This is a genomic window from Streptomyces sp. NPDC048331 (genome assembly GCF_043201215.1).
Classification (GTDB): domain Bacteria; phylum Actinomycetota; class Actinomycetes; order Streptomycetales; family Streptomycetaceae; genus Streptomyces.
This window is the reverse complement of sequence record NZ_JBICYT010000015.1, coordinates 1-89,941: the sequence shown is the minus strand read 5'-3', so window position 1 is coordinate 89,941 and position 89,941 is coordinate 1. Positions and strand designations below refer to the sequence as shown.

Sequence of the window (89,941 nt, the reverse complement as noted above, 5' to 3'; positions counted from 1 at the left end):
CCCCGCCGCGGGGCGGGCGGCGCGGCCCCCCCCCCGGGGCGGGGTGGGGCCCCCCCGGGGGCGCTGACCGGCCGGGCCCCCCCCCGCCGGGGGCCGGCCGGGACCCGGGGCCCGGGCCCGCCCCGGCATGTGGGACGGCGGGGCCGGGAGGCCCCCGGGATCAGCTCCTGGCGACCAGGCTCGCGGGCCGCATGTCGGTCCAGTGCGTCTCCGTGTACGCGGCGCAGCCCTCCCGGCTGTCCTCGCCGTGCACGACGGTCCAGCCCGCGGGAACCTCCGCGAAGGCGGGCCAGAGCGAGTGCTGGTTCTCGGCGTTCACGAGCACGTAGTAGCGGGCGTCGTCGTCTTCGAAGGGGTTGGTGGCCATGGTGTCTCTCCTTGGATGATGACCGGGAGCGGTCGGTTCGGGGATGGGGTCAGTGGTGGACGGGGGAGGCCCGCAGGGAGGCGACCGGGACGTCGGGTGCGCGGCAGAGCGAGACCAGGTCCTCGGTGAACAGGCGTGCGAAGCGGGCCGGTTCGGCCTCCTCGTACCGGGCCGGGTTCGCGTCGAAGTCCAGGCGCAGACGCCCGTCCGGTCCCGCCGCGGCGGACACCGACAGATCGTCGACCGGCCCCGAGGCGAGGCTGACGACCCGGCCGCGGATGCCGCCGAAGTCCAGCTCCGTCTCGAACGGCCGCAGGTTGACCAGGGGGCCGGGGACGCGGACGCCCCCGTACTCCGGCCACAGCTCGCGCGCCAGTTCTTCGCCGCGCAGCCGCTGGTGACGGCGGAGCAGCGTCAGCTCGCCGGCCGCCGCGCGCAGCAGCGACCGGAAGGTGTCGGCCCCCCGCACCGACAGTCGCACCGGCAGCAGGTTCACCGCCGTCGCCGGCACCCGCAGCGTCCCCGGGGCCATCCGCGCCGCCGCGTACACGGAGAGGACCGCCTCCCGCGCGCCGACCTGCGCGGTCACCCGCACCGCGGTCGTGGCGAGCACGACCTCGGCCCAGGTGACGCGCGCGGCTCGGGCGGTGGCCCGTACGGCGGCGCTGTCCGGCGCACCCAGGTGCACGGTGTGCCGCCGTGCGGTGTCCTGGGCCGGCGCCCCGCGCTCGGCCGGGGACACGGGCACGGGACGGTCGGCGTACCGCCCCGTCCAGTACCGCCGGTCCGCGGCCTGCTCCGGCGAGCCGGCGTAGGAGCGGTCCGCGTCGGCCAGTACGGAGACCGGCGCGAAGGGGGTCGGGCCGGGCGGGCGGCCGTGTGCCAGGGCCGTGTAGACCTCGGCGATCCGCCGGCTCAGCAGGGCCACGCCGTACCCGTCGACCGCCAGCAGGTGGAAGTACTGCACCAGTAGGTGGCGTCGGGGGCCCACCGTGACCAGCAGCGCGCCCGTGAGGTCGGGTGCGAGGCCGGTGTCCGCCGGGGCGGTGAGCAGTTCGGGCCTGGGCGGGCAGGCGAGTTGGCCCCGCACCAACTCGACGGCCGCGCCCACCGGGTCGGCCGCCGCGGAGGTGTCCAGGCGCGGCAGGCCGCCCCGGGTCATCAGCCGCGAGCGGAGCCAGGGAGCCTCGTCGAGGGTGCGGAGCACGGCCTCGTCGAGCGCCGCCGTGTCGAGCGGACCCACGAGCTCGATGTACTGGCCCACGTTGTGGCCGGCGTACGAGGGATCCGCGCTCTGCGCCGCCAGGATGTGTGCCTGCGCCGCCGTGAGTCCGGACGGCGGCCCGGCCGCCGCCGGGAGATCGGTGTGCGGCACGGCCGATCAGCCCCGGTGGGCGGCGACGCCGTCCGCGACGGCCGACGCCTTGGTCGCCAGTGAGGCCTGCACCTCGCGCTCGGCGACCCGCAGCAGCAGGGAGTCGCAGATCTCGCCCGAGCGCACGGCCAGCGTGGACAGCAGGGAGGCGGTGATGCCGTGGGTGTGCTCGGCGGCGGCGCCCTGGACGTAGATACCGGCCCGCACGCGGTCGGTGGTCTCCACCCGGTGGTCCCGGCCGACGCGCAGCCTGCCCTGCCCGTCCGTGAGGCACTCCTCGGCCAGGTCGCCGAGCAGCTCGGCCGGCTCGGTGGGTCGGTAGCCGGTGGCCAGCACGACCGCGTCGCAGTCGAGGGTCATGGTCTCGCCCGTGGTCAGGGAGCGCACCACGGCCCGCGCTCCGTCCGGGAGTTCCTCCACGGCGGTGAGGGCGGTCGTGTTCAGGATGCGCAGCCGCTCGGTGCCCGCGACCTTCTCCTGGTAGACGGTCCGGTACAGCTGTTCGATCAGGTCGCCGTCCACCACCGCGTAGTTGGTGTTGGCGTGGTAGCCGATGAGCTGCTGCTTGACCTCCTCCGGGGCTTGGAAGAACTCGTCGACGGCGGCCGGGTCGAAGATCCGGTTGGCGAACGGGCTGTCGTCGGCCGGGCTGTACCCGTACCGGGTGAACACGGCGCAGACCTCGGAGTCCGGGAAGGCGCGGTGCAGGTGGTCGGCGGTCTCGGCGGCGGACTGACCCGCCCCGACGACGACGAACCGGCGGTGCGGGCGGGTCGTCAGCAGCGGTGCGCGGTGCAGCAGGTCGCGGTTGTGCCAGATGCGGGGGCCGGTGCGGATCCCGGCCGGGACGCGGGCGCGCAGCCCGGTCCCGAGGACGAGGTTGCGGGTACGGGTGGCACGTCGGGGCCCGGTTCCGGAGGCGGGCCGGGTGATGACGTCCAGCTGGTCCGCGGCGTCGGCCGGACCGACCGGGCGCACCTCGACGGCCTCGGTGGCGTAGTCGACCAGCCCCTCGAAGGAGGCGGCGCACCACCGGAAGTAGTCGTGGAATTCGAGGCGGGTGGGGAAGAAGGACTTCTGGTTGATGAAGTCGGCCAGCCGGTCCCGGTCCTGGAGGTAGTGCAGGAAGCTGAAGGGACTCCCCGGATTGCGCATGGTCACCAGGTCCTTCAGGAAGGAGACCTGCATGGTGGCTCCTTCGAGGAGCATGCCCTGGTGCCAGCCGAAGTCCTCCTGGCGCTCGATGAACGAGGCCCGGAGCGCCTCGCCGGAGGCGCGACGGTCGTTGTGCTCCCGGATCGCAATCGCCAGAGCCAGGTTGGCCGGCCCGAAGCCGATGCCCACCAGGTCCCTGATGTCCGGGAGAGCGTCCCCGGGTGTGGAGCTCGCGTGCGGTGCGGACATGCCCATCCTTCCTCGGTCCTACCCTATTTGGTTAGGTAAGGCTGGCCTAACATCTCTGACAGGTCGGAAGCTGTCAAGTTGGACCCGTGACTGTCCCGACACACGCCGATCGGGGCTGCGGCGGCCGGGGTTGGGCATACCGAAGGCCCCGGAGCCGTAGCGGCTCCAGGGTGGGGTGGGGGAGGGTCGGGCAGGTCGACCCTCCCCCGGTTCAGTGGGGGAGGCGCTCCTCGTCCGGGGGGCCGTCGGGTACCACCGTGGTGCCGGTGTGCTCGTCGGCGAAGACCTCCAGGACCAGGGCGTGCGGCACCCTGCCGTCCAGTACGTGCGCCATCCGTACGCCGGAGCGCACCGCGCGCAGGCATCCCTCCATCTTGGGCACCATGCCGCCTGCCATCGAGGGCAGCAGTTCCGCCAGTTCAGCGGTCGTGAGCCGGTCGATGATCTCCGTACTGTGCGGCCAGTCCGCGTAGAGACCCGCGACGTCGGTCAGCATCACCAGCTTCTCGGCGTCGAGCGCCTCGGCGAGGGCGGCGGCCGCGAGGTCCGCGTTGATGTTGTAGACGTTGTCGTCGTGCGCTCCCCGGGCGATGGGGGAGATCACCGGGATGCGGCCGCGCTCCAGCAGCCCCCGTACGGTGTCGGGGTCGACGTGCGTGATGTCGCCCACCAGGCCGATGTCCACCTCGGCGCCGTCCACCAGGGCCGGCCGCCGGACGGCGGACAGGGTGCGGGCGTCCTCGCCGGTCATCCCTACGGCGAATGCCCCGTGACGGTTGATCAGTCCGACGATGTCCCGCTGGACCTGCCCGGCGAGCACCATGCGGACGACGTCCATCACCGCGGGTGTCGTCACCCGCAGTCCGGCGGTGAACCGGACCTCCAGCGCGAGCTGTTCGAGCATCGCGCTGATCTGCGGCCCGCCGCCGTGCACGACGACCGGCCGGAGCCCCGCGTAGCGCAGGGAGACCACGTCCTGGGCGAAGGCGGCCTTGAGCTCCTCGTTCACCATGGCGTTGCCGCCGAACTTGACCACCACCGTGCGGCCTTGGAACCGCTCCAGCCACGGCAGGGCCTCGATGAGCGTGCGCGCCCGCGGCGCTGCGGGTCCGTTCACGGGGCGAGGGGTGCGGTCGTCATTCAGGCTTCCAGTTCGTCGATGAGCGTCGTAGTGGTGTGTACGACGGCGCCGCGTGCGGCCGTCCAGCGCAGTGCCAGCGCGTGCTCCTCCGCGGAGGTGTCCGCCACCGCGTCGGCCACGACGAATGGCTGAATATCGTTCATGAACGCGTCCGCCGCGGTGAGCAGCACACCGGAGTGGGCGAACACGCCGCACAGGATCAGCTGGTCCCGCCCCGTGGTGCGCAGGATGCGCTCCAGGTGGCTGCGGAGGAAGGCGTTGTGCCGCGCGTTGGCGATCACGTGCTCGCCCCGGCGCGGGGTCAGTTCCTCGGTGATCGTCGCGTCGCGGTCCGCCGTCGCCGGTTCGGTCTCCATCTCGGCCGCGAGGCCGCGCTGTTCGGGGCGTTCACCCGCCGGTATCGTGCTGAAGACCACCGGGATGCCCAACTGCCGCGCGGATCTGCGGAGATCGGTGATGTTGCCGATCAGGTCCACGAGGGGTGAGCGGTCGCGGGGGAAGGGTCGCAGCAGATGGTTCTGCATGTTGTGTATCAGCAGGGCGGCCCGGTCGGGGTCGACGGACCAGGGTGCCACGGAGCGCGGCACCAGGTCCTGGGTGGGCATGGGATATGGGTCGATGGTCACAGGGCCCACGGCTGGATCTCCTTGTCACCGACGCTGCGCGGAGCGCCGGTGGTGAACGGGCGCGCGGAGCTCGACGAGGGCCGGGGGATGCCTCGAACCCTCATCGCGTAATTAGCTTAGCCTAACCTAACTTAAGCGTCGCGAGGGTGGGCGGCGCCCTCCGAAATCGGTCTTCGTGTGCGTGCGTCCTCAGTCCCGGTGCGGGGTGCGGTCGCTCAACCCGTCATCGAGGTGGTCCGCTTGGCTGTCCGGGGACAGGAGGGGATCGTCGAGTTGTACGATCCGGTACCCGACCGGGCGGCTCGCCGCCTTGGGCGGTCTGCGCCGCCGGCTCGCGCCGCCCTTGGCCGAGCGTGCCCGCTGGGCCGCCGCGATCAGCGCTCCCACCGGTGGCGCCTCGGCGCGCAGGCGGTTGAACCCGCGCACGGAGATGCCCACGAGGGTCGCCGCGGCCGGCCAGGCGGCCCCCTTGCGGATCGCGTTCAGCATCAGCTGCAACGCGGCCGGGGTCGGCGCCGCCCCGGGTCTCAGTCCGTGCGCCTCCGCCAGTGCGTGCGCGGAGCCGAGCGCCGTGGCGAAGCTGGTGTCGATCTCCAACCACTCGCGCAGAATGCGCTCCGGAACGCCGGCCGCGGCCGCGCACCCGGGGATGGTCAGTCCCTGGGCCGCCCCGCGGAGGGCGTCCGCCATCCGGGCGATCGTTTCCTCCCGCTGACTGGGCGTGCGGCGCAGTGCGTCGCGCAATGCCCGGTCCATCTCCTCCTGGGAGCTCATCCAGGCCAGCACCTCGTCGGCCCATTCGTCCTGCTGCGCTTGGTCTCGCGCGTTGTCCCGCATCCCCGCACCCCCACTCTTAGGCAAGCCTAACCTAAGAATGAAGGCGGGAGGGGTGATAAGTCGCCGCATGTATGGGATTCCCGAGGTGTGCGGATCCGGACCAACTTCGCGCTGCCGCAAGCTGGTTGAATGGTGAACCGGATGTGTTCACCGGTGTGCGCGCTGCCGGGCCGCCCCGGAGCGCCCCTACGGGTGTGCGATGCGTTTCCTGGCATGATCGGAAGAAGCAGTGGCCTGGCCGCCCTCCCCGTTGCGGACCGATCGGCTGGTGCTCCGTCAGTCCGAGGCGCGCGACCGCGTGCCGAGCTGGAACGCGCACCGGAGGTGCCCGGACGGCGCTTCGGCTTCTTCGTGATCGAGGTCGGTGGAGCGATGGTCGGCATGGTCACGCTCGATCGGCGCGGCCCTGAGCGCCGGGGGCACGTCCGCCCGGAGGCCGGAGAGGTCGAGCTCGGCTGCATGTTCCTGCCGCGGGCATGGGGACACGGGTACGCCGCCGAGGCGTGCGCCGCCGCACTCGACTGGCTCGCCGACGCGCTTCCGGACGAGCCGGTGGTCCTCTGCACCCAGAGCGCCAACGACCGTGCGATGCGCCTCGCGGCGAAGCTGGGGTTCACCGAGGTGGGGCGATTCGAGGAGTTCGGCGCCGAGCAGTGGTTCGGCGTGCGGCCCCCGGTGACCCCGTCCCGCTGAGCCGAGCGCTCGGCTCCCGCGGACGGCGACGGGGGCGCCCCGCACCAGGGGCGCCCCGCACGTGTCCCGTAGAACGGCCCTCCTCCCTCGGGGAGTTCCGCCGCCCAGGCCCGTCAGGCGACCGCCGTCCCCTCCAACTCGACCATCTGGCCGGGGACCGCCAGTCGTGCCACCCCGAGCATCGTGGTGGTCGGCGCCACCCCGGCGGCGCCCAACCGTGCCGCCAGCCCGCCGTAGTGCTGGAAGAGCAGGTCGACGTCGGTCGTGTACACGTTGAGCCGTACGAGGTTCGCGAGGGACATGCCGGCCTCGCCGAGGACGGCCTCCAGGTTGGCGACGCTCAGCGCCAACTGCCCCGCCATGTCGCCCTCGTGCTGGGGCGTGCCGTCCGCGCTCATCGCGGTCTGCCCCGAGACGTACAGGGTCCGTGTGTGACCGGAGACCACCTCACCCTGGTTGAACCCCATCTCCACCGACCACGTCACCGGGTTGACCGCCGTTCGCTGCACTGCCACATCAGCTCCATTCGATTCATCGGGAGTACGTACGTCCCTCGGCTCGGCACCGCCGGCCTCGACGTCGTGCTGACGAGCCTCCCAACAAATCACGACACCCTTGGTCATGTATTCCGTTACCGTTCCCGCATGCGCGCTGATCGGCTGGTCTCGCTGGTGCTGCTGCTACGCCGGCACGATCGCCTGACCGCGGACACGCTGGCCCGGGAGCTGCGGGTGTCCACCCGCACCGTGTTGCGCGACATCGAGGCGCTGTCGGCGGCCGGCGTCCCGGTCTACGCCGAGCGCGGCCGGCACGGCGGATTCTCGTTGCTGCCCGGCTTCCGGACCGAGCTGACCGGACTGAACCACGACGAGGCCCTGGCCCTGCTGGCCGCCGGATCGGGGCGCGGCGAGCAGGCGTTCGGCCTGGGCCCGGCGCTCGCCTCGGCCATGCGCAAGGTCGTCGACGCCCTGCCCGAGGGCCACCGGAACACCGCGAGCGACGCCGCCCGGCGCTTCCTCGTCGAGCCCGAGACCGATCTGCTCTCCCGCCGAGCGGTCACCGACGACATACCCGGCCCCACGATGATCGAGGTCCGACGTGCGGTGCTCGCCGGACACAAGCTGCGCATCCACTACGCGGCCACGGGTCACCCGCCGGGGTGGCGCACGGTGGACCCGATCGGGCTGGTCACCGTACGGGACCGGGTGTACCTACTGGCCACGAGATCCGGCGCGGACCGTACCTACCGGCTGTCACGGGTGCTGGCCGCCGAGGAACTCCCCGAAGCGGCCGAGCGGCCGAGCCGCGTCGACCTGGACCGGATCTGGCGGGAACGTTCCGCGCGGTTCCTCGGCGGCGACCACATCACCGTGCTGGTACGGGTGGAACCGGCGCGGCGGGAGGAGCTGTTGGACACCGCGCTGGCCGTCCGCGCCGAGGAGCCCGCCCCGGACGGTCGACTGCGACTGGAGCTGACCTTCCAGGACTCACGGCACGCCGAATGGGCACTGTGGCAGCTCGGCACGGACGCGGAAGCCCTGGCCCCGCGGTCGCTGCGTACCTCCCTGCGCGACCGCGCCGCCGCGCTCGCGGCCCGCTACGCGGACCCGTCGTGAGCGCTACCCGGTGGCGCGCGGCCGTGGCGGCCGCGGAGGCCGAGGGGCCGACGCTCAGCTGCGGTGGAACACGACCTCCGGGTCGGCCGCTGTCGGGCCGTCCAGGCGCGGCGCCGGCTTTCCGCGAAGGTGCAGGTCGAAGAAGTCACCGACGTACGCCCGTGTGATCTGCTGCGAGCGGGTACCCGACAGCGGTGTCTCCGGGTGCGGGTACCCGACCTGGTCGCCCAGTACGGGCCAGTCGGTGAAGCCGGGATGACCCGCGCCCGTGACGGTGAGCCAGCGCTTCCAGCCGTCCAGCCGGGGCCAGGTGTCCTCCCAGGAGGTGTCGGGGAAGTCGGGCGGCAGCAGGGCGGGGTCACCGGCGAGCATCAGGAAGGGCCGCCCGCCGAGGCCGGCCTGGGGTACGGGCGTGAAGAAGGTGCCGTCCATGTTGACCCCGGCGTCCACCCGCGGGTCCACGGCCATGGTGGCCGACGCGGCCGCACCGCCGATGGAATGCCCGGCCATGCCGATGTGCCGCGGGTCGATCAGCCAGGAGTACCGCCATGCCGCGCGCGGGCCGGTCAACCGGACCAGGACGAACGGGATGTCGCGGGCCCTTCCGTCGGAGACCCGGTGCAGCGATCCGTCGGGGAACACCTGCTCGCAGGCCTTGCACGGGAGCAACCGCCCGCCGGGGAAGACGGTGCCGTCGGACTCGTACGCGTGGTCCACCGCCGCCACCACGTACCCGCGGGAGGCGAGGTCCTCCGCCAGAGTGGTGAGCGAGGCGCGGGGCATCGTGAAGCCGGGGGAGAGCACGACCAGTGGGTAGCGGTGCGTGGTGGGCCGGGGCAGCGCATCCGTCCGTGCGTGGGTGCGGGTGGCCGCGACGCGTTCGGGGGTGACGTGCTCGCCGAGCTGCCCCCGGTCGGTCAGGAGGGCCTTGGCCTCGTCGGTGCTCATGTAGGGAGCGGGAGTTCCGGTGCGCGCGAACGCCGGGTAGTACAGCGACAGGAGTAATTCCCGGTCGGCCGTGGGCACCCAGGGGTCCTTGCGCTCCCGGTCCACCAGGTGGAGGCTGTCGCGGCCCACGGCGAAGCCGCCGGTGGGCCTGGGGAGTTCGAGTCCGGAGGCGGGCGTCGGGGCGGACGTGGCCGCTGCGGGCGTGGCGAGCGCGCCGGGCGAGGCGAGGACCAGACCGGTGGCCAGCGCCGTCAGTACGCGGATGATCTTCTGCATGACGGCATCGTAAGGCATTTTTAGGTGAGGCTTACCTAAGTTTCTTGCGCGGGCGAGAGGCCGGTCGGTCCGCGTCGTGTTGCTCTCGGTGATCGAACGTGTGTATTCGGTCAAGCTGGGTGGCCATCGGGTGAACCGGGCGCGGCTCGCGGCGGGCCACGCGGGGGTGAAGGTGCAGGTCGGCGGCGGCGTGGTCGGCGGTGCGGCTGACGTCGGGGCGAGGCGACGGAGCGGGCATGCCCTCTGTGAGCTGCCCGAACGACCATTCGGTCACCGATATGTGAACGCGCTGTCCGTAAATCGGTCATCGACATGCAACTTGCCTTCACGTCAGACAGTCTGATCCCGCAACGGCGCGATATCGAAACCAAATATCGCGTTCAACCTTTGAATCGAAAGAGAGTTTCGTCGTGCGTCACCGCATCGCAGCTGCCTCCGCCGCCACGCTCCTCTGTCTGGCCGGCGCCACCGGCGTGGCAGCCGCCCAACCCTCGAGCCTGTACGCCCCGTCCGCCCTGGTGTTCACCGTCGCGCAGGGCGACGACGCCACCCACTCCACCGTCCTGCGGGCCTCCACCCTCAGCTGCGCCCCGACCGCGCTGGGTACCCACCCGAACCCGCAGGCCGCCTGCGCCGCCCTCAACTCCACGGACGGCACGCTGGACCGCCTGCTGGCCTCGCCGAACCCGGACCGCGCCTGCCCGATGCACTACGCCCCGGTCACCGTGACCGCCGACGGCGTGTGGAAGGGCAGTCGCGTCGCCTGGAAGCACACCTTCTCCAACGCGTGCGTGATGGCCGCGACCCTCAACGGGAACGCCGTCTTCTCCTTCTGATCCCGCGTCGGACCTGTGCCGTGCGGACGCCGGGCGTGCTCCGGGAACCCATCCCGTGGAGCGCGCCCCGCTCACGGACCGCTCGCCGGCCCGGAGCGAGGCGCTCCCCCCTCCACAGGTCCGTCTCCAGTCCTCCCGTTCCGCTACGACGTCCGCTCCCGCACCGAGACGCTGACGTGATCCACCCGCATCGCATGGCCGGGCTCGGTGGCCGGACCGGCGTTCGCGCCGTCGGCGAGCGGCAGATCGCCCCCGACCGCCACGTTCAGGATCAGGAACAGCCCGTGGTCCACGGCGGCCTTCCAGGTCCCCGGGTCCATCCCGTCCGCGGTCACCCGGTGGTACACGCGCCCGTCCAGATGCCAGCGCACCTCCTGCGCGCCGGGCGTGAGATCGACCTCGACGGCGTACGAGTGGAACGCCGTTCGGCAGCCGGCGCACGGCTGCGGACCGGAGCTCAGGCCGGCGGGCTCCCGGCACGGACCGCCCTTCAGGACCCCGCAGTGCATCGTGCCGAAGACGCTGTCCCGACCGTTCACGGACTCCATGACGTCCAGCTCCCCGACCTCAGGCCACCCCGTGTACCCGTCCCGCAGGGGTGCTCCCAGGGTCCAGAAGGCCGGCCAGTAGCCCGCCGCCTTCTCCCCGGTCACATCGGGCAGGGCGATCGAGGCCTCGATCCGTAGGATCCCACCCGGTGGCGGCGCGAAGTCGGAGCGTCGCGTCTCGATCCGCCCCGAACTCCACCGCCCTTCCTCGCGGGTGGGCACGATCTCCAACACGCCCCGCCCGTCGAGGCGGACGTTGTCGGTCGAGTCGGTCATGGTCTCGATCTCGCCGGTGCCCCACTGCGGCGCGGGGCAGCCCGGGTAGCAGGTGCCCATGTCGTGGATCCAGGTGGCGGCGGACGGAGGAGCCCCCGCCGGGCCGTCGAAGTCGTCGCGCAGCAGCCGCGTCCACCCGTCCGCCCCCGGTGTGCCGGCTCCGGAGCCCGCCGATCCATCCACGGCGGGCAGCAGCCCGGCCTCCGTGAGCAGCCGCTCCAGCCGGCCGGTCAGGACCACGGCCGCGGCATTGGTCAGGTGCGCGTCGTCCCGGTAGAGCAGGATCCGGTCGAGCACCGCCGGGCAGGTCGGCCCGTCGCCCGGGCAGAGCACCTCGTTCACGCCGATGCTCCGTACGCCGGGCAGGGCGCCGGACGCGATCCGCCGCGCCGGCGGATCCGGCCACAACGCCTGCGCCCGGCCGAACGCGCAGTCGGCGGGGGACTCCGGACCGCCGGAGACGCACGCGGGGATGTCCCGGCCCGGAACCGGCGTGTCCTCGACGTACACGATCGGCGCGCCCAGGGCCCGCAGCGGCGTCAGCGTCCGCTCCCACGCCTCGGCCAGCAGCTCGGCGTCGTCGGTGTACCGGTTGAGGGAGGCGATCACGATGAGCCGCGGCTTCGGCTGCTGCCGCAGCCGCTCCAGGGAGTCCGCCCGCCAGGCGTCGCACTCCCGGTAGGCACGCCCGAGCTGCGGACTGTCCACCGCCAGCTCCGGCAGCGGGCAGCCCTGCTTCACCAACTCCTGCAACGCCCAGCCCCGCTGCGAGGCCAGCGCCAGCATCGGCGAGAACCACTGCCCGGCGTGCGAGTCACCGAGCAGCACGATCCGGTCCGGGCTGTCCACCGCGCCGAACAGGCACTCCGGGCTGCGCGTCCCGGACGGGGCGACCTCACACGCCCCGTCCGGCGGGAAGTCCCCCCGCGCCTGCGCGGGACTCGGCACCACCGGGCCGTCGACGAGCGGCGTCACGGCCGTGCGGGCGAGCAGGGTGGGGCCCGAGACGGCACCCGGGGGCAGCCCCCGCGTGTCGACCGGGCCCGCCGGGCCCAGCATCCGTAGCGTGGTCGTACCCACCACCAGCGCGAGGGCCACCGGCAGCACGATCGCCGAGACGCCCACCGACAGTCCACGCCGCGGGAGTTCGGAGACCGTGCGGCTGCGGCGCAGCGGCCGCTCGACCCAGTGCATGGTGGCGAGGGCGGGCAGTACGGCCGCCAACGTCAGTGCGGTCTTCGCCGGCCAGCCCAGGGCGCCGAGGCGGGACTCGGCGAGGACGAGCACCGGCCAGTGCCACAGGTACAGGGTGTAGGAGAGTCGTCCCACGGCACGGGGTGTCCGCCCCGACAGCGGCCGTCCCACGTCCCACGTGCCCTGGGTGTGCCGCTCGCCCCGGCCGGGTGTCCCGGCGAGGATCACGGCGGCGGTGGCCAGGGTCGGTACGAGCGCCGCGACACCGGGGTACGGGGTCCCGCCGTCGTACGACACGACGCACCAGCCGATCGCCGCGGCCCCGGCCCAGCCGCACAGCAGCCGCAACGGTCGCGGACCGCGCATCAGATGCCAGGGCAGCAGGGCGAGCAGTGCCCCGACACCGAACTGCCAGACACGTGAGGGAGTTCCGAGATACGCGAGCGAGACGGAGTGCTCGGTCCAGTACAGCGCCAGGGCGAACGAGCCCAAGGTGAGCGGTGCGGCGGCCGACACCACGACGAGGCGTACGGCGCGGCCCCGGCGGACCGCCCGGGCCGCGCACAGCACCAGCACCGCCAGCAGCGGGGCCCAGCCCAGGTAGAACTGCTCCTCGACGGCGAGGGACCAGAAGTGCAGCAGCGGACTCTGGTCGTGCCCGGCGGCGAGATAGTCGGTCCGCTGAGACACGAACCGCCAGTTGGCGAAGGACAGGGCCGCCGCGACGACGTCGTACTCCAGGTCGGTACGGCGCAGCGGTACGGTCAGCCAGGCCCCGGCCAGGGCCACCGCGGCGAGCACCACGGCGGCGGGAGGCAGCAGTCGCCGAGCCCGCCGGGAGAAGAAGTCACCGAGCCGGATCCGTCCGGTGGTGATCGCCTCGCGGACCAGCAGGCCGGTGATGAGGTAGCCGGAGATGACGAAGAAGACGTCCACGCCGACAAAACCGCCGGTCGTCCACGGAACACCGGCGTGGAAGGCGAGTACCGCGAGGACCGCGACCGCGCGCAGCCCCTCGATGTCAGGACGGAAGGCGGACCGGTGCGGGCTCGGCCCGGACTCGTTGCCGGAGCGGAAACCGGACGGCGGCTCCACGGCCCCCGGGGCGGCGCCCCGGCGCAGCCGCCGGCGGCCGGGTGTGACGAGGAAGGACATGCGGAGGGTGCCTTTCAACTCGACCAGGGAAGCATCGGATCGACCCACCCCGATGCGAGCAGGCCGGTCAGCAGGAGGACCGCGGAAGCGGCGACGGTCTCGGGCCAGCGGCGCGGCAGCACACCACCGCGCGAGCGGAGCGCCGCACGTACGCGGGAGCGCACGGGCCCCGCGGTCGGGTGCCGTTCGGCCAACAGAGCCCGGATCAGCGGGACGTTGATCTGACACTGCACCAACAGATGGAGCAGCAGGCCCCAGTTGGGTTCCCAGCCCCGCTGGGCCACGGCCCACGCGAGCCCGATGACCGCGGCGCCGTTGGAGAGGACGAGCCAGACCAGCGAGACGGCGACCACCTGGCGGGCCATCCCGCCGGGAGCCCCCGCACTCCCCGCGCCGGTGGGCACCCAGGCCGCGCCGCGTCCCCGGAGCGTGTGGACGAACGCGGTCGCCGCGGCCACGCTGGTCAGGACGTTGGCCCGGATGACCTCGACCCGCCAGCGGGTGCGGCTGATCCGCGGCAGCAGCACGTGCCACAGCCAGAGCGGGGCGAGCAGGGGAAGAACGTGCCAGGGCCGGATGTGGTCCCGGAACCAGAACATCATCACCAGCGGCGGCAGCGGCGCCACGAACGTGTTCACCGCGGTGGTCAGATAGCCGACGATGCCCTCGTAGAAGCACAGCCGCATCCGCCAGGGCGCCCGCATCCGCCGCAGCACGGGATTGCCGAGCAGGTGGAGGTTGCCCATCGCCCACCGGTACTGCTGGTTGACGAAGGAGGTGACCCGGTCGGGCGAGGTGCCCTTGGCGACCAGCACCGGCACGTACAGGGTGCGGAAGCCCTGCTCGTGGAGGGCGAGCCCGGTGTAGAGGTCCTCGCTGTGGTCGAGCCGGGCGAAGCCGCCGGCCAGGTCGATGGCGCTGCGCCGGTACACGGCGTTGCTGCCGCAGCAGATGGCGGCGTCGCTCGCGTCCCGGGACGGCTGGATCCAGCGGAAGAACCACTCCTGCGCCGAGCCGGCGGCCCGCTGGACCCACCCCATGGTCTCGTCGGTGTCGAAGCACTGCGGGCTCTGCACGATGCCGACGGCCGGGTCGGCCAGGTACGGCACGAGGTGGCGCAGGAAGTCCGGCCGCGGGGCGAAGTCCGCGTCCAGGATCGCGACGAACTCGGCGCTGCTCAGGGTGAGCGCGTGATTGAGATTGCCCGCCTTCTTCAGGTGGCCCCGGTCGGGTCGTACGACGTACGCGTAGCCGTACGAGGCGGCCAGCGCGGCGACCTCCGGCCGGTCGGCGTCGTCCAGGACCCAGACGGTCAGCGCGCCGGGCCAGTCGACGGCCGAGACCGCGCGATAGGCGTTGCCGAGCACGTCGAGCGGCTCGCCGCAGGTCGGAAGGTACAGGTCGACGCCGGGCAGCGCGACCGGCCGCCAGGCGTGGACGAGCACCTCGTGCGACTGCCGGGTGAGCCGGCGCAGCCGCAGGCTGTTGACGGAGGAGAGGGCGAGGGCGACGAGGTTGAGCCCGAGGACGGCCAGGAACGCCCACAGGGCCGGTGTCCGCAGGGCGAAGGTGAACATGGTCGCCGCCGTGAACACGAAGGCGAGCGAGGTGCTGACGAGGACCCAACGTCGCTGCGGTCCGAAGTACCAGTAGAGCTCTTCGTCGGATGGCGGTTGCGGAAGATGAAAAAAGGTCATAAAGCCCCCCACAGCGGTGCATGTACCCGTTTCAGGTGGCCCATCCTAGCGTCAAAGGTATAGACCAGTTGTTGCGAGAACGTGGCACCGGAGTCAATGCGCCATGGAATGGCGTGACTTCAGTGGTCCAGACCTCTCGATGTCCATTCGACCGGCCGCGCCCGGCAGCTCCGGGAAGGTGCGGGTCACGTGGGGGTGAACAGTCCTGGAACGCCGGGTGGGGGGCGGCGGTGGAGCCGGTTCCGCGTTCGGGAGCGGGTTCCGGCGGCAGCCCGATGAGGGGTCGACCGGAGCGCCCCCGCGTCGGCGGGGGCGCGGTGCGAACGTCAGGGGCAGGATTCCTCGGTCTTGGCGACGGTGAAGGAGACGGGCTGCCCGGAAAGCGCCGTGCCGGCCTTCGGGTCCTGGGTGCAGACCTTCCAGTTCGACTCCTGCAGGACCATTCGATCCTGCAGCGCATCCTTCACGGTGATGCTCGCGTTGGAGGGCAGCGCACCACGGGTGGCCTTCATGCCCTGGCCCACGAAGTCGGGCATCGTGTCGCCCGCGGGCTTGGGGGCGGGAGCGTCGGTCGCCGGGCAGGACTCTTCGAGCTTGACCGAACCGAAGTCGACGGTGGTGCCGGTGTCGATGCTCGCGCCGGCGGCGGGGGACTGGGAGCAGACCTTCCAGTTCCGGTCGAGGGCCTGGAGCCGCTCGCGGCCGAGCGCGTCGTGCGACGTGAGGGCGTGGAACCCGGCGGCCTGCGCCTCGTCCTGCGCCGTCTGGAGGCCCTTTCCGACGAAGTTGGGGAGGGTCGCGGTCTTCTTGGCCGAAGGGGAGGGGGCGTCCGTCGCCGGGGCGCTCGCGGCCGGTGTGCCGGGCGCGGTGGGCTTGCCGGCGTCGGTGGTCGGCGGGTTGCAGGCGGTGAGGGTGATGGCGGCGACGACCGCGGTGAGGGTGACGACGCTGTGGTGTGTGGGCATCACGCAATGTTGTCGGAGTCCGGGGCTGCGTGCGGTGGTTGTGGCCGGTCTGTGACGTGGGTCCGACGTCACGTGCCGGCTGCTGTCGTGAGGCGGCGCCGGCCGAGGGCGGGGGGTCGGGTCGGGGGTCAGGTGGTGGTGAAGATCCGGTCGAGGTGGTGGTGGAGTACCGCGACGGCGGATTCGGGCTCCCGCTGGCCGACGAGGATGCTGGTGCCCATGGTCGCCGTCATGGCGAGCAGGCTGATCGCCTCCGTGCGCGCGTCGACGTCCGGGTCGGCCAGGCCGTTTTCCTGTGCCTGCCGGAGCAGGCCGGTGACGGCGTTCTCGGCGGCGTCGGGATTGTCGATGAACGGCTGGGCGGCCAAGGCCTCGTCGGTCACGGACAGGATCGAGTAGGAGCTGTAGAGGAGGTGGAAGGTGCGGCCCTCCTCGTCGGTGGGGAGGGAGGCCAGCAGCAGCGCCTCGACGGTCGCGCGCGGGCCCGGGTTCGGGCCGACGGCGCGCAGGCGCTCACCCACGCGTGCGGTGAAACGGTCGGTCAGGTGCTGGAGTCCGTAGAAGAGCAGTTTCTCCTTGGTCTCGAAGTAGTACTGCACGAGTCGCAGTGACACCCCTGCTTCCGCCGCGACGTCGCGCATGCCGACGGCGTGCAGCCCGCGCCGTCCGGCCACCTGGATGAGGGCCTCGGCGATCTGGGCTCGCCGCTCCTCGTGGTCCACACGCTTCGGCATGGTCGTGTCTCCGCCCGTCGGTGGGTGCTCGCGTTCGCGTTCGCGGTCCGGACCGCCCGGACCTTTTCATGGTACCGCCGTACCACTTTTATGGTACGTTCGTATTACGAAGAATGGATCTTCGCAGGCCGGAGGTGCCCCGTGCCCGAGAACACCACCCGTCCGCGCCGCGACATCGGCCGCTACGTGAACGACGAACTGCGCGACCGGTACTTCGCCGCCTGCGACGCCGTCTACGCGATGGGCGCGCCCGCCCGCTACGAGGCCGACGTGGAGACCAGCTTCGGCACCACGCATGTCTACCGGTACGGCCCCACGGACCCCGCCGCGGAGTCGCGCACCCCGGTCGTCCTGATCCACGGCTCCGGCGGCTGTTCCGCGCAGTGGTACCCCAACACCCGCGCGCTCGGCGCGGATCGCCCCGTCTACGCGCTCGACACCCCCGGCGACCCCGGCCGCAGCGTCCAGCGCGAGGAGATGTGGCAGCCCGAGCGTGCCGCGCAGTGGATGGACGAGGCCCTCGACGCGCTCGGCCTCGACCGGGTCCACCTCGTCGGCTCCTCCTACGGCGGCTGGCTGGTCATCAACCAGGCCCACCTGCGGCCTGGTCGGCTCGCCTCCGTCACCGCCCTCGATCCGGGCGGCCTGGAGAAGGTCGGCCTGCGCTTCTTCGTATGGATCTTCGCCAGCCTCTTCGCCACCTTCGCCCCCAAGGCGCTCCGCCCACGGCTGGCCTCCTGGCTGGAACAGCCGGTGCTGGTGGTACCCGAACTGCGCGCCATGATCCAGGCGAGCGTCCGCGCCTTCCGGATCCGCCGCCCCGCCCCGCTGCCGCTCTCGGACGAGGAGCTGGGCTCGATCCGGACGCCGTTCTACCTGGTCATGGGGAAGCGCAGCCTGCTCGTCCACCCGAAGCGCCAGCTGGAACGCGTACCGCGCCTGATAGCCGGCGCGCGCGCCGAGATCGTCGCGGCCACCGGCCACGGCCCGCAGATCGACCACCCCGACCTGGTCAACGAGCGGATGCTGAGCTTCATGGAGGACGTCGACCTCCTGGCCCCCTGGGGCGCCTGAGGTCGGCCGGTTCGGGTCGGGTGCGGTCGGCGTCGGTCAGGTCAGGTCGGATCGGGTCAGGTCGGGTCGGGTCGGGTCGGGTCAGGGCGGTCTCGCACACGCCGTGGCGAGCACCCCCGTGGTTCGCCACGGCGTGTGTGAGACCGCCCTGCGTCAGTGGGCGGAGGTGGGTGGGGTCGCCTCCGGCGTGCCCGTGGGATGGAAGCGGTCGATGCGCTGTGCGGGGACGATCGAGGGCAGGAGGAAGTTCCACAGGTCGGTGACCCGCGTGTGGAGGTCTTCGCGGCGGGTGCGGACGTACGAGGTCACCTGGATGCCGGTGAAGGCTCCGACGAGCAGCGTCGACAGGTCCTGGACGTCCAGCGACGGGTGTATGTCGCCGCGTTGCTGAGCGGGGATCAGACAACTGCGGCAGGTGTCGATCCAGGCGTCGTAGGGGGTCGGGTCGGGGTGGGTGAACGAGCCGAACTCGATGACCAGACGGATGCCGGCGCGGATCCGGATGTTGGTGCGCAGCCCGTGGGCCATCTGGTGGGTCAGGTCGATGACCGTCTGCAGGCCCGGGTCCTCGATGCTGGGCACGTGTTCGCGGACCTGGATCTGCTCGTCCATCAGGGTGCGGGCGAGGGCTTCCTTGGACGGGAAGTGGAAGTAGAGGGCGCCCTTGGTGACTCCGGCGTTCTTGACCACGTCGCTGAGGCTGGTGCCCTCGAACCCGCTGAGGTCGAAAGCGATCGCCGCGCCGTCGAGTATGGCTTGGCGGGTGATCTCGGCCCGCTCCTGTCTGACCCTCGCCACGTTCCGGTCTTCCCCTTGGTCACTGCCCGAGCGGTGATCGCCGCGGTCTGCCGTCAATCTAGTCGGGCAATCCGAAAAAATACCAGTCGGCAGGTACTTTTTTCGGAAGTGGGGTGCAGTTCGGGGAGTTGTGTGCTTCTTTGCGTGATTATTTTTCGGCGGTGCGGATGCTGGAACCGCAAGGAAGCAGAGTCGAAGGTGAGTTGACGGAAGCGATCACGTGGTGCGGTTGTCCTTGCGCGGAGTTGGCCGGCCTCTCCGCCTGGTCCAGGTGGTCGGGGAGCGACAGTGCGGTGGCGTCCTTGGCCGACCTGAGCATCCGGTCGAGGACGCGACGCCTGCTGAGCACGGTGTTGCGCAGGCGTAGGCCGAGCCTCGACGAGGGGGCGCGGCGAGGAGCCCGCGCGCGGACCGAAGCGGGGACTCACCCTGGACGGAATCGCCCGGGCGGGTATCGAGATCGCCGACGCGGAAGGCCTGGCCGGCGCCTCGATGCAGCGAGTGGCCGCCGAGCCGGCCGTCACCAAGATGGCCCTGTACCGGTACGTGCCGGGCAAGGCCGAACTGGTCGCGCTGATGGTGGAGGGTGCGATGCCCGCCCCGGCGCAGTCACCGGGCGGACCGTGGCGGGAGCGACTGGAGGCGTGGGCGCGGGGGCTGCTGGCCGGCCTTCGGCTCCACCCGTGGCTGCTGGAGGCGACCGTCGGCGTACGGGTCATGGGCCCGCGGGAGTTGGAGCGGATGGAGCGGGCACTCGCGGCGCTGGACGGCTGCGGGCTCTCCGGGGCCGAGGCCATGGACGCGGTGGTGCTGCTCACCGGGCATGTGCGCAGCATCGCGGAGCAGGAACGGGCCGCCGGCGCGGTCACCGGGTCCGGCCCGGGGTCGGCGGGGGAGGGGCCGGACGCCCAACTCGTCGCGATGCTGGGCGAGGTGATGCGCACGCACGGGGAACGGTTCCCCACTCTCGGGGCGGCGCTCGCCTCGGCGGCGGAACACGGCGGGCAGGACCAGGCCCTGGAGTTCGGGCTGGGCCGCATCCTGGACGGGCTCGAACTGCTGATGACCCGCCGCGCGGCCGGCGAGTGACGTCACGCACGGCCGATCCCGGCAAGATCCGGAGCAGACGGCCTAGCATGCGGCCATGAGCGATCTTGACGAGCGGTTGTGCGAGTTCCGGCTCGACGTGGGCCAGGACGAGCTGGACGACCTGCGGGAGCGGTTGGGCCGGGTGCGTTGGCCCGACCAACTGCCCGGGGTCGGCTGGGCGTACGGGATGCCGCTCGACCGGATGCGGGAGCTCGTGGGCTACTGGCGCGAGGAGTACGACTGGCGAGCGGCCGAGGCACGGCTCAACGAGTGGCCGCAGTTCACCACGGTCATCGACGGCGCGCGGGTGCACTTCGCACACCTCCGCTCGCCCGAGCCGGACGCGACCCCGCTGCTGATGACCCATGGCTGGCCGGGCTCACTCGTGGAGTTCCAGCGCGTCGCCGGTCCGCTCACGGATCCCCGCGCCCACGGCGGCGACCCGGCGGACGCCTTCCACCTGGTGCTGCCGAGCATCCCCGGCTTCGGACTCTCGGGGCCCACGACCGAGACGGGCTGGGAATTCAAGCGGGTGGCCCGAGCCTTCGGCGTGCTGATGGAACGTCTCGACCACCGCGCGTACGGGGTGCAGGGCGGCGACTGGGGGGCCGCGATCTCTCGGGAACTCGGGCTGATCCGACCGGACCATGTGATCGGAGTGCACCTGAACCTGCTGCCCGGGGGCGGTGCCACGGTCGAACCCCGGCCGGAGGAGCTGGCGGCGCTGTCCCCCGCCGAACAGAAGCGGACGCTGGCCTCCTGGGAGCGGTACCGGACCTGGTCGCGCGAACGGCAAGGGTACGCCGACATTCAGGCCACCAGGCCACAGACCCTCGCGTACGGGCTCAACGACTCGCCCGTCGGCCTGCTCGCGTGGATCGCGGAGAAGTTCACCGAGTGGAGCGACCCCGCGTGCCCGGTCGACCGGGACCAGATGCTGACCAACGTGATGCTGTACTGGCTCACGGGAACGGCCGGCAGCGCGGCCCGCATCTACTACGAGCGGGCGCACGCGGCGTATTCCGGTCGGCCCCCCGAGGTGTCGCGGACCCCGACCGCACTGGCCGATTTCCCCCGGGACAACTTCATCCCGCTGCGCCACGTCGCCGCGCGCACCGACACCATCGTGCGCTGGACCTCGTACGACCGGGGCGGCCACTTCCCCGCCATGGAGGTGCCCGAGCTGCTGGTGGGGGACGTCCGCGCCTTCTTCCGGCAACTGCGCCGACCGGCAGGTGATAACGCGGTGGGCCCGGGACCGCACCGGATGTGATGATCGCCCGGTGATCGATGAACAGCGGACCCGACCCGTCCTGACGGGCGACGAGCGTGCCACCCTGACCAGCGTCCTGCAGTGGCAGCGGGACACCCTGATGATGAAGTGCGCCGGACTGAGCGAGCGGCAGCTACGGATGAGGGCGGTCGCCCCGTCGGGACTGTCCCTGCTCGGGCTGGTGCGTCACCTCGCGGAGGTCGAGCGCGGATGGTTCCGCAACGTCCTGGCCGGCGAGGACGTACGGGGCTACTTCCCGAAGAACGCGGCGGGGGAGTGGACGGAGTTCCATGTGGAGGACGCGGACGTCGCCGCGTCGTTCACGATCTGGGAGGAGACCTGCGAGCGGTCCCGCGCGATCGTGGACGCCGCCGAATCCCTCGACGTGACGGGGAACTTCGGCGACCAGCCGTACTCGCTGCACTACATCCTGACCCACATGATCGAGGAGTACGCCCGCCACAACGGGCACGCGGACCTGCTGCGCGAGGTGATCGACGGGGCGACGGGGGAATGACCCCGGACCGGTCCGGACATGGCCGGGGCGCGCCGGGTCCCGTCCCTGTACGGTCCGAGGTCATGCGCATCACGAAGTACACCCACGCGTGTGTCCGGATCGAGCAGGACGGTCGGGTCCTCGTCATCGACCCCGGTACGTGGAGCGAACCCGCCGCCCTGGCCGGCGCGCACGCCGTGCTGGTGACCCACGAGCACACCGACCATGTCGACGCGCTGCGCCTGGCCGGGCTCGGCGTTCCCGTCTACGCCCCCGCCGACGCGGACATTCCGCGGCTGGACGTCATCGGGGTGTCCGCCGGGACGGAGTTCAGCGCCGCCGGCTTCCGCGTACGGGCGGTCGGCGGCCGGCACGCCTTCATCTACGGTGGCCTCCCCGACTGCGCGAACCTCGGCTATGTCGTCGACGACGCGGTCTACCACCCGGGCGACGCGCTGCACGTGCCCGAGCAGGAGATCGAGACGCTGCTGGTGCCGGTGCAGGGGTCCTGGCTGAAAATGGTGGAAGCCATCGACTTCGTCAAGGCCGTAGGGCCGCGGCGGGCGTTCGGCATCCATGACGCGCAGATCAACGACCGCGGTCTCGGCAGCGTCAACGGCTGGCTGGAACAGGAGAGTTCGCACGGCTACCGATATCTCCGGCCCGGCGAGTCCCTCTGAGGCGCCGACCCCTCCCGGGCCCCGCCACCTGCGACGGAGCACGCTACTCTCCCTCGAATGGTTCGACAGGGATCCTTCTCCGCGCTGCGGCACAAGCCATTCACCCTCTTCCTCCTGGCACGTCTCGTCTCGATGAGCGGCACGGCGATGGCCCCCGTGGCCTTGGCCTTCGCCGTGTTCGGATTCGACAGCAGCCCGGCGTCCCTGGCGATCGTCCTGGCCGCCAACACCGCCCCGCAGTTCGTCCTCCTGCTCGTCGGAGGAGTGATCGCGGACCGGTTCTCCCGCCGACGGGTCGTCGTCCTCGGCAATGTGGTGCCGGCCGTCACCCAAGGCTGCGTCGCCCTTCTCGTGGCGACGGGAACGGCCACCACAGGGCGCATCGCCCTGTTCGCGGCGCTGGCGGGCTGTGCGTCGGCGCTGACCCAACCCGCCATGAACAGCCTGCTGCCGCAGCTCGTCGGTCCCGGCGAACTGCAGCAGGCGAACGCGCTGATGCGGTTGCCCGTCAATGTGATCCGCGTCCTCGCGCCGGCGGCCGGCGGCGCCCTCGTCGCGTTCTTCGGGCCGGAGTTGACCCTGGGCTGGGACGCCGCCAGTTTCGCGGTCGCGGCGATCCTCTGCAGTCGTCTCGACGTGTCCGGACCCGCCAAGACCACGGCATCGGTCTTCCGCGACTTCAAAGATGGCTGGAAAGAGTTCTCCCGTCTCTCCTGGGTATGGACCTACACGCTGTCCGGCACCGTGGTGGTCGCCCTCTGGCTCGGCGGATATCAGCTGCTCGGTCCCGTGCTGGCCGGGAGCAGTGGTCTGGGTGCTCCTTCATGGGGAATCGTCCAGGGGGCCTTCGCCGCCGGCCTGCTCCTGGGCGGGATCGTTTCCCTCAGATGGAAGCCGTCCAGGATCATGGTCGTGTGCGTGTGCGCCAACCTGCCGCTCGCGCTGCCCTTCCTCGCGCTCGCCTGGGGCGCGCCCCTGGCCGTGCTCGCCGGGGCGGCCGTCATGGCGGGCGTCGGCCTGGACATCGCGATCGTCTGTTGGAACACCGCCATGCAGGAACAGCTCCCGTCCGAGGTGCTCGGGCGGGTCAACTCCTTCAGCTCGGCCGGTGAACTCATGTCCGTGCCCCTGGGCTACCTCGTGGTGGGCGCGGCGGCGACGTCTCTCGGTACGGAGTCCGTCCTGTTCTGGAGTGCCGTACTGATGACCGCGGCGAGCCTGGTGCTGCTGCTCGCCCCGAGCGTGCGCGCGGTACGCAGGCTGCCCACGGACCCGGGTCCGGCCGTCGAGGCGGCGGGAGACCAGGATCGCCGGAGCCGGACCGGCCGGACGCCTGATCAGGTGGCCCGCCCGTAGCGGACCGCGCTGCTCCAGATCCGTTCCAGTCGCACCCGGGTGCCGGGGCGCGGGGCATGCCAGATCCGGTCGTCGCCGGCGTAGATCCCGACGTGGGTCATGGTCGCGCCGCTGGGGAAGAAGACCAGGTCCCCGGCCGCGCGATCGGCCTCGGGGATGTGGCGGGTGTGCTCGTACTGCTGATCGGCGGTGCGTGGAAGCCGTTTGCCCGCCTTCTTGAAGGCGTAGAGGGTGAGGCCCGAGCAGTCGAAGCGTTTGGGACCCGTGGCGCCGTAGGCATACGGCGAGCCCTGTTTGGAAGCGGCCACCGCGACGGCTCTGGCGCCATAGGGGGCGGCGGCGTACGTCGGGGCCGCGGGGCCCGTCAGCGCGGCGGCCGTCAGGAGCAGCAGGGAGAGGGCGGCGCGGGCTCTGGGGCAACAACACGTGGGGAGAAGGCCCTTGGGGGCCTTTCGGAAGTCGGTCCTGAAGCAGGACATCGTGACACCTCCGCAATCGGTTGGCGGTAACAGTCAGATCAGTGGTCGGGGTCCTGTTCTCGGTCGCATGCGTCATGGCTCTGACGGCGGACCAGTTTTCTCCGACGGGATCCCCCGGGTGGCGCGGGACACAGTCTGATTTGTCTCGATTTTGCTTTCGATTCGAGATGATAAGCCTGAATGATTGCCGTATCGGCGCGCCCGACACGCCGGTTCGTAGTGCCGGCGCGAGGTCGCCCCGGATAATCGGCGCGAGGTCGGAACCGCCGACTTCTATGATCATCGGATGGAGAATCCCCGCTATCCCGCCAAGCCCCGCCCCGGAGACCTGGTCGCCGTACTCTCGCCCTCGTCAGGTCTTCCCGGCCTGTTCCCGCTGCCCTACGAGTTGGGACTGAACCGACTCCAGGAGGACTTCGGACTGAAGGCGGTGGAATACCCGACGACCCGGACGATGGGTGCGACCCCCGAGGCGCGCGCGGCGGACATCCACGCGGCGTTCGCGGACCCCGACATCAAGGCGGTGATCGCCAGCATCGGCGGCGACGACCAGATCACCGTCCTTCCCCACCTCGACCGCGACCTCCTGCGCGCCAACCCCAAGCCGTTCCTCGGCTTCAGCGACAACACCAACCTGCTCCTGTTCCTGAGGGACTTGGGCATCGTCGGCTACCACGGCGGATCGGTCATGGTCGGTTTCGGACGGCCCGGCGCGATGCACCCGACGACCGCCGCCTCCCTGCGGGCCGCGCTGTTCACCTCGGGCGAGTACGAACTCACCTCGACGAGCACCTACCGTGACGTCGACAGCCCCTGGGAGGACCCGCGCACCTTCGAGTCCGAGCCCCCGATGGAACCCTCCGACGGCTGGTCCTGGCACAACGCCGACCGAGTGGTCGAAGGCATCAGCTGGGGTGGCAACCTGGAGATCATCTCCTGGCTGCTGATGGCCGACCGCGTGGCCCGACCGGTCGACTCCTACGCCGGCAACGTGCTGTTCCTGGAGACCTCCGAGGAAATGCCGCCGGCCGAAGAGGTCTACCGGATCCTGCGCGGCATGGGCGAACGGGGGCTGCTGCGCCAGTTCCCCGCCCTGCTCATGGGCCGGGCCAAGAGCTGGTCGTTCGAGAACCGGCTCGACGCCCGGGCCAAGGCGGACTTCCGCCGGCAACAGCGCGAGGCCGTCCTGAGGGCCCTTCGCGCGTACGCCCCCGACACCATGGTGGTGTTCGACGTCGACCTCGGCCACACCGACCCGCAGGTCGTCATCCCCGTCGGCGGCCACATCCGGGTGGACGGTCCGGCGCGCCGGATCCTCGTCACCTACTGAGCCCGGCTCACCGGTGGTCGGAACGGTAGGCGCGCATCGCCAGCGGCATGAAGAGTGCGGTGATGCCCGCCGCCCACACCAGCGACCAGACGATGGGCGCGCCCGCCGGCGTACCGAGCAGCAACCCGCGGAACGCGTCCGACAGCTGGGTCACGGGATTGACCTCGACCCATGCCTGGAGCCACCCGGGCATGGTGTCGACCTCCGCGAACGCGCTGCTCGTGAAGGTGAGCGGGAAGATGAAGGTGAAGGCGAAGACCTGCACCTTCTCCACGTCCGCGGCCATCATCCCGATCAGCACCGCGGTCCACGAGACGGCCGCGGCGAACGTCAGCAGCAGCAGGGTCGCGCCGATGAACCCCGCCGGACCGCCGGTGATGTCGAAGCCCAGCACCATGCCGAGCGCGATCATCAGGAGCATGGCCCACAACTGCTTGGCCAGATCGGCCACGATCCGCCCGAACAACGGAGCCGAACGGGCGATCGGCAGGCTACGCAGCCGGTCGAACACGCCCTTGGTCAGGTCGGTGTTCAGCGACATGGCGGTATACATGCTCATGAACAGCGTGTTCTGGACGATGATCCCGGCGAGCGCGTACTGGAGGTACTCCTGAGGGGAGCCCGCCATCTGCCCGCCGAAGACATAGGTGAACAGGAACACGAACATGATCGGCGTGATGCTGTAGTCGACGAGCTCCAGCGGGTTGTGCTTCACCGAGACCAGGCTGCGCCACGCCATGGTGGCGGTCTGCCGCAGGGCCGCCGGCAGCCGCACCCAGCCACCGCGGCCCAGGTGCTCCGCAAGGGCCGTGCCGGTCATGACGGACTCCCCGCCTGTGCGTACCGGCCATCGTCATCGGATCCGGGGTCGTTGCCGGTGCCGGTTCCGGCGGCGGTGTCGGCGTCGGTGTCGGACTCGCCCCGCGGGGCGGCGCCGGGCTCGGCACGGTGGCCGGTCAGAGCGATGAACACCTCGTCGAGGGACGAGCGACGGAGCGTGAGTTCCCCGACGGCGATACCCGCCCCGTCGAGCCGACGTACGACACGCGGCATGAGCGCCGGGTCGTTGACCGGCACGACGATCCCGTCGCCCTCGATCGCGGTGTGCGGCCCGGCCTCCTCGGCGACCAAGGCGTGCGCCGCGTCGAGATCGGCCGGCCGGACGGGTCGCAGGTGCAGCACCTGACCGCCGACCTGGGCCTTCAGCTCGTCGGGTGTACCGCCGGCGATCACCCGCCCGTTGTCGATGACCACGATGCTGTCGGCGAGCCGGTCCGCCTCGTCCAGGTACTGCGTGGTCAGCAGGGTGGTCATGCCCTCCGCCACCAGCCCGCGCAGCATGTCCCACACCTCGCCGCGGCTGTGTGGATCGAGCCCGGTGGTCGGCTCGTCGAGGAAGAGGATCCGCGGCCGCCCGACCAGGCTGGCCGCGAGGTCCAGACGCCGCCTCATACCGCCCGAGTACGTCTTCACGGCCCGCCCGGCCGCCTCGCCCAGGTGGAAACGGTCGAGCAGCTCGGCGGAACGGGTCCGGGCCGCCCCGCGTGACATGCCGAGCAGCCGCCCGATCATCAGCAGGTTCTCCGTGCCGGTCATGTTCTCGTCCACGGCCGCGTACTGACCGGTCAGCCCGATCAGCGAGCGGACCCGCCCCGACTGACGCACCACGTCGTACCCGCTCACCTCGGCGCGTCCCTCGTCCGGCCGCAGCAGCGTGGCGAAGATACGGACCGCGGTGGTCTTGCCCGCGCCGTTGGGACCGAGCAGGCCGAGCACCGTGCCGGCCGGAACCTCCAGATCCACCCCGTTCAGCGCGCGGGTCTCCTTGAACCGCTTGGCCAGGCCCTCGGCCCGGATCGCGTACGTCACGGGATCACCTCGTTCGCGCGGAAACCGGCATCCCTTCCACTGTGACGCACACCACCGACAGTCGCCCCGACAGTCGCACCGACGGGCGGACGCCGCGGCCCTCAGCGGCATGCGCCAACTGTCGGCCGCCGTGCCCGGATCGCGCGCCGATCGGCGCTTCTGCTCCCCACCGGGGCGGCCTATCCTCCTGGCATGGAGGCACTGGCCGTACGGCTGTCAGGACTGGATCCGTACGTCGACGGCGCGATCCGCATCATCGCCTTCTACGACACGCTGGCGCGCAGGCGGGTGGACCTCCCGGCGCTCGCCCGCTCCTCGTCGGGCCTGGCCGAGTGCGTGGCCGGGATCCGGCTGCACGGCACGGGGCGGACGATCCGGGTCGCGCCCGACGGCACTCCGGCCGCCGGCCCGACGTCGCCCGCGTCCACCACCGCGCCGCTCACGCTCGACGAGGAGGAGATCGGCACCGTATGGCTGGAACGGCCCGGTCCGCCGGGTCCGCTCGACGAAGTCCTCCTCGACCGGTTCGCCGTCACCGCGGCGGCAGCCGTCGAACGGTACGGCCCGGCCCGCACCACCATGGCGGACCCCGCCCTCGTCGAACTGGCGATCAGCCCCGCCACCGACGAAGCGGCCGGCGCCCGGGCACTGCGCCTGCTGGGCTTCGCCGTCGACCTGCCGGTCCACGCCGTCGCCGTACGAGGACGCCTCCCGCTCGACCGGATCGGCTCCCTGCTCTGTCCCGACGGCCTCGTCAAGGCGGCATCCCTCGGCGACGTGGGTGTCGTCCTGGCCACCACCGTCGACGTCGCCCGGGTCCCGGCGGGTGTGCGCGCGGGGATCGGCGCAGCCGACGGCCCGGCCCGGTCCTGGCAGCAGGCCCGGACCGCCCTCCGCTTCACCACGGCACGCCGACCGGTCGTCCACCACGCCGAGTTGGGCGCGTCGGCGCTGCTCGCCGACGTTTCCCCGGACGTGGTGCGGGCCAACGTGGACGTCTCGGGCATCGCCCGGATCGCCGCCGCCCACCCCGAGGACCTGGAGACCCTGGAGGTCTACTGCGCCGCCGGTTCCCTGCGCCGGGCCGCCGACCTCCTGCACCTGCACCACAGCAGCGTCGCCCGCAGGCTCGACCAGATCGGGAAAGCCCTGGGCATCGACATCACCGAACCCGCCGGTCTGATCCGGGCCTCCCTCGCACTCACCGCGTGGCGCCTGCTCGACGACTGAGGCGGTCCGCCCCAAGATCGTGGCGTGGACGGGTGGCACGGCCCGCTGACGTCGAGCTTGTCCTACGAGGCCCCGCAGGCGGCCGGAGCGGTGGATCGGGCGGCGATCCGTATCCGGTCCCGCGCGTACTCCACGGTCTCGCCCGGCAGGATCAGCAGACCGGGCTCCCCGTCCTGGCACGCCCCGCCGATCGGCTGCACCTGCACGGCCGGGCCGAGTCCGCCCGCCATGAACACCGTCGGGTCGACCTCCCAGCCGTGCACGGCGAGCCACAGCTCCAGCGCCTCCGTGTCCCGTGCCTCGGCGCCGCGCGGCCACTCGAACGTCGTGCTCCCCATCCCTGCCCCCTGTAGGTGGTCGGATCACCGCCGTCGATCCTGCCATCCCGCACTGACAATCGCCGCCCTATATCGCGGCGCGCCCGCACCCCCGCCGTGCGGGGAGTGCGGGCGCTCGTCAGGCCGGTGACCCGTCCGGATCAGCCGTTGCGGTGGTGTCGGCGGCCGTTCCAGGAGTCGGTGTCGATGACGTTGCCGCGGTTGTCGCGCAGGGTGGCGGTGTCGCGCTCGTCCCAGATCTGGTGGCGGCGGTCCTGGTAGACGTCGTGGCGGGTGTCGCGGCCCTGGCCGGTGTGGACCTTGACGCTGGAGCGGCCGTCCAGGCGGAAGTCGGCGAAGCGGTAGCGGTTGCCCTGCCGGTCGGTGAGGGTGAAGCCGCGCAGGTTGACGCTCTTGCGCCCGGTGTTCTTGACCTCGACCCACTCCCGGTTCAGCGCACGGGCGGAGCGGTCGCGGCCGGCGGTCCCGTACTGGACGTCGCTGATGACGACCGAGGACTGCCCACCCCGGTGGTCGCGCCGGTGGTCGTCGGCAGCGGCCGGGAGGGCGGCGGCGCCGACGAGGGCGCCGGCGGCCAGGAACGCGGCGACGAACCGACGGGTGGTGAGAGAAGCAGACATGAAGATGACCCCTTCAACAGACAGCAGCCCCGCCCGCCTCGTGCGGGGCGAGTGGGCCTTGAACCGTTCCCGGCGTCCTGCCGAGGAGCCACACTCTGGCCCCCAACCGCCCTCAAAAGCCACCAATTCGGGGCGTGTTGCAGAATGCGGATGTATCGGTGACTCTCGCGTGTATCGGGCACTTGTCAATGCCATGCTGACGTGAGCGGCGGGGGTGCGCCGAACAGGCCTTGGGGGGACCGGAGACGGAGGCCTTCCGCTCCGCGCCTGCCGCTCCCGCGACCCCCTCCCGCTCTGCGCCGAACGGGTTCAGCGCCCCGTAACACCCGCTCCAACCGTTTCTTCGGACACGCGAACGAGAATAGTTCCGGTGTTCTGACGCCCGGATCCCCAGCCGGATCCCCAGAGATCGTCAGAAGTCCTCAGGGGCCGTCACGGTGGTCGCCGCCGACCTCAGGACGAGGGGCGGCCGATCGCATCGAGGAGCCGGAACTCGTCCCGCGTCAGACGCAACGCGCCCGCCGCCACGTTGTCGGCGAGATGATCCGGGTCGCCGGTCCCGGGGATGGCCAGGACGTGGGAGCCCTGCCCCAGGATCCAGGCGAGCCGCACCTGCGCCGGAGACGCTCCGTGCGCCCGGGCGACGGCGCGGACCTCGTCGTGCTCGCCGCGCACGGCGCCGGCCTCGCCCCCTTCTCCCGCGATGGAGAAGAAGGGGACGAAGGCGATGCCGCGCGCCGCACAGGCGCCGAGCATCCCCGCCCTGTCGGGCGCGTCGAGGCCGTAGCGGTTCTGGACGCACACCACCGGCGCGATCGCCTCGGCCTGGGCCAGGTGTTCCGGGCGGGCGTTGGAGATGCCGAGGTGGCGGACCAGTCCGGCGTCGCGCAGTTCGGACAGGGCTCCGAAGTACTCGCTGATGGAGTCCTGGCCCATGACGCGGAAGTTGACCACGTCGAGGTGGTCCCGGCCGAGTTGGCGCAGGTTCTCCTCGACCTGGCCGCGCAGCTCGTCCGGCCGGGCCGATTCGGCCCATCCGCCGGAGGCGTCCCGGGCGGGGCCGACCTTGGTCGAGATGACGAGGTCGTCCGCGTACGGCGCCAGAGCCGAGTTGATCAGCTCGTTGGCCGAACGGAGCCGGGAGAAGTAGAACGCGGCGGTGTCGATGTGGTCGACGCCGAGCTCGACCGCCCGGCGTAGGACGGCGATCGACCGGCCGCGGTCGCTGGGAGTGCCGCCGTGGAAGGCCGCGCTGCCGGTCAGACGCATGGCGCCGAAGCCGAGCCGGTTGACCGTGAGGTCACCGAGCACCCAGGTGCCCGAAGCTGCCGCGGAGACCGTGTGCGACGTCATCTGATTGATCAACTCCATCCGATCGGCCATCGCCCCTCGGTGGTTCGGGGCGCGGCGGGTCCTGGAGTATGCGCAGGTGAGAGACGTGCCGGGAAGGTGTGCAGGGGCGGGGGAAGATCACATGGGGAGCCGGAACCCTCGGTCCGGGCGGGTCGTTCCTCCCGTTGACGGTTCCTCCTCCAGGCCCCGGTCGGGAGCGCGCGGGTGGGTGGGTGTGCCCGATAATGGGTGCTCAAGGGGTATTCGCTCGGAGGAGGCCGGAATGGGACGGGACAGCAGGTACGAACTGGTATTCGCCGTTCCTGACCATGCGGCACCGGGTGGCGAGGAATCGGTCCTCGTGCACCGCACCGACCGGACCGGTCCCGGCGGCCACCCGATCTACGCCGACGACACCGGAATCGTCCAGGCGGAGATCAGCGACCAGGGCGACGTACGCATGATCGCGAGCGGCGGTCACCAGGAGCCCTCCTCACGGGTGAGCGCGCGGGCCGTTCCCGGCGTGTGACGCGGATTCCCTTCGACCCGTCCCGCCCCCGCGGAGCGTGAGGGCGGGACGCGGCATGCCCTCGTCGGCCTGACCGGCTCAAGGCCCGGGGTGTGCCGGCGACCGCGACCGAACCGACGCGCCCGGGGCGGCTTGACGCGCGCCCGTCCGGGCAGGCGCAGGACGTACCGCCACCGACGCGGAAGGAAGGTGATCCGGATGGAGTGGACCACCGAGCCGGAGCCCGAGGGGCCCGGCCCCACACCCACGTCGCCCGACCCGGTGCCACGGGACCCCGGACAGCCCGACCCGGGCGGAGCACCGCCTGAACCCGCCCCCGCACCTCCGGCCCCGGACAGACCGCCGCCGTCGGTACCGGAACCCCCTGACTGACGGCCGACCCCACACGACGGAGGGATGTGAACGCCGTGCGAATCGCCTTTCTGGCGGCGCCCGAGGGCGTCGAGGAAACAGAACTCACCGAACCCTGGAAAGCCGTGCTCGGAGCCGGCTGGAACCCCCAGCTGGTCTCCACGGAACCGGGCCGCATCCAGGCCTTCGACCACCTGGACAAGGCGGGCACGCACCCCGTCGACCGGGTGCTCTCGAGCCGTACGGTCGAGAGCTTCGACGCCCTTGTCCTGCCCGGCGGCGTCGCCAATCCCGACGCGCTGCGCATGAACCTTGGCCGTCGACTTCGCCCGCGGGTTCTTCGAGGCGGGCAGGCCCGTGGCCTCGATCTGCCACGCGGCCTGGCTGCTGGTCGAGGCCGACGTCGTACGCGGACGGACCCTGACCTCCTGGCCCAGCCTGGCTACCGACATCCGCAACGCGGGCGGCACCTGGGTGGACGAGGCGGTCCACGTCTGCCACGCCGCACCGGCGACACTCGTCACGAGCCGCAAGCCGGGCGACCTGGACGACTTCTGCGCGGCCCTCCTGAAGGAGTTCGGCGGCTGACCGGCCGTCCGAGAGGCATCTGGTCCGCCCTGCGGTCGTTCCCGCAGGGCGGCATGCGACTTCTGCCCGGGGGAGCGCTTCGAAAACCTCCCGGTGGGCGGGGCAGGGGCCGGAGTAGGGTCAGGGGCAGGGCCGACCGCCCCGCGCCGGGGCGCGTGCCCGAGTAGAATCGCCCCGGACCTCTTCCTCGCGCGGTCGGCGCCGTTCCCCCGGCCCACCCCGACATGGACCATCCCGCTCCCTTCGATCCCAGCGGCCTCCAGCGAGCCGTACGCGCCCTGACCGACGAGATCGCCGAGCTCCGGGCCCGGGATCCTGCGGCCGCCGGGTCGATGTCGGCCAGGAACTCCGACTTGTCCATGGAGGTCCGCGACAGCTGCTGGGCCCGCACCTCCAGTTTCTTGCGCTCGATGCCTCGGTTCCGGTTCCGGTCGGCCAACAGGGCCGCCTTCTCCTCCAACTCGGCGTTGGAGCCTGCAACTCACCCTTTCGGGACTGGAGTTGCTGGGACCGGGTGCTCAGTTCGGTCGTCAGGCTCTGCGACCGCTCCAGCAGCTCGTCGGTACGGGCGTTGGCGATCAGCGCGCTGACGGACGCGCCGATGGCCTGGACGAAATGGTCGAGGGAGTCGGGGTGGATGGGGGAGAGGTTCGATGGTCTCCTTCAGTTCCAGGATCTCGCCGCTCGCGTCCACCCGGATCTTGGGCGTGAGGTCGCCGCCCGCGACAGCGGTGGCGACCTGGGCGATCGAGCGGACCTGGGAGGTGAGGTTGTCGGCCATGGTGTTGATCCCGGTCGCCAACTTCTGCCGGATGCCGCTCACCCAACGACAGCTGCTCGACCATGCCGTGACACGTGGTGCGACCCGGGACATCCCCGAACACGGTCCGCCACCGTCACCCGGGCACACGGACCCCCGGTGGGCACGGCACCTCGAACCAGACGCGCTTGCCGTCCACCCCCGGTTCGGAGCCCCAGTTCCGGGCCAGACGTTCCACGATCAGCAGCCCGTGACCGCCCGGCCGGCCCCGCTCGCCCGACCCGTGCGCCGGCACCCGCACGGGCGGGGCCGGATTGCCGTCCGTGACCTCGATCCGTAGCCGCTCGGCCGAGCAGTCCAGGACGAGCGCGCGGGGTCCGCCGCCGTGCAGGCAGGCGTTGGCCACCACCTCCGACACCAGCAGCAGCACGTCCTCGGCGGCCTCGCGGTCGATCTCTCTCTTGCCCGGGAGCCAGTGCCAGGCGGTCAGCGCCTGGCGGGCGAAGTCACGGCTGCGCGAGACGACGTCGGTCATCCCGGACAACATCAGGCTCCACGTCCGGTCTGACGGCCCGGGCTGCTCCATGACGCTCAGGCTCCTCCGCCGCGTGTCGTCCTCAGGGCTGCTCCCACATCGTCGTGCACGGGGAACACACCGTCCGCACCCGTGATCCGGAACATACGGGCGACGGGTCCGTGCAGACCGACGAGTTCCAGGCTGGCTCCCGCCTCCTGAGCCGCGAGACGTGTGTTCAGCAGGACGTTCAGCCCCGTGGAATCACAGAATCCGAGCCCTCCCAGATCGACCAGCAGCCGACGCCCCGGGGCGAGTGCCCCGTCGAGCGCCTCCCGCAACGGCTGCGCCGTGTCGTGGTCCAGTTCCCCCGCGAGCGCGAGGACGACGGCTCCGTCCACGGCCTGGACCGCGACGGTGAAGCGTTCACTCTTCGCTTCCGGAACCATCCGACATCACCCTTCCCTCGTGCACTGCTGCACCTGCCCGGGTTCCGGCGCGATATGCCTGCATACGCCTGTCGTCCCGCGCGGAAGGGGGACGACTCATGCCGTCTCGGCCCGCGGCTCCTCGGCGAGCATTCCCTCCCGCAGCCGGCCCAGGATGCGGGCCAGCAGCCGGGATACGTGCATCTGGGACATGCCCAGGCGCTCGCCGATCTCGGCCTGCGTCAGTTCCTCCCCGAAACGCAGGGCGAGTATGGTCCGGTCCCGTTCGGACAGCTCTCCCACCAGCGGTTTGAGTGATTCCAGATCCTCGACCGTCTCGTAACGGCCCTCCTCGACGCCGAGGCTGCGGGCCGACAGACCGGGGGCCTCGTTGTCGTCCGCCGTCATGGGGACGTCGAGGGACAGACTGGTGAAGCCGTTGGCGGCCAGCCGGCCCTCGCGGACCTCCTCCACGGTGATGTCCAGCCGCTCGGCGAGCTCCTGCGCCCTCGGGGTGTGGCCGAGTTCCTGCTCCATGGCGTCGTTCGCCTTGGCCAGGTCGATGCGCAGCTCTTGCAGCCGGCGCGGTACGCGGACGGCCCAGGTCGTGTCCCGGAAGTACCGCTTGATCTCTCCCACGATGGTGGGCAGGGCGAACGACATGAACTCGAACCCGCGCTCCGGATCGAACCTGTTGATGGCCTTGATCAGGCCGATGGTCCCGACCTGTATGACGTCCTCCCACGGCGCGCCGACGTGGCGGACGCGTGTGGCCGCGTACTTGACCATGCTCAGATTCAGTTCGACCAGGGTGTTGCGCACGTACGAGTACTCTGCGCTTCCCTCGTCCAGCTCGTGCAGCCGCCGGAAGAGCGTGACCGACAGGTCGTGGGCCTCAGCGGTGCTCACGGACTGCGGATCGCGAATCTCGCGAACGTCCAGCTGCGGCGCGGAGCCGGCCTCGGTACGGAGAGTGGCAGGCATGTCGCCTCCTCGGGGTGTTCCCTCAAGCCACATACCCCCCTACCGGCGGGTCGAAGCTGTGCACGCCGTGGCCGCACGTCACTCTCCGTCAGCGAGGCTCCGGTCCGTGCGACTCAGCCCACCGGCCCGGACGCAGGCGCGGGCGCCGGCACCGGCCCGGGCAGCGGGCCGGGCGGAGGCAGTGGATCGGGTCCAGGAGCGGGTTCCGGCCAGGGATCGGGCTCCGGCCGCGGCGGCTCCGGAGGTACGGGATCGGGGCCGCCGGGACCGGGAACGGGCCCCGGAAGCGGCCCGGGGGCCGGCCCGGGCCCAGGTCCGGGCGCCGGCGTGGGGTTGGGCGGTACGGGGTCGTCGGGAAGGGCGTGCACAGGACCACCTTCGGCTCGGTCAGCGGTCACGGCGCCGACCCGTCCGCCACGCGATGTCACACGATGTCACGCGGGGACCGTCGGCGGCCGTGTTCGTCCCCGCGCGACTACCCGGCCGATCCGGATCGATGCGGATCCATCCGGACCACCCCGGCGAGCCGCGCGCCGGACCGAGCGCGTCCCCTGCCTCACGGGAGGCTCGCCGTACCCAGGGCCCGGTACCGGTCGAACGCCTCGCGGGCGTCCGGGATGAACGCGGAGCCGCGCACCAGCTCTTCGAGTGCGGGCTCCGTCAGCCAGTCGAACCAGGCGACCTCCCCGGGGTCGGGCCGGACCGGTGCCGTGACCACGGCTTCGTGAAGGCCCAGCCAGTAGGGGCTGATCGCTCCGTCGCACAGGAACTTCAGCACGAAGCGGGGAGCGGCGCGCACACCGAGCTCCTCCGCGAGTTCCCTCGCGGCGGCCTCCTCGTAGGACTCGCCGACCTCGACGGCGCCGCCGAGCATCCAGTTGAACCGCCCCGGGAAGCGGGACGCGTCGTCCGGGCGACGGTGCACGAGGATTCGTCCGTCGCCATCGCGGCACACGATCGTCGCGACGCGGTGCAGGCGGCGCTCCCGTATCGCCTCCGCACGGTCCACGACCGCCACGACGCGGTCCCGCTCGTCGACCTGCTCCACCAGTTCGCCCATGGCGCACACCATCGCAGAGCTCGGTGCCGGGAACCTCCGCGGGTCCCCAGGTCAACTGCCGGGCCGGACCACCACCGCCACCACCTCGATCGGCGCGCTGTACCGGAAGTGGAGGACGAACGGCACCATGTCGCCCGCCTGCCAGCCCATCTCCTTCGTCCGGGTCGTGACGCTCAGGTCGAAGGGGGACATGGTGACGGTGCCACCTGCGGGCACCCGCACCGGACCCGTCGTCCGGACGAGGTCGGCGACCCCGAGCCCGGCGGGCTCGCGCCGGCTGAGCAGCGTCTCCTCGGCCCCGGGGGACGTCACCTCGGTCAACTGGTCCTCCGAGCCACCGATGTTGGTGATGTCGAAGAAGGCGGCCGTGTCCCGGCTGCTGCCCTGGGGCAGCAGGACACGGCCGTTCCCGGCGGCGATCCGCGGCGGATCGCCCGCGGCGCCGGACGAGGCCCAGGCCGCCAGTCCGGCCAGCGCGAGCGAGCAGGCGACCACCGGGACGAGCGCGGCGCGCAGGCCCTCGCGGGCGCGTCGACGGCTCGGGAACCAGCTGCCCGCGGGCTGCTCCGAAGGTGAACGCGTCATCGCCCCGTACCTCTCGTTCGGCCGCTCGTACCCACCCGGTGGGCCCGCCGTGCCGGCTGCCAGGTGCGCAACCGGAGGCTGTTGGCCACCACCATCACGGAACTCACCGACATCGCGGCGGCCGCTACCATCGGATTGAGCAGCCCCACCGCGGCGAGCGGCACCGTCACCACGTTGTACCCGAAGGCCCAGACGAGGTTGGCCCGGATCGTCCCGAGGGTCCGCCTGGCCAGCTCCACGGCGTCGGCGACCGCCTCGATGTCGCCGCGTACCAGCGTGACGTCGGCCGCGCCGATCGCCACGTCCGTCCCGCTCCCCATGGCGATGCCGAGATCCGCCCCGGCCAGGGCCCCGGCGTCGTTCACCCCGTCGCCGATCACCGCGACCCGCCGCCCCTGGCCGCGCAACTCCCGTACGAGCCGCGCCTTGTCCTCGGGCGAGCAGTGCGCGTGCACGTCGGTGATGCCGAGCGCGGCGGCGACCCGGGAGGCGGTGGCCTCCCGGTCCCCGGTGGCCAGTACCGGCTCCACCCCCAGGCGCCGCAGCCGGTCGACGGCCCGGTAGCTGCCGGGGCGCAGGACGTCCCCGATGGCGATCAGGGCCTGGTCGGCGCCGTCCACGCGGACCAGGACCGGCGTGTGCGCGGCCGCCTCCGCCTCGGCCAGGGCCCGGTCCAGCGACGGATGCAGGTCCGCTCCGGCGGCGCAGACCTCCACGCGGTGGCCCTCCACGACCCCGGTCACCCCGATGCCCGCGGTGGCCCGGAAGCCGGACACCTCGCCGGGCGACCGACCGTACGACTCCTGCCGGCAGTACGCGACCACGGCACGGCCCAGCGGATGCTCCGAACCCTGCTCCACCGCGGCGGCCAACCCCAGGGCCCGCTCCCCGCCGATCCCGTCCGGTACCGCCGTCACGCGCGCGACGGTCATGTGGCCGGTCGTCAGCGTGCCCGTCTTGTCCAGGACCACGGTGTCGACGTGCCGCAGGGTCTCCAGCGCCCGCGGGCCGCTGACCAGCAGACCCAACTGCGCGCCCCGGCCCGTCGCGGTCAGCAGGGCGGTGGGCGTCGCCAGCCCCAGCGCACAGGGACAGGCCACCACCAGGACGGCCACACAGGCCGTGACCGCGGCCTGCGGATCGGCACCGGCACCGAGCCAGAAGCCGAGCACGGTGACGGCCAGCGCCAGCACCACCGGTACGAAGACCCCCGCCACCGTGTCGGCCAGTCGTTGGGCCCGGGCCTTTCCGGCCTGCGCTTCGGTGACCATGCGGGTGATCCGGGCGAGCTGGGTGTCCGCCCCGACCGCGGTGGCCCGGACGAGCAGCAGACCGCCCGCGTTCACCGCACCGCCGACCACCGCCTGGCCGGGGCCCACCTCGACGGGCTCGCTCTCACCGGTCACCAGGGAAAGGTCGACGGCCGAACCGCCGGAGGCCACCACCCCGTCCGTCGCGACCCGCTCGCCCGGGCGGACGACGAACTCCTGCCCCACCCGCAACCGCCCGATCGGGACGAGCCGCTCCTGGCCGCCCTCCCGTACGGTCACGTCCTTGACGGCCAGTCCGGCGAGCGAGTGCAGTGCCTCGCCCGTGCCGCGGCGCGCCCGGGACTCGAGGAAGCGCCCGGTCAGCACGAACAGCGGGACCCCGACCGCCGCCTCCAGATAGATGTGGGCCACCCCGCCGCCGGCCGAGGGCAGCAGGCTGAACGGCATCCGCATCCCCGGATCGCCCGCCCCGCCCAGGAACAGCGCGTACGCCGACCAGGCGAAGGAAGCGACCACGCCCAGCGACACCAGGGTGTCCATCGTCGCCGTCGCATGCCGCAGGCCCCGTAGCGCGCGGGTGTGGAACGGCAGCGAACCCCAGACGGCGACCGGCGCGGCCAGCACGAAGCACAGCCACTGCCAGTTGCGGAACTGGAGGGCGGGCGCCATCGACAGCACCAGCACCGGCACGGACAGCAGGGCGGTGATCAGCAGCCGCCGCACCTCCTCGCCACCGGGGGAGCCCGCGGCCGGCGCCGCCGGCGCCCGGTCCCGCGCGGGCTCGGGCGGCGCCGGCACCTCGGCGCTGTAGCCGGCCCGCTCGACCACCGCGACGAGGTCGCCGCTCGTCACGTACGCGGGGTGCAGCACCCTGGCCCGGCCGGTGGCGAGATTGACCGTGGCGCTCACGCCCTCGATCCTCGCCAGCCGCTTCTCGACACGGGTGACACAGGCCGCGCAGGTCATCCCGCCGACCACCAGATCGGTGGTGGTCACCACCTCGGTCCGCTCGGCCGTCACCGCGGACCACCCGTACCCGTACGACCCGTACCGCCGGTGTGTCCGTGCGACCGTCCCAGGTCCCCGACGAATCCGGGGCTCTCGACCTCCGTGGACCGCATGCCGGGAGCCACCGGTCCGGCGCTCGCCCCCACCGCGTACGCGACGCCGAACATCATGACGAGGAGCGCCACGAAGCCGGCGAGAGCGGGCGGCGGCGCCCACCGCTTCAGCGCGGTGATCGCCAGGGTCGGGTACTCAAGCCGGTCCGTCATCGTCACTCCGGATTCTTGTACTCGGTTCCAGACGGACGGGGTGCCGATCAGGTCGTGCCGGAGCCGGGACGGCACTCCCTCCGGCGAGGTAGTCGTGGCGGGATGGGAAGAAGTTCCCGTGATTTTCGGATCCGTCCGCCGAACGTCGGGAGCGAGGTCACAGGGTCGGACCCTTATGGACCTCTTGCTCCGTATGTCACTCTGACCGGGCGCATCGGGTCATCCGCCCGCCCGCTTGCCCGCCGCCCGCCGCCGCCCGCCCCGGCCGACCGACCGACACGGAAAACGCCCATGTCCTTGCCGTTCCCGTACCGAGCCGTTCCCGCCGTCCTGGCCGGTGCCGCGACCGCGCTGTTGGTGGCGTGCACGCCCTCGACCGCCGCCGGTGCGGCGGTGTCCGCGTCCGCCTCCGCCTCCTCGTCCGCAGCGGCCGCCACGCCTCCGGCGACGGTCACCCGCGCCGCTGCCCCCGCGCCCGCCGCCGCCCCCGCTCCCGTCCCCGTGGAGTCCACGCTGTCCATACCCGCCGCGGGTATCTCCGGGCTGCGGGTGGTTCCGTACGAGGGCACCACCGACGACGTACCGGGAACCCGTATCCAGGACCTCGGTGTGGCGGCCAGCCCGTACGGGAACCGGGGCGGGGTCGGGCCGGGGCAGGTGGGCAACTTCCTGGTCACCGCGCACCGCCTGTCGGCCGGTGGACCGCTGGGGCGCCTGCCCGCCGTCGAACGGGGAGACACGGTCCAGGTGACCGTGGGCGAGGTGGTGTACACCTACGAGATCACCGAGACCCGCAAGACGTCCTTCCGGTCGGAGCGCTCACTCGGCGAACAGCGCGCCGCGGTGCCCGGGAAGCCAGGGGCGGTTCCGACCCGGGCGATGATCACGATCTCGACGTGTGCCACGCCCGAGGATCACGCCGAGGGCAACTTCTGGAGCGACGCCCAGGGCAATCCCGAGCACCGCATCGACAAGATAGGTGTGCTGCGCGAGACCTCCGGAACCACCCCCGCCGGCTGACGGGCGGCCGCGCGCCCTACGGCGTCAGTCGGCGGTGCGCGGCGCGCGCGTGGATCAGGCGGGCGATGGCCGTGCCCGTGCCCGCCGCGGCGAGCAGGCAGACGAGGCGCACCACGTCGTACGGAGTCTCCCAGCTCAGCTCACCGACGGGCGCGGTCGCGAAGAAGTTGAGCACGAGCCAGCAGAGCAGGGCCGTCCCCGGAGCCGCGGTGAGGCGGGCTCCGGTGCTCACCACGGCCACGGCGAGGGAGAGCGCCAGGAGGTCGACGGTGGGGTCGTCGGGCCCGTCCAGGAGATTGAGCACGGCGACCAGGGCGACGGCCGCGACCGCCGCCGCGGCCCAGACCGAGGTGGTCGCGGCCGGGCTGGGTACGGGACGAATGCCCGAGCTGATCCGTTTCCACTCGACCATGCGACGCCTCCTTCACGCGATGCCCCGCCGTCGGGGCCCTCGGAGATGATGCCCCACCAGGGGAGCGGCCCGGCTCCCGTGAGCGCGACCGCCGCGACGCACCGCTCGCCCCGGCCACGCGAACGAGGCGTCGCTAAAGTGGCGGTAGGGGCGGAGACTTCACGGCTCGCTCGCCTTCGTCGGTCACCGCACACACCAGGGGTTTCCCGTGCCCGTTCCGCGTCTGAGCAGGACACCGCTGCCGGGCATCGGCGTCCGCTACGACCTGACCACCCGTGAGCACCGTCGACTCTCGGTGGTGGCCCACCGGGACGGTGCCCGGACCCTGAACGCGTACCACCGGGACGACCCCGACGAGTCCGCGCTGTCGGTGAAGTTGACCCCGGGCGAGGCGGAAGCGCTGATCGACGCGCTGATGCCGTGCCACCACAGTCCCAGCCTGCTCTCGACCACGGACCTGGGACTCGTCGCGGAGCGGATCGAGCTGTCCTCGCATGCCCGTTGGAACGTAAGGGTGTTGGGGGAGACCCGGATGCGCACCGAGTCCGGCGCATCCGTCGTCGCCGTGCTCCGCCGCGCCGTGGCGACCCCGTCGCCGGCGCCGGACTTCCGGCTGGCGGGAGGGGACGTCCTCATCGTGATCGGCACCCGTGAGGGCGTGGAAGCCGCTGCGGAGATCCTCGGCCAGGAGTGAGCGGAGGCAGGGCCACGCGGTCGTCATACGGTAATGTTCTTTACCGAGCCATTACGCTCCTTTGAGCGGGCAAGTGCTCATTTCTGGAGGCTTTTTGTCGTTCGGTCAGGACGGCGGTGCGAACGGGGGGACATGACATGGGTCGAGACATCCACGCCCTGACGCCGCCCGCCACCCGGACGCCGAACCGGCCGCCCGCGCACCGCGCGAGGGCCGCCCGCATCGACAACACGGCCCGCGACAGCGTGCCCGATACCGGCCGCACCGCTCCTCGCGTCTGACGACGTCGACGCCCTGCCACGCGTTGCGTGGCCGCTCCACCGACGGCTTCGACCGTTACCACACCTCGATCCTCGACGGCTCTCCCGACCGCCCGATTCCCGCCGGCGGCCGCACGAGCCGACCCCTGCCGAGGACCGAGAGCGGCACGCCGTCCCTTGCCCCACCCGTACGCCGAGACCGGCCCGGTCATGCCTTCGCCGACCCCGACCGGCGGTCGCGCACGCCTGCCGCCCCCCGGCACGGCACTCACCGGGCCCCGCGCCCGGTTTCCCGTACCCGAGAAGGCACTGACGCCGTCACCGAACCGACCGGAGGACCGACGCCCGTGCACCACACGACCGCCCTGCTCATCGAACTCGGAGCAATCATCCTCGCCCTGGGCCTGCTCGGCAGGCTCGCCGGGCGCGTGGGATTCTCCCCGATACCCCTCTACCTGCTCGCCGGACTCGCCTTCGGCCACGGTGGCATCCTTCCGCTCCAGGCGAGCGAGGAGTTCGTCGGGACCGGTGCCGAGATCGGCGTCATCCTGCTCCTGCTGCTCCTCGGCCTGGAATACGGCGCCGCCGAACTCGTCACCAACCTCAAGACCCAATACCCCTCCGGCGCCGTCGACTTCGTCCTCAACGCCGCGCCCGGGGCCGCCGCCGCACTGCTGTTGGGCTGGGGTCCCGTCGCCGCGGTCGCCCTCGCCGGTGTCACCTGGATCTCCTCCTCGGGGGTCATCGCCAAGGTCCTCGGCGACCTCGGCCGCCTCGGCAACCGCGAAACACCCGTCGTCCTCGGCATCCTGGTGATCGAGGACCTCGCCATGGCCGTCTACCTGCCCATCCTCACCGCCCTGCTCGCCGGAGTGAGCCTGGCCGGCGGGGGGGTCACCCTGCTGATCTCCCTGGGCACCGTGGGCGCCGTGCTGTACGTGGCGCTGCGCCACGGACGGCTGATCAGTCGCGCCGTCTCCTCCGACAACGCCGAGATGCTGCTCCTCGTGGTCCTCGGCCTCACCCTTCTCGTCGCCGGGATCGCCCAACAACTCCAGGTCTCCGCGGCCGTGGGCGCCTTCCTCGTCGGCATCGCCCTGTCCGGAGAGGTGGCGGAGGGCGCCGCCACCCTCCTCACCCCGCTGCGGGACCTGTTCGCCGCCGTCTTCTTCGTCTTCTTCGGCCTGTCCACGGATCCCGCCGACATTCCGCCGGTCCTCCTCCCCGCCCTCCTCCTCGCCGTCGCCACCGCGCTGACGAAGATCGCCACCGGCTGGTACGCGGCCCGTCGCGCCGGGATCCGCGGCAAGGGCCGCTGGCGGGCCGGCGGCACCCTCGTCGCCCGGGGCGAGTTCTCCATCGTCATCGCGGGGCTCGCCGTGGGCGTCGAACCCCGGATCGGCCCGTTGGCCACCGCCTACGTCCTGCTCCTCGTGGTCATCGGCCCGCTCACCGCCCGCTACACCGAACCGCTGACCGGCCTCCTCACACGCCGAGCGAAGGCCCCCGTACCGGTGGTTCCGGGGGCTCATCCCGCCGATGCCGTCGCGCCACTCGGGCCCGACGCCGACGCCGACGCCGACGCCGACGCCGACGCCGACGCCGACGCCGGCGTCGGCGCGGGGCTCGCGGGGAATACTGGCTGAATGCGTCAGATGCCGCCGCCCGCCGTGGAGCCGGAGCCGGAGCCGGAACCGGTGACGGCCGAACCGCCGCACCCGGTGGACCGCCCGCTGCTCACCCAGTCCTGGCTCGACCTGGCCTTCGTGCACTGGGCCGCCGACCCGGCCCAGGTCGCCCCGCTGCTGCCGGCCGGCACCGTCCCGGACACCCTCGACGGGGTCACGTACGTCGGTCTGGTCGCCTTCCGGATGCACAAGGTCGGCTGGTTCCGCCTGCCCGGCGTCCCCTACCTGGGTTCCTTCCCGGAGACCAACGTCCGCCTCTACTCCGTCGACGCCCGGGGGCGCCGCGCCGTGGTCTTCCGGTCGCTGGACGCCTCCCGGCTGATCCCGGTGGCCATCGGCCGGGCGGCGTTCCGACTCCCGTACGCCTGGTCCCGGATGACGCTCCGTCGCGACGGTGGCACGCTCACGTACACCAGCAGCCGGCGCCTGCCCGGCCCGCGCGGCGCGCACAGTCGGATCGCCGTGCGGGTGGGGGAGCGGCTCGCGGAGCCGACGGCGCTGGAGCACTTCCTGACCGCGCGCTGGGGCATGCACACGGAACTCCTGGGACGGCCGCTGTACGTCCCGAACGCGCACCCGCGCTGGCCGCTGCACCGCGCCGAGCTCCTCGACTGCGACGAGCGCCTGGTGGTCGCGGCGGGCCTGCCGGCCCCGGCGGGGCCGCCCGTGAGCGTGCTCTACTCCCCGGGGGTCCCCGTACGCTTCGGACGCCCGTCCCTGGGCCGCTGACGCGGGGCGCCATCGAGGTGCGGGGCGGCATCGTGGTGCGGGGCAACACCGTGGTGCGCGGCTACACCGTGGTGCGCGGCTCGCCCTGGCCGGGTGTGTCGTTCGCCACCTCGGCGCCGTTCGCCACCTCGGCGGACGGTTCCGCCGAGGTGGTCAGGGGGCCGGTGAGGTAGGCCAGCAGCCCGGCGATCTCGTGGCCCGCCTCCGCCGGGTGGCGGAAGCGCGCGCCGGGGGCGACGACGTAGCGGTTGCGCCGTCCGTCCCGGGTCCTGCTGAGGTACCCGTCCGCCTGCAGGTCCGTGACGATGGCCTGCACGGTTCGCTCGGTCAGACCGCACTCCACCGCGATGTCGCGCAGCCGGATGCCCGGGTCGCGCGCGATGGCGATCAGAACCCGGGCATGGTTCGTCAGGAAGGTCCAGCCGTTGCGGCGGGGACCCGTGTGCTCGCTCTCCACACCGTCATTCTTGAGGGATGACTCACGAAATGCAATTCCCGAACTGGTTTTCCGGTATTACTTGACGTCTGTCCCGTGCCCCGACAAGGTGCAGGGGAGGCGGAAGCAGAGTTCCGCATGACCAGAGCTTTCGAGCGACGCACCGCACCGCAAGCACCCGTGCCCAAGGAGCGAAGACGATGACCTTCACGGCCACGGCCGAGGCCATGACCCCGACGACGACCCCGACGACCGCCGCCCCCGGCGGTGGCACCGGTGAGGCCCCCGCACTCGGCGGGCTGCCGGACGTGCCCTGCCCTCGGGAACTGTCGACCAGCGACGCCCGTGAGCTGACCCATGTCTTCTTCGAACGGCTGCAGAGCCTCGAAGAGGGCACCCGCGAGTACCAGTACGTGCGCAACACACTGATCGAGATGAACATCTCACTGGTGCAGTTCGCCGCCCGTCCGTTCCGCGACCGCCCCGGCGGCCCCGAGAACGAGGACATCGTGCAGGTCGGCATCATCGGGCTGATCAAGGCCATCGACCGTTACGACCCCGAGCGCAACACGCAGCTCAGTACGCTCGCCCTCCCTTACATCACGGGCGAGATCAAGCGCCACTTCCGGGACACCACCTGGGCCGTACGGGTTCCGCGCCGGCTCCAGGAGCTGCGTCTGCAGCTCGCGAAGGCCACGGAGGAGCTGACCGCCGAGACGGACCGCGCGCCCACCGCCGCGGAACTCGCCGAGCGGCTGGACCTCACCGAGGAAGAGGTCCGCCAAGGCCTGGTCGCCGCCAACGGCTACTCCACCCAGTCCCTCGACGTCCCCCAGGACAGCTCCGCCGGCGGCCCCCAGGCGTCCACGGCCGCGCGGACCACGCGCAGCCTCGCCGAGACCATGGGCGACATCGACCCCGCCCTGGAGGCGGTGGAGGACCGGCAAGCCCTCGCGCCCCTGCTCGCCGAGCTGGACGAGCGCTCCACCCAGATCCTGGAGCTGCGTTTCGGCCAGGAGATGACCCAGGCGGAGATCGGCGAGGAGATCGGCCTCTCCCAGATGCAGGTGTCCCGCCTGCTCACCCGCACGCTGGGCTCCCTGCGCGAGGAACTGCTGCACAGCTGACCCCGTAGCCCGGCCCATGAGCCCGACCGCGTGAGAGCCCGGCCGCGTGAGCCTGACCACGCACGCCGGACCGCGTAGGCCCGATCCGGGCCCGCCTGGACCCGCGCGACCGATCGGTCGGGTTCAGGCGCGCCGGCGGCTTCAGGCGGACCCGGGCCGGCCCGTCCGCAGGCGCTCGGCGTCGATCTCGGCCCAGACGACCTTGCCGCGCCCCACCGCCTGGACGCCCCACCGGTCCGCGAGCCGGTGCACCAGGCGCAGGCCGTGCCCGCCGGGGCGGCCCGGGCGGGTCGAGAGCGAGGGGTGCAGCGGTCGAGGGAGATCACCCAGGCCGTCGTACACCTCGACACGGAGCACGTCCCCGGCGCGGAGCATCAGCTCGTGGCAGCCGCCGGCGTGCAGTTTGGCGTTGGTGACCAGCTCCGACACGACCAGGACCGCGTCCTCGGCGGTGTCCTGACCATCCCACCCCCAGTCCTCCAGCGCCTCACGGGTGAACCGGCGGCCCCGCGCGACCTGCCGACAGGCGTCGCGCAGGGCGAGCCGACGGAGCTGTGTGAAGGCAGGCCCCCGCACGTCCGATGCGGGCCCGCCGGTGTCCGGTCCGATGGTCTGCACTGCTCACTCACCTCGTCCTCGCCGTCGTCTCGTGGGCGCTTTTACCCGCCATCACGGAACGGACGCCCCGTTTGTCCCGGCAAGCCCCGGGCACGCGCGTCGGGACCCGTTCCCCAGACCCGTCCAGAGGAGTCATGAACAGCATTCTGCAAGTGCCGGCCGTCATCGGCGGCGCGATCGTGCTCACCTTCGTCGCGGGCAGGGTCACCGACCTGCTGCTGCGGCGCGCGGCCGCCCGTCACCCCGAGACACCGCTCTGGACCATGCTGCGCCGCTGCCGCACGTCGGTACGGGTCCTGCTGCTCGCGGCGACGCTGCGCGCCGTGTACCGCCAGATCGGGTGGCAGCCGCTGCGGGTGCACGAGGCGGCCGTGGGGAGGGTCCTGACGCTCGTACTGATCGGGGCGAGCGCCTGGTGCGTCGTCCTCGTCGCCTCCGCCGTGGTCGAGTCCTCGTACGCCCGCTACGCGCACGGCACCCGCGACCCCTCCCGGGTCCGTCGGGTCCGCACCCAGGTGACGCTGATCATGCGGATCGTCACCGCCGTGGTCGCCGTGGTGGCCGCGGCCGCGATGCTGCTGACCTTCCCCGATCTGCGCGCCGTCGGAACCTCGCTCCTGGCCTCGGCCGGGATCATCGGCATCGTCGCGGGCGTGGCCGCCCAGTCCACCCTCGGCAACCTCTTCGCCGGATTCCAGATCGCCTTCGGCGACATGGTGCGGATCGGCGACACGGTCGTGGTGGCCGGCGAGTGGGGTGTGGTCGAGGAGATCACCCTCACCTTCCTGGCGGTGCGCACCTGGGACGAACGCCGGATCACCATGCCCGTCTCGTACTTCACCGGGCGGCCCTTCGAGAACTGGTCGCGCGGTGGCATCCAGATGACCGGCACGGTCTTCCTGCACTGCGACCACACCACCCCCGTCGCGCTGATGCGCGAGAAGCTCCGGGAGATCCTCGACGGCTGCGAGGCGTGGGACGGCCGCGGCTGGGACCTGGCGGTCACCGACACCACGCCCAGCGCCATCGTGGTGCGGGCGATCGTCACCGCGAAGGACGCGGACGACCTGTGGACCGCGCGCTGCGCGGTCCGCGAACAACTCGTCGCCTGGCTGGCCGAGAAGCACCCCTACGCCCTGCCGCGGGTCTCGACGGCGGCGGCCCCGGCCACGCCCGCCGACGGTGTTTCGAAACGCGTACCCGGGTCAGACGCGTGAGGGAGCACGGCAAGGACACGCAACACGAACACGGATCGAGGGGAGTCGGACATGACGAAGGTGGCACGCCTGCCGGGCCGGGCGGAACACCTGTGGGAGTGGCAGGAGGAAGCCGCGTGCCGGGCGCTCGGTACGGACCGGTTCTTCCACCCGGCGGGGGAGCGGGGCGAGGAGCGCGCCGCCCGGGAGCAGGAGGCCAAGGAGGTCTGCGCCTTCTGCCCGGTGCGGTCGGAATGCCTGAGCCACGCGCTGCGCGTGCAGGAGCCGTACGGGGTGTGGGGCGGACTGACCGAGGACGAGCGACGGGAACTGGGCGCACGCAAGGCGGGCTGACCGGCCGGGTGTGCCACGCCGCGCGGTACGCGGCGATCCACCCGGCCGGCGGACCGACGGGCTGATCAGGGGCGGGCGTTGAGCTCCGCGACGACGGAGGCGGGCGTATGACCGCTCCCGTCCGACAGTCGATGGAAATCGACGGACACGAAGTTCGGATCGCGGCCCCCGGTGGCCGACCGGCACTGCTCGGCGATCCGGCCGCGTAGCTTGGCACCGTTGTCCAGTGCCGCTGTGAGGACGGTGGGCACGTTGCGGTGGTGGCTCATCGTGAACAGGCGCCGGAAACCAGGCTCCTGACGGTCCAACGGCACGTCGGCCCAGCGGCTGACGCACGAGAGGTCGTTGCCCAGGTCCCCGAGGCTCCAGAAGTTGCTCACGGTCCAGGACTTGTCGTACATGACGCCGAGGTGCTCCCGGTCCGACCGGTCGGAGAAGATCAGCAACCGCTTGCCGGACGTGACGAGATCGGCGACCTTGGGCCAGCCGTGCTGCCGCACGCCCCACTCGTCGGCCCGGAAGAGCATGTTCTGCAGCCCGTTGACCCGGCCGAGGGACGCCTGCAACTGGTCGGCGCCGACGTAGTCCTCCAGGAAGACGGTCACCACCTCCTGCGGGTGGGTGGCGAGGAAGTCCACCACGGTCCGCATCGTGCCGTGGAAGGTCTGGCGCGGCAGCGCGTAGGTGGCTCCGGCGAAGGTCTTGCAGTCGCCGTGGCACAGGTACACGTCGCTGGGGTAGCAGTCGCTGCCGAAGCTGATGACGCACAGCCAGGTGCTGCGTTCGTACCAGTGGGTGTCCAGGCTCAGGCCGCGCGCGCCGTTGTCGAGCTGGGCGCGTACGGACTCGGACTGGTTGACCGAACTCCAGCGGGAGTCCTCGTAGTTGGTGAAGGCGTTGTGGGTGGTCAGGAAGGCGACCTCGTCGAGCCGCCGGTCCCCCCAGCGGGCGGTCGCGGCGGCGCTCGCCGCGGTGGTCGTCGGGGGCGTGGCGGCGGTGGCCGTGGCGGCCGTGGCGCGGGCCGTCGCCCCGGGCGCGGCGGCCGCTGTGGTCACCGTACCGAGGAGCGCCAGCACGAGGAGGCACACCAAGGCGCGCGACCGCACCCGTAAGTACGTGTTCATGTCAATCGGCATGGCGCGGAGGATAGCGCGCGGACCGTGGATCCGCCCCCCTGCGGACGCGTCCGACCGGCGGTCGGCCCGTCCCCGCCCGTCCCGGCTCGCGCGACGCGCCGAAACGCGGTTTGGTGGAGGGACGGGCGGCCCGTGCCGATGTGACGGCGTCGGCCGCCGCACCACGCCCCCGACGTGCCGGAGGAGGGCGAAGCATGCCTGGACCTGGACCCGCTCCCGAACCCGCGGCCGGCCCCGGACCCCCGGCCGGACGTCGACGGGGACCCCGACCGGTGTCCGGTCGACGCGGGCGCGCGGCGGCCCTCGCCGTGGTGGCGATCTGCTCCTCGATGCTCGTCGCGCCGGACCTCGCCTCGGCCCGGGCGGAGCCGTCGCCCTCGCAGGCCGTTCCCCGGCTGGACTGGAGCCCCTGCAAGCCCGGCAGCCCCTACGACTGCGCCACCGCCGAGGTGCCCCTGGACCACGCTGCCCCCACCGGCCGCACCATCGACCTGGCCCTCGTCCGCCGCAAGGCCACCGACCCCGCACACCGCGTGGGCACCCTGTTCGTCAACCCCGGCGGTCCGGGCGGCCCCGGAACCGTGCAGGTGCCGCAGAACTACGACTCCTTCCCCGAGGAGCTGCGGCAACGGTTCGACATCGTCAGCTGGGACCCCAGAGGCATCGGCAACAGCACCGCGGTGAACTGCTTCGACACCCCCGAGGAGGCCCGGACCTGGGGCGCGGACAAACCCGTCGGCTTCCCGGTGGGCGACAAGGAGCGCACCACCTGGATCGACGCGTACGAGGACCTCGGCCGCCGGTGCGAGAAGCGCGACCCCGACCTCCTGCGCCACGTGTCGACGACCGACACCGCCCAGGACCTCGACCTGCTCCGCCGGGCGGTGGGGGAGCCGCAACTCAACTACCTCGGCGTCTCCTACGGGACCGTTCTCGGCGCCACCTACGCCAACCTCTTCCCCGACAAGGTCCGGGCCATGGTGCTCGACAGCAACATCGACCCGCTGGCCTGGACGAACAACGCCTCGCCGAGCGAACCGCGGACCACGACCCTGCTGCGCATGGGCGCGGACCGCACCGCGGCGGCGACCCTCGACAAGTTCCTCGAACTGTGCGGTTCCGCAGGCACCGCCCGCTGCGCCTTCTCGGCCGGCAGCCCGGAAGCCACCCGCGACAAGTTCGACCAGCTGATGGGAAAGCTGCGCGAGCACCCCGTGGGCCCGTGGACGTACGCCGCCACGGTCGCCGACACGGTGAGCAGCCTCTACATCGTGAACCCCGGCTGGACCGGTCTCGCCGGCCGGCTCCAGGACCTCTGGCAGGGCCGCGCCCCGAAGGGGCCCCAGTACCCGCCTCCGCCGCCGGTCGCGAACCCGAGTCCGTACCTGGGCGAGGAACAGGCGGCGGCCGTGTGGTGCGCCGACAGTCCCAACCCGCGCGACCCGGCCGTCTACCACGGTCTGGAGGAGGACAGTGCCCAGCGCGCCGGCGACGCGGGACGGTACTGGACCTGGTCCGGTGAGCCGTGCGCCACCTGGCCGGCCCGGTCCGCCAACCGGTACGAAGGCCCGTGGAACAAGCCCACGGCGCACCCCGTCCTGGTGGTGGGCACCACGTACGACCCCTCGACGCCGCACTCGGACGCCCAGGCCATGGCCGAGGAACTGGCGGACGCGCGGCTGCTCACGAACAACGGGTACGGCCACACCGCGCTGTTCAACAACTCCAGCACCTGCGTCAACAACTACGAGAGCCGCTACTTCATCGACGGCACGCTCCCGCCGCCCGGCACGATCTGCCCACCGGACCGGCTCCCGTTCTCCTGACGGACCCGGTTCTCCTGACGTACCCGGCGACCGGGTCACGGGACGAGGACGACCTTTCCGGCGACCGTGCCGGACTCGGCCAGGCGCATCGCCTCGGCGGCGCGGGCCAGCGGGATCCGGGCCGCCACCTTGGCGGTGATCTCGCCCCGCTGCAGGGCGGTGAACACCTGGGTGAGGTCCGAGCGCAGGCGGGCGCGGAAGCGGCCCTTGGCGTAGGCGCGGCTGGCCCACACGTTGAAGAAGTAGGCGCGGCGGCCGTTGGGCAGCGCGTTCCACACCCACACCCGGCCGAGCAGCTTGAGCACCGGCCACGAGCCCGAGCCCTGGTCGTCACGGGTGGCGGCGCTACCGTACGAGACGAGCGTTCCGCCGGGAGCCAGCAGTCGCCAGGATTCGAGGATGCCCTCGCCGCCGACGTGATCGAACACCGCGTCCACGCCACCGGGCGCGAGGGCCCGGACCCGTCCCGGGACATTGCCGGACCGGTAGTCGACGGGGGTCACCCCGAGCGCGCGCAGCGCGTCGTGGTGGCGGGTGGAGGCGGTGCCGATCACGCGGGCTCCCGAGGTCAGTGCCAGCTGGACCAGGATCGAGCCGACGCCGCCGTTCGCGCCGTGGACGAGGACGGTCTGGCCGGCGCGCACCCGGGCCTTGCGGTGGAGCATCTGCCAGGCGGTGATGCCGTTGACGACCGCCGTCTCCGCGTCCACCGCGCTGACGCCGTCGGGTACCTCCACCACGTCGGCGGCGGTGAGGGCGACATGGCTGGCCCACCCTCCGGTCTTCGTCAGGGCGGCGACCCGCTTGCCGAGCAGTGCGGCGTCGACGCCCGCGCCCACGGCCTGCACCGTGCCGACCAGGTCGTATCCGGGGACGAAGGGGAACGGCGGCTGGTCGTAGTACCGCCCCCGCCGCATCTGTTGTTCGGCGAAGGACACGCCCGTGGCCTCCATGGTGACGACCACCTGGCCGGACGCCGGCGTCGGCACGGGACCGCGCCGGAACCGCAGGCCCTCCGGCTCGACCTTGCCCGGCAGAACGACCTCGACCCGCTCCACGGCGTTCGTCATCATGACCTCCACTTGAGTTTCTGCATCTTGTGTTCGTTAGAAGCTATAACAAGAGTGAAGGGGGATCTTGCGCATGTCAAGAGTGGGATTCTTGAATCGCGAGGAGCTGTGCCGATGGTGATAGCCTCTAACTGATCTGGCGGAGAGCGAGCGGCGAGAGGCGGCGGCGGGCATGACGGACAGCATGAAGAGCCCCCGGGAGCGGTACCGGCAGCAGGTGCGTGAGGAGGTCAAGGAGAAGGCCTGGCAGCAGATCGCGGGCTCCGGGGCCTCCGCGCTCTCCCTCAACGCGATCGCCAAGCAGATGGGCATGAGCGGACCGGCGCTGTACCGGTACTTCGCCAACCGCGACGAGCTGATCACCGAGCTCATCCGCGACGCCTACCGCAGCCTCGCCGACGCCTTCATCGCCGCCGCCTCCTCCGGCGACGAGGGCAGCGGCCGCCGACCGGACCTGGCCGGGCCGGCGCACGTGTTGCGCCGCTGGGCCCTCGCGGACCCGCACCGCTACTTCCTCATCTACGGCACCCCGGTGCCCGGCTACCACGCGCCGCCGGACATCACCGCGATCGCCTCGGAACTGATGTCCGTCCTGCTGGACGCCAGTGCCGCCCCGGCCGAGCCGCCGCACGCCTTCGAGGACCACCTCGCCACCCACCGCGCATGGGCCGCGAGCCACCCCGAGGCCCCGCCGGCGGCGCTGCGTCAGGCCCTGGCCTTCTGGACCCGTCTGCACGGCGTCCTGTCCCTGGAACTGGCGGGCCATTTCACCGGCATGGGCCTGGACCCGGCCCTGCTCTACCAGGCGGAGGTGGACGCCCTCACCGGCGGCCCGGCCGCCTGACGGTCATCCCCCGGACGATGCCCGTCTCAGAGGCCGGTGACCTTGGCGCTCGCCGACAATTCGTAGACCAGGGTGACCGTCCGCCGGCCGCCCGGCGCGAGCGCCACGTCCCAGCGGGCGATGCCCTCGGAATCGACCGCGTCGGGCGCCGGCGAGCAGGCCTCCTTGCGCAGCCGCACCTCCACCGCCGACACCTCCGAGACCGGGATCCGCTCCCGGACGACGATCACCCGTTCGCCCTGGTCCCCGGGGGAGGAGAAGCGGGACAGGTGCAGCCGGACCGTGCGGGTGATCACCGTCCGCTGGGTGAATCCGGCCGAGTCACGGGACTCCTCGGCGTACCGGACCACCCGGTGGTCGTCGCAACTGCCGAAGGCGAGCTCGACCGGGGCCCCCGGAGCGGTGAAGTCCACCGTGCCGCGGCCGCCGAACCCGCTGCCCCGGACGAGATCCACGGGACCCGCCAGCAGCGCGTGACCGGACCGATTCTCGAACGACACCACCCGGGTGACCAGCGGGGACAGCTCGGGGGAGCAGGCGTACTCGCTGCGCGCGGGCGTGCTGAAGGTGGAGAGCGGCACCCGGTGGGCGCGACCGTCCCCACGAACGGAGACCGGGACGGGAGCGTGCAGCACCCGCGCCTCGCCCCCGTCGTCCACCCCGGGCAGGCCGAGCACCTGCGCCGCCGGCCCGAGGTCCCCGATCTCCTCCTCGCGCAGTTCGACGTCGACCGTGCGCCGTTCCGCCGCCGTCCGATCACCCAGCGTCAGACGGTCCTCACCCAGCCGTGGCGGCTCGGTGGCCAGCGCCGACCGGGCCGTCGACAGGGTCAGTCGTACGTCGGACCAGTCCTCGCCGGTGCGCTGCCAGACCATCGCGTCCGTCTCCAGCGTCAGCGACTCCCCGTCCAGGACGGCCCGGTAGGCGGGCCGCCACAGCGCGCACGGGGTGAGGTGGCTCAGGCGCAGCCGGACCGGGCCGGCGGCCGCGCTGTCCACGGTCAGCTCGATATGACCGACCAGCTCGGCGGGTTCGGTCTCGGAGCGGTCCATGGCCTGCCGGGTCTCACCGAGTTCGACCGCGACGGCGGCCGACCGGGCGTCCACGGTCCGCAACTCCTCACCGTACGTGTCCCGCTCGCCGTCCACGCGGTCCAACTCGCGGGCCCAGCGGGGCCCGTCGGACTCCCCGGAGCCGACACCCTCGCCGATCTCCCGCAACAGGTCGGCGGCGAGGCGGCCGAGCAGGTCGAGCCGGGCGTGCAACCGGTCGCGCCGCTGCCCCAGGGCGAGCTGTTCCTCCTCGAGGTCGCGCACGCGCCGGCGCAGGGCGGAGTCCTCGTCGGCGGACGGCAGGGGTCCGCGCGGTTCCCAGCTACGGACGATGCGTACGTCGAGCACGGTGGCCCGATGATCGGCGACCAGCTCGGCGTGCAGGGTACGGTCGACGGCCAGCGCGCTGACCGGACCGAGTCGCAGCCGCTGGACCCCGGCCGTCAGGTCCAGTACGGCGGTGCGCTCGACGTGGGCGCGGTCCTCCTGACAGGTGACGGCGGTGACGGGAAGGGCGATCGGCTTCTGGGCCGTGGGCGTGGACATGGTGTCTGTCAGCTCCTGCGGTTGCCGCCGACCACGGCCTTGCCGGCCGGGATGCGGATCTCGTAGCCGCCGGCGAGGGCGGTGGTCCCCCCGGCGGGCAGGTCCACCCGCCAGACGCGGGTGCCCGGGGCGTGGTGTTCCGGACCGGCGCCGTCCTCGGGCGTCGTCCAGTCGGCGCGTTCCTCGATCCGCACGTCGGGATCGGAGGTGACCGGCACCCGCTCGTGGACCTCGACGGTGACCGGCTCGGCGAGCCGATTGGCCAGTTCCACGTGGACCTGATGGTCGAGCACGGTGGTGTTGTTGCGCAGGCCCGAGGTCGACTCGCGCAGGTTCGTCCGACGCGTGACCCGGACCCCTTCGGCGGGCCCGAGCCCCACCCGGCGCACTCCGCCGGGGGCGAGCGTGGGCAGGGCGGCGGTCAGCAGGAAGTCCTCGTCGACCGTGACCTCCACCGGGCCGGCCAGCAACGCCTGGTCGGTGGCGTTGGAGAGCACCAGCGTCGCGTACACGGTCTGCTCCACGGACGGCACACACACGTACTCGGTGCGCAGACCCACCGGGATCTCCCCGACGGTGACGGTGTGCCAGGTGCCGTCCGACGGAATGTCGGCGCGGGCGGCGGCGTCGAAGCGGTGGTCGAAGGAACCCGCCGACTCGCGGGGCCGTACGGCGTACCCGGGCAACGGCAGCCCGCCCACCGCCTCGGCGCGGCGGCGGTGTTCGACCGCCACCGGGTCGGCGGGGGAGTCGGCGAACAGCCGGCCCCTACGACCGCCGTGCTCGTCGGGGCCGCACAGGACGAGGGCGGCGTAGTCGAGCTCGGCGCCGCTCGGCTGCGGCGGACCGGCCACCGGTTCCGGCGCCGGGGCCGACGGCGGCGCCGGGGGAGCGGCCCGGCCGGGGGCCGCGGGAGCCGCGGGAGCGGGGGCCCCGCCGAAGCCCGTGCCGCCGCCCCGCGGCCTGCCGGCCGCCCGCGGGCGGGCCGGCTGCGCGAGCGCGGGCAGCGCGCCGCCGATGCCGTCCGGGGCGGCGCCGTACACGCTGCCGGGCGCCGGGGGCGCGCCGTAACCCTGCGGTGCGGGCGCGCCGGCGGCGGCCGGGGCGGGTGGCGGCGGGGGTGGGGGCGGCGGTACGGGACCGGGCGCGGAGCCGACCCTGAAGGCCGGAGGTACGACGGTCGGGGTCGGTCGGCGGGAGCCGGCCGCCGCGTACCCGGCGAACAGGTCGGCGAGACCCGCCGGGGGCTCGCGCCAGCCGGACGGCGCCGGGGCGGGCTGCCGGCGCCCGATCCGGACCGAACGGAGCTTCGGCAGGTCGGTGCGGCGCCGCAGGTCGGCGGTGGCCAGCGCGACGCGCACCCCGGTCCAGTCCTCGCCGGTGCGCTGGGCGACCGAGGCGCGCAGCACCAGACGGCCGTCGCCCTCGCCCTGACGGTGCGTGAGCCGGTAGGTCGGAACCCAGACAGCGCCCGGAACCCCGTACTCCAACTCCAGCTCGACCTCCCCGCGGCCTTCCCCGTCCCCCTCCGCGTCCCCCGTGACGTCCAGGGTCAGGAGCGCGGAGACCGTGGTCTCCACATGCGCGGGCGGAGCGTCGCCGGAGGCACGTGCGAGCCGGTCCGCGGCGACGCCGAGCTCGTGCTCGACACGGCGCAGCGCGTCCTCCAGCTCCACGAGGTGGGCGTGCAGTCCCGTCAGCCGGCTTTCGGTGAAGTCTGCGAGCGCCAACCACGCGTCCACCGGCGTGCGACGGTGCGGGGCCTCCGGGTCGGGGGCCGGAGGCACCGGCCGCAGGGCCCTGACCTCGTCGATCCGTACCCGTTGCCGGTCCCGGCGGCCCTGCGCCGCCGCGTACTCGTCCTGCAGGCGCTCGACCTCGCGCCGCAGGGTGTCGGGCGCGCCGGCACCGCGCGGCTCCGCCTCGACCTCCACCCGCGCCTCGGTCACCCGGACCCCGGGCGCGCCCAGCACGCTCGCCCGCAACGAGCCCGGGTCCAGCGAACGGGGCAGTCCCGTCACGCGCACCCGCCCGTCCGCCGGAACGTTGCCCCGGACCAGCCGGCGGCAGAGCGCGCCCTGCGCGTACACCACGACCGAATCAAGGGTCGAACTCCACCGCTGTGCCGGCTCCGCCGTCATGTACCCGCCCCCCGTGCCGCGTCCGTGCCGATCGAAGCCTACGCCCGCGCGGAGCGCGCGTCCGTGCGGAGTCCCGATGTCGGTGGCCTGTCGTAGGGTCAGGGCGTGTGCACGTCCGACGAAGTCCGTGAAATCGCCCTGGCGCTCCCGCAGACGACCGAGAAGGAAGCCTGGGCCATGCCCACCTTCCGGGTCGCCGGGAAGATGTTCCTGACCCTGCCCGACGACGAGACGTCGCTGGCCGTCCGCTGCCCGAAGGAGGAACGCGACGAGCTGGTCCGCGCCGAGCCCGAGAAGTTCTGGGTCGCCGACCACGAGGCGTCCTTCGCCTGGGTGAGGGCGCGCCTCGCGGCCCTCGACGACACCGACGAGCTCCGGGCCATCGTCGTCGACTCCTGGCGCCAGGCCGCGCCGCCCGGTCTGCTCAAGGACCACCCCGACCTCGCGCCCGAGGACCGGTCCTGAAGCGCTGAGCGAGGGCCGCCCCAGGCGCGCACGCACCCGTACGCGCCCCCACGGGCTCACCGGGAAGGCGGGTATCGGCTCCCAGGGGCTCGCCGGGAGGGCGCGTACCGACGGGAGGCGGGATATGGAGAGACCATGGTCAGGTGCGAACCGTTCCGGGGCGTGATCCGAAGGCCGACCGGCGTGCGCTGAGAGAGGCACTGGTCGGGGCCTGTGCGGACGCCGGAGCGTCCATCGGCATGCTCTACCTGCCCGACCCCGACCCCACCCGGCGCGTACTGCACCTGACCCTGACCTCCGGGCTCTCCCGCGAGTTCGCCGCCCCCTGGTCGCGGGTCGGCCTGGACGACCCCATCCCGGTGGCCGACGCGGTCCGTGAGGGCCGGCTCGTCTGGCTCGGCGGCCAGGAGGACACCGCCCGCCGCTATCCACGCCTCGGGCTCGTCCTGCCGTACGACTTCGCGCTCGCCGCCGTCCCCCTCGCGCCGGAAGCCACCGACCGGGCATCCGAGCCCACCGGGGCCGGCCTGGTGTTCCTGTGGCCGGGCTCGCACGGGCCCGACCTCGACGAGCGGGAACGCAAGGCCCTGGAATCGGCCCGCGGCCTCCTGACGCGCATCCTGCTGCGAGCCGCCGCCGACGGCCTACCAATGCGGCCGACACCGCACCCGGTCGTCCTACGGCCGCTCCCGGCACCCACCCCGGGCCCTGCCGAGGCCGCGGCCACCATGGCCTTCGTCCGGCGCCTGCCCGGGGGCAACTGCGCACTCGACCTGAACGGCACCATCACCTTCATCACCCCGGAGGCGGCCGACCTGCTCGGCGCACCCGTGTCCGGCCTGCTCGGAGCCCTGCCCTGGGAGGCCCTTCCCTGGATGGACACGCCCGCCATCGAGAACCACTACCGGGCCACCGCCATGAGCAGGCTGCCCCGCAGCTTCATCGCGGAACGCCCCACCGGACAGCGGCTGTGCTTCGACCTCTACCCGGACAACACCGGCATCAGCGTCCGCATCACCACGGTGAGCGACCAGCCCTCCGAACCGGCCCCCGGCCCGCCCGCCGGCCCCGAGCAGCCCGCGCCCAGCCGCGCCACCGCGCTGTACCCGCTCATGCTGCTCGCCGCCACCCTCACCGAGGCCGCCCACGCGCAGGACGTGGTGGAGAAGGCCGCGGACCAGATCGTTCCCTCGCTGGGAGCCCACGCGCTGGCGCTCCTGGCCGAGCAGGACGGGCGGGTGCGGATCGTCGGCCACCGCGGATACTCCGCCGAACACCTCGCGGAGCTCGACGGCACCCCCGTTTCCGCCGACACCGCCATCACCCACATCCTGCACACCGCGAACCCCTTGTTCTTCGCCGACGCGGGCGAGCTGCTGGCCGCCCACCCCGACGCGGTGATCGAGGACGGCATGGCCGCCTGGGCGTTCCTCCCCCTGATCGCCTCGAACCGCCCCATCGGCTCCCTCGTCCTGGCCTACGGACACCCCCGCGTCTTCGCCCCGGGCGAGCGCGCCGTCCTGACCTCGATCGCCGGGCTCATCGCGCAGGCCCTGGACCGCGCCCGCCTCTACGACGCCACCCACCAGCTCGCCCGCAGCCTGCAGACGGGCCTCCTGCCCCACACCCTGCCCCGCGTCCCCCGCCTCGACGTGGCCGCCCGCTACCTGCCCGCCGCGTACGGCCTCGAGATCGGTGGCGACTTCTACGACCTCATCCGCATCGACGACACCACCGTCGCGGCCGCCATCGGCGACGTCCAAGGTCACAACGTGAACGCCGCCGCCCTCATGGGCCAGGTCCGCACCGCCGTCCACGCGGGCGCGGGGGCACCCCCGGAAGAGGTCCTCGCCCGTACCAACCGGCTCGTCACCGACCTGGAACCCGGACTGTTCACCAGCTGCCTGTACGCCCACATCGACCTCGCCGGCCACACCGTCCGCCTGGCCTCCGCGGGCCACCCGCCGCCACTGTTGCGCCACCCCGGCGGGGCGACCGAGATGCTGAACCCGCCGACCGGACTCCTCCTGGGCATCGAGCCCGGAGCCTCGTACAGGGCCGTCGAGATCCCGTTCAGCCCCGGAACGCTCCTCGCCCTCTACACCGACGGTCTCGTCGAAGCCCCCGGCCGGGACATCGAGGACGCCATCGGCGCGGTCGCGCGCCTCATCGGCGACGCCCCCGAGCACGATCCCCTCGGTGACCTGGCGGACGAGCTCATCCGGCACGCCCACCGCGACGGCCCCCGCCCCGACGACATCGCCCTCCTGCTGCTGCGCACCGAGGGCCCGGAACGCTCGGCGCAGCTCGGTCAGACCACGTTCCCCTGACCACCCGAGCCCGAAGCGGAGCCCGAGGCCGGGCCCGAGCTCGCGCCCGCCAGAACCGGTTCAGCCACCGCGGAGGCATCCGTCGGCACCACGGCGACCCCTGCGACCGCCGCGACCGCCGAGACCGGAACGGGCTGCTCCAGGGACTGCGGCGGCCACCGACGGTTCATCGACTTGGTCAGCTTGCGGCCCAGATTCTGGAACGGCATCTCCACCAGCCGGTAGACCACCCAGCAGACCACCAGCAGCACCGCGACGTACCCGGCCACCCACGACCACCGCTCGACGAACGGCATCGCGGCCAGCTTGGTGTAGTAGTGGGTGCTGTCCCAGCCGAGCTGCCACAACAGGAACTTCTTCACCGGCCAGTGCAGCAGGTAGACCGAGAAGCTCACCGCGCCCAGCCAGGTCAGCACGCGCGGCAGCCGCCGGTTGCGCAGCAGGAAGAAGAGCCCGAACGACGCCCACGCAGCCAGGTAGGCGACGGTCCACGCCGACCAGGTGAAGGTCGCGGTCGCGCGCGCCATCTCGCCCCGGTTGTACATCCACCCCACCAAGGCGCCCGCCGCCACCACGAAACCGACGGACACCCAGGCCTCCAGGCGCTCGATCTGCCCGTGCTGCGCCCGATAGATCACCGTGCCGGCGAACATCGTGGCGAGGATGGTCAAGGTCTCGTACGCGGGCGTCCGACCGTTCGTGAACACCAGCAGCACGGCGAGCCCGCCCAGCAGCAGACCGCCGATCCGGGCCAGTGCCGCGTTGCCGCTGAGCATGCAGAGCACGCCCGTGACCACGACGAGTACGGCGGCGGCCACGAGGTGATGGAGCTCCGCGATGGTGTGAGCCAGGCTGTACGACGGTATCGCGACGCCCAGAATGAGCGCGAGCCCCGCCGCTCCGACCGAGATCGGTGTGGTGCGCCGGTGCCAGGCGACGGTGAAGAGGCTGCTCACGAAGAAGTAGAAGAGCATCTCGTACGTGAGGGTCCACGAGATGCCGAGCGCGTTCACCACGCCGAGCATGTCCGACAGCATCAGGCCGTTGCCCGCCAGCCAGAGCAGGTCGTGCTCGTAGCCGTTGAAGGTGAGGACCTGGTAGTCGGGCGGCAGGATGAACTGGGCGAGGAGCATGGTCACGATCAGCGCCGGATAGATCCGGAAGACCCGGCCGATCCAGAAGGCCCGGACGTCACCGCGGCGCTCCAGCGAGGCCGGGATGATGTATCCGCTGACGATGAAGAACGCGATGACCCCGTAGAAGCCGAGGTCGAAGTGGGCCGCGATGGTGCTGCCCCCGGGGATCAGCCTCATGATCTCGAAATGGTGGGCCGCCACCGCCAGCGCGGCGATCCCACGGAGCGCGTCCAGCCAGCCGAGTCGGCTTCCGGGGCCGGCGGCGCGTTCCTCCCGCCCGGCCCTCCACGCTCTTCGCCGAGCAGGCAATCCCTTGGTCGTCATCCGCCGGACATTAGCCCATGCGGAGGACCCGGCCGCGCACGGGTCCGTCCGTGGGTTCCGGTCGTGTCCGGTGGGTCACAGCGCGCTGACCTGCGATTCATGGCGTGCGCCGACGATCGGCACCGGCTGCCGTACCGGGCAGTAGCTTCGAGGGGCGGCGCTCGAACGGGACTTCGGGGATCACGCCACCGCTCGGACCGTCCTCCGGCATCCACGGACGCTCGTCGGCCTCGGACGGCACCATGAGCCGGAGGCGGAGCGGAACGGCAAGTGGGACCCCTGGTGGCCCTCGTCGGCAAGGAGCGGCCGCGCTCATCGGGCGGCGTCCAGGCGGACGAGCATCTTGCCGGTGTCGGCCCCGCTCAGTACTCCGAGGAAGGCTTCGGGCGCCCGCTCGATGCCGTCGACGACGGTCTCCTCCGTACGCAGGGTCCCGTCGGCCGGCTGACCGGCCGCCTTGCCGATCCACTCGGGGAACAGGTCGAAGTGGCTGGAGACCGGCATCCCCCGCAGGGTCACCTCGCGGGCCGCGGCGCGCTGTACGAGGCGATCCTGCGCCAGGATCCGCAGCTGACGGCCGGACCACGAGCCGAGCCGAGCCGGAATCGGAACCGGAAACGGATCCGGAACCGGAAGCGGAGCCAGGCGCGGGAGCGGTCCCGGTCCCGATAGCGGTCCCAGCGCCGACGTCGACGCCGACGTACGTGCCGCGGACGACGCGCTCGCGGGGCTGCGGGCGGAGTTCCGGAGCCTCGGCGACCGCTGGGGCGAGGCGGCGGCGCTCGGTGGCCTCGCCACCCGGGCCCTCTACCGCGGTGACCTCGATGAGCTGCGCCGCAACGCCGAGGCCGCCGCGCGGCTGTTCGCGGAACTCGGCGACCGGTGGGGCCGGTTGCAGGCTTCGGAACAGCTGGGCATCCTCGCCGAGATCAGCGGTGACTACCCGCGGACCGCCCGGCTGCACGAGGAGGGCGTACGGAGCGCGCGGGAACTGGAGCTGTTCACCCAGGTCTCCTTCCGGCGGGCACGGCAGGGCCGCATCGCCCTGCTGACGGGGGACACCGTACGGGCCGCGGACCTGCATGAGCAGGCGCGGCGGCCGGCCGCCGACCAGGCGCACCGACCGGCCGAGCAGTTCGCGGAGATCGGCCTGGCGCTCGGGGCGCGGCGCGCGGGCGATCCGGACGCGGCCGAGGGCCGGCTGAGGCCGTGACTCGAATGGAACCGCAGGCTCGGGGTGGACATCGGGGTGGCGCGGATCCTGGCGCAGCTGGGGTACGCGGCCGAATCGCGCGGCGACGCTCCGCTCGCGGAGAGCCTGCACCGGGAGGGGCTCGCGGCGGCCCGCCGATCGGGTGACCCGCGTGCCCTCGCGCCGGCCTTCGAGGGGCTCGCGGGCGCCGCGTCCGTGGCCGCTGCCCCGGGAGACCGGGCCGCCCTGGCGGCGGAACCGCTCGGTACGGCCGCCGAACTGCGGGAGTCCCTCGGCACTCCATCGCCCCCGGCGGAACGGCACGACGTGGACCGGGCGACGGCCCGCCTCCGTGCGCGACCGGGTGACGAGGCCTTCGCCACCGCGTTCGCGCGCGGCCGGGCGCAGTCTCCGCGGGCGCGGGCCGCCGCCCTGATCGAGCACCCCGGGCGGTGAGCGCGCCGGCGTCCTGCGGCGGGGGTCGTGGGGCTGCGGCGCGCGGACCGGCAGGGCCGAGGCGCGGCATTTTCGGCCATTTCTTGGCATGGCCCTGACAGACTCCTGACACTTCGAGGCCGCTGTGGGACTCTCCCGGCACGCACTCCGCACACTCTGTGAGGCCCCACGCCTCGCCCACCCCCACCAGTACGTGGCATGGAGGAGCGAACCATGAGGCACGTCACGCACGGCATCCGCACCCCCCGCATCTCACGCCTCGCCGGAATCGCGACGCTGGTCGTCGCGGCGGCATTCACCGGCACCGGCACCGCCCTCGCGCACAGCACCGGCGCCTCGGCCGTCGACCAGAAGGTCGACGGCGTGATGGTGGTCGCCGGCAACAGCTGTAGCTGGACCAACGCGAGCACCAGTGCCGTTCCCCCGAACGCCCTCACGGTCGACCGCACGACGATCAACGCGCCGGGCGGCAATCTGGCCTGTGGCGGCGGAATCGCCGCCACGCTCAACAACAACCCCGCCTTCGCCTTCGACGAGGCCGCCGGTACGGCGCGCACCGATCTGATCGACATCACCGGTCGGCAGAGCTTCATCTCCTGCCGCTACAAGGCGACCGGCATCGTGTGGGACCGCGACGCGACGAGCGGCAAGTACGTCAACCGGGCCTTCACCGCCGCCAAGGCCTCGGGCAGCTTCCTGTGCCCGGGATCGGTCACCACCCCGGGCGGTGACGCGTCCATGCTGTTCCACTGATCCGCAGGTGAACCGCAGGCCCACTCCGGTCCGGACCGGAGTGGACCCCCGGCCAGGACCTGACATCCACGGCGAAGCCGACGACGCCGCGTACCCGCGCTGCGTACCCGTGAACCGGTCGACCGCTACGGTCGACCCGCCTCGTCCGCCCGGCCTGTGAGAATCGCTCCATGACCCGGCTGCTCCACCTGGACCGCACTCTCGACGAACTCGACGGACCGGCCTGGCCTCCACCGCCCTCACCCACCACCGCCCTGGTCACGAAGGTGCACGCACTGCGCCGCGAGCGCCTCGGTGCCCTGACCCCGGCCGACCTGCGCACGCTGATCGGCCAAGGCGTGGGCCTGGCTCACGTGTTGCCGCTCGCGGTGCGCCTGCTCGTCGAAGACCCCATGCTGGACGCCTACTTCTACCCCGGGGACCTGCTGCTCGCCGCCCTGACCACGCCCGAGGACACCTGGGCGCTCTTCCCCGACCTCCGGGAGGAGTTGGCGGAGATCGTCGCGGACCTGTCGGAAGAGGACCGGGCCGAACTCAAGGCCTCCGGTCCGACCGGATGGTGGAGCTGAACGGCCGGGTTCAGGGCTGCTCGGTGCGCGTCCCGGCGAGCGAGTTCAGCAGGGCGGCGCCCCGCTCGGCGTCGTCCACGCTGACCGCGAAGTTCTTGCCCCGGGCCCGGATCACCAGGCATTCCCCGCTCCGCAGCATCACGGTCGTGCCCAACCCGCTGAGTCGGTAGCCCCAGCCGCCGACCTGCGCCGGTGTCCGGTTCTCCGCCCGCGCCCACTCGATGTCCGCCGCGTCCCAGCGCCGTACCGGCCACCCCAGGGGCCCGAACGCCACGTCCATGCCGCGCTCCGCGACCCGTACCCGCACCGAGGAACAGGCCGACACCGTCATCGAGACGAACAGGAACGGCACGATCAGCAGCCACATCGGCCGCGCCAGGTCGCCGAGCCCGACGAGCAGTGCGGCCAGTGCGACCACCCCGGCGACGGCCGCGAGCGCGTACAGCCACGGGTTCTCCGTACGGGCGAGCCACACGCGGCGCTCACCCGCGGGAATGTCCATCTTCGGGCCCTGCCCGTGCGAGACGGGGGAGGCGGGTCGACCGCTCACCAGCATTCCCACCAGCCCGGCCGCCCCCGCCGCCACGACCGTCACCACGACCCACAAGGTCACCGAGTCCGCGTCCCGCCAGTCGGCGTGATCGAGGTTCGCCCGCACGATCGCGACCTGCTCCCCGGCCAGGAGCACCCCGCACGACACCAGCACGGCCCCCCGCCATCGGCGCGCCGCCCGCAGGAACACTGCACCGGCGACGAGCACGATCCAGACCGCGACCGGCACCAGTACGACCGCCCAGAGCGGAAGCGAACCGTTGGGCTCCCCGAAGGCGTTCCAGTGCGTCGCCAACAGGTCGTCGAACCCCCTGCGCGCGGCCAGTGGTACCACCACGAGCAGTGCGAGGATCCCGGCCGCCCAGGCGGCCATCCCCCACACGGCCCCGTTCCCCGATCCCGCTAAGCCCCCGGTCCCACGGTCCCCGCGGCCCCCACGCCCCTTACGCCCGCTCATCGCGCCTCCCTGATCATCTCTATGAGATCGGCCCTGCCGTATCCCAGGCGGGCCCCGTCGGCCACCAGTTCCCGCACCCGCTCCAGCAGGGCCGACCGCCCGTCCGCCCCGCCGGCCACGGTCACACCGCGGCCGCGGCGGAACTCCAGCAGCCCCTCGTCACGCAGCGCGCGCAGCCCCCGTAGAACGGTGTTGGCATTGACGCCCAGTACCTGTGACAACTCCCGCGCCGAGGGCAGCCGGTCACCCGGCCCGCATTCCCCCTCGGCGATCGCACGCCGAATGGCTCCGGCCACCTGCTCGTGCAGGGGGCGGTTGTCCGCGATGTTCAACCTCAGCAACATGGTGCCATTGACACTAGCATCAAACTCTTCATTCGGTAGGGGGTGATCCGGGGCCGGTCCGGATCACCCGGTGGTGCCCACCGATGTACGAGGGCTCCGGCGTCGTCCGGATCGACCGCGAAGAATGGTGCCCTGACGGTCGAACCGGATGGCGGGACCCCTCGTGTGAGGGGCATGAACACGCCTTCCGCCGGCCTCCGCGCGAGAGCCTCCGAGTACGCACTCCTGCCGCTGCGCCTCTTCCTGGGCGTCACCTTCGTCTACGCCGGTCTGGACAAGCTGACCGATCCGGCGTTCCTGTCCGCCACCGGCGACGGCTCGATCGGCCTGCAGATGGAAGCGGTACGGGACGCCGCGGGCATACCCGCGCTGATCGACATCTCCCTGACCAGGCCGGTCGCCTTCGGCATGGCGATCGCCCTCGGCGAGTTGGCCGTCGGGCTGGGCGCCCTGGCCGGCCTGCTCACTCGGATCGCGGCCCTCGGCGGTGCGCTGATCTCGCTCAGCCTGTGGCTGACCATGAGCTGGTCGACCACCCCGTACTACTTCGGTGCGGACGTGATCTACCTGCTGGCCTGGACCCCGCTGATCCTGGCCGGCGCGCCGGCCCTGTCCCTCGACGCCCTGCTCCACCGGCGGCGCGGTTCGGACCCCCGGGTACCCGCCGACCCCGGCCCGACCGCGACGCCCGTGGGATCTCGCGCGACCTCCCGGCACGGCCGGACCCGGGCTCGGGCCCGGGTCAGTCCGTGATCCGCTCCGGCGATCGCACGATGACGACGTCGCCGGTCCGGCCGCGTACCGGAACGACGAAGCCCCCGCTCCGCCAGACCGGGAGAGGGGGCACCGCGTGATTCCGGGGCGGTTCAGAGGGCGCTCTTCGACGCGTTGTCGACGACGCATTCCTTGTACTCGCTGCCGTCGCCCTTGCCGGTGTACGCCGCGGTGGCCTCGGCCTGCTTCGACGTACCCGCCTTCACCGTGAGGGCGGAGACCCTGGCCGTGGCGGGGGTCGCCGCCGAGGTGGCACCGCCGCGGAACTTCATGGTGACGTCGTACGTGTAGTCCACCGAGCCGCTGTTGGTCACGGTGATCTTGGCGACGAGGTTCTTGCCCGACGGGTCCATCTTGCACGCGTCGATCTTGATGTCACGCTCGGCCTTGTTGTTGCCGGATCCGCCGGTGACCGACGGGCTGCCCGTGCTGCCGCTGGTGGTGCTACCGGTGGTGCCGCTCGTGCTGTCGCTGCCGTGGCTGCCGCCGGTGGAGCTGCTGGAACCACTGGAGCCTGAGCCGGAACTGTGGCTGCTGCCACCGCAGCTGCCGCCGTGGGAGCCACGGGCTCCGGTGAGTGCGAAAATTGCGATACCGAAGACGGCTACCGCGCGGACATGGCGAAGCTTCACGTCAACCCCGTTGAAATGTCAGTATGTGAGAGGCCCGACTTGATGGGCGCATGACACCCTAACAGCGGATGGGCGTGGCTTGATCCATCCGTCCACGGCGCGCACCGCGTGTCGCGTCGCGCCGTCCGCCATCGCGGCGTGAGGCGTGCCTACTGGGGTGGGGGCCGGAACCGACGCCACTTCGCGCTCGTCCGTACAGGGCTGTGAGACTGCGCTGTTGGCGCTGCCGGCATCTGTGACGTCGACCATCGTGCCCGAAGTCGCCTATGTGCGGCGCCCCTTGTTACCCGCGGCCCGATCCGGCCCCGCGGAACCGTTGCAATCGTACATGGGCGTGGGTCGGCGGCCCCGGTCAGCGGTGTCGGCGGCGTAGGAGCGCGAACGTCGCGACGAGCGCGGCGGCGGTGAGGGCCAGCAGGACGGTGCTCTCGACGAGTTGGAGCGGCCAGAAGTGCGACTCCGGGTGGTGACGGGTCCCGACCTGGCCGACCGGGCCGAAGACCCCCCAGTCGTTCCCGTTGCGCGGGCGCCCGTCGAGGGCGGGCCACAGCCGGGGGCGGAGCAGGACAAGACCCGCCTCGATGACTCCGACCGCTGCCACGGCTGCGGCCATGGCGGGCAGCGTGCGCCGGATCAGCAGGCCGGTCAGGGCGCCGACGCCGATCCCGAGGAGGGCGTAGCCGATCGCCACGGGCCCGATCGCGACGTACACGGGAAGGTCGTGCCACTGGATCGGGTACCACGTGTCCCACGTCCCCCGCCGGATCCAGGCGGCCAGCAGCACGAACGCGGGCAGGACGAGGAGTACGGCGGCGACCGGCACCGCCAGCTTGCCGGCCAGCCAGCGGGCCGGACCGACCGACTGGGTCCACTGGAGTCGGTAGGTGCCGGATTCGAACTCGCGCCCGATCAACGGGCCTGCGACGAACGCGCCGAGGAGCAGGGGGAGTGCGCTCACGGCCAGCGCGACGAAGAAGAACATCTTGTGGACGTACAGGCTGCGGGACAGGAAGCCGCGGACCTGGATGCCGCAGCCCGGCACCGTGTGCTCCACCGTGCAGCCGGTCGCCGCGAGGTCCGCGGCGAGGGACTGGACGTACCAACGGCCGGTGGGTAGGGCGATGGCGGCGAGCAGCGTCACGGCGAGTGCGGCCCCCAGGGCGTGGCGGTGCATGCGGACGGTGACGCGAAGGGGTCCGCGCAGATCGGGGAGGGTCATGCCGCTACCCCCACGGTCGCGGTGAGCCCGGTCGGCCCGCCGTCCGGGGCGCCGAGCTCATGCCCTTCGATGATTGCCGTCATCCTTCGTCCCCCTGGTTCGGTCCACTGTCGTACCCGCTCGGTGCTGAGGTGAACGGTGCGGTGATGTCGTCCTGCTCCGGGCCCGCGCGCCGGCCCGGAGCGGCGGATGCGGTACGCGATCGCGCCGTTCATCCTTCTTTAACTAAGGAAGTAGTGAAAGGGTGGCGTGTGGGAGTGTGCCTGTCAAGAGCGCTCCGGTGTCGACGCCTCAACTCGGCTCGTGCGCCCGGCCGCTGAGCCACGCGGTGTCGACGACCTGTTATCGTCTCTACGACGATAATGGGGCGGGGGTGCGCATGCGCCGGACCGGGGCGGCGCACGCCTGCCGGAGATGGCGCCCGGCCTCCCCGTGCCACAGACGACACCTTCCGGAGAGCTCGATTGATCACCCGTCAGCGCCTGAACGCGCACGTCCGCTCCGTACCCCATCCCATAGCGGCTGCCCGAGCGTTGACCGGGCCCACCGGCCCGGACCGCATCGAAGACCCGGTCATCGCCCGCATGCGAGGCGCCCGCACGGTTCTGGGGCTGGTCGCCGTGACCTGGCTGACCCTGGCCTACCCTCTGCGGGAGGGACGCCAGGACTTCGTGCTCGGCAAGCTGGAGGAACTGCTGCTCGGCTGCGCCATCGTCGTGGTGGCCGGTGTCATCGGAGTGGGCCTGTGCATCATCCTGGCCCGCGCACCCCTGGGGCGCCTCTATGCTCGCCGTCTGGTCGGCCCACTGTTGGCGCTCGCCGCGCCCGTCCTCGGCGTCGGTGTGATCTGGCTGATGACGGCAGCGCTGAAGGGAGATCTTGTCTCGCCCTCGGACGTGGGCCCGCACGACATCACCTTCGGGCTCTTCGGCAGCTTCCTGGGCACGATCTTCACCGGTCTCCTCGTCATGCTGCTGTTCGTCCTGGCCGCTCTCGTCTGCGTCGTCGTTCTCGTCGCGGCCGTGCTCTTCACCCTGGCCGCGCTGATCGTCGGGCTGAACTCCAGCTTCCGTGCGGGGGACGTGCACGAGCTGCTGCCGGCCCTGCTGTCACCCTTGCTGGTCTGGTCCCTCTTCGGCTTCCAACTCTTCGACGGACCGGACGTGGCCGCACCGCCCGAGGTGCTCTACACGTTCATGCTCGGCGGCCCGCTGTCGGTGTCCGCGCTGTCGCTGTGGGAGATACGGCGCCTGCGCACCCGGTACGGCGTGACGCTGGGCTCGCTCCTCGGCCGGTGAGCACCGCCGGAGGACGTCGGGGACGCCTCCGGCGGGCGGGGGGTGCGGCGCCTCGCGCCGACCGGACGTAGGGTCTTCCGGGCCGGTGCCGGCCCGGGTCACCGTCCCTGACTGCGGCGGATCTCATCGATCCGCTCCGCCAGCGCCTTCGTCTCCGCGATCAGCTGTGCTTGCGCCTTCTTCTGCTCCTCGTCGCCCTGGGCCTTGAACGCTGAGCTGAAGTGGGGTTGGAGCTGAGTCCACCAGCCGTGGTTCAGCATCGCCCACGCCTGCGGGCAGAGGGGGGCGCGGGTCTTGGGGAGATAGCCGCTGTCGACCAGTGACTGCTGGTACTTCTTCGGGTCGCTGCCCTCCAGGTAGCACAGGAAGTTGTAGGCGCGCTGCTGGGTGATGGGGTGGTCGCTCGACATCTTCTCCAGAGTCGGCACACCCTCCTTGCGGGCGATCTCGTCGAAGAGGATCGCGGCGGCCAGCGACGGGTTCGGCCCGACTTCGTTGATGGTGTAGAAGGACGCGTAGCCGTCGGCGGCGTCCTCTTCGAGGCCGAGGTTGGCCAGGAGGAGCTGGCGTTGCAACGCGTGGCCCATCTCGTGGCCGAAGATGAACTCCGTCGACAGTACGGTCAGATCGTCGGTGTTGTACTCGGACGCGGGGAACGGGGCCGGTCGTTCCACGGTCTTCACGACGTCGGCAAGGGCTTTCTCGATCTCGGTCAGGAACGACGGCGGGATGTAGATCGTCCTGCCGTCGGCCTGGGTCACGGCGTCGGTGACGCCGGGCGGCACGTCGGTGGTGACCTTCACGACCATGTCGTGCGGGAGGGTGAGTGATCTGTTCACCCAGTCGGCCGACCGCTCCAGGACGCGGGAGTTCCGGATCAGCGCCACGGCCTCCCGGTCCGCCGGTCCGACCGTTCCGGTCTCGTAGACGACGGTGACCCTGCCGGAGCGCGCGGCCTGGGGGTGAGGCCCCGATCCGGGCCCCGGCCCGGTGTCGTGGGCCTCACCGCCGCACCCGGTCATGACGGCCCCGGCCAGGATCAGCATGCCGGACAGGACGACGCGGGCCTTCTTCCGGCTTCCGGCGGTGGCGGTGTTCGGCATCCTCGGTCGGCTCCCGTCGCGTGTCCCCGCACCGATCCTCCGGCCGTCGGGCGGCCGCTGCCCGTCGAGTCGCCCGTTCGGGGGACCACGAAGGATGGCTGCCCCGGGCACGTCAGCCGCCCGTGGCGTCTTCGTCCTCCCAGCGCAGCAGGTCGCCCGGCTGGCATGCGAGCACCTCGCAGAGCGCGGCGAGCGTGGCGAAACGTACCGCCTTGGCGCGACCGTTCTTGAGTACGGCCAGGTTGGCGGGTGTGATCCCCACACGGTCCGCGAGCTCGCCCACGGACATCTTCCGCCGGGCCAGCATCACGTCGATGTCTACGGCGATCGGCATCAGATGACCTCGTCCAACTCGGCCTGCATCCGCGTGGCTTCGCCGTCACGGGCGACGGCCTGCGTGAGCAGCATCCGCAGCACGAGCACGATGAGCGCGATCCCCAGGATGCCCACTCCGATGCCCGCCATGATGACGGTGACGCCCGGATCCTCCCGCTGGCCCGGCGCGTTGATGGCCGTGACCACGAACCACAGGAGGGAGGCCGCCACGATCGAGCCGATCACCACGTCCACGTAACGGAAGGCGGTGTGGGAGAACACGGTTCCGCGTCGCACCATCGTCACCAGCCGCCACACGCAGACCAGGGCGGCCTGAGCCGCCACCATGCCCAGGACCACGATCACCCGCAGCGGAGTCAGCGGAAGCGACCCGTCCTCGGGGTCGTTCCCGCCGATCAACGCCCACAACATTCCCGCCTGCACGAACACGGTGCCGGCGAGCACCACCGCGAGCACGGCACGCAACGCATGCACTGTCAGCTTTCCCATGACCCACCCTTCCCATCGACTTACAATGGGAATCTATCGATTTTCGATAGGTGAAGCAAGTGTGGGAACCTGCCCCCGTTTCATCGCTGACGCAGGCGACGGATCGGCTTCGTGACGAGCCCCGCGATCCCCGCGGCGCAGACGCCTCCCGCGCACACCACCGTGGCGAGCGTGGCCCCCCGGGCATCGGCGAGCGCGCCGAGCGCGTTGTTGCCCACCACCAGCGCCAGACTCTGCACGAGCACCAGCACGGCCTGCATCCTGGCCAGGTGCGTGTCCGGGACATGGGTCAGCACCAGCGGACCGATGTGGCAGGCGAACAACCCGGAACCCGCGCCGACGACGATTCCGCCGGCCACGACCACCGCGGCCGTATCGGCCAGGGCCACCGCAGCGATTCCCGGCGCCGACACACACAACCCCAGCGCCGCACCCCTACCGATCCGCTTCATGGTGCCCCGCCGCGAGACCACCAGAGCCACCGCGATCATCCCCACGCTCTGGCCGCCGGCGACCAGACCGGCCACCCCGGCACTCCAACCGTGCTCCCGCGCCAGGAGCGGGTTCAGCAGGGACACCACCGGTAGGAGGAAGCCGGCTGCAGCGGCTGTCAGCAGCAAGGCGGGCCGCAGGACGCCGTCCGCCACGGCGATCCGTACCCCGTCGACCGCCCCGGCCGGCAGTCCCTCCCCCCGAGGTTGCCGTTCGACGTCGAAAGCCGGCCGCACGCGGACGAGCACCACGAGGACGATCGCGAAGGTGGCGGCATCGGCGACCGCCGCGCCGGTCAGTCCCGTACTCGCGACCAGTACGGCGCCCACCGGAGCCCCGAGCAGCGAGACGATCTGGCTGCCGGCCTGCTGCATGGCCAACGCCCGGGGGAGTTGCTCCTTCCCCACCAGGCGGCGCGGCATGGACCCGGTGGCCGGCAGATAGAACGCGTCGACCGTGCCGATGACGACGGCGACCGTGACGAGGAGCCAGGGCGACGTTCCCAGGTGCAGACCCACGAGGGCCAGTACGAGCGTGGCCGTGAGCATCACGACGTCGCCGGTGATCATCACCCGCCGCGCGCCGAACCGGTCACCGACGGCACCCCCCAGCAACAGCAGCAGGGTGCGCGGAAGGGTGACAGCGGTCAGGACCAGAGCCCCCATCCCGCCACCATGGGCGCTCGCTGCCCAACCGAGTGCGAAGTACAGGACGGCATCACCGAACAGCGAGGCACGGGTGCCCACGAGCCAGATGAGATACGCGCGAGGAAGGGCCGGGCGCGCCGAGACGGGCCGGGCGGTGTCGAGGGACGTCATGCGCGGTGACGCTAAAGCCCTCGACCAGGTCGAGGGCAAACGCGAACATCCGCGCACCACGTCGCGTGGCGACAGCGGTACCGGGTGAGGTGATCAGGTGGTGGTGGTGATGACCTCGGGGAACGCTCTGTCCGTACAGCAGCGGACGAAGTCCCGCACCACGGGGTTGTGGTCGTCGGCGACGGCCCAGGCGACGCCCACCTGACTGGGGCTGACGCCACTGACGGGGCGGTAGACGACACCGGGGCGGGCGTAGAAGCGAGCGGCGGACGCCGGGGCGAGGGCGATGCCGTAGCCGTTGGCTATGGCGCTGAGCCAGTCGTCGGGCTGGTCGGTGACGGCGCCGATGCGGACCGGGTGGCCGTCGCGTTCATCGGTGGCCAGCCAGTGGTCCCGCCACCGGCCGGTTTCAGGCGGAGCGGCCACGAACGGCTCGTCCCACAGGTCGCGGAACGGGATCACGTCGCGCGCCGCGAGAACGTGTCCCTCGGGGAGGGCGACCCAGCGGGGCTCGGTGAAGAGCGGCGCCGTCCGCAGAGCGTCCTGGCCGGGGAAGGGCAGCCGCAGCAGGGCGACGTCGATGTCTCCGTCGGCGAGTCCTGCGCTCGGATTCGACCAGGTGGCCTGCCGCATGTCCACCCGCCAGCCGGGCCGACGCCGGGAGAACTCGGCGATGATGAGCGGGGTCGCCTCGTTGGCGGCACTGGCGATGAAGCCGACGCGCAGCAAGCGGGCTTCCCGATCTGCGGCACTCACGGTCTCCCGCAGCACGTGGTCCCAGTCGGCCAGCAGCGCGGGCACCCGCTCTGCCAGGGTCCGGCCCGGCTCTGTGAGGGTCATGCCGGTGCGGGACCGCGTGAACAGTCGCACTCCGAGCCGAGTCTCCAGCTGCTTGATCTGTTTGGTGAGCGCCGGCTGGGACACGAAGAGTCGTTCCGCGGCTCGGCTGAGGGTTCCTTCCTCCGCCACCGCGACGAAGTAGCGCAGCAGCCGAGTGTCCACATCCATGCTTCCAGGTTATAGGCGCAGGTATTGGACGGCGTCCAAGGGTCTGGGAAGGCTTGTGGAGGTGAGCGCGCGCAGCTCGCCGACCGACCTCACGAGCCCTCGACCGAAAGGCGCGGCACATGTTCATCGGGTACGCGATCGTCACGGCCATCGCGATCCTGGCCAACGCCGGGATCGCCGTCGCGGACTTCCTACGGGCCCGGCCGGTCCTCGCCAACTCGGCCGAAGTGGGCCTCCCGGAGAGCCGGCTCCCGTGGCTCGCTGCCCTCAAAGCCGCCGGAGCCGTCGGTCTTCTCCTGGGACTCGTGGGCGTCCCGGTCATCGGCGTGGCCGCCGCGACTGGGCTCGTCCTGTTCTTCATCGGTGCCGTCGCCGCACACATCCGTGCGCGGGTCTACTACAACATCGCTTTTCCCGGCGGCTACCTGGCTCTGGCGGCAGCGTCCCTCGTCCTCGCCGTCGCCCGATGAACGTCTACCCCGGCCCCGCCTCGTCCCCACCGACCGGTGACGGTCCGGTACGTCGGCTGCCGCCCACGTTACGTCGCGATGACTGATGCCTGCCGCAACGTCCACGTCATAGCGTCAGTGACGTCACCAAGCACCAAGCACCAAGCACCAAGCAGCAAGCAGCAAGCAGCAAGTACCAAGCACTCGGCAACGAAAGCAGGACGTGTGCGCAAGCTCACCTACTACGTCGGCACCACCCTCGACGGATTCATCGCGGGCCCCGACGGTCAGATCGACTTCTTCCCCTTCGAGGGCGACCTCGCCGCCGCGCTGTTGGCGGAGTATCCCGAGACGATCCCGGCCCACGGCCGGGGGCCGTTGGGCCTCGACGGAGTCGCCAACAGGCGGTTCGACACGGTCCTGATGGGCCGCTCCACCTACGAGCCCGGTCTCGCGGCCGGAGTCACCAGCCCCTACCCGCACCTGAAGCAGTACGTCTTCTCCCGCACCCTGACCCAGCTCGACCCCGCCGTCGAGGTCCTCGACACGGACCCGGTGGCCTTCGTCCGCGACCTCAAGAAGCAGGACGGGGCGGGCATCTGGCTGTGTGGCGGGGCGAATCTGGCCGGGCAGCTCCTGGAGGAGATCGACGAGTTGATCATCAAGCGCCACCCGGTCGTCATCGGCTCCGGCACACCGCTCTTCGACGCCCCGTTCCGCCCGGACGGCTTCAAGCTCACCGACTCCCGGGTCTTCAACACCGGCGCCGCCATCACCACCTACGCGAAGGAGACCAGCATCCCGACATCGATCCGTCCCACCACCGAGGCCGACCTCGACCGCGTCACCGCCGTGACGGTCGACGAACCCGTCGGCTGGATCCCCGCAGGCCGCTACCTCGAAGAACTCGCGCAGCACATGTACCGCCCCGAGTGGACCTGGATCGCCGAGCAGGACGGTCGGGTGGTGGCCCGGGCCCTGTGGTGGGGCCAGGCGACCAGCGAGCACCCGATCGCCCTGGACTGCCTGTACGTCGACCCCTCGGTCGACGACCGCGCCGCCCTCGGGGCCGAGCTGATCAGCGCGGGCCTTCGGGCCTTCGCCGAGCAGGGCGCGACCAAGCCGCCGCTCTACAACCTGACCCTGCCGAACGGATGGCGCGAGGACCCGGCCACGGCCGCGGCCGCCGACTGGCGGCGGGACGCCGCGCTGGCGGCCGGACTGACCGACGTGGTCGAGCGGCTGCGCCTGGAATGGACACCCGAGGCCGGGCTCCCCGCCTCCAGCGGGCGACTCGTCTTCACCGAGGGCACGGACGAGGAGTTCCTGGACGTCTTCCGCCGGATCGCGGTGGGCAGCCTGGACGGGGAAACCCGCCGCAACCTGGTGGCGATGGGCGCGGAAGCCACCGCCCGCGAGGAAGTGGACTTCTACCTCAGCTGCCCGGGAGAGCGGTCGTGGTGGCGCATCGCCCGCACCCCCGACGGCCAGGTCGCCGGTCTCGCCCTGCCCTCCGCGACGCCGTACAACCGCAACGTCGGCTACCTGGGCGTCGTCCCCGAACTGCGCGGACAGGGATACGTCGACGACGTACTCGCCGAGATCACCCGGGTGCAGGTGGAGGCGGGAGCCGAGCTGATCACCGCCACCACCGACACGGACAACGCGCCGATGGCCGCCGCCTTCGCCCGGGCCGGCTACCGGACCGCCCAGACCCGGCTGATCTGGTCGGCGCCGGAGCCGAGTCCCGCCTTGTGAGGCCGACCGCCTCGTGAGGCCGACCGCCTCATGACGACAACAGATCGGCCAGCTCGGTGCGGGAACTGACGCCCAGCTTCGGAAAGGCGCGATAGAGGTGGTGCCCGACCGTGCGCGGGCTCAGGAACAGCTGGGCGCCGATCTCCCGGTTGCTGGCACCGGCCGCCGCCAGCCGAACCACCTCCCGCTCCTGCGGGCTCAGCACACTGATCGGCCCGTCCTCGTGAGCCGTCAGCCCGGTCTCCCCACCCGCGGCGCCGAGCTCCGTCCTGGCCCGGTCGGCCCAGGGCCGCGCACCCAGCCGTTCGAAGCCGGCGAGAGCGGCCCGCAACTGCTCCCGGGCGTCGATGTGGCGGCGCAGGCGTCGCAACCACTCCCCGTACAGCAGCGCCGTACGGGCCCGGTCGTACCCGCTCCCGCCCTCGTGGAGGGCCAGCGCCGCGACGAAGTGCTCCTCGGCCTCGGCGTCCGGTCCGGTGAGCGCCTGGCAACGGCGGGCCGACGCGGCGAACCCGGCCTGTCCCAGTGCGTTCGCCCACTCCTCGAGCGACCGGACCGCGTCCGACGCCCGCTCCGGGCGGCCCGCCCGTACTGCGGCCTCGATCAGATCCGGCAGCAGCGGCAGGCGGAGCAGCGGGTGGTTCACTTGGTCGGAGGCCGTCTCCAACTGCTCCAGAGCCGCTTCCGCCCGGCCCAGGCCGAGTTCGAGCAGGCCTCGTGCCCACAGGGCGTCCGCCGCCCCGCGACCGACCCCGCGCGGGCGGGTGTACTCCAGCGCCTCGCCGGTCAACGTACGGACCCGCTCCTCCGCGCCCCGTACCGCGGCCGGCATCGCCAGAGCGGCACGCAGGTGGGCGGCCCGGTGGGCGAGGTCGTAGTACTCGGCCAGCTGGAGCGCCTCGACGGCCCGTACGGACGCCTCCTCATGGTGGCCCCGCGACAGCTCGGTCCGGACCAGTAGATGCAGCGCGGTGGGCAACCAGCCGCTGACGCCCTGGTCGCGACAGTGCGCGACGACTCCGGCGGCGGTCTCCCGGGCCGCCGCATGATCACCGGTCAACTGCAGGTAGATCCCGGTCATCAAGCGGTCCATCAGACCGTCGGCCGGGGCGTCCACGAGCGTACGGACCACCTGTAGCGCGCCGGGCACGTCCCCGCCGAACAGCCCGGCCGGTACGGCCAGCACCGGCAGGGCGGGGGAGCGGAGCGCGATCTCCTCCATCAGCGCGGCGTCCCCGGCGCAGAACGCCGCGTGGACCGCGTCCGTCAGCAGCGAAGGCATCATGTCCGGGCGCTCGACGCCCGTCAGGTCCGCGCTGTCGACCAGGATCCGAGCCGCCCTGTCCGGCCTGTGGTAGCCCAATTCCACCACCGCCCGGGCGCGCGCCAAGCTGGACGCCACGCCGGGATCCTCCGGCGCCGGCCGGACCTGGTCGGCCAACGCTTCGCACCGCTCGTCCTGTCCGGCATCCGCGGCCCGTTGCGCCGCCGACACCAGCCGCCGCGCCCGCACCTGCGGATCCGCGGTGAGGTGGGCGGCACGCTCGTAGGCGGCGGATGCCGAGGCCATCGCCTGCCGACTGTCGGCCCACTCGGCGACCCGTTCCAGCTCCTCGGCGACCGTCTCGTCCGGACCCGTCGACGCGGCGGCCAGGTGCCAGGCCCGCCGATGGGCCTGGCCGGTCTCACCCAGCGCCTCGGCCAGCGCCCGGTGGGCGGCGATCCGCCGGGCGAGCGGGGCGCCCTGGTACGTGGCGTACCGGACCAGCGGGTGCCGAAAGCGCAGCGTCTGCCCGGAGAGCAGGAGGAACCCGGCCCGCTCGGCCGGCTCCAGGTCCTCGACGGCGGAGCCGAGCCGGCCCGCGGCACGCAGCACCACGGTGAGGTCCCCCGTATCGTCGGCGGCGGCCACCAGAAGCACCGTCTGCGCGGCCTCGGGAAGCCGCCGGAGCTGTTCCAGGAACCCGTCCTGGATCCGGGCCGGCAGCCCGGCGGCAGCGTCGGGCAGCGCGGACGGGCCCAGCCGGCCGGCACGTTGGGCCGGAGTGAGCGCGGCCGACAACTCGATCAGAGCCAGCGGGTTGCCCCGGGCCTCCTCGATGACCCGGTCCACGACGTACGGCGGCAGGCCCGGCACCAACTCGGCGGCATCCGACCGATCCAGCCCCTCGACCAGCAGCTGGGGCAGCCCCTTCACAGCCGCACCGGGAGCCCCGTCGCGGACCGCGAAGAGCATCACCACCCCCTCCGCCCGCAGCCGGCGCGCGGCGAAGGTCAGCATGTCCACCGACGGCTGGTCGAGCCACTGCGCATCGTCGACCAGGCACAGCAGCGGCCCGTCGGCCGCGGCCTCCGACAGGAGGGTGAGAACGGCGAGTCCGACGCTGAAAGGATCGCGCACGCTGTCGGTGCTCAGGCCGAACACGGAGCGCAGGGCGGCCGCTTGGGGCTCCGGCAACACATCGATCAGCTCCATCACCGGCAGGAAGAGCTGGTGCAGGCCACCGAAGGCCATCTCCATCTCCGACTCGATGCCCTCGACCCGCAACACGCGCGCGTCCTGGGCCCGCCCGGCGGCATGGTCGAGCAGCGCCGTCTTCCCGATGCCCGCCTCTCCGTGCACCAGCAGGACACCACTCGCCCCCTGGCGGGCGTCCGCGAGCAACTGCTCGATCCGCTCCCGCTCCGCGTACCGCCCCCGCACGACCGACCCCGCCTCCGTGTACCGACCACCCCGCCGGGGCCCGACGGGCCGCGCGACAGCCTCCGGAGACTATCCCGATGATCAGCACGCCACCCGCACCAGGGCCGCCCCGGCGGAGCGTGCAGCGTGCAGTTCAGAGGCGTCGGCGGCTCCCGCAGGCCGCGGGAGCTCGTCGGGAGGGGTGGGATGGCCGAAGCCCCTGTCCGGTCCCCGGTGGGTCGGGGTCCGGCAGGGGCTGATCGGGCGCGTGTGTGACCGTGTGTCACGGGGTGGGTGCGGAGTGCTGCGCGGTGGGGTTCTACTTCGGGGCCGGAGCGGGTGCCGGTGCCGGTGCCGGGGCCGGTGCCGGGGCGGGGGCGGGCTTGTCGGGCTTGTGTTCGCAGTAGACCTTGCCCTGGTAGAACTTGCAGCCGGGCATGTTCTCGATGTCGCGGACCTTGTTCTTCTTGCCCTGGTGCTTCTGGTTCTTCTGGTTCTTCCTGCTCTTGTCGTTGTGTCGGTCGTTCTTCTTGTCGTGGTGGTCGTGGCCGCTCCTGGCGTGGTCCACCTGTCCGGCGGCGGGCGGGGTCGTCCGTGCGGTGGTCGTCGCGGCGAAGGCGCTGCTGGGTATCAGCACGCCGCCTCCGACGATCGCGGCCGAGACGGCGAGCATCGCGTAACGCTGCTTCCGGGAGGTGCGGACCATGGGAGTGACTCCGATGTGAGGTGGGGGAGGGTTCGGTTCCAGAGAGTCTCGGGCGGTTTGTCCCGTTTTGCTCTCTGATGAAAAGACTGACCTCGGGACTTCATGAAGCTGTCCGTCGACTGTCACAGGCGCGTGACAGGCCCCCGCCCCCCGCTCAGGGCCGCCGGCAGGCGAGCCCGCCCGTCATGCGGCAGCCGCCCACCCGCGGGTACGGGCCTGCCGGCGCAGCTCCGCCCGGGTGCCGTGCGAGCCGCCGGGCCTCGTCCAGTAGTCCAGCAACTGCGACAACAGGTCGATGGCCGCCGGCTCTGCCCCGTGACTGCCGAGCGTGCCCGCGACCGCGCTGCGGATTCCTTCGCCCGAGGCCTGCGCGGCGTGGGCCGGCAGGTCGAGATCAGCCGTGTGGTCGGCCGTCTCGGCCGGAATCCGGGCGAGCACCTGACGGGCGTACCCGTTTCCCGCCTCCACGGCAGCCGCGAGATGCCCTTCCACGGGTGCCCGGACCCCTGTGTGATCATGGGGCGTTGCATTCCTTCGCCCGCGAGGTGATCTTTTGACGAAGGTGGCACTGCGTCCTTACGCACTGTTGCCTCGGCAGTACGACGAGCGGAACGTCCTGGCCTCCACGATCGATCCGCGGGGCCGGGCCCTCTGGCTGATCTGCCCCGACGCCCGTTTTCCTTACAGGTGGGCAGGCAGGGACGTCCCGAAACCGGTGGTCCTACCCTTCGACGCCCTCGTCGTCATCAGCGACCGGGGGGAGATTCGGGAACAGGCCTTGCACGGCGTGGCCGTGGAACCGGACGTCTTCGACGCCCTTCCGGGCGGCGGGTTCGTGGTCTCCGGCAGCGGAGGGCCCAACGCACGGTCCGGCCAGATCTTCGGCCCGGACGGACGCTCCCGGTGCCGGTTCCCCCTGGGCACGCACCTCACGCACCTGGTCGCGGACGGTAGGGCCGGTTTCTGGACGGGATACGCCGACGAGGGGATCTACAGCGGTGACCGCGTCAGCGCGGGCGGGCTGGTCCGCTGGGACGGCAGCGGAAACGCCGTCCGGGCCCTGGACCCCCCGGAGCCCTACCAGCACGTGGCGGACGTCAGCACGGTCAACGTCTCAGACTCCGTGGTCCACGCCACGTATTGGCCCGGCGCAGCACTCGCCCGAACGGGGCGCAGCGGGACACTCCACATCCGCGCTCTCCCGGTTTCACGCCCGTCCGGCCTCGCGGTCCGCGGGGACCGGCTGCTCCTGCTCGGAGGGAGCGAGCAGGGCGTCGCCACCGTGAGTCGGGTGAATGCCCTCCACCACATCCGGCTGACGGACGACGGAGCCGTGGTCGAGGGCCGTGAGGCCGTCGCCTTCCCGAACGGCGACCCCGTCCGGCGCTACGCCCGCCCGGTCTGCAGGGGGCCGCACATCTTCTTGCGTACGCTCCGCACGTTGCGGCAGTGGTGGGTGCTGACCGCGCCGTAGCCCTCGGCAAGGGGCCTTCCGGCGACCGGAGTCCCGGGGCGGGCTGGGTGTGGCCAAACGCAGTCATGCCGTCCTGGTGACCCGGCCCATCGACCTGAACGCCGCCGGCGAGGCTCTGCTGATCGCCCCCGGACCGGCCATGGCCGGCGGCTGCTCTCCATCCCTGGCCGCATCGTCCATCCCGCCTCCCATGGCCACCACCGGGCCGCACAGCCCCCTCGGTTCACCCGCGAAAACCCCCGTTGCAACCGATTGTCAGTGCTGTTCGGCAGGCTGTGCGTATGACGAATCGAGATGAGTACCGTGGCGCCGCCGGCCGGTCCGGACTGCCTCCGGCGGCCCGAGAGTTGCTCGTGGCAACCGAATGGGACGACCTGCGGCATGCGTACGGGAGCGCCGGGGACATCCCGCCGTACCTCTGCCAACTCGTCGACGCGGATCCCGAGACGCAGGCCGAGGCTCTGGGAATGCTCGAGATGTCGGTGCTGCACCAGGGGTCCCTGTACAGCTCCACGCCGCCGGCCGCACTGTTCGTCGCGGCGATCCTGACCCACCCCCAGACTTCGGCCGAGCACGAGAGCTTCTTCCCTTGGGATGATCGGGCCCGGCCCCTGCGAGCCGCACTGCTCGACTGGCTCGGCCAGATCGCCGACTCCGCCTCCTACGGCGAGGACCCCGACAGCGCCGGCGAGTTCGGGGATGAGTACGACGCCGAGGACGGGGACGAAGACGAGGACAGGGACGAGCTCGAAGCGATACGCGCATGCCGGGGTATCCGGCCCGAGCTCTACGACGCGGTCGAACCGTTCCTCGACGATCCGCACCCGGACACCCGAGAGGCAGCCCTCGGAGCGGTCACCCTCCTGCTGAAGGCACCTGACCTCGCCGAACTCGTCCCGCGCGCCGCTCGCCGCCTGCGTGGCGTTCTCGCCGCGGACGGCAGTCGTAGGGAACGCTCCTCCGCAGCTCTGGCCTTGGGCGCTTGGGGCCAGGACACCAGCAGCCTCCTCGATGATCCCGATCCAGCGGTGCGCGCCTGCGCCGCACTGGCCACCGGATGCGCGCGCATGCCCCACGCCACCGCCGTCCTGCTCGAAGCCCTGCAGAACCCGGCCGAGGCGGATCAGTGGTTCCCCGACCCACTGCCTCAGATCGACGGCTGGCTCCGCTTCACCCTCCTCCAGGCCGTCCTTGACCGCGTCGACGCGTTCGAGGACCTGGCACCGGCGGCCATGGCCCTGATGCCGCTCGCCAGTGATTACACCGTCGACCGCGATTGGGGTCCGCTGCTCGTCAAAGCCTTTCCCGCCGGCTACAGCCCTGGCCTGAGGCTGTCGGCCGCGCAACGAGGGCTTCTGGCGGCCGTCGCCGCCAATGACAACTGCTGGGGAAACATCGGCAACAAGTTCCGCTGGCTTCGGGAGACCGGCCTGCCAGAGCAGCGCGACGCCATTCGAGCGCTGCTCTGATCACAGGGCCGTCGGCTGCGGGGCCGAGACGAAAGCCGCCGGCGCGGGAGACCCGGTCGCCCGCCCGCGCTTCGGACCGGTCACAGGCCGGCGATGTCCCCGGCCCTCTTGAGTGCGGAGCCGAACGCGTCCGCCACGGCGTTGTGCCGCTTCGTGCGGGCCACCCGGTCCGCCGGGACCAGGCGTGCGGCGGCCTGCACGGCGTAGGCGTCCGGATCGCCGAAGGCGGCCTGTGGGTGCTCGCCCGTGTCCGCGCAGTGGGCCGTGACCTCCTTGACCGCCTGGAGCACGACTGCCCGGTCCACGCCCGGCTGCAAGGCCAGCCGCACCTGGAAACGCGCCATCCACTTTTCACGGTTCTTGTCCGCCATGTGCTCTCCCCGGTGATCGAAACCCTCTTCGTGTCGTGGGACGCCAGGGTGTCGGAACGGGTTGCGAAATGCCTGACGTCGGGCCGCCGACGGGCTCGATCCGGTCGGCCGTGAGGCGACTTCGGGGCTCGGCGGCTTCCATGACCTGAGCCCGCTCGTCAACGTGACGCCCTCCGCCCCGGCGGAGCGGCCCACCCGGGATGGGTGAGAGCCGGCCTCGGACACGTCACGTTTCGACCACGCGCGAGAACGCCCCGTGACCTCGGCGGACAGACGTCACGGGGCTCTCCTCGGGCACGGACACCGTCCGGGCGGCCGGCGGCCGGCGGCTAACGGGAGGCGGTCACCGGCTGAGCGACCGGAGCGCCGCCGCGTCGTACGGCTTCAGCTCGTCGAAGCGGTTGCCGAGGACCTTCGCCGCCCAGTGCGGGTCCTGGAGCAGCGCCCGGCCGACGGCGACCATGTCGAACTCGTCGCGTTCCATGCGGTCCAGCAGGTTGTCGATGTCGCCGAGCGCCGCACCCTCGCCGACGAAGGCGCGGATGAAGTCGCCGTCCAGGCCGACCGAGCCGACGGTGATGGTCGGCCGGCCGGTGAGCTTCTTGGTCCAGCCCGCCAGATTCAGGTCCGAGCCCTCGAACTCCGGGATCCAGTAACGCCGGGTGGAGGCGTGGAACGCGTCGACGCCGGCCGCCGCCAGCGGGGCCAGGATCGCCTCCAGCTCCTCCGGAGTCTGCGCGAGCCGGGCGTCGTAGGCCTCCTGCTTCCACTGGGAGTAGCGGAAGATCACCGGGAAGTCGGACGCGACGCGCTCGCGGACCGCCGTCACGATCTCCGCGGCGAACTTCGTACGGGCCACCGCGTCGCCGCCGTAGGCGTCGGTACGGCGGTTGGTCCGCTCCCACAGGAACTGGTCGAGCAGGTAGCCGTGGGCGCCGTGCAGTTCGATGCCGTCGAAGCCGATTCGCTCGGCCTCCGCGGCGGCATCGGCGAACGCGCCGATGACGTCGTCGAGGTCGGCGCGGGTCATCGCCTTGCCGGTTCCCTCGGTGCCGTCGACGCGGATGCCGGAGGGGCCGACGGCGGGCGCGTCGGCGTACGGCGCCTCGCCGTGCTTGCGCACCATGCCTATGTGCCACAGCTGGGGCACGATCGTGCCGCCCGCCTCGTGCACGGCCGCGGCCACCTTCGCCCACCCCGCCAGCTGGTCCTCGCCGTGGAACCGCGGCACCCGGTCGCTCTGCCCCGCGGAGTCGTGGCCGACGTAGGTGCCCTCGGTGACGATCAGGCCCACGCCCGCGGCGGCCCGGCTGGCGTAGTACGCCTGCACGTCCTCGCCGGGCACACCGCCGGGGGAGAACATCCGCGTCATCGGAGCCATCGCGATGCGATTGGGCACGGTCAGGCCGTTCAGCGTGACGGGCCGGGACAGGATCTCGGCCGCGCGGGAGGCGGTGGACGTGGTGACGGTCATGCGGGTCCTCCGGGTGGAAGCTGTGGCTCGTCGGGTGACAACGAGAAGTGCATAGTACACATGCTATGTATCATGCATATTGCCGCCCGGGTGGAGAGCCGGCGGCCCGGGCCCCCTGCCGAGCCACGGGTCGGCGATAATGGAGTGTCGAAAGGAGCGGGGGCGTGGTGCTGGAGAAACTGGAGCGGGAGCTGATGCTCCTCTCGCGGCACCAGGTGCTTGCCCGGCGCGAACGCGACCCCGAACGCCTGGAGCGGTCGGCGTACCTGCTGCTCAGCCGGATCGACACGCAAGGGCCCATGTCCATCGGACAGTTGGCGGAGGCCTTCGGCCTCGACACCTCGACCGTGAACCGCCAGACGGCCGCACTGCTGCGCTGCGGCCTCGCCGAGCGCGTCGCCGACCCGGACGGCGGCATGGCACGCAAGCTGCGCATCACCGTCGAAGGCGGGCGCCGGCTCGCCGGGGACCGTGAGGTCAATCAGTCCTGCCTGGCCCGGGTGGTGGCCCACTGGTCCCCCGAGGAGGTGCGGGAGCTGGAGGACGTCCTGGTCCGACTCAACCGCAGTGCGGAGGCCCTCGAAGGACGCTACTGGCCGCGCGCGGAGGAGGACCACGCCCGCCCCGCGTGTCAGCCGCGGATGCCGCAGGAGCCCGCGCCCCCAGCCCCGACCGCCCCGTAGAAGCGGTAGTCGTTCGGGCACGGACGGTCCGCATGGGTCGATCGCGTCGATCGCGTCGATCGGGTCGATCTGTGCATCGATCTTGGGCCGGTCCGTGGAAGGACCCCGGCCCGCCCGGGGTCCTTGTTCGGTCGAACCATGGCGCGGCCCGGACGCGGGGACATCAAGTGATCGGCTGCGAGGTCCCGTCGGGCAGCGTGCAGGTTTCTCCGGCGTAGGGGCGTGCCGTGACCTGTCCGCCCGCGGCCGTGCATTCGTCTCTGGTGATGTTCGGAGACGAGGCGGCCTCAGCGCCGACCGCGCCGAAGGCGCTCATGCCGGCAAGGGTTGCCGAAGCAAGGGCGAGGCCCAGGATTTTTCGCATGCGCATGACTTCCTCCTCCTCGCAGGCGCCTTCGTCGCCTTCGAGAAGGACCGAACTTCGGGCGACGGCGCCCTCCTCTTCAGCATGGGCGCTCCGCGAGCGGCCCGCGAGGCGGGGTGGGCGCCGTGCCCGGGCGGTGACTGCCCGATCCCGGAGCGGACTCACCCGGGTCGACGCTCACGGCGTCACGGCGTCACGGTTCGTACGGGTCCCGGTGCTCGCGAGGCAATCGTGTCGGTGGGGTGGGGGTCCTACGACGTTGAGGACGGGTTCTTCCCCTTCGCGGATCTCGAAGACGAAAACGACGCCGGTGGAAGTGGCCCGGACCGCGCGCTGACCGCCGAAGGTCAGGGGTACGTAGGGCTGCCAGGCGCAACCGGCGCGATCGAGGTGATCGATCACGTCGGTGTACTCGAGCCTGCCGGGGAACGACTCTCGGCCGCCGACCAGGCCGCCAGGGAGATCGATGACATCGCGCCACGTCTGGAGGCAGATGAGGATGACCTTCTGGCAAGGGCAGACACTCACCTCGAGGTCGCCGTACGCGAACAGCCGCGGCCAGGATCGACGCTTTCCGACGACCACCTCCCATGGCTGGCCCAGGGCGGCGGTCACCTCGTCCCAGGCCGCGCCGTTCGAGACCGGGCCCAGCCGTCCTGACCTGGCCAGTTCCGTGACGACGTCGATCAGCTCCATAGGGCGGGAGCCTGCCATCGGCGGCGACGAACTGTCCAACGGGTTCACGTACGGACGCGGCGTCGCTCTCCTGCCGTCTCGGCCGGGCTCTGACTGTGAGAGCTTCGAGCACCGGTGCAGGTGGGCCCCTTCGTAGCCGGCATCCGGCGTGCGTGATGCATGAGGCTCCTGGCGTGGGGCAGGCGGGAGTCCAGGTACGGGAAGGGCGCCGAGGGGCACAGCTCGCCGCCCACTGTCGACCGGAGGAGTTGTTTCCGCGTGACTGAGCATGTGTGGGGTTTCAAGTCGACCGCCGGCTACCTGGTCGGTACCGATATGACCGGGTTCGAGGTCGAGGCCACCGACGGGAACGTCGGCACGGTCGACAGGCACTCCGACGAGGTCGGTGACGCCTATCTGGTGGTGGACACGGGAGTGTGGATCTTCGGCAAGGAGGTCCTGCTCCCGGCGAGCATCGTGGTCCGTGTCGACGCGGCCGAGCGGAAGATCTACGTCGACCGCACGAAGGGCCAGATCAAGGACGCCCCGGAGTTCCACCGCGACCGCCACCTCGGTGACGCCGGCTACCGCGAGGACCTGGGTACGTACTACGGCACCGGCGCCCCGTTCGGCGGCCGCCCGGCCTGATCCGGAACCCAACCCGGGAAGGGGCCCGAACTCGACGAGTTCGGGCCCCTTCCCGTGCCCCGCCGCGAGTAGCTCGGCCCTGCTGATCCGCGCCCCGGGCGGCTGGGACGCGGTCGGCGGCGGCCTGGTCGGGCAGTTCCGGTCCGGCGCCCCGGAGGCGTTCGGAGATCTCGCAGCCGCCCGATATCGTCAAGCCGGAGGAAGGGGAAGTCGTAGCCGAGAACAGCAGAGGGGGAGCGAGCTCCGTGAACGACGTGCACGAGGAACTGTGCTGGGCGGGCCCCGCCATGGTGACCGTGTTCGTCATCGGCGCCGGCAACGACCCGTTACCGCCGCAGGCCTTCAACGTCGCCGGACTTGCGCCCGACCAGGTGCACCCCTTCATGCTGGACGAGCAACCGCCGGAGATCGCTCCGCTCGGCCTCATGTCGTACGACCTCACCTTTCACACCGCCTCACTCGACCTGCGCACCTATACGCGCGAGGTCCTGCGCCGCCTGTGCGCCGACGGCCAGGCCGTGGCCTGGGCCGGTTACGAAGGGTCGTTCCACTACGACCATCTCCTCACCGAGGACATCGCCCACATGCTCTACGGGCACTGCGTGAGTGGCGCCGAACCCGTGACCGCCTGGGACCGGGCCACGCTGCGAAGCACCGCCTGGAAGGAAGGCCTGGCCGAGGCCCGTGCCGCTCTGGTAGCGCTGATGTCGCGGCCCTGAGCCGCTCGAAGTCAGACTGAGCCTCCGGTCGGCCGGTGGGCCGGCCGCGGGCCCGGCGCCGGCGCCGTGAAAGGCTGGGGTATGCCATTTCACCTGCGGTTCTTCTTCGAGTACGGCGTCGATACGCCGCTATGGCCCGGCCCGTCGGGCGCGCCCGAGCTCGACAGCCCCTACGGACACCCCTGTGTGCCGGAGAGGCTGCCCGTGGCCTCCTCCACCGCGGCCGAGCTCACACGGCTCGCCGACCTGTACCAGTCCACACTCGACTGGGAGCACCCGGTGGGTCCCTCGTCCTGGACCCCTGAGCAGTGGGAGTCGTTCCGAGGGGAAGTCGACGCGGCGCTGGGGGAGTTGCGTCGCGAGCTGGGCGACAGCTGGACCGTCGAGGATCTCAGGAACTGAGCGAGCCCACCGGGTCCGGCAGCCGGAGCCGACGAGGGTGTCGCATCGGCGTGCTATCGAGACCCTCGAGGCCTCTCCACGTACGCCGCCAGGTTGGCCAGAGAGGAGGAGATCCCGGCCTCGTGCACCGCCTGGTCGATGCCGGGTGGTACGTCCGTCGCGGTGACGGTCACATCGGTCCCGGCCGCCGCGGCGGTCAGTTGCCAGGTCAGGGTCATGGTGCCCGCGTACGCCACGTCGTCGGACTCGAAGACGGCCCGCTGTACGACGCGCTCCGGCGGCGTCAGATCGGCGAAGTCGACGTCGACGACATCCGTCACGTCCGAGGTCTTGCCAGGAGCGCCGGCGGGGTCGAGGTGGGTCAAGACCATGCGGAAGCCGCCTCCGGGTCGGGGATCCCAACGGTCGATCCGCCCGCGCATTCCGTCCGGCGGTAGCCAGTTCTCGAGGGAGTCACGATCGACGAGCGCGGCGTACACGGCAGCCGGTGGTGCCGCGATCATCCGGCCTGCGCGGTCTGTCCTGCTCATGGGTCGATCCTAGGCCGTCACGTCCCGTCACGTCCCGTCCTGACCCGGAAGACGGCGTTCGCGCCGTCAGTCGTGCTCACGGCCGAGGGTCCGCCGCAGGGTGATGCCGTAGCTCGTACGCAGCCGGCGAAGCCCCCACACGGACAGCGCGCTCGGAACGCGTGGTGGACGCAGAGCACGGCGGAGGCGAGCGCGAACGGGAAGACGAAGAGCCCGGCGAGCGCCCCGAACGGGCCGATCACGCTCGCGTACGGCTAGCCGAAGGACATCACCAGGACCGTGGCGAGGAGCGACCCGATGGCGATCGCCGGACCGCGCAGCCGGGCCCGGTAGAACGCCGGCCCGGGCGGCCGGGCGGCGAACACGAACGCGGCCAGACCGAGCGGGCCGATGACGAGCAGAAGTCCGGCGCTGACCAGGACTTCGGTGAACTCGTCGTCGACGACCCCGCGGGCCCCCTCGCGGCCGGTGGATCCGCGCCGCGAGCACGAACGGCGCCCGCACCACCCGCACCCACCCGGGCCTACGCTCTTCGGGCCCGGAAACGGGCCTGGAAGCGGGCCACCCGGGCGCGGGTGGTCGCCGGTGTCAACTCGTGGTGCGCTCACCCAAATTGGTGTTGATCACCGCATGGTAGGAGCCCCCTGATCCATTTCCCGCCCCAGGTGTTGCCCGCGCCTTTTGGAGGGCTGCACCACCTGTGCCCGCCTGGGCTTCGCTCACGGTGCGGGGGACGGGAGGTAGTGGATCCGCGGGCCGGGGCGGTAGCGGCTCAGGAAGGGGGGTCGGTAGGTGCCTTCGACGAGGCCGAGCAGGAATTCCGTGACGGGTCCGGGGACTTCGTGCCACTCGCCCTCCTCCGTCTCCACCACCACGCGCCAGTCGGCAGGGTCCGGCTCCTCGGGAAGGAGGTAGTAGGTGGTGCCGCCTTCCTCTCCGCCCCACTCGATCAAGCCGCCGGCCCGGGGACGGAAGGGGAAGGGGTCGCGGTCGGTGCCGGAACTCGGCCGCTCGGACAGTGGCCAGAGCCGTGCCTGCTCGTCCGCCGTGCCCTCCATGGGCCGGTCCATCCAGAGGAACCCGTCGAAGGCGCCGGGACCGTACACATCGAGGAACGCTTTGTAGTCGGCCGGAAGGCGGACACCGAGATGCTCCTCGGCGGCCTCCCAGAGGCGTGGCCGTGCCCACCCCCAGCAGGCCGGCTCACCGAGCAGTTCCCGCAGTCTCTGCAAAGCGCCGGCCATGCTGTCTCCTGTGCCATGCCTGATCACGGTCGTGAGCGAACCCTTCGGTGCGCCACGGTGCCGGCGTCACGAACCACCGGCGAGGCCTGCCGGTGCCGCCCGGCCGGCGCCGCCCACCCGTTCGCGTACTCCTGGCCCCCGGGGGAGACGCGAGACGCGACACCCAACTGGCCCTCAGGGTACGCGGATCACGCCTCTCGTGCGATCGGTACCATCGCGTGGTCCTGCCCTCCACCCATGCCTGGAGACTCCCCCCATGAACCACCCCCAATCTCATCCCCTCTCCCGCCGCGGCCTCATACGCACCGGTGTCGGCGCCTCACTCGCCGTGCTCGGGCTCGGCGCCGGCGCGCAGGTCGCTTCCGCTGATGTGACCGTGACCAAGCGGTTCGATCTCACGGAGCCGTCGTACGACCTGTTCCGTTCCAAGGACACGCACGGTGCGCGGGTGCAGCAGAGCTTCGCCTTCGACTGGGAGAACAAGTTCCTGTTCGTGGCGACCAAGCGGAGCGGAAGTACCGAGTCCGATGGTGACCTGTGCATCAACAAGATGGACTTCGACGGCAACTACCTCTCTTACATGCACCTCGACGGCTTCGGCCACGGTGTCGCCTTCGCCGCGCTGCCGAGCGGTTCCGGCACCGAGCTGTGGATCGAGTGCGCCGCGAACACCAAGGGGTTCGGCACCGCGCTCGCCCCGATCACCTACAAGGCCAACACCACCCTGGGCTCGCCGGCCGCCGCGGCCGCGTACCGGCCGATTCCTGGGGCCACCGAGTACACCTGCTCCGTGGACCCCGTCCATCGGCGCGTGATCGTCCGCTATCACACCGGCGACGGCAAGCGCATCGCCGTCTATCCTCTCTCTGCCTTCGAGACCCGCACCTTCGGCACGCCACTCGTCGACTTCAAGCAGCCGACGATCGCCGGCACCGCGCAGGGATACGCCCTCTACGGCTCGTACATGTACTACTTGACCGGCGACGCGTACCCGGGCGACGGCACCCCGACCGGCGACGGAAACACGTACGTGACCAGCGTCGACATCAACACGGGCGCCGTGAAGCAGGGCCCCGTGCTCACCAAGGCCGGCTCCACCCTCCACCACCGTGAGCCCGAGGGCTTGGCCATCTACCGTACCGACGCGGGCGAGGCCCGCCTCTTCATAGGCTTCGCCACCGGCCTGGAGGGCGACCGGCGCTCCAGCATCTTCTACAAGAACGCCCTGGTCTGACCCCCTGACCCCCTGCCCCCCTGACGCCGTGGCCCAGGTACGCCGATATCGCCTGGCGACCTGGGCCACGTTCCTGCGTTCCGCGTAATTCAGCGGCCTGGAGTCACGAATCTGGGGTCTGACCTTGGCAGACATGGGTGAGGGCGCCTGAGAGGCGTTTCTCTAG

91 protein-coding genes and 4 pseudogenes are annotated in these 89,941 nt (G+C 71.9%); 40 read left to right on the top strand and 55 right to left on the bottom strand.

The window, feature by feature from the left end:
- Window positions 1–160 precede the first annotated feature (160 nt).
- The 6 genes from ACGFYY_RS22365 to ACGFYY_RS22340 all read right to left on the bottom strand — a co-directional run bounded on the left by ACGFYY_RS22365 (window position 161) and on the right by ACGFYY_RS22340 (window position 5,750).
- The gene (locus ACGFYY_RS22365) at window positions 161–367 is read right to left on the bottom strand and encodes an MbtH family protein (protein ID WP_030725132.1); all 207 of its coding nucleotides are present in this window, start codon (window positions 365–367) and stop codon (window positions 161–163) included.
- Window positions 368–416: 49 nt separating this feature from the next.
- Window positions 417–1,742 (bottom strand): condensation domain-containing protein, encoded by a 1,326-nt coding sequence (locus ACGFYY_RS22360; RefSeq protein WP_393711692.1) that lies wholly within the window; start codon window positions 1,740–1,742, stop codon window positions 417–419.
- Between the two features lie 6 nt (window positions 1,743–1,748).
- Window positions 1,749–3,146, bottom strand: coding sequence for a lysine N(6)-hydroxylase/L-ornithine N(5)-oxygenase family protein (locus tag ACGFYY_RS22355; RefSeq protein ID WP_393711690.1), 1,398 nt, complete (start codon window positions 3,144–3,146; stop codon window positions 1,749–1,751).
- A 211-nt stretch (window positions 3,147–3,357) separates the two neighbouring features.
- A complete protein-coding gene (gene argB, locus ACGFYY_RS22350) occupies window positions 3,358–4,263 on the bottom strand; it encodes an acetylglutamate kinase (protein ID WP_365268046.1) in 906 nt (301 codons plus the stop codon).
- Window positions 4,264–4,286: 23 nt separating this feature from the next.
- On the bottom strand, window positions 4,287–4,922 hold the full coding sequence (locus ACGFYY_RS22345; protein WP_393711688.1) for an isochorismatase family protein: 636 nt from the start codon (window positions 4,920–4,922) through the stop codon (window positions 4,287–4,289).
- 180 nt (window positions 4,923–5,102) lie between these two features.
- Window positions 5,103–5,750, bottom strand: coding sequence for a hypothetical protein (locus ACGFYY_RS22340; RefSeq protein ID WP_393711686.1), 648 nt, complete (start codon window positions 5,748–5,750; stop codon window positions 5,103–5,105).
- Between the two features lie 229 nt (window positions 5,751–5,979).
- Here ACGFYY_RS22340 and ACGFYY_RS22335 point away from each other — a divergent pair.
- Window positions 5,980–6,443: pseudogene (locus ACGFYY_RS22335) on the top strand (GNAT family N-acetyltransferase).
- Between the two features lie 113 nt (window positions 6,444–6,556).
- Here ACGFYY_RS22335 and ACGFYY_RS22330 read toward each other — a convergent pair.
- Window positions 6,557–6,952, bottom strand: a complete 396-nt coding sequence (locus tag ACGFYY_RS22330; protein WP_393711793.1) for a RidA family protein — start codon at window positions 6,950–6,952, stop codon at window positions 6,557–6,559.
- Window positions 6,953–7,087: 135 nt separating this feature from the next.
- Between ACGFYY_RS22330 and ACGFYY_RS22325 the strand changes: the two genes are divergently transcribed.
- Window positions 7,088–8,059 (top strand): helix-turn-helix transcriptional regulator, encoded by a 972-nt coding sequence (locus ACGFYY_RS22325; RefSeq protein ID WP_393711684.1) that lies wholly within the window; start codon window positions 7,088–7,090, stop codon window positions 8,057–8,059.
- 54 nt (window positions 8,060–8,113) lie between these two features.
- Here ACGFYY_RS22325 and ACGFYY_RS22320 read toward each other — a convergent pair whose 3' ends face one another.
- On the bottom strand, window positions 8,114–9,283 hold the full coding sequence (locus tag ACGFYY_RS22320; protein ID WP_393711682.1) for an alpha/beta hydrolase family protein: 1,170 nt from the start codon (window positions 9,281–9,283) through the stop codon (window positions 8,114–8,116).
- A gap of 410 nt (window positions 9,284–9,693) precedes the next feature.
- On the opposite strand from ACGFYY_RS22320, the gene ACGFYY_RS22315 reads away from it, so the two are divergent.
- A complete protein-coding gene (locus tag ACGFYY_RS22315) occupies window positions 9,694–10,119 on the top strand; it encodes a subtilase-type protease inhibitor (protein WP_393711680.1) in 426 nt (141 codons plus the stop codon).
- Window positions 10,120–10,262: 143 nt separating this feature from the next.
- Here ACGFYY_RS22315 and ACGFYY_RS22310 read toward each other — a convergent pair whose 3' ends face one another.
- The 4 genes from ACGFYY_RS22310 to ACGFYY_RS22295 form a co-directional block, all read right to left on the bottom strand.
- The gene (locus ACGFYY_RS22310; protein WP_393711678.1) at window positions 10,263–13,292 is read right to left on the bottom strand and encodes an acyltransferase family protein; all 3,030 of its coding nucleotides are present in this window, start codon (window positions 13,290–13,292) and stop codon (window positions 10,263–10,265) included.
- Between the two features lie 14 nt (window positions 13,293–13,306).
- Complete coding sequence (locus ACGFYY_RS22305) at window positions 13,307–14,989, bottom strand: glycosyltransferase family 2 protein (protein WP_393711675.1); 1,683 nt, start codon at window positions 14,987–14,989, stop codon at window positions 13,307–13,309.
- 326 nt (window positions 14,990–15,315) lie between these two features.
- Window positions 15,316–15,954 (bottom strand): PASTA domain-containing protein, encoded by a 639-nt coding sequence (locus ACGFYY_RS22300; protein ID WP_393711673.1) that lies wholly within the window; start codon window positions 15,952–15,954, stop codon window positions 15,316–15,318.
- 128 nt (window positions 15,955–16,082) lie between these two features.
- Window positions 16,083–16,688, bottom strand: a complete 606-nt coding sequence (locus ACGFYY_RS22295) for a TetR/AcrR family transcriptional regulator (protein ID WP_393711671.1) — start codon at window positions 16,686–16,688, stop codon at window positions 16,083–16,085.
- A gap of 141 nt (window positions 16,689–16,829) precedes the next feature.
- On the opposite strand from ACGFYY_RS22295, the gene ACGFYY_RS22290 reads away from it, so the two are divergent.
- Window positions 16,830–17,762: an alpha/beta fold hydrolase gene (locus ACGFYY_RS22290; RefSeq protein WP_393711669.1), complete on the top strand. Its 933-nt coding sequence runs from the start codon at window positions 16,830–16,832 to the stop codon at window positions 17,760–17,762.
- 153 nt (window positions 17,763–17,915) lie between these two features.
- Here the strand turns inward: ACGFYY_RS22290 and ACGFYY_RS22285 are convergent, their stop codons facing one another.
- Entirely contained in the window at window positions 17,916–18,560 is a 645-nt protein-coding gene (locus tag ACGFYY_RS22285) for a ScbR family autoregulator-binding transcription factor (protein WP_365268064.1), read from the bottom strand.
- A 429-nt stretch (window positions 18,561–18,989) separates the two neighbouring features.
- Between ACGFYY_RS22285 and ACGFYY_RS22280 the strand changes: the two genes are divergently transcribed.
- The 5 genes from ACGFYY_RS22280 to ACGFYY_RS22260 all read left to right on the top strand — a co-directional run bounded on the left by ACGFYY_RS22280 (window position 18,990) and on the right by ACGFYY_RS22260 (window position 23,454).
- Window positions 18,990–19,649 carry a TetR/AcrR family transcriptional regulator gene (locus tag ACGFYY_RS22280; protein WP_393711791.1) on the top strand — a complete coding sequence of 220 codons (660 nt, stop codon included), beginning with the start codon at window positions 18,990–18,992 and terminating at the stop codon, window positions 19,647–19,649.
- A gap of 55 nt (window positions 19,650–19,704) precedes the next feature.
- Window positions 19,705–20,922, top strand: coding sequence for an epoxide hydrolase family protein (locus ACGFYY_RS22275; RefSeq protein WP_393711667.1), 1,218 nt, complete (start codon window positions 19,705–19,707; stop codon window positions 20,920–20,922).
- Window positions 20,923–20,932: 10 nt separating this feature from the next.
- Window positions 20,933–21,439 (top strand): DinB family protein, encoded by a 507-nt coding sequence (locus ACGFYY_RS22270; protein WP_393711665.1) that lies wholly within the window; start codon window positions 20,933–20,935, stop codon window positions 21,437–21,439.
- Between the two features lie 62 nt (window positions 21,440–21,501).
- Window positions 21,502–22,098: an MBL fold metallo-hydrolase gene (locus tag ACGFYY_RS22265; RefSeq protein ID WP_393711663.1), complete on the top strand. Its 597-nt coding sequence runs from the start codon at window positions 21,502–21,504 to the stop codon at window positions 22,096–22,098.
- Window positions 22,099–22,155: 57 nt separating this feature from the next.
- Window positions 22,156–23,454, top strand: a complete 1,299-nt coding sequence (locus tag ACGFYY_RS22260; protein ID WP_393711661.1) for an MFS transporter — start codon at window positions 22,156–22,158, stop codon at window positions 23,452–23,454.
- Here the strand turns inward: ACGFYY_RS22260 and ACGFYY_RS22255 are convergent.
- Window positions 23,436–23,933 carry a C40 family peptidase gene (locus ACGFYY_RS22255; RefSeq protein WP_365268073.1) on the bottom strand — a complete coding sequence of 166 codons (498 nt, stop codon included), beginning with the start codon at window positions 23,931–23,933 and terminating at the stop codon, window positions 23,436–23,438. The two genes, ACGFYY_RS22260 and ACGFYY_RS22255, sit on opposite strands and share 19 nt — an antisense overlap.
- 286 nt (window positions 23,934–24,219) lie before the next feature.
- Here ACGFYY_RS22255 and ACGFYY_RS22250 point away from each other — a divergent pair, with 286 nt between their 5' ends.
- Window positions 24,220–25,263 (top strand): S66 peptidase family protein, encoded by a 1,044-nt coding sequence (locus ACGFYY_RS22250; RefSeq protein ID WP_393711658.1) that lies wholly within the window; start codon window positions 24,220–24,222, stop codon window positions 25,261–25,263.
- Window positions 25,264–25,270: 7 nt separating this feature from the next.
- Here ACGFYY_RS22250 and ACGFYY_RS22245 read toward each other — a convergent pair whose 3' ends face one another.
- Together ACGFYY_RS22245 and ACGFYY_RS22240 are read right to left on the bottom strand one after the other, a co-directional pair.
- Window positions 25,271–26,083, bottom strand: coding sequence for an ABC transporter permease (locus ACGFYY_RS22245; protein WP_393711656.1), 813 nt, complete (start codon window positions 26,081–26,083; stop codon window positions 25,271–25,273).
- The gene (locus tag ACGFYY_RS22240) at window positions 26,080–27,132 is read right to left on the bottom strand and encodes an ATP-binding cassette domain-containing protein (RefSeq protein ID WP_393711654.1); all 1,053 of its coding nucleotides are present in this window, start codon (window positions 27,130–27,132) and stop codon (window positions 26,080–26,082) included. Before ACGFYY_RS22240 ends, ACGFYY_RS22245 begins: the two co-directional genes overlap by 4 nt.
- A gap of 192 nt (window positions 27,133–27,324) precedes the next feature.
- Here ACGFYY_RS22240 and ACGFYY_RS22235 point away from each other — a divergent pair, with 192 nt between their 5' ends.
- Complete coding sequence (locus tag ACGFYY_RS22235) at window positions 27,325–28,362, top strand: PucR family transcriptional regulator (protein ID WP_393711652.1); 1,038 nt, start codon at window positions 27,325–27,327, stop codon at window positions 28,360–28,362.
- 62 nt (window positions 28,363–28,424) lie between these two features.
- On the opposite strand, the gene ACGFYY_RS22230 is transcribed toward ACGFYY_RS22235, so the two are convergent.
- The 3 genes from ACGFYY_RS22230 to ACGFYY_RS22220 form a co-directional block, all read right to left on the bottom strand.
- Entirely contained in the window at window positions 28,425–28,700 is a 276-nt protein-coding gene (locus ACGFYY_RS22230; RefSeq protein WP_393711650.1) for a hypothetical protein, read from the bottom strand.
- A 140-nt stretch (window positions 28,701–28,840) separates the two neighbouring features.
- Window positions 28,841–29,320 (bottom strand): lamin tail domain-containing protein, encoded by a 480-nt coding sequence (locus ACGFYY_RS22225; protein ID WP_365268084.1) that lies wholly within the window; start codon window positions 29,318–29,320, stop codon window positions 28,841–28,843.
- A gap of 453 nt (window positions 29,321–29,773) precedes the next feature.
- On the bottom strand, window positions 29,774–30,673 hold the full coding sequence (locus ACGFYY_RS22220) for an aldo/keto reductase (protein ID WP_393711648.1): 900 nt from the start codon (window positions 30,671–30,673) through the stop codon (window positions 29,774–29,776).
- Window positions 30,674–30,935: 262 nt separating this feature from the next.
- Here ACGFYY_RS22220 and ACGFYY_RS22215 point away from each other — a divergent pair, with 262 nt between their 5' ends.
- Both ACGFYY_RS22215 and ACGFYY_RS22210 read left to right on the top strand, forming a co-directional pair.
- Window positions 30,936–31,181, top strand: a complete 246-nt coding sequence (locus ACGFYY_RS22215) for a DUF6296 family protein (protein WP_393711646.1) — start codon at window positions 30,936–30,938, stop codon at window positions 31,179–31,181.
- A gap of 407 nt (window positions 31,182–31,588) precedes the next feature.
- Window positions 31,589–32,120 (top strand): annotated as a pseudogene (locus ACGFYY_RS22210) (type 1 glutamine amidotransferase domain-containing protein).
- 643 nt (window positions 32,121–32,763) lie between these two features.
- On the opposite strand, the pseudogene ACGFYY_RS22205 reads toward ACGFYY_RS22210, so the two are convergent.
- The 8 genes and pseudogenes from ACGFYY_RS22205 to ACGFYY_RS22170 all read right to left on the bottom strand — a co-directional run.
- Window positions 32,764–32,916 (bottom strand): annotated as a pseudogene (locus ACGFYY_RS22205) (HAMP domain-containing protein); the annotation flags it as partial.
- A 100-nt stretch (window positions 32,917–33,016) separates the two neighbouring features.
- Window positions 33,017–33,415, bottom strand: a complete 399-nt coding sequence (locus tag ACGFYY_RS22200) for an ATP-binding protein (protein WP_393711644.1) — start codon at window positions 33,413–33,415, stop codon at window positions 33,017–33,019.
- A 56-nt stretch (window positions 33,416–33,471) separates the two neighbouring features.
- Complete coding sequence (locus ACGFYY_RS22195) at window positions 33,472–33,843, bottom strand: STAS domain-containing protein (protein ID WP_393711642.1); 372 nt, start codon at window positions 33,841–33,843, stop codon at window positions 33,472–33,474.
- 96 nt (window positions 33,844–33,939) lie between these two features.
- The gene (locus ACGFYY_RS22190) at window positions 33,940–34,806 is read right to left on the bottom strand and encodes a SigB/SigF/SigG family RNA polymerase sigma factor (RefSeq protein ID WP_393711640.1); all 867 of its coding nucleotides are present in this window, start codon (window positions 34,804–34,806) and stop codon (window positions 33,940–33,942) included.
- A gap of 556 nt (window positions 34,807–35,362) precedes the next feature.
- A complete protein-coding gene (locus ACGFYY_RS22185) occupies window positions 35,363–35,866 on the bottom strand; it encodes an NUDIX hydrolase (RefSeq protein WP_393711638.1) in 504 nt (167 codons plus the stop codon).
- A gap of 51 nt (window positions 35,867–35,917) precedes the next feature.
- Entirely contained in the window at window positions 35,918–36,451 is a 534-nt protein-coding gene (locus tag ACGFYY_RS22180; protein WP_393711636.1) for a copper chaperone PCu(A)C, read from the bottom strand.
- Window positions 36,448–38,688, bottom strand: a complete 2,241-nt coding sequence (locus tag ACGFYY_RS22175) for a heavy metal translocating P-type ATPase (RefSeq protein WP_393711789.1) — start codon at window positions 38,686–38,688, stop codon at window positions 36,448–36,450. The genes ACGFYY_RS22180 and ACGFYY_RS22175 overlap by 4 nt, the downstream gene beginning before the upstream one ends.
- Before the next feature lie 50 nt (window positions 38,689–38,738).
- Window positions 38,739–38,996 carry a hypothetical protein gene (locus ACGFYY_RS22170; RefSeq protein ID WP_393711634.1) on the bottom strand — a complete coding sequence of 86 codons (258 nt, stop codon included), beginning with the start codon at window positions 38,994–38,996 and terminating at the stop codon, window positions 38,739–38,741.
- Window positions 38,997–39,287: 291 nt separating this feature from the next.
- Here ACGFYY_RS22170 and ACGFYY_RS22165 point away from each other — a divergent pair, with 291 nt between their 5' ends.
- The gene (locus tag ACGFYY_RS22165) at window positions 39,288–40,016 is read left to right on the top strand and encodes a class E sortase (protein ID WP_393711632.1); all 729 of its coding nucleotides are present in this window, start codon (window positions 39,288–39,290) and stop codon (window positions 40,014–40,016) included.
- 16 nt (window positions 40,017–40,032) lie between these two features.
- On the opposite strand, the gene ACGFYY_RS22160 is transcribed toward ACGFYY_RS22165, so the two are convergent.
- On the bottom strand, window positions 40,033–40,428 hold the full coding sequence (locus ACGFYY_RS22160) for a DUF4118 domain-containing protein (RefSeq protein ID WP_365268102.1): 396 nt from the start codon (window positions 40,426–40,428) through the stop codon (window positions 40,033–40,035).
- A gap of 208 nt (window positions 40,429–40,636) precedes the next feature.
- Between ACGFYY_RS22160 and ACGFYY_RS22155 the strand changes: the two genes are divergently transcribed.
- From ACGFYY_RS22155 to ACGFYY_RS22140, 4 genes are all read left to right on the top strand, one after another.
- Window positions 40,637–41,122, top strand: a complete 486-nt coding sequence (locus ACGFYY_RS22155) for a cation:proton antiporter regulatory subunit (protein ID WP_393711629.1) — start codon at window positions 40,637–40,639, stop codon at window positions 41,120–41,122.
- Window positions 41,123–41,259: 137 nt separating this feature from the next.
- On the top strand, window positions 41,260–41,403 hold the full coding sequence (locus ACGFYY_RS22150; RefSeq protein WP_393711627.1) for a hypothetical protein: 144 nt from the start codon (window positions 41,260–41,262) through the stop codon (window positions 41,401–41,403).
- Window positions 41,404–41,729: 326 nt separating this feature from the next.
- On the top strand, window positions 41,730–43,028 hold the full coding sequence (locus tag ACGFYY_RS22145) for a cation:proton antiporter (protein ID WP_393711625.1): 1,299 nt from the start codon (window positions 41,730–41,732) through the stop codon (window positions 43,026–43,028).
- Between the two features lie 9 nt (window positions 43,029–43,037).
- Entirely contained in the window at window positions 43,038–43,799 is a 762-nt protein-coding gene (locus ACGFYY_RS22140; protein WP_393711787.1) for a YqjF family protein, read from the top strand.
- Window positions 43,800–43,860: 61 nt separating this feature from the next.
- On the opposite strand, the gene ACGFYY_RS22135 is transcribed toward ACGFYY_RS22140, so the two are convergent.
- Complete coding sequence (locus tag ACGFYY_RS22135; protein WP_393711623.1) at window positions 43,861–44,256, bottom strand: helix-turn-helix transcriptional regulator; 396 nt, start codon at window positions 44,254–44,256, stop codon at window positions 43,861–43,863.
- A gap of 179 nt (window positions 44,257–44,435) precedes the next feature.
- On the opposite strand from ACGFYY_RS22135, the gene ACGFYY_RS22130 reads away from it, so the two are divergent.
- Entirely contained in the window at window positions 44,436–45,362 is a 927-nt protein-coding gene (locus ACGFYY_RS22130; RefSeq protein WP_393711621.1) for a SigB/SigF/SigG family RNA polymerase sigma factor, read from the top strand.
- A gap of 141 nt (window positions 45,363–45,503) precedes the next feature.
- Here ACGFYY_RS22130 and ACGFYY_RS22125 read toward each other — a convergent pair whose 3' ends face one another.
- A complete protein-coding gene (locus tag ACGFYY_RS22125) occupies window positions 45,504–45,980 on the bottom strand; it encodes an ATP-binding protein (protein WP_393711619.1) in 477 nt (158 codons plus the stop codon).
- Between the two features lie 134 nt (window positions 45,981–46,114).
- Between ACGFYY_RS22125 and ACGFYY_RS22120 the strand changes: the two genes are divergently transcribed.
- Together ACGFYY_RS22120 and ACGFYY_RS22115 are read left to right on the top strand one after the other, a co-directional pair.
- A complete protein-coding gene (locus tag ACGFYY_RS22120) occupies window positions 46,115–47,197 on the top strand; it encodes a mechanosensitive ion channel family protein (protein WP_393711617.1) in 1,083 nt (360 codons plus the stop codon).
- Between the two features lie 51 nt (window positions 47,198–47,248).
- Window positions 47,249–47,530, top strand: coding sequence for a WhiB family transcriptional regulator (locus tag ACGFYY_RS22115; protein ID WP_365268111.1), 282 nt, complete (start codon window positions 47,249–47,251; stop codon window positions 47,528–47,530).
- A 65-nt stretch (window positions 47,531–47,595) separates the two neighbouring features.
- Here the strand turns inward: ACGFYY_RS22115 and ACGFYY_RS22110 are convergent, their stop codons facing one another.
- Entirely contained in the window at window positions 47,596–48,666 is a 1,071-nt protein-coding gene (locus tag ACGFYY_RS22110) for a PI-PLC domain-containing protein (protein ID WP_393711615.1), read from the bottom strand.
- A gap of 272 nt (window positions 48,667–48,938) precedes the next feature.
- Here ACGFYY_RS22110 and ACGFYY_RS22105 point away from each other — a divergent pair, with 272 nt between their 5' ends.
- Complete coding sequence (locus tag ACGFYY_RS22105; RefSeq protein WP_393711613.1) at window positions 48,939–50,492, top strand: alpha/beta fold hydrolase; 1,554 nt, start codon at window positions 48,939–48,941, stop codon at window positions 50,490–50,492.
- A 35-nt stretch (window positions 50,493–50,527) separates the two neighbouring features.
- Here the strand turns inward: ACGFYY_RS22105 and ACGFYY_RS22100 are convergent, their stop codons facing one another.
- Window positions 50,528–51,565 carry a medium chain dehydrogenase/reductase family protein gene (locus ACGFYY_RS22100; protein WP_393711611.1) on the bottom strand — a complete coding sequence of 346 codons (1,038 nt, stop codon included), beginning with the start codon at window positions 51,563–51,565 and terminating at the stop codon, window positions 50,528–50,530.
- A gap of 169 nt (window positions 51,566–51,734) precedes the next feature.
- Here ACGFYY_RS22100 and ACGFYY_RS22095 point away from each other — a divergent pair, with 169 nt between their 5' ends.
- The gene (locus ACGFYY_RS22095) at window positions 51,735–52,406 is read left to right on the top strand and encodes a TetR/AcrR family transcriptional regulator (RefSeq protein ID WP_393711609.1); all 672 of its coding nucleotides are present in this window, start codon (window positions 51,735–51,737) and stop codon (window positions 52,404–52,406) included.
- Window positions 52,407–52,432: 26 nt separating this feature from the next.
- On the opposite strand, the gene ACGFYY_RS22090 is transcribed toward ACGFYY_RS22095, so the two are convergent.
- Entirely contained in the window at window positions 52,433–54,004 is a 1,572-nt protein-coding gene (locus tag ACGFYY_RS22090) for a mucoidy inhibitor MuiA family protein (protein WP_393711607.1), read from the bottom strand.
- An 8-nt stretch (window positions 54,005–54,012) separates the two neighbouring features.
- Window positions 54,013–56,145 (bottom strand): DUF4139 domain-containing protein, encoded by a 2,133-nt coding sequence (locus ACGFYY_RS22085; protein ID WP_393711605.1) that lies wholly within the window; start codon window positions 56,143–56,145, stop codon window positions 54,013–54,015.
- 105 nt (window positions 56,146–56,250) lie between these two features.
- On the opposite strand from ACGFYY_RS22085, the gene ACGFYY_RS22080 reads away from it, so the two are divergent.
- Both ACGFYY_RS22080 and ACGFYY_RS22075 read left to right on the top strand, forming a co-directional pair.
- Window positions 56,251–56,610 (top strand): MmcQ/YjbR family DNA-binding protein, encoded by a 360-nt coding sequence (locus ACGFYY_RS22080; RefSeq protein WP_365277043.1) that lies wholly within the window; start codon window positions 56,251–56,253, stop codon window positions 56,608–56,610.
- Window positions 56,611–56,753: 143 nt separating this feature from the next.
- The gene (locus tag ACGFYY_RS22075; protein WP_393711603.1) at window positions 56,754–58,940 is read left to right on the top strand and encodes a SpoIIE family protein phosphatase; all 2,187 of its coding nucleotides are present in this window, start codon (window positions 56,754–56,756) and stop codon (window positions 58,938–58,940) included.
- Here the strand turns inward: ACGFYY_RS22075 and ACGFYY_RS22070 are convergent.
- Both ACGFYY_RS22070 and ACGFYY_RS22065 read right to left on the bottom strand, forming a co-directional pair.
- A complete protein-coding gene (locus tag ACGFYY_RS22070) occupies window positions 58,922–60,400 on the bottom strand; it encodes an acyltransferase family protein (protein WP_393711601.1) in 1,479 nt (492 codons plus the stop codon). The two genes, ACGFYY_RS22075 and ACGFYY_RS22070, sit on opposite strands and share 19 nt — an antisense overlap.
- A 312-nt stretch (window positions 60,401–60,712) precedes the next feature.
- Window positions 60,713–60,904 (bottom strand): hypothetical protein, encoded by a 192-nt coding sequence (locus ACGFYY_RS22065; RefSeq protein WP_393711599.1) that lies wholly within the window; start codon window positions 60,902–60,904, stop codon window positions 60,713–60,715.
- 388 nt (window positions 60,905–61,292) lie between these two features.
- Here ACGFYY_RS22065 and ACGFYY_RS22060 point away from each other — a divergent pair, with 388 nt between their 5' ends.
- From ACGFYY_RS22060 to ACGFYY_RS22045, 4 genes are all read left to right on the top strand, one after another.
- A complete protein-coding gene (locus ACGFYY_RS22060) occupies window positions 61,293–61,613 on the top strand; it encodes a hypothetical protein (RefSeq protein ID WP_393711597.1) in 321 nt (106 codons plus the stop codon).
- A 24-nt stretch (window positions 61,614–61,637) separates the two neighbouring features.
- Complete coding sequence (locus ACGFYY_RS22055; protein ID WP_393711595.1) at window positions 61,638–62,048, top strand: hypothetical protein; 411 nt, start codon at window positions 61,638–61,640, stop codon at window positions 62,046–62,048.
- A 213-nt stretch (window positions 62,049–62,261) separates the two neighbouring features.
- Complete coding sequence (locus ACGFYY_RS22050; protein ID WP_393711593.1) at window positions 62,262–62,801, top strand: hypothetical protein; 540 nt, start codon at window positions 62,262–62,264, stop codon at window positions 62,799–62,801.
- Between the two features lie 170 nt (window positions 62,802–62,971).
- Window positions 62,972–63,370: a contact-dependent growth inhibition system immunity protein gene (locus ACGFYY_RS22045; RefSeq protein ID WP_393711591.1), complete on the top strand. Its 399-nt coding sequence runs from the start codon at window positions 62,972–62,974 to the stop codon at window positions 63,368–63,370.
- A gap of 10 nt (window positions 63,371–63,380) precedes the next feature.
- On the opposite strand, the gene ACGFYY_RS22040 is transcribed toward ACGFYY_RS22045, so the two are convergent.
- Window positions 63,381–64,295, bottom strand: coding sequence for a DUF1648 domain-containing protein (locus ACGFYY_RS22040; RefSeq protein WP_393711785.1), 915 nt, complete (start codon window positions 64,293–64,295; stop codon window positions 63,381–63,383).
- Between the two features lie 80 nt (window positions 64,296–64,375).
- Entirely contained in the window at window positions 64,376–64,723 is a 348-nt protein-coding gene (locus tag ACGFYY_RS22035; RefSeq protein WP_393711589.1) for a GntR family transcriptional regulator, read from the bottom strand.
- Window positions 64,724–64,897: 174 nt separating this feature from the next.
- Here ACGFYY_RS22035 and ACGFYY_RS22030 point away from each other — a divergent pair.
- Window positions 64,898–65,365: pseudogene (locus ACGFYY_RS22030) on the top strand (DoxX family protein); the annotation flags it as partial.
- Window positions 65,366–65,589: 224 nt separating this feature from the next.
- Here the strand turns inward: ACGFYY_RS22030 and ACGFYY_RS22025 are convergent.
- On the bottom strand, window positions 65,590–66,129 hold the full coding sequence (locus tag ACGFYY_RS22025; protein WP_393711587.1) for a hypothetical protein: 540 nt from the start codon (window positions 66,127–66,129) through the stop codon (window positions 65,590–65,592).
- A 352-nt stretch (window positions 66,130–66,481) separates the two neighbouring features.
- Window positions 66,482–67,348: a hypothetical protein gene (locus ACGFYY_RS22020; protein WP_393711585.1), complete on the bottom strand. Its 867-nt coding sequence runs from the start codon at window positions 67,346–67,348 to the stop codon at window positions 66,482–66,484.
- A gap of 464 nt (window positions 67,349–67,812) precedes the next feature.
- Here ACGFYY_RS22020 and ACGFYY_RS22015 point away from each other — a divergent pair, with 464 nt between their 5' ends.
- Window positions 67,813–68,646 (top strand): hypothetical protein, encoded by an 834-nt coding sequence (locus ACGFYY_RS22015; RefSeq protein ID WP_393711583.1) that lies wholly within the window; start codon window positions 67,813–67,815, stop codon window positions 68,644–68,646.
- Between the two features lie 98 nt (window positions 68,647–68,744).
- On the opposite strand, the gene ACGFYY_RS22010 is transcribed toward ACGFYY_RS22015, so the two are convergent.
- From ACGFYY_RS22010 to ACGFYY_RS21990, 5 genes are all read right to left on the bottom strand, one after another.
- Entirely contained in the window at window positions 68,745–69,749 is a 1,005-nt protein-coding gene (locus tag ACGFYY_RS22010) for a DUF4344 domain-containing metallopeptidase (protein WP_393711581.1), read from the bottom strand.
- Between the two features lie 112 nt (window positions 69,750–69,861).
- On the bottom strand, window positions 69,862–70,083 hold the full coding sequence (locus ACGFYY_RS22005) for a helix-turn-helix transcriptional regulator (RefSeq protein ID WP_365277071.1): 222 nt from the start codon (window positions 70,081–70,083) through the stop codon (window positions 69,862–69,864).
- Window positions 70,083–70,574, bottom strand: coding sequence for a DUF2975 domain-containing protein (locus tag ACGFYY_RS22000; protein WP_365277073.1), 492 nt, complete (start codon window positions 70,572–70,574; stop codon window positions 70,083–70,085). The genes ACGFYY_RS22005 and ACGFYY_RS22000 overlap by 1 nt, the downstream gene beginning before the upstream one ends.
- Window positions 70,575–70,654: 80 nt before the next feature.
- The gene (locus tag ACGFYY_RS21995) at window positions 70,655–71,884 is read right to left on the bottom strand and encodes an MFS transporter (protein ID WP_393711578.1); all 1,230 of its coding nucleotides are present in this window, start codon (window positions 71,882–71,884) and stop codon (window positions 70,655–70,657) included.
- Window positions 71,885–71,977: 93 nt separating this feature from the next.
- Entirely contained in the window at window positions 71,978–72,892 is a 915-nt protein-coding gene (locus ACGFYY_RS21990) for a LysR family transcriptional regulator (protein WP_393711576.1), read from the bottom strand.
- A gap of 119 nt (window positions 72,893–73,011) precedes the next feature.
- Here ACGFYY_RS21990 and ACGFYY_RS21985 point away from each other — a divergent pair, with 119 nt between their 5' ends.
- Together ACGFYY_RS21985 and ACGFYY_RS21980 are read left to right on the top strand one after the other, a co-directional pair.
- The gene (locus ACGFYY_RS21985) at window positions 73,012–73,362 is read left to right on the top strand and encodes a DoxX family protein (RefSeq protein ID WP_393711574.1); all 351 of its coding nucleotides are present in this window, start codon (window positions 73,012–73,014) and stop codon (window positions 73,360–73,362) included.
- Window positions 73,363–73,566: 204 nt separating this feature from the next.
- Window positions 73,567–75,099, top strand: coding sequence for a dihydrofolate reductase family protein (locus ACGFYY_RS21980; protein WP_393711572.1), 1,533 nt, complete (start codon window positions 73,567–73,569; stop codon window positions 75,097–75,099).
- A 28-nt stretch (window positions 75,100–75,127) separates the two neighbouring features.
- On the opposite strand, the gene ACGFYY_RS21975 is transcribed toward ACGFYY_RS21980, so the two are convergent.
- The 3 genes from ACGFYY_RS21975 to ACGFYY_RS21965 form a co-directional block, all read right to left on the bottom strand.
- Window positions 75,128–77,803: an ATP-binding protein gene (locus ACGFYY_RS21975; protein WP_393711570.1), complete on the bottom strand. Its 2,676-nt coding sequence runs from the start codon at window positions 77,801–77,803 to the stop codon at window positions 75,128–75,130.
- A 298-nt stretch (window positions 77,804–78,101) separates the two neighbouring features.
- Window positions 78,102–78,488, bottom strand: a complete 387-nt coding sequence (locus ACGFYY_RS21970) for a hypothetical protein (RefSeq protein WP_393711568.1) — start codon at window positions 78,486–78,488, stop codon at window positions 78,102–78,104.
- Between the two features lie 183 nt (window positions 78,489–78,671).
- Window positions 78,672–78,980 (bottom strand): hypothetical protein, encoded by a 309-nt coding sequence (locus ACGFYY_RS21965; protein WP_393711566.1) that lies wholly within the window; start codon window positions 78,978–78,980, stop codon window positions 78,672–78,674.
- Window positions 78,981–79,041: 61 nt separating this feature from the next.
- Here ACGFYY_RS21965 and ACGFYY_RS21960 point away from each other — a divergent pair, with 61 nt between their 5' ends.
- Complete coding sequence (locus tag ACGFYY_RS21960; RefSeq protein WP_393711564.1) at window positions 79,042–79,962, top strand: hypothetical protein; 921 nt, start codon at window positions 79,042–79,044, stop codon at window positions 79,960–79,962.
- A gap of 281 nt (window positions 79,963–80,243) precedes the next feature.
- A complete protein-coding gene (locus ACGFYY_RS21955; protein WP_393711562.1) occupies window positions 80,244–81,431 on the top strand; it encodes a HEAT repeat domain-containing protein in 1,188 nt (395 codons plus the stop codon).
- Window positions 81,432–81,511: 80 nt separating this feature from the next.
- Here the strand turns inward: ACGFYY_RS21955 and ACGFYY_RS21950 are convergent, their stop codons facing one another.
- Both ACGFYY_RS21950 and ACGFYY_RS21945 read right to left on the bottom strand, forming a co-directional pair.
- Window positions 81,512–81,802 carry a hypothetical protein gene (locus ACGFYY_RS21950; RefSeq protein WP_393711560.1) on the bottom strand — a complete coding sequence of 97 codons (291 nt, stop codon included), beginning with the start codon at window positions 81,800–81,802 and terminating at the stop codon, window positions 81,512–81,514.
- A gap of 343 nt (window positions 81,803–82,145) precedes the next feature.
- The gene (locus ACGFYY_RS21945; protein WP_393711558.1) at window positions 82,146–83,276 is read right to left on the bottom strand and encodes an NADH:flavin oxidoreductase; all 1,131 of its coding nucleotides are present in this window, start codon (window positions 83,274–83,276) and stop codon (window positions 82,146–82,148) included.
- 194 nt (window positions 83,277–83,470) lie between these two features.
- Between ACGFYY_RS21945 and ACGFYY_RS21940 the strand changes: the two genes are divergently transcribed.
- Window positions 83,471–83,959 carry a MarR family winged helix-turn-helix transcriptional regulator gene (locus ACGFYY_RS21940; protein ID WP_393711783.1) on the top strand — a complete coding sequence of 163 codons (489 nt, stop codon included), beginning with the start codon at window positions 83,471–83,473 and terminating at the stop codon, window positions 83,957–83,959.
- Between the two features lie 163 nt (window positions 83,960–84,122).
- Here the strand turns inward: ACGFYY_RS21940 and ACGFYY_RS21935 are convergent, their stop codons facing one another.
- Together ACGFYY_RS21935 and ACGFYY_RS21930 are read right to left on the bottom strand one after the other, a co-directional pair.
- Window positions 84,123–84,329, bottom strand: a complete 207-nt coding sequence (locus tag ACGFYY_RS21935) for a hypothetical protein (RefSeq protein ID WP_365272185.1) — start codon at window positions 84,327–84,329, stop codon at window positions 84,123–84,125.
- A 171-nt stretch (window positions 84,330–84,500) separates the two neighbouring features.
- Window positions 84,501–85,019, bottom strand: a complete 519-nt coding sequence (locus ACGFYY_RS21930) for a hypothetical protein (protein ID WP_393711556.1) — start codon at window positions 85,017–85,019, stop codon at window positions 84,501–84,503.
- Between the two features lie 258 nt (window positions 85,020–85,277).
- Here ACGFYY_RS21930 and ACGFYY_RS21925 point away from each other — a divergent pair, with 258 nt between their 5' ends.
- From ACGFYY_RS21925 to ACGFYY_RS21915, 3 genes are all read left to right on the top strand, one after another.
- The gene (locus ACGFYY_RS21925) at window positions 85,278–85,646 is read left to right on the top strand and encodes a PRC-barrel domain-containing protein (protein ID WP_393711554.1); all 369 of its coding nucleotides are present in this window, start codon (window positions 85,278–85,280) and stop codon (window positions 85,644–85,646) included.
- A 245-nt stretch (window positions 85,647–85,891) separates the two neighbouring features.
- A complete protein-coding gene (locus tag ACGFYY_RS21920) occupies window positions 85,892–86,365 on the top strand; it encodes a hypothetical protein (protein WP_393711552.1) in 474 nt (157 codons plus the stop codon).
- An 81-nt stretch (window positions 86,366–86,446) separates the two neighbouring features.
- Entirely contained in the window at window positions 86,447–86,767 is a 321-nt protein-coding gene (locus tag ACGFYY_RS21915; protein ID WP_393711550.1) for a hypothetical protein, read from the top strand.
- A 53-nt stretch (window positions 86,768–86,820) separates the two neighbouring features.
- Here ACGFYY_RS21915 and ACGFYY_RS21910 read toward each other — a convergent pair whose 3' ends face one another.
- The 3 genes from ACGFYY_RS21910 to ACGFYY_RS21900 all read right to left on the bottom strand — a co-directional run bounded on the left by ACGFYY_RS21910 (window position 86,821) and on the right by ACGFYY_RS21900 (window position 88,541).
- Complete coding sequence (locus ACGFYY_RS21910) at window positions 86,821–87,297, bottom strand: SRPBCC domain-containing protein (protein ID WP_393711548.1); 477 nt, start codon at window positions 87,295–87,297, stop codon at window positions 86,821–86,823.
- A gap of 254 nt (window positions 87,298–87,551) precedes the next feature.
- The gene (locus ACGFYY_RS21905; RefSeq protein ID WP_393711546.1) at window positions 87,552–87,905 is read right to left on the bottom strand and encodes a hypothetical protein; all 354 of its coding nucleotides are present in this window, start codon (window positions 87,903–87,905) and stop codon (window positions 87,552–87,554) included.
- 111 nt (window positions 87,906–88,016) lie between these two features.
- On the bottom strand, window positions 88,017–88,541 hold the full coding sequence (locus tag ACGFYY_RS21900) for an SMI1/KNR4 family protein (protein ID WP_393711544.1): 525 nt from the start codon (window positions 88,539–88,541) through the stop codon (window positions 88,017–88,019).
- 256 nt (window positions 88,542–88,797) lie between these two features.
- Between ACGFYY_RS21900 and ACGFYY_RS21895 the strand changes: the two genes are divergently transcribed.
- Window positions 88,798–89,775, top strand: coding sequence for a teichoic acid biosynthesis protein C (locus ACGFYY_RS21895; protein WP_393711542.1), 978 nt, complete (start codon window positions 88,798–88,800; stop codon window positions 89,773–89,775).
- Window positions 89,776–89,941 lie beyond the last annotated feature (166 nt).

Bases quoted from the DNA above. Each gene is read 5' to 3' on its own strand.
- ACGFYY_RS21900 (WP_393711544.1), bottom strand. From the start codon at position 88,541: ATGGCCGGCGCTTTGCAGAGACTGCGGGAACTGCTCGGTGAGCCGGCC.
- ACGFYY_RS21940 (WP_393711783.1), top strand. From the start codon at position 83,471: ATGCTCCTCTCGCGGCACCAGGTGCTTGCCCGGCGCGAACGCGACCCC.
- ACGFYY_RS22070 (WP_393711601.1), bottom strand. From the start codon at position 60,400: ATGACGACCAAGGGATTGCCTGCTCGGCGAAGAGCGTGGAGGGCCGGG.
- ACGFYY_RS22010 (WP_393711581.1), bottom strand. From the start codon at position 69,749: ATGCCGAACACCGCCACCGCCGGAAGCCGGAAGAAGGCCCGCGTCGTC.
- ACGFYY_RS22265 (WP_393711663.1), top strand. From the start codon at position 21,502: ATGCGCATCACGAAGTACACCCACGCGTGTGTCCGGATCGAGCAGGAC.
- ACGFYY_RS22050 (WP_393711593.1), top strand. From the start codon at position 62,262: ATGAGGCACGTCACGCACGGCATCCGCACCCCCCGCATCTCACGCCTC.
- ACGFYY_RS22065 (WP_393711599.1), bottom strand. From the start codon at position 60,904: ATGCCGGTCTCCAGCCACTTCGACCTGTTCCCCGAGTGGATCGGCAAG.
- ACGFYY_RS22150 (WP_393711627.1), top strand. From the start codon at position 41,260: ATGGGTCGAGACATCCACGCCCTGACGCCGCCCGCCACCCGGACGCCG.
- ACGFYY_RS22170 (WP_393711634.1), bottom strand. From the start codon at position 38,996: ATGACGGACCGGCTTGAGTACCCGACCCTGGCGATCACCGCGCTGAAG.
- ACGFYY_RS22235 (WP_393711652.1), top strand. From the start codon at position 27,325: ATGGAGGCACTGGCCGTACGGCTGTCAGGACTGGATCCGTACGTCGAC.
- ACGFYY_RS21930 (WP_393711556.1), bottom strand. From the start codon at position 85,019: ATGGAGCTGATCGACGTCGTCACGGAACTGGCCAGGTCAGGACGGCTG.
- ACGFYY_RS22095 (WP_393711609.1), top strand. From the start codon at position 51,735: ATGACGGACAGCATGAAGAGCCCCCGGGAGCGGTACCGGCAGCAGGTG.
- ACGFYY_RS22175 (WP_393711789.1), bottom strand. From the start codon at position 38,688: ATGACCTGCGCGGCCTGTGTCACCCGTGTCGAGAAGCGGCTGGCGAGG.
- ACGFYY_RS22090 (WP_393711607.1), bottom strand. From the start codon at position 54,004: ATGTCCACGCCCACGGCCCAGAAGCCGATCGCCCTTCCCGTCACCGCC.
- ACGFYY_RS22160 (WP_365268102.1), bottom strand. From the start codon at position 40,428: ATGGTCGAGTGGAAACGGATCAGCTCGGGCATTCGTCCCGTACCCAGC.
- ACGFYY_RS21915 (WP_393711550.1), top strand. From the start codon at position 86,447: ATGCCATTTCACCTGCGGTTCTTCTTCGAGTACGGCGTCGATACGCCG.
- ACGFYY_RS22035 (WP_393711589.1), bottom strand. From the start codon at position 64,723: ATGTTGCTGAGGTTGAACATCGCGGACAACCGCCCCCTGCACGAGCAG.
- ACGFYY_RS22115 (WP_365268111.1), top strand. From the start codon at position 47,249: ATGACGAAGGTGGCACGCCTGCCGGGCCGGGCGGAACACCTGTGGGAG.
- ACGFYY_RS22245 (WP_393711656.1), bottom strand. From the start codon at position 26,083: ATGACCGGCACGGCCCTTGCGGAGCACCTGGGCCGCGGTGGCTGGGTG.
- ACGFYY_RS21970 (WP_393711568.1), bottom strand. From the start codon at position 78,488: ATGGTCCGCACCTCCCGGAAGCAGCGTTACGCGATGCTCGCCGTCTCG.
- ACGFYY_RS22340 (WP_393711686.1), bottom strand. From the start codon at position 5,750: ATGCGGGACAACGCGCGAGACCAAGCGCAGCAGGACGAATGGGCCGAC.
- ACGFYY_RS22295 (WP_393711671.1), bottom strand. From the start codon at position 16,688: ATGCCGAAGCGTGTGGACCACGAGGAGCGGCGAGCCCAGATCGCCGAG.
- ACGFYY_RS22275 (WP_393711667.1), top strand. From the start codon at position 19,705: ATGAGCGATCTTGACGAGCGGTTGTGCGAGTTCCGGCTCGACGTGGGC.
- ACGFYY_RS22260 (WP_393711661.1), top strand. From the start codon at position 22,156: ATGGTTCGACAGGGATCCTTCTCCGCGCTGCGGCACAAGCCATTCACC.
- ACGFYY_RS22305 (WP_393711675.1), bottom strand. From the start codon at position 14,989: ATGACCTTTTTTCATCTTCCGCAACCGCCATCCGACGAAGAGCTCTAC.
- ACGFYY_RS22020 (WP_393711585.1), bottom strand. From the start codon at position 67,348: ATGACCCTCCCCGATCTGCGCGGACCCCTTCGCGTCACCGTCCGCATG.
- ACGFYY_RS21995 (WP_393711578.1), bottom strand. From the start codon at position 71,884: ATGACGTCCCTCGACACCGCCCGGCCCGTCTCGGCGCGCCCGGCCCTT.
- ACGFYY_RS22355 (WP_393711690.1), bottom strand. From the start codon at position 3,146: ATGTCCGCACCGCACGCGAGCTCCACACCCGGGGACGCTCTCCCGGAC.
- ACGFYY_RS22215 (WP_393711646.1), top strand. From the start codon at position 30,936: ATGGGACGGGACAGCAGGTACGAACTGGTATTCGCCGTTCCTGACCAT.
- ACGFYY_RS22320 (WP_393711682.1), bottom strand. From the start codon at position 9,283: ATGCAGAAGATCATCCGCGTACTGACGGCGCTGGCCACCGGTCTGGTC.
- ACGFYY_RS21950 (WP_393711560.1), bottom strand. From the start codon at position 81,802: ATGGCGGACAAGAACCGTGAAAAGTGGATGGCGCGTTTCCAGGTGCGG.
- ACGFYY_RS21945 (WP_393711558.1), bottom strand. From the start codon at position 83,276: ATGACCGTCACCACGTCCACCGCCTCCCGCGCGGCCGAGATCCTGTCC.
- ACGFYY_RS22120 (WP_393711617.1), top strand. From the start codon at position 46,115: ATGAACAGCATTCTGCAAGTGCCGGCCGTCATCGGCGGCGCGATCGTG.
- ACGFYY_RS22325 (WP_393711684.1), top strand. From the start codon at position 7,088: ATGCGCGCTGATCGGCTGGTCTCGCTGGTGCTGCTGCTACGCCGGCAC.
- ACGFYY_RS22190 (WP_393711640.1), bottom strand. From the start codon at position 34,806: ATGCCTGCCACTCTCCGTACCGAGGCCGGCTCCGCGCCGCAGCTGGAC.
- ACGFYY_RS22180 (WP_393711636.1), bottom strand. From the start codon at position 36,451: ATGACGCGTTCACCTTCGGAGCAGCCCGCGGGCAGCTGGTTCCCGAGC.
- ACGFYY_RS21935 (WP_365272185.1), bottom strand. From the start codon at position 84,329: ATGCGCATGCGAAAAATCCTGGGCCTCGCCCTTGCTTCGGCAACCCTT.
- ACGFYY_RS22005 (WP_365277071.1), bottom strand. From the start codon at position 70,083: ATGCCGATCGCCGTAGACATCGACGTGATGCTGGCCCGGCGGAAGATG.
- ACGFYY_RS21985 (WP_393711574.1), top strand. From the start codon at position 73,012: ATGTTCATCGGGTACGCGATCGTCACGGCCATCGCGATCCTGGCCAAC.
- ACGFYY_RS22130 (WP_393711621.1), top strand. From the start codon at position 44,436: ATGACCTTCACGGCCACGGCCGAGGCCATGACCCCGACGACGACCCCG.
- ACGFYY_RS22045 (WP_393711591.1), top strand. From the start codon at position 62,972: ATGACCCGGCTGCTCCACCTGGACCGCACTCTCGACGAACTCGACGGA.
- ACGFYY_RS22195 (WP_393711642.1), bottom strand. From the start codon at position 33,843: ATGGTTCCGGAAGCGAAGAGTGAACGCTTCACCGTCGCGGTCCAGGCC.
- ACGFYY_RS22185 (WP_393711638.1), bottom strand. From the start codon at position 35,866: ATGGGCGAACTGGTGGAGCAGGTCGACGAGCGGGACCGCGTCGTGGCG.
- ACGFYY_RS22250 (WP_393711658.1), top strand. From the start codon at position 24,220: ATGGAGAATCCCCGCTATCCCGCCAAGCCCCGCCCCGGAGACCTGGTC.
- ACGFYY_RS21895 (WP_393711542.1), top strand. From the start codon at position 88,798: ATGAACCACCCCCAATCTCATCCCCTCTCCCGCCGCGGCCTCATACGC.
- ACGFYY_RS22110 (WP_393711615.1), bottom strand. From the start codon at position 48,666: ATGCCGATTGACATGAACACGTACTTACGGGTGCGGTCGCGCGCCTTG.
- ACGFYY_RS22255 (WP_365268073.1), bottom strand. From the start codon at position 23,933: ATGTCCTGCTTCAGGACCGACTTCCGAAAGGCCCCCAAGGGCCTTCTC.
- ACGFYY_RS22310 (WP_393711678.1), bottom strand. From the start codon at position 13,292: ATGTCCTTCCTCGTCACACCCGGCCGCCGGCGGCTGCGCCGGGGCGCC.
- ACGFYY_RS21910 (WP_393711548.1), bottom strand. From the start codon at position 87,297: ATGAGCAGGACAGACCGCGCAGGCCGGATGATCGCGGCACCACCGGCT.
- ACGFYY_RS22040 (WP_393711785.1), bottom strand. From the start codon at position 64,295: ATGGCCGCCTGGGCGGCCGGGATCCTCGCACTGCTCGTGGTGGTACCA.
- ACGFYY_RS21955 (WP_393711562.1), top strand. From the start codon at position 80,244: ATGACGAATCGAGATGAGTACCGTGGCGCCGCCGGCCGGTCCGGACTG.
- ACGFYY_RS22220 (WP_393711648.1), bottom strand. From the start codon at position 30,673: ATGACGTCGCACACGGTCTCCGCGGCAGCTTCGGGCACCTGGGTGCTC.
- ACGFYY_RS22085 (WP_393711605.1), bottom strand. From the start codon at position 56,145: ATGACGGCGGAGCCGGCACAGCGGTGGAGTTCGACCCTTGATTCGGTC.
- ACGFYY_RS22165 (WP_393711632.1), top strand. From the start codon at position 39,288: ATGTCCTTGCCGTTCCCGTACCGAGCCGTTCCCGCCGTCCTGGCCGGT.
- ACGFYY_RS22365 (WP_030725132.1), bottom strand. From the start codon at position 367: ATGGCCACCAACCCCTTCGAAGACGACGACGCCCGCTACTACGTGCTC.
- ACGFYY_RS22140 (WP_393711787.1), top strand. From the start codon at position 43,038: ATGCCGCCGCCCGCCGTGGAGCCGGAGCCGGAGCCGGAACCGGTGACG.
- ACGFYY_RS22100 (WP_393711611.1), bottom strand. From the start codon at position 51,565: ATGATGACGAACGCCGTGGAGCGGGTCGAGGTCGTTCTGCCGGGCAAG.
- ACGFYY_RS22300 (WP_393711673.1), bottom strand. From the start codon at position 15,954: ATGCCCACACACCACAGCGTCGTCACCCTCACCGCGGTCGTCGCCGCC.
- ACGFYY_RS22200 (WP_393711644.1), bottom strand. From the start codon at position 33,415: ATGACCGACGTCGTCTCGCGCAGCCGTGACTTCGCCCGCCAGGCGCTG.
- ACGFYY_RS21990 (WP_393711576.1), bottom strand. From the start codon at position 72,892: ATGGATGTGGACACTCGGCTGCTGCGCTACTTCGTCGCGGTGGCGGAG.
- ACGFYY_RS22225 (WP_365268084.1), bottom strand. From the start codon at position 29,320: ATGTCTGCTTCTCTCACCACCCGTCGGTTCGTCGCCGCGTTCCTGGCC.
- ACGFYY_RS22230 (WP_393711650.1), bottom strand. From the start codon at position 28,700: ATGGGGAGCACGACGTTCGAGTGGCCGCGCGGCGCCGAGGCACGGGAC.
- ACGFYY_RS22000 (WP_365277073.1), bottom strand. From the start codon at position 70,574: ATGGGAAAGCTGACAGTGCATGCGTTGCGTGCCGTGCTCGCGGTGGTG.